The sequence below is a fragment of the Streptomyces sp. HSS9-12 genome (assembly GCF_054963655.1).
The window spans coordinates 1-108,054 of sequence record NZ_JBUEGC010000021.1 but is presented as its reverse complement, the minus strand read 5'-3'; the positions used below and the strand labels follow the sequence as shown (position 1 = coordinate 108,054).

Here is a 108,054-nt window from a genome sequence, read left to right as displayed (position 1 = left end):
CCAGGGCCCTCAGGGCGTGGCGGAGGCCACTCGCTCTGCCCGTCGCCACATGATCTACCCGTAGGTAGCATCGTGTTCATGGCAGACACCAAGCAGGCCGAGGACACGGCACTGGACGCCCGCGCCGAGCGCCGGGTGAACCGGCTGGCGAAGCAGATCAAGAGCTTCGCCAAGAGCCACGGCGGCAGCGCCGAGGGCCAGCTCGCCTACATCGGCCAGATGGGCACCCGCATCGTGCTCGTCGGTGAGGACGGCGGCTGGGGCGACCTGGTGGCGCCGACCCACGAGATCGCGCAGCTCGCTGCCGAGCGCGCCGGGATCACCCTCCATGAGTCCTTCGACGGCGAGATGGCGGCCAAGGTCCGCACCGGCCGTTACGAGTGGGAGCGCATGGCCGGCCTCCAGCTCGGCGGTCCCAGCAACACCTGAGGGGCGTCCGCGCCGTTAGACCCGTAGACCGGAAGACCGGTACCTACGGGGAGGCGCGGGCGCTGTGATCGAACTGCCGCCACTGGTGGACCAGCACTGCAACGGTGTGCTCCGCACGGAGCTGGGCCTGGGCACCTTCGAGGCATGCCTCACCCAGTCCAGCGCGCCCGCCGCCGCCGGCACGACCTTCTTCGACACCCAGACCGGGTTCGCCGTACGCCGGTGGTGCCCGCCGCTGCTCGGCCTGGAGCCGCACTGCCCGCCCGCCCGCTATCTCGCGCGCCGTCGCGAACTGGGCGTCCTGGAGGCGGGACGGCGGCTGCTGCGGGCGGCCGGCATCGGCACCTATCTCGTCGACACCGGGCTGCGTGGAGACCTCACCGACCCTGCTGAACTGGCCGCCACGGCGGACGCCACCGCACATGAGATCGTCCGCCTGGAGCTCCTCGCCGAGCATGTCGCCGACACCTCCGGGACCGTCGACGGCTTCATCGCCAACCTCGCGGAGGCCGTGCACACCGCCTCCCGGTCGGCCGTCGGCTTCACCTCGGTCGCGGGCAGCGACCACGGCCTCGCCCTCGCGCCCGAGCCGCCCGACCCGGGCGAGGTGCGCCGCTCAGCCGGGCGCTGGCTCTCCGGCCGCGACGTCGGCGGCAGTCTCACCGACCCCGTCCTCCTGCGGCACCTGCTGTGGACGGCGGTCGCGACCGGGTTGCCGCTTCAGCTGCACGCGGGCGTGGGCGACCCCGCGCTGCGCATCGACCGTGCGGATCCGCTGCTGCTGACCGACTTCGTACGGGCCACCGCCGGGCTCGGCACCGACCTGGTCCTGCTCCACGGCTATCCGTATCACCGGCAGGCCGCCTACCTCGCGCATGCGTTCCCGCATGTCTACGTGGGCCTCGGACCCGCGCTCGCCCGCACTGGGCCGCGGGCGCGTACGGTCCTCGCGGAAGCGCTGGAGCTGGCGCCGTTCGGGAAGCTGCTGTTCTCCACCGGCGGGCACGGACTTCCGGAGCTGCATGTGGTCGGGGCGCGAGTGTTCCAGGAGGCGCTGGGCCGGCTGCTCAGCGACTGGGTGGCCGAGGACGTGTGGTCGCCCGCGGACGCCGAGCGGGTCGCCGGGCTGATCGCGGCCGGCAACGCGCGCCGGGTGTACGGGCTGGCGGAGCTGGCCGACCGCTCAGACGGCGGCGGACACGGATGAACCGGCCTCCTGGACCGGGCCCCGCACGGCAGCCGGCCCCTCGACCGGGCGCTCGCGCAGCGACAGCAGCACGCGGAGCACCGCGATCCACACCAGGGCCGAGCCGAGCATGTGCAGACCGACCAGGATCTCGGGCAGCTCGGTGAAGTACTGGACGTAACCGATCACGCCCTGTGCGAGCAGGACGAGCAGCAGATCGCGGGAGCGGGCCCGCGGCCCCTCGGGGGCGTCAACGGCGCGCAGCACGAACCACACGGCGATGCAGAGGCCCACCACGACCCAGGCGAGATCCGCGTGCAGTTGGGCGATCGACGCCCAGTCGACGGGGACACGGGGCACCTTGCTGGAGTCGCCCGCGTGCGGGCCGGCGCCGGTGACCAGCGTGCCGACGGCGACGAGCGCACCGGAGGCGACGAGGAGGACCCACGCCAGCTGCCTGACCGCCCGGCCGACGCGCGGGCGCGGCTCGCCGTCACCCTCACCGGCGCGCTCCCAGGTCACCAGGGCCACGGTGAGCAGGGCGATGGAGAGCAGGAAGTGGCCGGCGACGGTATAGGGGTTCAGACCGGTGAGGACGGTGATGCCGCCGATCACGGCGTTGCCCATGACCACCCAGAACTGCGCCCAGCCGAGCCGGGTCAGGCCGCGCCGTACGGGCTTCGCGGAGCGGGCCGCGACGATCGCCCAGCCGACGGCCGCGCACAGCACGTACGTCAGCATGCGGTTGCCGAACTCGATCGCGCCGTGCACGCCCATCTCGCGGGTGGCGGTGAGGCTCTCCTCGGTGCAGGACGGCCAGGTGGGGCAGCCGAGACCGGAACTGGTCAGCCGTACGGCGCCGCCGGTGACGATGATGACCACGCTCATCGCGAGCGCGGCGAGGGCCGCGCGCCGGACGGTCCGGGGGGACGGGGTCCAGCGCTCGGCGATGAAGGCGAGGGGGTTTCGCGCGGCTTGCAGCAACTTGGGCACCCGCTCATGTTAGGCGGCTCCTTGTGCACGCTTTCACGAGCCCCCCGCACAGACGCCTCCAGGCTCCGCGCCGGGAGGGGCGTTACCCGGGGCGTCACTCGGGGCGTTACTCCCAGCGGAAGAAGCGGGCCGCTGCGCCGAGGCCCATGACCGCCCAGGCGGCCAGAATGCCGAGATCCGCCCACGGCACCCCCGCACCGTGCGCGAGCATCTCCCGCAACCCATCCGACAGCGCCGAGATCGGCAGCAGTTGCAGCACGGCCTGCGCGGCGCCGGGGAACTTCTCCAGCGGCACGATCACGCCGCCACCGACGAGCAGCAACAGGAAGACCAGGTTGGCCGCGGCGAGGGTCGCCTCGGCCTTGAGTGTCCCGGCCATCAGCAGGCCCAGCCCCGAGAACGCGGCCGTACCCACGATCAGCAGCAGGACCACTGACAGCGGGTCGCCGTGCGGGGACCAGCCGAGCGCGAAGGCGACCACGGTCAGCAGCACGACCTGCAGTACCTCGGTGACCAGCACGGATACCGTCTTGGCGGTCATCAGCCCCCAGCGCGGCAGCGGCGAGGCACCCAGCCGCTTCAGTACGCCGTACCGCCGCTCGAATCCCGTCGCGATGGCCTGGCCGGTGAAGGCGGTGGACATCACGGCCAGCGCCAGGATCCCGGGCGTCAGGAAGTCCACGGCCCTGCCGCTCCCGGTGTCGACCACATCGACCGTGCTGAACAGCACCAGCAGCAGCGTCGGGATGACGACGGTCAGCAGCAGCTGCTCGCCGTGCCGCAGGAGCATCCGCGTCTCCAGCGCGGCCTGCGCCAGGATCATCCGGTGCAGCGGCGCCGCTCCCGGCTCGGGCGAGAACGTGCCGCGGGCGGTGGCGGTGGCGGTCATGCGCGCAGCTCCTTGCCGGTCAGCTCGAGGAACACGTCCTCCAGGGTGTGCCGTTCGACCGAGATCCGGTCCGGCATGACGCCGTTCTGCGCGCACCATGCGGTCACGGTGGCCAGCAGTTGCGGGTCGACCGTGCCGGTGACGCGGTACGCGCCCGGGGTCAGCTCGGCGGCCGCGGAGTCGGACGGCAGCGCCTTGAGCAGCCCGGCGAGGTCGAGCCCCGGCCGCCCGGTGAAGCGCAGGGTGTTCTCGGCGCTGCCGCGGCACAGCTCCTCCGGGCTGCCCTGGGCGATGACCTTGCCGCCGTCGATGATCGCGACGTCGTCGGCGAGCTGCTCGGCCTCATCCATGTAGTGCGTGGTGACGACCACGCTCACGCCGTCCGCGCGCAGGTCCCGTACCAGCTCCCAGGTGGCGCGGCGGGCCTGCGGGTCGAGCCCGGCGGTCGGCTCGTCGAGGAAGACCAGTTCGGGCCGTCCGACGACGGCCATGGCGAGAGCGAGCCGCTGCTGCTGGCCGCCGGAGAGCCGCCGGTAGGACGTACGCCCGCAGCTGCCCAGCCCGAGGCGGTCGATGAGCAGGTCCACGTCGACGGGGTGGGCGTGCAGCTTCGCCGTGTGCCGCAGCATCTCCTCCGCCCGGGCGCCGGGGTAGACCCCGCCGGACTGGAGCATCACCCCGATCCGGGGGCGCAGGGCCCCCGCGTCGGCTATCGGGTCGAGGCCGAGGACGCGGACCGTGCCGCTGTCCGGGCGCCGGTAGCCCTCGCAGGTTTCGACGGTCGTGGTCTTTCCGGCGCCGTTGGGGCCGAGAATCGCGGTGATCGTGCCGGCCCGGACCGAGAGGTCGAGGCCGTCGACCGCGGTCTTCGGGCCGTACCGCTTGACCAGGCCCTGGATCTGTACGACGGGCTCTCGGCCGGGGGTCCGAGGGGCGCCCCCCGGGAAGGCACTGCGCATGCCCCGAAGTGTACGAACAGCCCAGGTGGCTCCGGCTTCCAGGGGCCCGCGGTCCGACGTCCGACGGTCCCAATCCGGCCACGCGGCCGAGCCCTCGCGGGCGGCGGTCCCGATCCGGCCGAACGCCCGGGCCGCGGGTGCGTCCGAGACCCCCGCTGCCCGCGGGCTGGAAGCGGCGCAGCGCCGCCGGCCTCGGGGCGAGGCCGCGCGCGGCGGGCGTCTCCGCGGCCTCCCGGGGCTCCGCGCCGGGAATTTTCCGCCCGCCCTATGGAAGGGGGCGGCGGGCGGGAAACCACGGCGCCGAAGGCGTCGGCACGGCCGCGGCGGCGGCCAGAGCCGTCCCCGCCGGCCCAAGGCGATTAGGTAACCCTTAGTGACCGAGCCCACGTGATCTGGCTCGCAGCCCGGGTTGTACGCCCCGCCTGATTTACGCAACAATGGCGTTGTGAAATACGTGAGCGAGACTCGGGCAGCAGCGGCGGTCGGCACGACCGCCCAGTCGTCCGTGCCCGCACACACCACGTCCTTCGGGGACGACGGCCAGCGCAGCACCCGTAACCGCGTGGCCCGCTCGATCCTCGACCACGGTCCGTCCACGGCTGCCGAGCTCGCCATGCGGCTGGAGCTCACCCAGGCCGCCGTCCGCCGCCACCTCGACGCGCTTGTCACCGAGGGTGTCGTGGAAGCCCGCGAGCAGCGGGTGTACGGCTCGCGCGGGCGTGGCCGCCCAGCCAAGGTGTTCGCCCTTACCGACTACGGGCGCGACGCCTTCGACCAGGCTTACGACCAGCTGGCCGTCGATGCTCTGCGCTGGATCGCGCAGGCCGCGGGTGGAGGTGAAAAGGGCGACGCCGCGGTCGCGGCCTTCGCCCGCGCCCGCCTGGCTGCGCAGGGCGTCAGCTACCGCGAGGCCGTCGAGAGCGCCGCCCCCGAGGAGCGCACCGAAGCGCTCGCCAAGGCGTTGTCGAAGGACGGGTACGCTGCTACGGCGCGCAGCGCACCGGTCGGCGAACAGCTCTGTCAGCACCACTGCCCGGTCGCCCACGCCGCCGAGCAGTTCCCGCAGCTGTGCGAAGCGGAGACCGAGGTCTTCGCCCAGCTGCTCGGGACGCATGTGCAACGACTGGCCACCATCGCCCATGGCGACGGGGTGTGCACCACGTTCATCCCGAAGAACCAGTTGAAGACCAAGACCACCACAGCATCTGCAAGCACGGCCGGGAGGAACCCCGCATGACTCTCCCCACGGAGACTGCTCACCCCGAGCTCGAGGGCCTGGGCAACTACGAATACGGCTGGGCCGACTCCGATGTCGCCGGTGCCGCCGCCAAGCGCGGCCTGTCCGAGGCTGTCGTCCGCGACATCTCGGCCAAGAAGGGCGAGCCGGAGTGGATGCTGAAGCTGCGTCTCAAGGGCCTGCGTCTGTTCGACAAGAAGCCCATGCCGACCTGGGGCTCGGACCTGTCGGGAATCGACTTCGACAACATCAAGTACTTCGTCCGCTCCACCGAGAAGCAGGCCGCTTCCTGGGAGGAGCTGCCGGAGGACATCAAGAACACGTACGACAAGCTGGGCATCCCCGAGGCCGAGAAGCAGCGCCTCGTCGCCGGTGTCGCGGCGCAGTACGAGTCCGAGGTCGTCTACCACAAGATCCGTGAGGACCTCGAGGAGCAGGGTGTCATCTTCCTGGACACCGACACCGGCCTGCGGGAGCACCCGGAGCTCTTCAAGGAGTACTTCGGCACCGTCATCCCCGCCGGTGACAACAAGTTCGCCTCTCTGAACACCGCTGTGTGGTCCGGCGGATCGTTCATCTACGTGCCGAAGGGCGTGCACGTGGAGATTCCGCTCCAGGCCTACTTCCGGATCAACACCGAGAACATGGGCCAGTTCGAGCGGACGCTGATCGTCGTCGACGAGGACGCCTACGTCCACTACGTCGAGGGCTGCACCGCGCCGATCTACAAGTCGGACTCGCTGCACTCCGCGGTCGTCGAGATCATCGTGAAGAAGGGCGCCCGCTGCCGTTACACGACCATCCAGAACTGGTCGAACAACGTCTACAACCTGGTCACCAAGCGCGCCGTGGCATACGAGGGCGCGACCATGGAGTGGGTCGACGGCAACATCGGCTCCAAGGTCACGATGAAGTACCCGGCCGTCTACCTGATGGGCGAGCACGCCAAGGGCGAGACCTTGTCCATCGCCTTCGCGGGCGAGGGGCAGCACCAGGACGCCGGCGCCAAGATGGTCCACATGGCCCCGAACACCTCCTCCAACATCGTCTCCAAGTCGGTGGCGCGAGGCGGCGGCCGGACCTCCTACCGCGGTCTGATCGAGATCGGCGAGGGTGCCGAGGGCGCCAAGTCCAACGTGCTGTGTGACGCCCTGCTGGTCGACACCATCTCCCGCTCGGACACCTACCCGTACGTGGACGTCCGCGAGGACGACGTGTCCATGGGCCACGAGGCGACCGTGTCCAAGGTCAGCGAGGACCAGCTCTTCTACCTGATGAGCCGCGGCCTCAGCGAGCAGGAGGCGATGGCGATGATCGTGCGCGGCTTCGTCGAGCCGATCGCTCGCGAGCTGCCGATGGAGTACGCGCTGGAGCTCAACCGGCTGATCGAGCTGCAGATGGAGGGCGCGGTCGGCTGAGGCCGGACCACCCCCCACCAGGCCCCGTGAGCGAGCCGAAGGGCGCACCTCCGTCGAGGAACGTCGGCAGGGGGGGCACTCCCCCAGGGCAGGGCCCGAGCGCCCGGAGGCGAGCGAACTCAATGATGGAGAAAGCGAGCAGTACGACAGCCATGGCTGAGACGATTCCGGCCGGAAGCACCACGGACGGTGCCATCCAGGTGGGCCAGCCCACCGATGCGCGCGTCAGCGCGCCCGCCTCGTACAACGTGGCGGACTTCCCCGTGCCGCACGGCCGCGAGGAGGATTGGCGGTTCACCCCGCTGGAGCGCCTCCGTGGGCTCCACGACGGCACCGCCGAGGCCACCGGCGGCCTGCGGGTCGAGGTGACCGCGCCCGAGGGCGTCACCGTCGAGACCGTCGACCGCGGCGACCCCCGCCTCGGCAAGGCCGGCAAGCCGGCGGACCGTGTCGCGGCCCAGGCGTACAGCTCCTTCGAGAAGGCGTCGGTCGTCTCCATCGCCAAGGACACGGTGCTCAGCGAGCCGGTGCGGGTCGCCGTTCACGGCGAGGGCGGGGTGGCCTACGGCCATCTGCTGGTCGAGGTCGGTGCCTTCGCCGAGGCCGTCGTGGTCGTCGACCACACCGGTGACGCGACGCTCGCCGCTAACGTCGAGTACGTCATCGGCGACGGCGCCAAGCTGACCGTCGTCTCGGTCCAGGACTGGGACGACACCGCCGTCCACGTGGCGCAGCACACCGCGCTCGTCGGCCGGGACGCCACCTTCAAGTCCGTGGTCGTTACCTTCGGCGGCGACCTGGTGCGCCTGCACCCGCGCGTCATCTACGGCGGCCCGGGCGGTGAGGCCGAGCTGTACGGCCTGTACTTCACCGACAACGGGCAGCACCAGGAGCACCGGCTGTTCATCGACCACGACACGCCGCACTGCCGCAGCAACGTCGCCTACAAGGGCGCGCTGCAGGGCCAGGACGCGCACGCGGTCTGGATCGGTGACGTGCTGATCCGCGCCGTGGCCACCGGCACCGACACCTACGAGCTGAACCGCAACCTGGTGCTCACCGACGGCGCCCGCGTCGACTCGGTCCCCAACCTGGAGATCGAGACCGGTGAGATCGTCGGCGCCGGTCACGCGTCGGCCACCGGCCGCTTCGAGGACGAGCAGCTGTTCTACCTGATGGCCCGCGGCATCCCGGAGCACGAGGCCCGCCGGCTGGTCGTGCGCGGCTTCTTCGCCGAGCTGATCCAGCAGATCGGCCTGCCGGATGTCGAGGAGCGCCTGATCGCCAAGATCGAGGCCGAGCTGGAGGCGTCCGTCGCATGACCGCCGACGCCACCTTCGTACGCGCCTGCGCACTGAGCGAGCTGGAGGAGGACACCCCCAAGCGGGTGGAGCTCGACGGCACGCCGATCTCCATTGTCCGCACCGAGGGCGAGGTGTTCGCGATTTACGACATCTGTTCGCACGCGAATGTCTCGCTGTCCGAGGGCGAGGTCGAGGACTGCCAGATCGAGTGCTGGCTGCACGGCTCCAGCTTTGAACTGCGCACCGGCAAGCCGTCCGGCCTGCCCGCGACGCGGCCTGTCCCCGTATACCCCGTAAAGATCGAAGGGGACGACGTGCTCGTCTCCGTCACCCAGGAGTCCTGAGGCACACATGGCAACGCTTGAGATCCACGACCTGCACGTCTCCGTCGAGGCCGAGTCCGGCCCCCGCGAGATCCTGCGCGGTGTCGACCTGACCGTGAAGCAGGGCGAGACGCACGCGATCATGGGCCCCAACGGCTCCGGCAAGTCGACCCTGGCGTACTCGCTCGCCGGCCACCCGAAGTACACGGTCACCAAGGGCACCGTCACCCTCGACGGCGAGGACGTCCTGGCGATGTCCGTCGATGAGCGCGCGCGGGCCGGCGTCTTCCTCGCCATGCAGTACCCGGTCGAGGTCCCCGGTGTCTCCGTGTCCAACTTCCTGCGCACCTCCGCCACCGCCATCCGCGGCGAGGCTCCCAAGCTGCGCACATGGGTGAAGGAGGTCAAGGAGACCATGGAGCGCCTCAACATCGACCCCTCCTTCGCCGAGCGCAACGTCAACGAGGGCTTCTCCGGCGGTGAGAAGAAGCGCCACGAGATCCTGCAGCTCGAACTGCTCAAGCCGAGTATCGCGATCCTCGACGAGACCGACTCCGGCCTGGACGTCGACGCGCTGCGCATCGTCTCCGAGGGCGTGAACCGGGTCCGCGAGACCGGGGAGGTCGGCACCTTGCTGATCACCCACTACACGCGCATTCTGCGCTACATCAAGCCCGACCACGTCCACGTCTTCGCCGACGGCCGGATCGCCGAGTCCGGCGGCCCGGAGCTGGCGGACAAGCTGGAGGAAGAGGGCTACGCCGCGTACCTGAAGGGTGGCGCATCCGAGTGACACAGCTGCCGGGCCTCCTCGACACAGAGGCGATCCGCAAGGACTTTCCCGTCCTGGACCGGCTGGTCCACGACGGAAAGAAGATCGTGTACCTGGACAACGCGGCGACCTCTCAGAAGCCGCGCCAGGTGCTCGACGCGCTGAGCACGTACTACGAGCAGCACAACGCCAATGTGCACCGGGGCGTGCATGTCCTCGCCGAGGAGGCCACGGCGCTGTACGAGGGTGCGCGCGACAAGGTCGCGGCCTTCATCAACGCCCCGAGCCGCGACGAGGTGATCTTCACCAAGAACGCCTCCGAGTCGCTCAACCTGGTCGCCAACATGCTCGGCTGGGCCGACGAGCCCTACCGCGTGGACAGCGACACCGAGATCGTCATCACGGAGATGGAGCACCACTCCAACATCGTCCCGTGGCAGCTGCTCGCGCAGCGCACGGGCGCGAAGCTGAAGTGGTTCGGCCTCACCGACGACGGCCGGCTCGATCTGTCCAACATCGAGCAGATCATCACTGAGAAGACGAAGATCGTCTCGTTTGTGCTGGTCTCCAACATCCTGGGCACGATCAACCCGGTCGAGGCGATCGTGCGGCGGGCGCAGGAGGTCGGCGCGCTGGTGCTGATCGACGCCTCGCAGGCCGCTCCGCACATGGTGGTGGACGTCCAGGCGCTGCAGGCCGACTTCGTGGCCTTCACCGGCCACAAGATGTGCGGCCCGACCGGCATCGGCGTGCTGTGGGGACGGCAGGAACTCCTGGAGGACCTGCCTCCGTTCCTGGGCGGTGGCGAGATGATCGAGACCGTCACGATGCACGCGTCGACCTACGCGCCCGCGCCGCACAAGTTCGAGGCGGGCACGCCCCCGATCGCGCAGGCCGTGGGTCTCGGCGCGGCCGTGGACTACCTGACCTCGATCGGCATGGAGAACATCCAGGCCCATGAGCATGCGATCACCGAGTACGCGGTGCGCAGGCTCCAGGAGGTGCCCGACCTGCGGATCATCGGCCCGACGACGGCCGAGGACCGCGGCGCGGCGATCTCCTTCGTGCTCGGTGACATCCACCCGCACGACGTGGGTCAGGTGCTCGACGAGCACGGCATCGCGGTCCGGGTCGGCCACCACTGCGCCCGGCCGGTCTGCCTGCGGTACGGAATTCCCGCGACCACGCGAGCGTCGTTCTATCTGTACACCACCCCGGCCGAGGTCGACGCCCTGATCGAAGGCCTGGAGCACGTCCGGAACTTTTTCGGGTAACCGGACGCGGTGGTTAGGACCTGAGGCGGACTCTTGAGGCGGACTCACTCGTGAAGCTGGATTCGATGTACCAGGACGTGATCCTGGACCACTACAAGCACCCGCATGGCCGGGGGCTGCGCGACGGCGACGCTGAAGTGCACCACGTCAACCCCACCTGCGGAGACGAGATCACGCTCCGGGTACGGATGGCCGGCTCGACGATCGAGGACGTGTCGTACGAGAGCCAGGGCTGTTCCATCAGCCAGGCCAGCGCTTCCGTGCTCAACGAGCTGCTGGTCGGCAAGGACCTGGCCGAGGCGCGGAAGATCCAGGAGATGTTCCTGGATCTGATGCAGTCCAAGGGCCAGATCGAGCCGGACGACGCGATGGAGGAGGTGCTGGAGGACGCGGTGGCGTTCGCCGGTGTCTCCAAGTACCCGGCGCGCGTCAAGTGTGCTCTGCTGAGCTGGATGGCCTGGAAGGACGCGACGGCCCAGGCACTGGGCGACACGAGGAAGACGGCATGACTGAGAACGCACAGTCCACGACGGCCACCGTCGAGGAGGTCAGGGAAGCCCTGATGGACGTTGTCGACCCTGAGCTCGGGATCGACGTCGTGAATCTGGGCCTGGTCTACGGTCTGCACATCGACGACTCGAATGTGGCCACCGTTGACATGACGCTGACGTCGGCGGCCTGTCCGCTGACTGACGTCATCGAGGACCAGGCGAGGTCCGCGACCGAGGGCCTGGTCAGCGAGCTGCGGATCAACTGGGTCTGGATGCCGCCGTGGGGCCCGGACAAGATCACCGACGACGGCCGCGAGCAGCTGCGCGCGCTGGGCTTCAACGTCTGACCGACCTCGCGCCGGCTGTTTATTACGAACCGGCACGGCCTTTCCGGCACCGTCGCCCGCCACCGCCCTTCATGGGCGCACCGGTGGGCGACGGTGTCGTATTCCGGGCAGACTGACGGGTATGGCTGTTTCGCTGTACCAGATCGCCGTCGATGCCCACGATGTACGGGCTCTCGCCCGTTTCTGGTGCGAGGTGCTGGACTGGAACGTGCTCTTCGACGACCCCGAGGAAGTCGTCATCGGTGCGGGGGAGGACGTCTGGCCCGGCATCGTCTTCCTGCCCGTACCGGAGCGTAAGACGGTCAAGAACCGGCTGCATCTGGACCTCAGCCCGGACGACCAGGAGGCCGAGGTCGAACGGCTGCTGGCACTCGGCGCGCGCCGGGCCGATGTCGGGCAGCGGGACGATGCGACCTGGGTGGTCCTCGCCGATCCCGAGGGCAACGAGTTCTGCGTACTGAGGCCGAAGACCTCGCTCACCACCTGAGCGAGGTTTTTTGTGTACGGGCGTACGCATCGCTGTGTACGCTTGTACGCATGGTGTGGATGACGCTGGCCTGCGCGATCGTGGCCGAGGTGCTGGGCACGACAGCGATGAAGTACAGCGACGGTTTCAGCAAGCTCTGGCCGTCCGTCGGCACGGTGGCCGGTTATGTGGTCGCCTTCGTGGCCCTCGCGCAGACGCTGAAGTCCATGTCGGTCGGCACGGCGTACGCCATCTGGGCGGGGGCCGGCACCGCCGCGATCGCCGCCATCGGCATGGTCTTCCTGGGCGAGGCGGCCACGGCGGCCAAGCTGATCGGCATCGCGCTGGTGATCGCCGGGGTCACCGTGCTGAACCTCAGCGGTGCCCACTGATGGGCCGCCGCTACGACCCCGAACGACGTCAGCGGATCATCGACGCCGCCATCGGCGTGGTCGAAGAACGCGGCCTCAGCGGCCTCAGCCACCGCTCCGTCGCCGCCGAGGCGCACGTCCCGCTCGGCTCCACCACCTACCACTTCGCGACCCTCGACGACCTGCTGATCGCGGCCCTGCGCCAGGTCTGCGCCGAACCGCGGACCACCGACATCTGGAGACGCCACCTCGAACGCGACGCACCGCTGCCGGACCGGCTCGTCGGCCTGCTCGAAGAGATGATGACGGGCGACCGCAGCCGCATCCGGCTGGAGTACGAGCTGTACCTCGCGGCGCTGCGCCGGGAGGCGCTGCAGCCGGTGGCCGCGGAGTGGCTGGACACGATGGTCGAGCTGCTGAGCCGCTACACGCGCGACGTCTCCACCGCACGGGCGCTGATCGCCATCATCGACGGACTGCTGCTGCAACTGCTGCTCACCGGCCGCCCCTTCGACCGCGCCGCGGTCCGCGCGGCGCTCGCCCGCGTCATCGGCTGAGCACCCCACCGTCACCACGCACCGTATGCATGTGTGATCGTCGAGCGTCTGACCCCTGAGACCGGTTCGCCACCGCGGCCCGCCGCCGGTTAGCGTTCGAACATGACCGACACGACTGCTACTCGCACCACCGGCGCCGTCGCCGCCGGCCTCGCCACCCTCGCCGCCGACGGCACCGTCCTCGACACCTGGTTCCCCGCCCCCGAGCTCGTCGCCGAGCCGGGCCCCGCCGGGACCGAGCGGCTTTCCGCCGAGCGCGCCGCCGAGCTGCTCGGCGAGAGTGCTCCGAAGGCCCTTGGCCCGGACCCGCGCCGCGGCGTCGAGGTCGTGGCCGTCCGTACGGTCATCGCCTCGCTCGAGGACAAGCCGCTCGACGCGCACGACGCCTACCTTCGGCTGCACCTGCTCAGCCACCGCCTGGTCAAGCCGCACGGCCAGAACCTCGACGGGCTTTTCGGGCTGCTCGCCAACGTCGCCTGGACCAACCTCGGACCGGTTCCGGTCGACCAGGTCGAGAAGGTCCGCCTCGCGGCCCGTGCCGAGGGCCTGAACCTCAATGTGACCAGCATCGACAAGTTCCCGCGGATGACGGACTACGTCGTGCCGTCCGGCGTCCGCATCGGTGACGCCGACCGGGTCCGCCTCGGTGCGCACCTCGCCTCCGGCACCACGGTCATGCACGAGGGCTTCGTCAACTTCAACGCCGGCACGCTCGGCTCCTCCATGGTCGAGGGCCGGATCAGCGCCGGCGTCGTCGTCGGTGACGGCTCCGACATCGGCGGTGGCGCCTCCACCATGGGCACCCTCTCCGGCGGCGGCAAGCAGATCATCTCCATCGGCGAGCGCTGCCTGCTCGGCGCCGAGTCCGGTATCGGCATCGCGCTCGGCGACGAGTGCGTGGTCGAGGCAGGCCTGTACGTGACCGCGGGCACCCGCGTCACCCTGCCGGACGGCGAGGTCGTCAAGGCGCTCGAGCTCTCCGGCGCCAGCAACATCCTCTTCCGCCGCAACTCGACGACCGGTGCGGTCGAGGCCCGCCCGTACAAGCAGGCCTGGGGCGGCCTCAACGAGATCCTGCACAGCAACGACTGAGGTCGCGCACAGCGAACGGCCCGCGCGGCCCGGGGAGTTCTCCCGGGCCGCGCGGGCCGTTCGCATGTTCTCCGCCACCCGGTCGGCGGGCCGCCGGGGAGGCCGAGGGCGTCGCGGCGTTGGGCCGTTCCGGTGATGCCGATGGCCTCGAAAGCGTGGAAACTGCAAAGGCCGCCCGGCCGCCCGGCCGCGCGTGCGACCGGGCGGGCGGAACGAACGTCACGGGCGGATGCGCAGCACCTGCGGGTCGTGGTCGCTCGCCTGGTCCGCGAACTCCGCGTTGAGGTGGACGATGTCGTAGTCCGCGTGGCGGACGGCACGACTGGTGAGGATGTGGTCGAGAACCTGGGAGTTGCCGTTGTACACGTAGCCATACTGCTGGGCCCGCGGCAGGCGGCCCACCAGGTCGGTCAGGACGCCGTCGGCGGTGAGGGCGTCGAGCGCGGGGGAGAAGCCGAAGTCGTTGAGGTCGCCCGCGACGACCACCCTGGCGCGCGGATCGAGCTTCAGCAGGGACTTCACCCAGCTGTTCACCGCGGTGGCCTGGGCCACGCGCTGGGTCTCGGAGGGGCGCGCCGGGGGCTGGAAGCGGCTGTCGAGGCCCTGGTCACCGCCCTTGCTGTTGAAGTGATTGGCGACGACGAAGACCGGCTTCCCGGCGAAGGAGAACTCGGCGGCGAGCGGCTTGCGGCTGTTGTTCCACGCCGTGTTGGCCGGGTCGATACGGCCCGGGTTCGCGGACAGCGTGACATGGCCGTCGACCCGCACCGGGCGTACCGGGGTCGTGGCGTCCCCGCCCGCGACATCGGTGAATGAGACCCGCCCCGGGTTGTAGAGGAAGGCGACCCGGATGTTGCCGCCGGGCTGGCCGCCGTCCTGGTCGTCGACCGGGTCGATCTGCCGCCAGGCGTACGAGGGGCCGCCGGCGGCCGTGATCGCGTCCGTGAGCTTCTTCAGCGTGGCGCCGGCCGAGACGACGGTGTCGTTGGTGGGGCCGTTGTCGTCCTGGACCTCCTCCAGGGCGATGATGTCGGGCGAGGCGAGATTCGTGATCACCGCCTGGGAGAGGCGGGCGAACTTCGACGCCGGGTCCTTCGGGGAGAGGTTCTCCACGTTGTAGGTCGCGATGGCGAGCTCGTCCTTGCCCTGCGTGCGCGTCGTTTCACGCTCCAGCTGGTTGTCGCGGAGCGCGCCCAGCGTGGTGGCCTGGAGCTCGTAACCGCCGAACTGGTCGTAGTCCAGGGGGCCTTCGGTGGTGCCGGTGAGGCTGTCGCCGACGTTCGCCCGGGGGAAGGGCCGCTCGGCGAACGGGATCAGGGAGGAGACCTTCACCCGGCCGCCGTTCTGGTCGCGGTAGGAGCCGTAGAGGGTCCCGCCGCGCGCGGTGCGGTGCTCGCGCGGATCGGCGGTCACCCACAGCTCGTTGTGCGGGCTGGTCGGCCCGACCACGCGGGCGTCGGTGACCTGGACGCGCATGCCCTCCAGGGACTCGTACCGGTCGAGGGCGTAACTGCGCGGGCGCAGCGGCAGCTGCTCGATGCTGCCGCCGTCTGCGTCTGCGTCTGCGTCTGCGTCTGCGTCCGCGTCCGGGGCGTAGCGGTCCGGCACGGTCGACGGGTTGAGCCGGAAGGCGTCGGGCAGCGGGTTGTCCGGGGACACCACCTTCCAGGCGGGCTGGGTGAGTTCGGTGACCGACTGCAGACCCGCCTGGGTGCCGCCGGGGTAGTACTCGGCGACCGTGCCGGAGACCAGGACGGCGTCGCCGGCCTTCACGGCCGGGGTCGTGGAGCCGGTGAAGACGAAGATGCCCTCGCTCGTAGCCCTGTCGTCGTCGGGCTGGGGATCCTGCACCCAGAAGCCGCGGGCCGAACCGAAAGCGCGGATCGCGGTGACGACTCCGGGAATCTCGCTCACCCTCTCGCCCGCCAGCGGGGATATTCGGGTGCTGCCCTGGATGTCGTGGATACGGACCTCGGCCGCGGTCGCCGACTGCGGCGCGGCGATCAGCCCGGCCGCGAGGGCGGCGGCGACCAGCGCGCCCACGGTGGATGGTCGCGGGAGCGGAGAATTAGGCATGAAAAGCCTCCGGACAGAGTGAGGGGTTGAAGTAGAAACGACCGTCTACGCGCGTCAATGTCCAGTGCTGACAAGGGAGTTGTCAAGGGACGGCAGGCGTACGGCACCCGGCGACTCCATGAACCGGGCGGCATCGTGCGGAATCCGTCTAGGCTTGGCAGCGCCCAGACCAGCAGCCTGGAGGAGTACCCCCAGATGTCCGGAGACCGCCCGACCATGCCGCCGGTGCGGCTGCCCTCCAAGGCCGAGCTGGCCCGCGACGCCCTGTCCGCGCCACTGTTCGCGCGGGCCGTACGGCTCGCGCGATGGGCCGTTCCGGGCCTCCGCGTCGGAGCCGACGGCGAACTCCCGGACGATGCACTGCGGGAAGCGGCCGCGCAGCTCGGACTCGAGGACGCGGAGGATGGGGCGGAGCAGGTTGCTGCCGCCTGGCGGCTCGCCGTCGACACCGGGCTCGTGGAGATCGAGGAGACGGGGGCGGACGGCGGAGGTGGGGCTTCCGGGGGCGCGGCTTCCGGCGCTGAGACCTCGCGGGATGCGAGGTCGGGCGTCGCGGCGCCCGGCGAGGAGTCGGCGCTCGTCACCTCCGGCAGCCCGCACGAGGTCCTCGACATCTGGCTGGGCGGGCTGGAAGCGCTGCTGTCCGAGGCCACCGTCCGTGACCCCTCGGATCGTGTGGCCGAGACCGGCGAGGACGTCGCCGGCGACCTGGACTGGAACGCGTCCGCGGAGGCCGACTTCCTCGACCGCGTACTGGAGAACCTCTACCTGCTGACCGTCCTGGACAACGGCCCGAACCAGCGGGCCGTACCGCTGCCGGCCCTCGCCGCCTCCGTGATCGTGCCCGACGACATGGACGAGCCGACCGACGACGTCCTCGAAGAGGTCTCCGAGGCGATGATGCGCCTCGACGCCCAGTTCCGGCTGCTCGCCCCGCTCGGCCTGGCCGACTACCAGCCGGTGGACGAGAAGCTGATCGAGGACCTGGATGAGCAGGGCGACCGGCCGGGCGGAGCACCCACGGCCGATGATGACGTCTCCCGCTACGGCATGGTCCGGCTCACCCCACTGGGCGTATACGGGGTCCGCGCCCGGATGCTGGAGGCCGGCACCGACGCCCCGGCCGTCGGTGAGCTGGCCGACAAGGGGGCCGACGTCCTGCTGGACCGGCTGCCCGGCTACCCGGAAACCGCCGCGCAGGCCGAGGTCGAGCAGTGGCTGCACCGGCGTCGGCCCGAGGACGCTGCCCGCGAGCTGCTCGCCGTCGGCCGCGGCGACGACGAAGGCGCCCCGCTGCGGCGGCTCAGCTGCCAGCAGGCCCTGTCCCTGATCGGCCCCGAGGCCGAAGCCGCGGTCCGTGAGGTGCTCGACGACCGGCACCTGGGCGGGCTGGCCCGGGTCTGGCTGGCGGAGCGCGGCGCGGACGGGGTGCCCGAGCCGCCGGAGGAGATGGTGTTCTGGCTGACCGTGGACACCATCGCGGCGCAGCTGGCCGCCGAGGGGGACACCGGGGAGCTGGAAGGCCTCGTTCAGGGGCTGGTGGGTGGCCACAGTGGCTTCTTCGACGCGGTCTGGCGGGTGGACCACCCCGCGACGGCGGACGTCCTGGAGGCGATGGGCCGGCTGCACCCGGACCGTAAGATCGCCAAGGATGCACGCAAGGCCGCTTTCAAGGCCCGCTCATGGGTGCGGGAGTAGTGCGCGGTCGCGCCGAGACTCTTGTTGGCCACGCGGGGGGCGGGCTCGCTCAATCGGTTCCTCGATGTCGTTTCGCGTTCAGTCACCGTTCGGCGGGCCCCGGCAGCGTAGGTGCCGCACAGTAGAGGACAGGTTTCGGCTTCAGGAGATGACGATGCCGCTCACCCGCAGAGATTTCGCGAGGCGCTCCGCTTACACCGGCGCGGGCGTCGCGCTCGTCGGCAGTGTCGGTGTGCTGGCCACCGCGCCCGGGGCCATCGGGGCCGAGGCCAAGGCCGCTGGCAGCGAGGCCGCCGAGGGCGGGGCCCAGCTCGGGTACGGGCCGCTGGTCCCGGACCCCGACGGCATCCTCGCGCTGCCCGCGGGCTTCTCGTACCGGATCATCACTCGCACCGGCGTGACCACGCTTCAGTCCGGCGAGTCGACCCCCTCCAACCACGACGGCACGGCCACCTTCCCGGGCCCGCGCGGCGTGACCCTGCTGGTCAACAACCACGAGCTCAAGGGCCCGCGCTCCAAGTGGCCGCACCCGGTCCCGCTCACCGACGGCCTGGTGTACGACCCGGCGGCCTCGGGCGGCTGCACCGTCGTCGAGGTTCACCCGCATGGCGGCCCCGTCGCCGAGTGGGTCGGCATCGCCGGCACCTCCACCAACTGCGCGGGCGGACGCACCCCCTGGGGCACCTGGCTGACCTGCGAGGAGACCGAGGACAAGGCCGGCGTCAACGGCATGACCATGGACCACGGCTACGTCTTCGAGGTCGACCCGTACGACCGGCGGGCCAACCGTGACCCGAAGCCGATCAAGGCGCTCGGCCGGTACGCGCACGAGGCCGTCGTCGTCGATCCCAAGCGCGGCCACCTCTACCTCACCGAGGACGCCGCCACCCCCAACGGCCTGTTCTACCGCTGGACTCCGCCGGCCCGCTTCACCCACGGCCGCGGCCGGCTGGCGACGCTCGCCGACGACGCGGGCGTGCTCCAGGCCCCGAAGTGCTTTGACTCCGGCGGCAACTTCGTCGACGACCTCTCCCGTGCCACCAAGGTCGGCACGGTCTACGGCGTGGACTGGGTGGACGTGCCCGACCGGGACGCCAAGACCGTGCCGGTGCGCAAGCAGTTCACCGACGGCCAGGTCACCCGCGCCCGCAAGCTCGAGGGCATGTGGTGGGGTGACGGCGGCGCGTACATCGTCTCCTCCTTCGCCCGCGCGGAGAGCCCGGTTCAGCACGACGGTCAGGTGTGGTTCTACAACCCGGGCCGCCGGACGCTGACCCTGAAGGTGCTGCTGGGCGTCAACCCGAACCCGAGCCAGGACGGCGCGTTCGACGGCCCGGACAACATCACCGTGTCCCCGTACGGCGGGCTGCTCATCGCCGAGGACGGCGAGGGCATCCAGCACCTCTTCGGCGCCACGGAGGACGGGCGTACGTACCCGATAGCCCGCAACGAGCTGAACATCGGCACGGCGGACGCGCCGGAGTACAGCGAGTTCACCGGCGTCGTGTTCTCGCCGGACGGGAAGACGCTGTTCGCCAACATCCAGGAGCCGGGCATCATGCTCGCGATCACCGGCCCCTGGGAGCGTCGGACCGGCTGAGCCGAAACCTTTCGAGCGTCGGCTCAACACGTACGGAACGGGCCCCGGCTGCCTCTGTCGCCTCAAGCGACTTGGCGGGCCGGGGCCTGTCGCGCCGTGCAGCTCAAGGGCTGCACCTGTCCGCGACAACACCGGCGGGGTGGCCGCTTCCGTCCGCTCGGGGCGCGGTCGGGTGCGGTCAGTCGGCGGGCTTCTCCCAGACTGAGACGTGCCGGCGGCTCTCGCTGGTGAACGGCGCCCGTGACCACCCTTCCCACCGGTCGCGCAGCCGCAGCCCGGCGAGCCGCGCCATCAGATCCAGCTCTGCCGGCCACACGTACCGGAACGGGATGGACCGGTGCTTGGCATGCCCGTCGACGATCGTGACGTAGTTCGAACTCCTCGCCTGAGTGGCGGCATCGTAGATGTCGAACGCCCACCGCGTCGGGCTGAGGTCGAGCATCCCGGGACCGTACCGCTCGCGGCCTCGCCGACGCGCGCGATTTTCCACCGCTGCCCCGTAGGCTGCCCGCATGATCGAGGCAGTCGCATTCGACGTCGGCGAGACTCTCACCTGCGATGACCGCTACTGGGCGTCCTGGGCCGACTGGCTCGACATCCCCCGGCATACGCTTTCCGCGCTCGTCGGCGCGGTGGTAGCCCAGGGACGCGACAACGCCGACGCCCTGCGCCTCGCCCGCCCCGGGGTGGACGTCGCGGCCGAGCACCACGCGCGCGAAGCCGCCGGCCGTGGCGAACGGATCGAGGAGAGCGACCTGTATCCCGACGTGCGGCCCGCGCTTACTGCGCTGCAGGAAGCGGGCGTACGTGTCGTGGTTGCCGGGAACCAGACCGCGCGGGTGGCCGAACTGCTGCGCAGCCTCAACCTCCCAGCCGACGTGATCGCGACGTCAGGAGAGTGGGGCGTGGCGAAACCGAGCCCGGAGTTCTTCGCACGCGTCGTCGAACTCGCCGGCACCGAGCCCAACAACGTCGTGTACGTCGGTGACCACCCCGCCAACGACATCGCCCCCGCCAAGGCGGCAGGCCTCCGCGCTGCCCACATCCGCCGCGGACCGTGGGGCAGCCTCTGGGCCGGCACCTGCGAAGCAGAAGCTGCGGACTGGCACATCGACTCGCTCACCGAACTGCCCGTGCTTCTCGCACAGTAGCCGGGGGCTGACCGGTGTCGAGTGGCCTCGTACGGGCCGGAGAGCGCACGGCACAAGGCCATGCGGACAAGGTGCAGTTGATCCAGGCTGTTGAGGTCTGAAGTGGCCCGGGCGGGATGTTCTACGCCTGCGAAGGCTCTTTCGCGAAGCATGGCCGCACACCGCTGCGACCAGCCCGCGGGCGGCGACCGCTCGCGGGCCTGAGATCGGGCCCGCCAGCGGCAGCACGCCACGCCCCCGCCGTCGGCCCTCACCAGCGGCCCCTCCGGGGCCGCTGTGCTCAGAGGGCTTGGGCAGCGGGTTTCACCATTCCGCGGACCGTGCGGGAGTCCACGTATTCGCCCAGAGCCGTCATCTCCCACTCGCCGGAGTACTGGCGGATGAGCTTCGCCATCAGCACGCCGGTGCGGGGCTCGGAGCTGGTGAGGTCGAAGCGGACAAGTTCCTGGCCGGCGCCGTCGAGGAGCCGGCAGTACGCCTTGGCGACCTCGGTGAACTTCTGTCCCGAGAAGGAGTTCACCGTGAAGACCAGCCCGGTGACCTGCGGGGGCAGGTCGCCCAGGTGCACGGTGATGACCTCGTCGTCGCCGCCGCCCTCGCCGGTGAGGTTGTCGCCGGAGTGCTGGATGACGCCCCCGAGGATCGCGAGTTTGCCGAAGTAGCAGGCGTCGATCTTTTTGCGGTCCGGGCCGTAAGCGATGACGGACGCGTCGAGGTCGATCGACTTGTTGCGGTAGGCGGGCTCCCAACCGAGGCCCATCCGCACGGAGGTGAGCAGCGGGCGGCCGCCCTTGACCAGGGAGACGGTCTGGTTCTTCTGCAGGCTGACCCGGCCCTTGTCGAGGTTGACCTTCCCGGTCCCGCCCATGGACCCAGCCCCGGGCGCGGCGTGCGCGACCGATGCGGCAGACGGCGCCGCGGGCTGCGGGGGAGCGGCCGGACGGGGCGGCTGAGCCGGAGCCGACGGAGCGGGAGCCGGCGGAGCTGCGGGCGCCGTGGTCGTGGTCGTGGCCGTGGCGGGCTCCTCCACCGTTACGCCGAAGTCGGTGGCGATCCCGGCCAGCCCATTCGCGTACCCCTGCCCCACCGCACGGACCTTCCACGCCCCGCCCCTGCGGTACACCTCCATCACCACCAGCGCCGTCTCGGTGCTGAGCCGCGGCGGCGTGAAGGTGGCGAGCACGCCGCCGCCGTCGGCGTCGCGCAGCGTCGCGGTCGGCTCGGTGCCGGCGAAGGTCGCGCCCGGGGCGTCCAGGCTCGCGGTCACGACGACCTTGTCGATGTCCGCGGGCACTGCGCCGGTGTCCACGGTGATCGAGTCGGGGCCCGAGCCGTCGCCGGAGCGGTGCGTCACGCCCGGTCCCGTCGGCTGGTTGTAGAACACGAAGTCGTCGTCGGAGCGCACCTTGCCGCCCTCGGCGAGCAGCAGGCCCGACACGTCGAGCCGCACCGGGGCGGTGACATCCACCACCACCCGCGGGACGGTGAGCGGGATGTTCGAGCCAGGGGTCATAGCTGTCATGACCGAGGTAACGAACGAACCCCGCTTTACGGTTCCATTACCCGCGCCCGCTGTCGCCCGACCGGGCCAGCGAGGCCAGATGCACATCCACCGGCTGGACGCGTCCCGGCAGCGCCTCGGTGCGGTCCCACCAGCGAATGCCGTCGATCTCGTCGCTCGGGGCGAACGGGCGCGGGGAGAAGACCTCGCCGGTGTAGAGGGCGCCGCAGACCGCGCGGCGCTCCGGGCCGATGGCGACCGTCGCGTACCCCACGAACCGCAGGTCCTCGACGATCTGGCCCGTCTCCTCGCGCAGCTCGCGGACCGCGGCCTCCCGCGCGCTCTCCCCGGCCTCGATCCCCCCGCCGGGCAGCTCCCAGCACCGTCGCGACCGCTCGTGCACCATGAGCAGCCGATCCCCGTGCCACAGCGCCACCAGGGAGAAGCGCGGCCCCGTACGGTCCGGCGGCTCTCCCTCCGGCACCGGGTGGAAGGCGAGCAGGTCGATCCCGGGCGGGCCGGGGACCAGTGGCTCGGCCGAGGACTCCGTCATGCCCGGACTCTACGGGCAGCAGGCTCGGGGCTGCCATACCGGCGGGTAGGTGCGGAGGGTCCCGCACCCGGATGGCGGTGACCGAGGCCGGCGCAGGCCGTCCGCCCTGGCGAGTGAGCGCGACGCCGTACCAGGGCAGCTTCCCGTAGTGGGGTGACGGCAACTGCGTAGCCCACCAGGGGCTTGCTGACCAGACGAGGGGGATGTGCATGAGCCTCGACGCACCAGGCATCACCGGCACCACCGCCACTACAGCGCAGGCGGCTCCCGGCCCGGACGCCATCCACGGCACCGTCGCGGAGGGCTTCGACCACGTACGTGAGGTCTTCGCGGCAGTACTCGCCGAGGAGCCCGGCCACGCCGCTCAGGTCGCGGCCTACGTCGACGGCCGGCCGGTCGTGGACCTGTGGGGCGGGCCCGGCATGGCCGAGGACTCCCTCATCGGCGTGTTCTCGTCCACCAAGGGCGCCGCCCACCTGGTCGTCGCCCTCCTCGTCCAGGACGGCACGCTCTCCCTGGACAAGGAAGTACGCCACTACTGGCCGGAGTTCGCCGCCGAAGGCAAGGACGGCATCACCCTGCGCGAGCTGCTGAGCCACCAGGCCGGCGTCGTCAACACCGTCGCCGGGTTCTCCCCGGCGGAGCTCGCCGACGACCGGCTGGTCGCCGAGCGGCTGGCCGGACAGCGGCCCTACTGGCGGCCGGGCACCCACTTCGGCTACCACGCGCTGGTCATCGGTGCCCTCACCGGCGAACTGGTCAGACGCACCACCGGGATGACGATGCAACAGTTCTACGGCCAGCAGATCCGGGATGCCCGCGGCGTCGACCTGTTCATGGGGCTGCCGGAGGAGTACGAGCCCCGGGTGCTCGATGTCCTGCCGATGGAGCCGACGCCCGAGCAGGAGCGGGAGCCGGCCGAGACCTGGCACGCGCCCGACAGCCTCAGGGGCATCGCGTTCAACGAGCAGCACCCCGAGGCGCCCCTGTTGCAGGGACTCCCCAACCTTCGTGTCGTACGGGCGGGCGGCCCCGCGTCGGTCGGCGGCGTGGCCACCGCCCGTGGTCTGGCCCGGATGTACGCCGCGGCCATCAGCACACTCGACGGCAAGCCGCCGCTGCTGACGCCCCGGACAGCGGCCGAGTTCGCCCAGCCCCACTCCACCGGCTACGACATCGTGCTGCGCAAGCACAAGAGCTTCGCGCTGGGCTTCACGGTGACCGGCGACGACCTGCCGTTCCTGGGGGCGGGGACCTTCGGCCACGACGGCGCGGGCGGTTCCATGGGCTTCGCCGACCTGCGGGCCGGACTGACCTTCGGCTATGTACGGCGCCGCTTCCCGTGCCCCGAAGGCGTCGGACCGGACGGGCACCGGCTCGCCGAGGCCGTCCGCCGTTGCGCGACCGGCCGGGGCGGCCCGACGCCGGTCGTGTGACGGAGCCGGCACTCGTACCGCTGCCGCAGCGCGGCCTTCCATCGCCGTCGATTGGGGCGGCCGGGCCGCGAGATGGACGGCGTCTGGCCCGTAGCGGGGGCCGAGGTGAACGGTTGACCCCTTATGTGGCCGCCCATAGAGTCCCGGAAGAGTTCACCATCGGGGACAGCGTTCTGCCTGTCGAACGGCGCCCCGACTGCGGCACGCAGGAGGAACCCGCGGTGGCAGCACCAGTCTGGAGCGTGGACCCCCGAACGGGGAGGCAACGGGAGCAGGTTGCGGTCGAGGCCACGGCCGAGGAAGTCGACCGGGTGGTGCACGCCGCGCACGCCGCGCGCGGGCCGCTGGCCGACCGTGCCGTACGGGCCGCGTTCCTGCGCACCGCCGCCGATCTGCTGGACGGAGCGGGCGAGCACGTCGTCGAGGCCGCCGACGCCGAGACCGCGCTGGGGCCCGGCCGGCTCACCGGCGAACTGACCCGCACCAGCTACCAACTGCGGGCGTTCGCCGACATCGTCGACGAGGGCGACTTCCTCGACATCCGCATCGACGAACCCGACGCCACCCTCTCCCCGCCCCGCCCCGACCTGCGCCGCTACAAGGTGCCGCTCGGTGTCGTCGCCGTCTACGCGGCCAGCAACTTCCCGCTCGCCTTCTCCGTTCCCGGCGGCGACACCGCCAGCGCGCTCGCCGCGGGCTGCCCCGTCGTGGTCAAGGCGCACCCGGACCATCCCGCCACCTCAGAACTGTGCGCGGCCCTGCTGCGCCGGGCCGCTACGCTCCACGGCCTTCCTGCGGAACTCGTCGGCCTGGTGCACGGCTTTGACGCGGGCATCGAGCTGGTCAGGCACCCGCTGGTCGCGGCGGCCGGATTCACCGGTTCCGTACGAGGCGGCCGCGCGCTCTTCGACGCGGCCGCCGCCCGGCCCGTACCCATCCCCTTCCATGGCGAGCTGGGCAGCCTCAACCCGGTTGTGATCACCGAGGCCGCGGCGAGCGAGCGCGCCGAACAGATCGGGAATGGCCTCGCCGGTTCGATGACGCTCGGCGTCGGCCAGTTCTGCGTCAAGCCCGGACTGGTGCTGGCGCCGGTGGGCGCGGCGGGCGATCGCGTGGTGAAGACCCTCACCGACGCTGTCAGCGACACCCCCGAAGGCGTCCTGCTGGACTCCCGGATGCGCGAGGCGTTCGTCGAGGGCATACGGGCCAGGACCGCGCTGCCCGAGGTGGAGAGCCCGGTGACGCCCGGGGAGAGCGGCGAGAACGCGGTCAGCGCCGGCTTCCTCACCGTCCCGGCGGCGCGGCTCGCCGCCGACGAGGAGTACGAGCCGCTGCTGGAGGAGTGCTTCGGGCCCGTCACGGTCGTGGCGCGGTACCAGGACGAGGCCGAGGTCTCCGCCGTGCTCGGACGGCTGCCCGGCAGCCTCTCCGCCACTGTCCACATCGGCGAGGAGGAGGCCGAGAGCGACGGCCGCGCCGCGAAGCTGCTGGCGGAACTCGTTCCGCTCGCGGGCCGGGTGGTGGTCAACGGCTGGCCGACCGGGGTCGCGGTCGCCTCCGCCCAGCACCACGGAGGCCCGTATCCGGCCACGACGTCCACCTCCACCTCGGTCGGCGGCACCGCGATCGAGCGCTGGCTGCGGCCGGTGGCCTTCCAGAACACCCCGGCCGCGCTGCTGCCGCCGGAACTGCGCGACGGCAACCCGCTCGGCCTGCCGCGCCGCGTCAACGGCCGCCGCGAGGGCTGAGAGAACCCAGCGGCACGCTCGCCCCGGGCCGGGGGAATGGCCGGCGCGGGCAGGGCTGGTGTGTCCGCCCGGGGCGGCGACGCAGCCGTCTGCTCCGACGATGCGTGCGAGGTTCCGTAGCCCGGCGGCCGGAACCCGCACGTCAGCGGGCATGTATAAGTGTTCCTTTTGATTCGCATTCAGTGATATGCGATGGACGGGGAGACCGGCTCGGCCCATAGTGAGGGGAGCGTGACTCCTCCCTCCGGAGTTCCGGGGGCTTCGGGGGGCTCCGGGGGGCTCCGGGGGCTTCGGGGGCGGGGGCGTCATGCCCTGACCGGTGCCAGGCGGCGCGGGATCAGACTGCAGCACAGCGGTAGCCATCACCGGCACAAGCCGGTGGTCTGCGATGGAGGTCTGATGGAGACGAGCCCAGGAGGCGCCGAGTTCGCGCCGCAGACGACGTACCTGAACACCTCGTCCAGCGGGCTGATGCCCGCCCGCGCGGTTGCCGCCCTGCGGGCCGCGCTGGACGAGGTGGACGCCGGCCGGCCGGTCGAGGACTTCCAGGCCGTGGAGGCTTCGCGTGCCGCGTTCGCCCGCCTCGCGGGGGTGCCGGTGGAGCGCGTGGCGGTCGGCGGGTCCGTCGCGGTGTACGCCGGACTGATCGCGTCCGCGCTGCCCTCCGGCGCGGAAGTCCTCGTTGCCGACGGTGACTTCAGCTCCCTGGTCAACCCCTTCGTGGTCCGCGGTGACCTCAAGGTGCGCAGCGTCCCGCTCGACGGCCTCGCCGACGCCGTACGTCCCGGCACGGCGCTGGTGGCGGTCAGTGCCGCGCAGTCCGTGAACGGCCGGATCGCCGACCTGGAGGCGATCCGCTCCGCCGCCCGTACCCATGGCGCCCGTACGCTCGTCGATGCCTCCCAGGCGGCCGGCTGGCTGCCGCTGACCGCGGACCGCGACGACTTCACCGTGGCCGTCGGTTTCAAATGGCTGATGTGTCCGCGCGGTGTCGCCTTCTTGGTCGCACCCGAGGACCTCGACGCGCTGACCCCCGTCTTCGCCGGCTGGGTCGCAGGCGAGGAGCCGGCGGACAGCTGCTACGGCCCGGTCGAGCAACTCGCCCGCTCCGCCCGTCGCTTCGACGCGAGCCCCAGCCTCATGTCGTACGTCGCGGCTCAGCACTCCCTCGCGCTGGTCGAAGAGCTGGGCCCGGAGACGATCCGTGCCCACGACACGGCGCTCGCCGAGCGCTTCCGCGCCGGTCTGGCGGAATTGGCCGGTCCGGCGCAGGAGATGGCGTACGAGCCGGTGCCCGCGCCGGGCTCCCCGATCGTCTCGGTGCCAGGACTCGGCCATGCCGCCGGCCGCCTCGCCGAGGCCGGCGTCCATGTCTCCGCCCGGGCCGGCAACCTTCGCGCTTCCTTTCACCTCTACAACACGGCCGCCGACGTGGACCGGCTGCTTGAGGTGCTGTCCGCGTTTCCCGCGCGCGCCTGAACGGCAAGCGCCCCTGCGACTCGTCTGAGCCGCAGGGGCGCTCGTACCCCAGGACTACGACCTCACCGTACGGGGGTGAAGTCGCGCGCCCCGATGAACTCCGGTCGCCGGACCGGGGCCGCGAACGGCTCCACCGCGGCGTTCTCCACGCTGTTGAAGACGATGAAGACGTTGCTGCGCGGGTAGGGCGTGATGTTGTCGCCCGAGCCGTGCATGGCGTTGCAGTCGAACCAGGTCGCCGAACCCGCCGGGCCGGTGAACAGCCGGATGCCGTGGCGGCTCGCCAGGTCGGTCAGGGCCTCGTTCGACGGCGTGCCCGCGTCCTGCATCTGCAGCGACTTCTTGTAGTTGTCCTTCGGGGTGGCCCCCGCGCACCCGAGGAACGTCCGGTGCGAGCCCGGCATGATCATCAAGCCGCCGTTGGTGTCGTAGTTCTCGGTCAGCGCGATCGAGACGGACACCGTCCGCATGTTCGGCAGACCGTCCTCGGCGTGCCAGGTCTCGAAGTCGGAGTGCCAGTAGAACCCCGAGGCACCGAAGCCCGGCTTGACGTTGATCCGGCTCTGGTGCACATACACGTCACCGCCGAGGATCTGCCGGGCGCGGCCCACCACCCGCGGGTCTCGGACCAGGTTCGCGAACACCTCGCTGATCTTGTGCACCTCGAAGACCGACCGCACGTCGTTCGACTTCGGCTCCACGATCGAGCGCTCGTCGGCCCGGATCTTCGGGTCGGTGATCAGCCGGTTGAGTTCGGCGCGGTAGGTCACCACCTCCTCGGGAGTGATCAGCTGGTCGACCGTCAGGAAGCCGTCGCGGTCGTAGTCGTGCAGCTCGGACGGCTGGATGGGGCCCGGCGTCCCCGGCTCCGACCACACGACCGGGTCCCGCCGCGGAGTGATCACCTCGGTGGCGCCGCGCGTCGGATACAGGTCGGTCGTTCGCTCGGGTGCGGTGGTCATGGTGGTGCTCCTTCTCCTCTCGTACGGCCCTGATGCGGGTTCCCCGAAGGGAAGATCAGCTCTCCGCGGGCTCCGTGAGCAGCGGATAGACGCCGTTCTCGTCGTGGTCCTCACGGCCGGTGACCGGCGGGTTGAAGACGCACAGGCAGCGGAAGTCCTGCTTGATCCGCATCGTGTGCCTCTCGTGCCCGTCCAGGAGGTACATCACACCCGGCGTGATGATGTGTTTCTCGCCGGTCTCGTCGTTGGTGAGCTCCGCCTCGCCCTCGATGCAGACGACGGCCTCGATGTGGTTGGCATACCACATCGACGTCTCGGTGCCCGCGTACAGGATGGTCTCGTGGAGCGAGAAGCCCACGCGCTCCTTGGCGAGGACGATGCGCTTGCTCTCCCAGGTACCGGACTTGGACTTCACATGCCGGTCGGTGCCCTCGATGTCCTTGAAGGATCGGACGATCACGGTGATTGGTTGCCTTTCTTCTCTACGGTCGGCGGTGCTGCCTGGCGGTGGGCCCGCTCAGGCTGTCTCGCGCACCGCCCGGGCGAGGATACGCAGACCCTCGTCCAGCTCCTCCGGGCTGATGGTCAGCGCGGGCAGCAGCTTGACCACCTCGCCCTCCGGCCCCGAGGTCTCGATCAGCAGCCCCAGCTCGAAGGCGCGGCGTGCCACCTGAGAGGCGCGGGACTTGTCGGCGAGCTCCATGCCCCAGACCAGGCCGCGGCCACGGATGTCGGCGCCGAGCCGCGGGTGCTCGTCCTTGATCGCGCGCAGCGCCTGCTCGACCTGCTCACCGCGGGCGATGGTCTGCTTCTCCATCTGGCCGTCGGCCCAGTAGGTGTTCAGCGCCGCGGCTGCGGTGACGAAGGCCGGGTTGTTGCCGCGGAAGGTGCCATTGTGCTCGCCCGGCTCCCAGACGTCGAGCTCGGGCTTGAAGAGCGTGAGCGACATGGGCAGGCCGTAGCCGCTGATGGACTTCGACACCGTGACGATGTCCGGGACGATGCCGGCCTCCTCGAAGGAGAAGAATGCGCCGGTGCGGCCGCAGCCCATCTGGATGTCGTCGACGATCAGCAGCATGTCGCGGCGCTTGCACAGGTCCGCCAGGCCGCGCAGCCACTCCGGGCGGGCCACGTTGATGCCGCCCTCGCCCTGCACCGTCTCAACGATGACGGCGGCGGGCTGGTTGAGGCCGGAACCCTGGTCCTCCAGCAGCCGCTCGAACCACAGGAAGTCGGGAACCCGGCCGTCGAGGTAGTTGTCGAACGGCATCGGGGTGCCGTGCACCAGCGGGATGCCCGCGCCGGCCCGCTTGAAGGCGTTGCCGGTGACGGCGAGCGAGCCCAGCGACATGCCGTGGAAGGCGTTGGTGAAGGAGACGATCGACTCGCGGCCCTTGACCTTACGGGCCAGTTTGAGGGCGGCCTCGACGGCGTTGGTGCCGGTCGGGCCCGGGAACATCACCTTGTACGGCAGGTCGCGCGGCCGCAGCACGATGTTCTGGAAGCTCTCCAGGAAGGCGCGCTTGGCGGTGGTGCTCATGTCCAGGCCGTGGGTGACGCCGTCGCGCTCGAGGTAGTCGATCAGGGCGCGTTTGAGCACCGGGTTGTTGTGGCCGTAGTTCAGGGACCCGGCGCCGGCGAAGAAGTCGAGGTAGGTGTGGCCGTCCTCGTCGTACATGTAGCTACCCTGCGCACAGTCGAAGACGGCGGGCCAGCCGCGGCAGTAGCTGCGCACCTCCGACTCCAGGGTCTCGAAGACGCTCAGGTCGGGCGGGGTGATGGTCACAGCATGCTCCTGGGAGATGAGTGGCGGGGGAGAGGAAGTCAGGGGGTTGCTGGGGGTCGGCGAGCGGGTGCGTCAGGGCGCGGCGGCCGCGGCGGATGCGGCCTGCGCGGAGTCCGCGGCCGCCAGCGGGCCTATGCGGTACAGCACCTCGGGCTCGTGCCCTCCGTCGGGGAACAGCCCGCCGTCGAAGAGGACTTCGCGGTCCACGTGCGCACCGTGCCGCTCGGCGAACGAGGTGAAGAGGCGGTTCGACGCGGTGTTGTCGGGGGTGATCGTGGTCTCGACCCGGCGTACGCCCAGCTCGTCGACGACCCGGGCGGTCAGCCCGTCGAGCAGCGCACCGGCCAGGCCCCGGCCGCGGTGCGCGTGGTCGACGGCGACCTGCCAGACGACGAGGGTCTGCGGGCGCTCGGGGCGGATGTAGCCAGTGATGAAGCCGACCGGCTCGCCGTCCCCGTCGCGCGCCACCACGGAGGTGGCCGCGAAGTCGCGGCACCACAGCAGGTAGCTGTACGAGGAGTTGAGGTCGAGCACCCGGGAGTCACGGGCGATGCGCCAGATCGCGGCTCCGTCCTCGACACGGGGTGCGTCGAGCTTCAGCCCCTCCGGCATTTCGAGAAATTCGCTGTGGGCACGTGCAAGGTCTGCTTGTGCGGCGGTCATGCGAATTTAATTTACCTAGCAGAAATTGAAATTGCATCGGCGGATGGGGTTACGCGAGGAGGGGGTCATGTGTTATCGCGCGGGGGTGCGCGCGTGCGCGGACGCTCCAAGGTTGCAGATGATTTATCCGGAAAATTCCGGGTGAAACGGACGTGGTGTGGAGTCCATCACAAATGCGTAACGGCTCTGAGATGCGTCCGAATTACGGCGCTTGTGCTTCGTAAAACTTCTGCGTTTGGGGCTCGGAAAACGGGGCAGAAGAATACGGGAAGCTGCGCGTCCGAGGAATTGGGAATTCGCCTGCAGAAGATATCGCGAAATGCTGGAGGTGTCGTTCGCGTGACTGGGGGCATGCCGCCGCGGTGCGCGGGCTCGTACAGTGCCTGCCATGACTGAGAGCGCGGCGGTGCTGCACATCAAGGGGCGGGTGCTGGTCGGACCGGAGGAGATCCGGGACGAGCTGTGGGTGATGGACGGCCGGATCACCTATGAGCGGCCGGCGGGCGCCCGCGATATGGCGACCCTGACCGGCTGGGTGCTGCCGGGCCTGGTCGACGCGCACTGCCACGTGGGGCTCGGCACCGAGGGCCCTGTCGACGAGTCGACCACCGAGAAGCAGGCGGTGACCGACCGGGACGCGGGCGCCCTGCTGCTCCGCGACGCCGGCTCGCCCTCGGACACCCACTGGATCGACGACCGCGAGGATCTGCCGCGCATCATCCGCGCCGGCCGCCACATCGCCCGTACCCGCCGCTACATCCGCAACTTCGCGCACGAGATCGAGCCGGAGGACCTCGTCGCGTACGTCGCTCGGGAGGCGCGGCGCGGGGACGGCTGGGTCAAGCTGGTGGGGGACTGGATCGACCGCGAATCCGGTGACCTGGCGGCCTGCTGGCCGCGCGGCGCGCTCGAGGCGGCGATCGCCGAGGCGCACCGGCTGGGTGCGCGGGTCACGGCGCACTGCTTCGCGGAGGAGTCGCTGATCGACCTGGTGGAGGCCGGGATCGACTGCATCGAGCACGCCACCGGGCTCACCGAGGAGACCATTCCGCTGTTCGCGGAGCGGGGCGTGGCCATCGTCCCCACGCTGGTGAACATCGCGACGTTCCCCAAGCTCGCGGCGGGCGGCGAGGAGAAGTTCCCGCGCTGGGCCGACCATATGCGGCGGCTGCACGAACGCCGCTACGACACGGTGCGCGCCGCGTACGAGGCCGGCATCCCGGTGTACGTGGGCACGGACGCCGGGGGCTCGCTCGCGCACGGTCTGGTGGGGGCGGAGGTCGCGGAACTGGTCAAGGCCGGGTTCCCGGCGGTGGCAGCGCTTTCGGCCACGGCCTGGGGCGCCCGGCGGTGGCTCGGGCGCCCGGGCCTGGAGGAGGGGGCGCCGGCCGACCTGGTGGTCTACGAGACCGATCCGCGGGCGGATGTGCGCGTGCTGACCGCGCCGCGGCAGGTGGTGCTGCGCGGCCAGGTCATCGGCTGAGCCTGCCGATTTCCTCGGCTGGGCTGCGTTTTATTCGCCCGGTTGACGCAGCGTTACCACGAGGCCGCGGGCGTCGTTGACATTGCCCGCGGCCTGGCTCATGGGGCGTTGCGGGGGTGACGAGGGGGAGCGGAGACAACCCCGAAATCGAATACCGACGCGGAAACCACCCTTTGGAGTGAAGTCCCGTCAGCTTGCCGCCCATTCACTCTCAGTACGTAAAGATGTCGGGCGTCGAGGTCGTCGGCGCTCTTGATGTCCCCCATTGGCCGCGTCGACGACTCCAAGTCTCTTGTGGGGGTTTCTCACTGTGAACAACTCTGCCTTCAGCATGCCCGCACGCCGCGCCGCCGCCGTACTGACCGCCGTCGCCCTGACGGCCGGTCCCGCGGTGCTCCTTGGCGCTGCGCCCGCGCACGCCACCGGAGGCGAAGGGAAGGCTGCCGCCGCCGTGCTCCGCGCCGGCCTGGATGTCTCCCTGCTCAACAAGGCCCATGTCCCGCTGGCCGCCTCCCTCAACGAGGTGCACGCGCCGCAGAGCGCGAACAAGACGGCGCTGACAGTGAAGGTGGACGGCGCCGAAAACGGCAAGCCGGTCAACCTGCTGCGCGCTGAGGTAGCGACCGCCCGCGCCACCGTGGACCACAGCACGTCGGAGGGGTACTCCAACCTCGTCCGCGCCAAGGTCCGGGTGCCCGGTCTGCCGCTGCTGTCGCTGATCGAGGTCGAGCAGGTGACGTCGAAGGCGGTGTGCAAGGCGGGCGCGCGGCCGACTGCCAAGTCCAACGTGCTGGGCACCGTGCGCGTTCTCGGCAAGAAGGTCACCCTCAGCGCGGCCGGTACGACCACGGTGCAGGTGCCGGGCGTCGGTGAGGTCCAGCTGGAGCTGTCGAAGACCTCGACCACCTCGCGTACGGCCGCTGCCACCGCGCTCGACCTGAAGGTCTCCGTCAAGCCGCAGAAGCTCGGCGTCGGCGCGGTCAACGGCCAGGTCACGCTGGTTGAGGCGAGCTGCGAGACGCCGGAGGGCTCGGGGCCGTCCCAGGAGCCGTCGGAGGTGCCCTCGGACTCGCCGGAGCCGGGCGGCAGCGGTGGCTCGGACACGGGGTCGGGCTCGGGTTCGGGTTCGGACGTCAAGCCCCAGACCGGATCGGGCAAGGACTCGGACAACCTCGCCGAGACCGGTGGCAGCTCCATGACGCCCTACCTCGCAGGCGGCGCAGCCGTGCTGGTTGCCGCGGGCGCCGGGACGCTGGTGCTCGCACGCCGCCGCCGCACCGCCACGGGTGGCGACAGCGGCTGAGCCGGAGCAGGCCGAAGGCCCGGCCCCGCGGGGCCGGGCCTTCGCTGGGACCGGCTGTTCATATGCGGCACCGGTGAGACAGCCGGGGTGCCTGCGTCCCCGCTCACGTAGCCACGTGGGCGGGGACGCGCGTTGCAGGCCCGTACAGCCGTGTACGGCCGCCTGTCAGCGGTCGGCGAGGGCCTTCCCGAGCGCGTCGGCGAAGCGGTCCGTCGTCGCCCGGTCCCGTACGGCCAGCCGCAGCCAGTCCGGGCCGAGGCCGGGAAAGGTGTCGCCGCGGCGGACGGCGAACCCCAGGTCACGCAGCCGCTCCCGGACGCCATCGGCGCCCGCCAGGCGTATGAGCACAAACGGGCCCGCTGCCGGGCCGCAGACGTGCAGGCCGGTGAACTCCGCCAGGCGGTCCAGCAGATGAGCGCGGTCGGCGGCGATGCGATGGGCGGCGTGCGCGGCCTCCGCGAGCGCTGGGGGCGCACAGCACGCCTCAGCCGCGGCCAGCGCCGGGCTCGACACCGGCCACAGCGGCTGCGCCCGCTCCAGGGCCGCGATGGCGTCGGGCGCGGCAAGCACATAGCCGATCCGCAGCCCCGCCAGACCCCAGGTCTTGGTGAGGCTGCGCAGGACGACCAGGCCCGGCACATCGGTACGCCCGGCAAGGGACTCGCGCTCGCCCGGCACCGCGTCCATGAACGCCTCGTCCACCACCAGCACGCGGCCGGGCCGGGCGAGCCGCGCGATGGCCCCTGCCGGGTGCAGCACCGACGTGGGGTTGGTCGGGTTGCCGACCACCACCAGGTCCGCATCCTCGGGGACCGCGTCCGGGCCGAGCCGGAAGCCCTCCCGTACGTCCAGCACGACCTGCTCCACCCGGTGGCCGGCGTCCCGCAGGGCCGCCTCCGGCTCGGTGAACTGCGGGTGCACGACCACCGGCCGACGGGTGGGGAAGGCACGCGCGATCAGGACGAATGCCTCCGCCGCACCGGCCGTCAGCAGCACCCGCTCCACGGGCAGCCCGTGCCGTACGGCCACCGCCTCGCGAGCCGCCCGCCCGTCCGGGTAGGTGGCGAGCCCGTCCAGCGACGCGGCTATCCGAGCCTTGAGCCATTCCGGAGGCGTACCGCCCCGGACGTTGACCGCGAGGTCGGTCAGGCCCGCTCCGCCGTCCCGGACTTCCGCGTCGCCGTGGTGGCGCAGGTCGTGCGCCGGGGCCGTCTGCTCAGTGGGCATGAGTGTGGTCGGCGTGGTGATGGTGCCCGTGCCCGTGACCGTCGCCCGAGGGGTCGTTGGGGTGGTGGTGCGGCTGCTGCGGCAGGCCGACCTTGTGCTCGAAGCCCGGAAGCGCGACGCGGTAGACGCAGGAGTCGCAGTTCATCCGCAGGTCGCCCTCGACGGCCTCCCGATAGCGCTCCATCACCAGCTCCACCAACTCCTCGGTGGGGCCGATGACATCCGCGGACAGCACCTCGGCCTCCGGGTGCGCCGCCGCCCACCCCTCGGTCTGCAGCCGCACCCGGTCCGGCAGGATGCCGGTGAACAGGAAGTACGGCAGCACGATGATGCGGCGTGCACCGAGCTTCAGGCAGCGGTCCAGGCCGGACGGCACATCGGGCGCCGCGAGCGACACGAAGGCCGTCTCCACGCCCGCGTAGCCCCGGCCCTCCCACAGCAGCCGCGCGGCCTTGTACACCTCGGCGTTGGCGTCCGGGTCGGTCGAGCCGCGGCCCACGAGCAGCACGGTCGTGGCGGCCCGGTCCGACGGCGTACGGGCCCCCGCGCCCAGCGCCTCGTCGAGCCGGCGCTCCAGCACCTTCAGCAGCTTCGGGTGCGGGCCGAGGGGCCGGCCGTACCGGTAGGAGATGCCGGGGTGGCGCTCCTTCTCCCGGGCGAGCGCCGCGGGAATGTCGCCCTTGGCGTGCCCGGCGGAGACCAGCATCAGCGGCACGGTGGCGAACGACCGCACGCCCTGCTCGACGAGTTCGGAGACCGCGTCGGCGAGCGGCGGCGGGGACAGCTCGATGAACCCACCCGCCACCGGGAGGTCCGGATTGCGTTTGCCCAGCTCCCGTACGAATGCGCGGAAGGCCTCGGCTCCCGCTTCGTCACGGGTGCCATGGCCGGCGATGAGCAGCGCGGGCGGGATCACGGAATCTCCTTGAGGGGTGGTGTGCTGACTGCTGCCCAGCCGGCTGTGGCGGAGCCGGCTGCTTCGGGGGAGTCGGTAGTGGGGGCGTACTCGGTGGGCTGGCTGTACTCGGTGTAGAGAAGGGCGTTCAGGGCAGCCGCGGCAACCGCCGAGCCACCCTTCTCCGAGATGTTGCTGACGGCCGGCAGACCGCTCTCGCGCAGTGCGGCCTTGCTCTCGGCCGCACCGACGAAGCCGACGGGCAAGCCGATGACCAGCGCCGGCTCGGCATCGAGCACGAGCAGTTCCTCCAGCGCCGTGGGGGCACAGCCGATCACCCAGACCGCTCCCGGACCGACCTGCTCGTAGGCGAGCCGCACGGCGTGGGCGGAACGGGTCAGTCCGGGGCCCGACTTGGCCTCCGGCAGCCGGCAGACCGCCTTGCGGGCGGTGATCCCCGCGGCGACCATCTCGACGTCGGCGACGATCGGCGCCCCGGCGCGCAGCGCCGCGTACGCGGCGACGAGCGACGGCTCGTCACACACCAGGTCCGTCGCGTACTCCAGGTCGGCGCTGGAGTGGATGACCCGCTCGACAACAGCCCGCGTGAGCGGCGGGAAGTGGCTGGTGTCGAGCCGCGACCGCAGGATGCGGAAGGACTTGTCTTCGATGGGGTGGACCGTGCGGGTCACGGGGCTCCTCCGGAGGGGCGGACGGTGGCGGTGCCCCCTGGGGGAGGCACAGAGGGCACGCCGAGAGCAGTCTCCTCGATGGCGTCCACGGGGCATATCTCGATGCACTCGAGGCAGCCGGTGCACAGCTCGGCTCGCACCAGGAGGGAGCCGCCCCGCGGGCGTATCGCATGCGTCGGACACGTCAGCAGACAGGCACCGCAGCCCGCGCAGCGCGAACTCACCTGCACGGCCGCCGCATCGGGCCCAGCGCCGTGACCGGTGTGACGCGGCGTCATGACTGCCACCGGTAGCCGCGGGGCGTCACCATGCGGCCCGCGATCGCGCGGGTTGCGGTGTTGCCGACGACCACGACGGTCATCATGTCGACCGTCGCCGGGTCGAGTTCGGCCAGTGTCGTCAGCCGGCTGCTCTCGTCCGGGCGCGAGGCGTTGCGCACCACGCCGACCGGTGTCGTCCCCGCGCGGTGCTCGGCGAGGATGCCGAGCGCCTTCGGCAGCTGCCAGTCACGGCCCCGGCTGCGCGGGTTGTAAAAGGTCACCACGATGTCGGCCTCGGCCGCGGCCCGCACCCGGCGCTCGATGATCTCCCAGGGTGTGTGCAGGTCGGACAGGCTGATGGCGACATGGTCGTGGCCGAGCGGCGCGCCGAGGATCGCCGCGGCGGCGAGCGCGGCCGTGACCCCCGGCACGCCCACCACATCGATGTCCTCACTCGCCTCGGCGAGCGCGGGCGACGCCATCGCGTACACCCCCGCGTCACCGCTGCCGATCAGTGCGACGGCGTGCCCCGCGCGGGCCTCCGCCACCGCCGTACGGGCCCGCTCCTCCTCGGCTCCGAGGCCGGATTCGAGGATGCGGGTGCCGGGGCGCAGCAGGTCGCGGATCTGGTACACGTACTGGTCCAGCCCGACGACCGTCGATGCGCGGCGCAGCTCCTCCCGGGCGCGTGGCGTGAGCAGATCGCGTGCCCCGGGGCCGAGTCCGACGACCGCGAGTCGGCCCCGCGGGCGGCGGCGGGCGATCGCGCAGGTGGCCATCGCCGCACGGCCTTCCGGCGCGGACTTGCGCTTGGCGACGGCGAGTTCGGCACCCGGCCCGGCGGCGAGCAGCGCGGAAGCCTCGGCGACGCTGGGCGTGCCGACGGCGGACAGGGGAGCGTCGGAGGGATTGGGCACCTCTACGGGGGAGAGCGCGTCCGCCGCGTACGTGGTGAGCGGCAGGCCGAGCGCCTTGGCCGCCTCGATCAGCCCGGGCTCGTCGGCCTTGGCGTCGACGGTCGCCAACTCGGTGACCGACCGCTGGGAAAGGCCCGCCGCGGACAGCGTTTCCCGTACCAGCCCGAGCACCTCCTCGACGGTCACCCCGCGGCTGGCTCCGACCCCGACGACGAGTGACGGCGGGCGCAGCACGGCCGTGCGCTCGTCGAGCGGGACGACCCGGTCGGTGATGTGCAGCGTGGCGTGGGGCTCGGCGGCCCCCGCTGGCCCGTTGTCGACTGCGGCCTCCGTGGGCGTGCGGCGCGGGGCGGAGCCTGCGGGTGCGGGTGCGGGTGCGACGTTTGGTGGAAAGGCCGGCAACGGCCATATCGCGTCGGCGTGGAGGGCGACCGGCTCTCCGTCGAGGATCGCGCGCGTCACCGCCGCGACCGCACCCTCGACAGGCCGCCCCAGCGTGTCCAGGCCGGGGATCCCGGCCGCGTCGGTCGCAGTCGTCACCACCGGGCCGCACCCAGGCAGAAGGTCGGATACGGCCACCGCGAGCGCATTCGCTCCGCCGCCGTGGCCGCCCAGCAGGGCCACGGCATGGTGCTGTGCCTCGTCGACGCAGACCACCCCCGGGTCGCTGTCCTTGCCCGCGAGCAGCGGGGCGAGGAGCCGCACCGCCGCACCCGTGGCGAGGAAGCACACCAGCTGCTCGCACTCGGCGAAGGCACGCTCGACCGCCTCGCGCACCGGGCCGTCGTACACCCGGGTACGGTCCGGCCAGGCCGCGGCCAGCCGGTCGCGGGCGGCGGCGCCGGCCGCGGTGGCGGAAATGAGGCCGATCACGAGAGTGCTCCTTCGGTTCCAGGGAAGGCTGTTGGGGATTGGGCTTGGGTGCGGCCGGGCTTCTGCCCAGCGCGGTCGTCGCGTACACCCCACAGCACGAACACGGGGTTGGTCGAGGCAAGCCGGGTCACCTCACCCGGCAGCGGGGCGAGCCGCGCCGACTGCAGCAGCACCCCGTCCGGTACGAGCCCGGCCGCGGCCAGCGCGGACCGTACGGCCGGCACCCGGTCCAGCGCGGCGAGGGTGACCACGACGCTGCGCCGCGCCCGCTGGGCGCAGGCCGCCACGATCGCCGGCAGTTCCTGCCCGCCGCCGCCGATGAACACCGCATCGGGGTCGGGCAGCTGAGGCAGCACGGCGGGCGCGGTGCCGGGCACGGCCTGGACGTCCACGCCGTGCGCGGCGGCGTTCGCCCGGATCCGCTCCACACCGTCCGTGCTCTTCTCCACGGCGACGGCCGCGGCGCCGAGCCTGGCGCACTCCACGGCGACCGAGCCCGACCCGGCGCCGATATCCCACACCAGGTCGCCGAGACGCGGCCCGAGGCGGGCCAGGGCCAGTGCCCGTATCTCGTACTTGGTGATCAGCGAATCGCGGTGCTCGAACTCGCTCTCCGGCAGCGCCCACTGAGCGGGAGCGGAGCGCGGCCCGGCCACAGTTCGCACGTGCGGGGACAGTGCGCGGCCCTCGTCCAGACAGAGGACGACGCTGACCGCATCGGGCCAGTCGCGGGCGGCGGCTTCCGCGGGGGAGAGCCGCTCGACGCGTTCGGCGCCGGGGGTACCGAGCGCGGACGCGACCACGAGCGTGCGCGCCGCGCCGGACCGCGCGAGCGCGGCGCCGAGCTCGGCGGGGCCTGCTCCCGGGCCGGTCAGCACGGCGGTCTTGGGGTGGGCACGGCAGACGTTGACCGCCGTGCGAACGTCCCGGCCGTGTGCGCTGATGACGACGGCGTCGTCCCACGGCAGGCCGATCCGGGCGAACGCGACCGCGACGGAGGGCGAGGTCGGGTGCACCTCGAGTGCCTGCGCGCCGAACCGTCCGGCCAGTGCCCGCACAATCCCGAAGAACCCGGGGTCGCCGGAGGCCAGCACCACAACGCTCGCCGCCACGGCCGCTTCGCGAGTCCGGCCGGGTTCCATGGGAACTGCGCGGTCCACGCCGGCCCCGGACGCAGCCGGCGCCAATGGCGCGACCCTCATCGGGGCTTCTTCGTGAGGGAGCGCAGGATGAGAGGCGAGGTGGTCGGCGATACGGTCCAGGGCCGGGGCCAGCGGGCCCAGGACAACACGGCCGGTATGAGGCGGTAGTTCGGCCGCTTCCAGGTGACGGCGGGCGCCCACGACCAGACCGGCAGTGGCGAGGGCCTCGCGGGCCTGGGGAGGAAGGCCGGCGCCCGTGCCGGTGCCAATGACGGTGATCATGGAATCAGCCCTCCCCCGCACCGGGCGACGACCGCCCGTCCGGTGAAGTCGACCATCGCCGCGTCGGCCACGATCCGCCGGTCCACGAAGCGTTCCATCACATCCACCACCCGACGGCACAGCTCCAGCCCCGCCGGTTCCAGCAGCCCTGCCGACTCCCACAGTTCGTAGGCGTGCCGCGCCGTGTTGGCCACCGCCACCTCGGACGCGACCGATTCCGGGCCGCCGACGGCACGGGTGATGTCCGCGAGAACGCCCGTGTCCACCTTGGACCGGGTGTAGTGGGTCATCAGCACGCCGGAGGCGAGCTTGGTGAGCTTGCCGATCATGCCTACGAACGTGACCCGGCCCACGCCCTGCTCGACCGCGCGGCGCAACGCCGCCCCGGTGAAGTCGCCCACCTCGATGAAGCACACCTCGGGCAGCCGCGGCAGCAGCTCCATCGCACCGCGCTCCGTGCGCCCGCCCGTGCACAGCACCACCGCCGGGGCGCCCTGCGCCGCCGCGACCGACACGGCCTGTTCGACGCTCGCCCGCCAGGATGCGGTCGAGAACGGCCGGACGATCCCGGTCGTGCCGAGGATCGAAATCCCGCCCAGTATGCCCAACTTGGCGTTGGTGGTCTTACGGGCCCGCTGCTCGCCGTCCGGCACGCTGATGGTGACATCGACACCGCGCTCGGCGAGGTCGATGACCTCGCCCACCGCCTGGTTGATCATGGCCCGGGGGGTGGGGTTGATGGCCGGCCCGCCGACCTCCAGGCCGAGCCCCGGCTTGGTCACCACACCGACGCCGACCCCGCCGTGCAGAGCCAGACCGGGCCGGTCGCGCCAATGCACCGTGGCCGTCAGGTGCGAACCGTGGGTCACATCCGGGTCGTCACCCGCGTCCTTGACCACGACGGCCTCCGTACGCCCGGGCCGCAGCTCGGCCGAGCGCTCCACGGCGAAGGTCACTCGACGGCCCGACGGCAGCGCGACCTCCACCCATGCTTGTGGCTCGCCCGTCACCAGGTGCAGCGCAGCGGCGCGCGCCGCCGCGGAGGCGCAGGTACCCGTGGTCCAGCCGGTGCGCAGCGCCTTGGGGCGCTGCTTGGCCGTACGCGGCAGATCCGGCTCGCGCAGCTCCGGACCCTCGGCAGACAAGCCGGTCATGGCTGGGACCTCTGTGCGCGCAATGCCCGCCGGGAGGCGGGGTCAGCACGGCGGAAGCCGTGGAAGTGACCGGGGTGGTAGAGGTGTGAGCGGGTGCCGGAGGCGGACAGTGCGGAGCCGACCAGGAAGAGGGTGTGCTTCCAGAGCTTGTGTTCCTTGACCGTCTCCTCCAGCGTGCCGATCGTGCAGTGGAGCACCAACTCCTCGGGCCAGGTGACCTGGTAGGCGATGATCACGGGCGTGTCCGTCGGATAGCCACCCTCCACCAGCTCCGCCGCGAGCTGCCCCGACCGGGCCGCCGAGAGGAAGACCGCCATGGTGGTGCCGTGCCGGGCGAACTCCCGGACCTCCTCGCCCTGCGGCATCGGCGTCTTGCCGCCCCCCAGCCGGGTCAGGATCACCGACTGCGCGACCTCCGGAATCGTCAGCTCTCGCTGGGCTATCGCAGCGACCGCCGAGAACGATGACACGCCCGGCACGACCTCCACCTCCAGCCCCAGCTCCACGCAACGGTCGAGCTGCTCCTGCGTGCCGCCCCACAGGGCCGGGTCGCCGGAGTGGATACGGGCCACCCGCAGCCCGTCGCGAACCGCCCGCTCGTAGACGACGAGCACGTCCTCCAGGGACATCGTCGCGGAGTCCAGGATCTCCGCCCCCTCGCGGGCGTGCTCCAGCACATCCGCCTGCACCAGGCTGGCCGCCCAGATCACGACGTCCGCCTCCGCGATGGCACGGGCTGCCCGGAAGGTCAGCAGGTCGGCGGCGCCCGGACCGGCGCCGACAAAGGTCACCTTGCCGGTGGTCTCAGCGGCCATGGGAGTTCCTCTCAAGTACAGGGGTGGGGCTTGGACAGCGGGGGTGCGCCCGGGCGGAGTGGCCGGGGCGGTGAGAGCCGGTCAGCGGGGGAGTGTCACAGCTTGCCTCCGCGGCCGCTGTCCCGCCGTGCGGGGGCGATCAGCGTGGAGAGATATGGGAGCGGGCCCGCCTGAAGCTCCTCGGCCGGCCGGATCGACTCCTCCGGCAGGCCGAGCGCCGAGCCCCACACGGCGCCCCTGGTACGGCCTGTGGCACGCAGCGCGGACGCCACCTCGGCCGCCAGCCGCCCGAACTTGTACGCCACGACCGTCCCCGGGCCCTCCAGGGCCTCTTTCAGCACGCCGGATCCGGCGGTCACCGGCACAAGCGTCAGCGGCTCCGTACCCTCGGTGAGCACTGCCCCGCTGCGCGCCGCAAGGTCCTGCATCGCCGTGATGCCCGGCACCGTCTCGACGACCACACCCGGGACCAGCTCGGCGACGGTCTGCGCGAGATAGGTGAAGGTCGAGTACACATTGGGGTCGCCGATGGTCGCGAAGGCCACCGTGCCGTGGCTGCGCAGCAGTTCGGCGACCCGGTCGCCGGCCGCGTCCCACGCGGCCTCGCGGCGGGCCCGATCGCTGCGCTCGTTCAGCGCGAACACCACCCGGACGACCTTCGCGGCATCCACGTAGTGCAGCACGGTCGCCTCGGCGCGGCCCGTACCCCCGTCCTCCATGACGGGGACGACGACGGCGTCGGCGTCCCGCAGGGCGTTCACGCCCTTCACGGTCACCAACTCCGGGTCACCGGGGCCGACCCCGATCCCGATCAGTCGACTGCTCATGATGCTCCACACCTTTCGACGAGCCGGCGAGCCGTGCCCGGCGCGGCCGCCCAGTGCACGTGAACATACGAGGCGTGCACGCCCCCGTGTACGAAACCTTCGACGCGCGGCTCCGGCTGCCGTAGCCCCCAGGCGGGCGTGGGGCCCGCCCCCGGCTCCAGCGCCGTGCGGTGAAACTCGTGCCCCCGCAGGCGGGTCCCGGCCGCGGCCAGCACGCTGTCCGAGACCGCGACCGCCTCGCGATAGCCGAGCGTGAGCCGTTCGGACATCCGCGCCCGGGCGTCCAGCACACCGCACATCGGCCTGTCGTCCAGCGACCGCGCCAGATACAACAGCCCGGCACACTCCGCGGCCACGGGCGCCCCCGATGCGGCCAGCTCCGCGACTGCCTTGCGCAGCGGCTCGTTCTCCGACAGCTCCGGGGCGTACACCTCGGGGAAGCCGCCACCTATCACCAGCCCGGCGGTGCGGGGTGGCAGCTGCTCGTCGCGGAGGGGGTCGAAGGTGACCACCTCGGCTCCGGCTGCGGTCAGCAGTTCCGCGTGCTCCGCGTAGGAGAACGTGAACGCGGCTCCGCCGGCGACGGCTATGACGGGGCGCCTGCGGCGGGCTTCTGCACGGTTCGCTTCCTCTGGCGATGCTGCCGTACGTGGTCGCTCTCGGTTGGCCGGGTGCGGCCCGGTGGCCGGGTCGTGCCCACCCTCCCCCGGACTCCGTCCGGGGGGACCCCCTTCGCTGGGGGCACCCTGGGAGTCCCCCCAGCGGTAGCTGGGGGAGGTGGCACCCCTGGGCCTGGCGGCCCGGGTGGTGCCCCCAGGGGGAGGAACGACGGCCCACAACCCTTGGCGTTCTTCGCCCTGCGGAGCGACTGGCCACAACCCCGCTTCGGCCGCCGGGTCCCAGGGGGACTCCTTCAGCGGCGGGGCGCTGCGGGCCAGGGTGAGCAGTGCGTCCAGATCGCAGCCCGCCCGTACCCGCTCCGCGAGCGCGGACACCGCCTCCACCGCCTCCGCATGCCGCTCGGCGACGGGCACCAGGCCCAGATGGCGGGAGGGCGTACGGACTTGGCGGTCGCGGCGCAGCGCGCCCAGCACCGGAACCCCGGACGAGTCCAACGCTTCCCGCAGCAGCTCCTCGTGCCGGTCCGAACCGACCTTGTTGAGGATCACGCCGCCGATCCGCACTCCCGGATCCCACGAGGCGAATCCATGCACCAGCGCGACCACCGAGCGCGACTGCGACGAGGCGTCCACCACCAGCACCACCGGCGCGCACAGCAACTTCGCCACATGCGCCGTCGAAGCCAGCTCCCCCTGACCTGCCGCACCGTCGTACAGGCCCATCACGCCCTCGACCACGGCGAGGTCCGCACCCGCCGCGCCGTGCAGGAACAGCGGCGCGATCAGCTCCGGCCCACACATATACGCGTCCAGATTGCGCCCCGGCCGCCCCGTCGCCAGCGCGTGATACCCCGGATCGATGTAGTCCGGTCCGACCTTGTGCGGGGACACGGCGAGGCCACGCTGCGCGAAGGCGGCCATCAGACCCGTGGCCACCGTCGTCTTGCCGCTGCCGGACGCCGGCGCGGCAACCACGAAACGGGGCACGGAGCCGACAGGGGACATCACCACTCGATGCCCTTCTGGCCCTTCTGGCCCACGTCCATCGGGTGCTTGACCTTCGACATGTCCGTGACCAGGTCGGCGAAATCGACCAGCTTCTCCGGGGCGTTACGGCCGGTGATGACGACGTGCTGCGTGCCCGGGCGGTCCCGCAGCACCGACACCACCTCGTCGGTGTCCACCCAGCCCCAGTGCATCGGGTACGCGAACTCGTCCAGCACGTACAGCCGGTATGTCTCCGCGGCCAGGTCGCGCTTGACCTGCTCCCAGCCCTCCCGCGCGGCCTCCTCGCTGGACTCGATGTCCCGCTGGACCCACGACCAGCCCTCGCCCATCTTGTGCCATGCGACGGTCCCCCCTTCGCCCGAGCCGCCGAGGACACGCAGCGCCCGCTCCTCGCCGACCCGCCACTTCGCGGACTTGACAAACTGAAATACACCGATCGGCCAGCCCTGGTTCCATCCCCGCAGCGCCAGTCCGAAAGCCGCCGTCGACTTTCCCTTCCCGACGCCCGTGTGCACCACGACCAGCGGCCGGTTCCGGCGCTGGCGCGTCGTCAGCCCGTCATCCGGCACGACACTCGGCTTCCCCTGCGGCATTACGCGGCCCTCCGTGTCCTCGGTGTGTTCGTGGTTCCCTGCACGTCACGTACCAGGGCCGCGACGCTGTCGGCGCGCAGCTCGTCCAAGGTCACCGCCGTGCCGCCCAGATCGCGGGCCAGCGAGCCGGCCAGCCCCAGCCGCACCGGCCCGGACTCGCAGTCCACGACGACCGAGGCCGTGCCCTCGGCGGCCAGCAGGCGCGCCGCGCGCGAGGCCAGCGCGAAGGGATCGCCCGGCTGCCTTTCGCCGCCGGGCGCGCAGGAGGCCGTCGCCCGGCCGTCGGTGACCACGACCAGCAGCGGGCGGCGGGACGGGTCGCGCAGCCGCTCGATCCGCAGCACCTCACGGGACTTCAGCAGCCCGGCGGCCAGCGGTGTACGGCCACCCGTCGGCAGCTTCTCCAGCCGCGCCGCGCCGGCCTCGACCGACGAGGTGGGTGGCAGGGCGAGCTCCGCGTCCGCGCCCCGGAAGGCGATCAGCCCGACCTTGTCGCGGCGCTGGTACGCGTCCAGCAGCAGCGACAGCACCGCGCCCTTCACGGCACTCATCCGCTGACGCGCCGCCATCGAACCGGAGGCGTCCACGACGAAGAGCACGAGATTCGCTTCCCGTCCCTCCATGACGGCCTGCCTGAGGTCGTCCCTCCGGATCTCCAGGCCGGGTCCACTGCGCCCGCGCGCGTGCTGGTGCGGGGCGGCCGCCCGCATGGTGGCCGCCAAGTGCAGCTTGCTCAGGGTCCCCTGCGGGCGGCGGGCGCCGGTGGTGCGGCCGTGAGCGGTACGCGCGCGTGAGCGCCGTCCCGCCGCCCCCTCGCCCAGTCCGGGCACGCTGAGCAGCCGCGTCCTGAAAGTCGCGGCCGCCCCGACCGCCTGCTGCTCGCCACCGGAACCGGCTGTGGAGTCACCGTCGTCGGCGCCGGACGAGCCACCACGCGCGCGCGGCGGCCGGCTCTCAGCGTCCTGATCCGCGCCAGTGTCCGTGCGCTGCTCCGGCACAGACGCCTCGGTCGTCCGAGTCTCACTGCCAGACGGCGGCGCCCCGTCCGAGCCGTCCTGCGGCGGCTGCCCACCGCGACCCCCGCCCGGCCCCTCCGGGTCCGGATCGTCATTTCCGCCGCCGAACTCCTGTAGTGTCTCGTCGAGTTTGTCCTCGTCCAGCCCCGGCGCGTCGAAGGGATTGCGCCGCCGCCGGTGCGGCAGCGCCAGCAAAGCGGCCTGTCGCACGTCCTCCGCCAGCACCTGGGTGCGCCCGGCCCACGCGGCCAGCGCGGTCGCCGTCCGGGCGGTGACGATGTCCGCGCGCATGCCGTCGACCTCGAACGCGGCGCACACCGCCGCAATCTGCCGCAGCGCCCCGTCCTCGAGCCGCACCGACGGCAGCAGCGCCCGTGCCGCCGCGATCCGCTCGCGCAGCGCCTGCTCCTCGCCGGCCCAGCGGGCGGCGAAGCCGGCCGGGTCCTCGTCGTACGCGAGCCGCCGCCGTACAACCTCCACGCGCTGCTCCGGCTCGCGCGAGGCCGCGACCTCCACCGTCAGCCCGAACCGGTCCAGCAGCTGCGGCCGCAGCTCGCCCTCTTCCGGGTTCATCGTGCCGACCAGCAGGAAACGGGAGCTGTGGCGGATGGACACACCCTCGCGCTCGACGTACGAGGCGCCCATGGCGGCCGCGTCCAGGAGCACGTCGATCAAGTGGTCATGCAGCAGGTTGACTTCGTCGACGTACAGGATTCCGCGGTTGGCCGCGGCGAGCAGGCCCGGCTCAAAGGCCTTGACCCCTTCGGACAGGGCGCGCTCGATGTCGAGCGCGCCCACAAGCCGGTCCTCTGATGCGCCAACCGGCAGTTCGACCAGGGAAGTCGGACGCGTGGTGCCCGTACCCGGCTCATGCGGGCCGTCCGGACACGCGGGGTCCGGAGATCCGGGGTCGCAGGCGAACCTGCAGCCCGGTACCAGCGCGATATCGGGAAGCACGGCCGTCAGAGCGCGTACCATCGTGGACTTCGCAGTGCCCTTCTCGCCCCGTACGAGAACCCCGCCCACCTGCGGAGACACCGCGTTCAGAAGGAGCGCCAGCCGCAGGTCGTCCATGCCGACGACCGCGGAGAAGGGGTAGTTCGGAACGGCGGTCATGCGTCACCCTCCAGGTCGCCCTCGAGCTGCAGATAGGTCGCGCGGAGCTGTTCCAGAGTCTGCGGGTCCGGCTCCGCCCACAGACCCCGCTCCGCCGCCTCCAGCAGCCGCTCGGTGATGCCACGCAGCGCCCAGGGATTGGACTGCTCCATGAACTGCCGGTTCTCCTGGTCGAATACGTATTCCGCCGACAACTTCTCGTACATCCAGTCGTCGACGACGCCCGCCGTCGCGTCGTAGCCGAAGAGGTAGTCGACGGTCGCCGCCATCTCGAAGGCGCCCTTGTAGCCATGCCGCCGCATCGCCGCCATCCAGCGCGGGTTGACCACCCGGGCGCGGAAGACCCGGTGCGTCTCCTCGCTCAAGGTCCTCGTCTTGACCTGGTCGGGGGTGGCGCTGTCGCCCACGTACGCCTCCGGGCTCGCGCCCGTCAGATGGCGCACCATCGCCACCATCCCGCCGTGGTACTGGAAGTAGTCGTCCGCGTCCACGAGATCGTGCTCGCGCGTGTCGACGTTCTTCGCCGCCACCTGGATGCGCCGGAACGCCGTCTCCATGTCGCCGCGCGCCGCCTTGCCGTCCAGCCCGCGCCCGTACGCATAGCCGCCCCACACCGCGTACACCTCGGCGAGGTCACTGTCCGACCTCCAGTTCCGCGCGTCGATCAGTGGCAGCAGACCCGCCCCGTAAGCGCCCGGCTTGGAGCCGAAGATGCGGGCCGTGGCGCGGCGGCGGTCGCCGTGCTCGGCGGTGTCCTCATCGGCGTGCGCCCGTACGTAGTTGGACTCCGCGGGCTCCTCCAGGTCGGCCACTGCCCGTACCGCGTCGTCGATCAGGCCGACGACATGCGGGAAGGCGTCCCGGAAGAACCCGGAGATGCGGACGGTGACGTCGACGCGCGGCCGGCCCAGCTCCGCCAGCGGTACGATCTCGAAGCCGGTCACCCGCCGCGAGGCGTCATCCCACACCGGACGGCAGCCCAGCAGCGCCAGGATCTCGGCGATGTCGTCGCCCTGGGTGCGCATCGCGGAGGTGCCCCACACCGTCAGACCCACCGACTTCGGGTAGCCGCCGGTGTCGGCCACATAGCGGGCGATCAGCGAATCCGCGAGCGACTGGCCGACCTCCCACGACAGGCGCGACGGGATCGCCTTGGGGTCGACCGAGTAGAAGTTGCGACCGGTCGGCAGGACGTTGACCAGGCCGCGGGTCGGCGAACCGGACGGCCCGGCGGGGACGTAGCCGCCGTTCAGCGCGTGCAGCACATGGCCGATCTCATCGGTGGTACGGGCCAGTCGCGGCACGACCTCGCGGCAGGCGAACTCAAGCACCGCCACCGCATCCGGCAGGTCGTGTCCCAGCGCCCCGGACACCAGACCCGGCGCGGCGGCCGCGTCCCAGCCGCGCGCCTCCATGCCCTCGGCGAGCCGCCGGCACAGCTGCTCCAGCAGATCGATGACATCGGCCGCCGTACGCGAGGGCCCGTCGACCAGCGTCGTAAGCTCCACGGGCACCTTGAGGACCGCGCCGGGCTCGGCCAGCAGCTCCTTCTCGACCAGCCCGAAGTGCTGGGCGATCGAGGCCCGCAGACCCGGCAGGGCCTCGGCCTTGCCGCCCCACACCTGCGAGGACCGCAGCACGGCCAGCACCAGGTTGACGCGGGCTTCGTCGACCGGGCCGCCGCCCAGGATGTGCAGGCCGTCGCGGATCTGTACATCCTTGATCTCGCACAGATAGCCGTCGATGTGCATGACGAACTCGTCGAAGTCGTCGTCGTCCGGCTGCTCGTCGACATGCAGATCGTGGTGCAGCTCCGCGGCCTTCACCAGCGTCCAGATCTGCGCCCGTACGGCCGGAGCCTTCGCCGGGTCGAGATCGCTGACGAGTGCGTACTCGTCCAGCAGCTGCTCCAGCTTGGCCAGGTCGCCGTAGGTGTCGGCGCGCGCCATCGGCGGTACCAGGTGGTCGACGACGGTGGCGTGCCCGCGGCGCTTGGCCTGGGTGCCTTCACCGGGGTCGTTGACGATGAACGGGTAGATCAGCGGCAGAGGGCCCAGCACGGCGTCCGGGCCGCAGGACGCCGACAGGCCCAGCCCCTTGCCCGGCAGCCACTCCAGGGTGCCGTGCTTGCCCATGTGGACGATGGCGTCGGCCTGGTAGGTGTTCTCCAGCCAGCGGTAGGCCGCCATGTAGTGGTGCGAGGGCGGCATGTCCGGGTCGTGATAGATCGCGATCGGGTTCTCACCGAAGCCGCGCGGCGGCTGGATCATCACCACGACATTGCCGAACTGCAGCGACGCCAGCACGATCTCGGCTTCGTCCCCGTCGCGGACGTCCACGTACAGATTGCCCGGCGGCTCGCCCCAGTGCTCGAGCATCCCGTCCCGCAGCTCCGGGTCGAGCCGGGCGAACCATTGCCGGTAGTCCTTGAGGGGCACGCGCGCGGGGGCGGCGGCCAGTTGCTCCTCGGTCAGCCACTCCACGTCGTGGCCGCCCGCCTCGATGAGTCGATGAATCAACTCATCGCCATGGTCCGGGTAGCCGTCGACGGTATATCCGGCGTCGCGCAGCGCGTCGAGCACCCGTACCGCCGACGCTGGGGTGTCCAGGCCCACCGCGTTGCCCACGCGCGAGTGCTTCGTCGGGTACGCGGTGAAGATGACGGCGACCTTCTTGTGGGCGTTCGGCTTGTGCTTCAACCGCGCGTGCCGCACCGCGATCCCGGCCACGCGCGCCGCCCGCTCGGGGTCGGCGATGTACACCGGCACATCGTCCTCGCCCGGCTCCTTGAAGGAGAACGGCACGGTGATCAGCCGGCCGTCGAACTCCGGGATCGCGACCTGCATCGCCGCGTCCATCGGGGACAGCGCCGCGTCCGACTCCTCCCACGCCGCGCGCGAGGACGTCAGGCACAGGCCCTGGAGCACGGGCACGTCCAGCTCCGCGAGAGCGCCCACGTCCCAGGCCTCGTCGTCGCCTCCCGCCGAGGCGTCGCTCGCCCGCGTGCCGCCCGCCGCGAGCACGGTCGCGATGAGCGCGTCCGTCCGCCCCAGCAGCTCGTACAGCCCCGGTTCCGCGCCGCGCAGCGAGCCGCAGTACACCGGCAGCGCATTGGCGCCCCGGGCTTCGATCGCATCGCACAGTACGTCCACGAACGCGGTGTTTCCGGACAGCTGGTGCGCCCGGTAGAACAGCACGCCCACCGTGGGGCGCGCGGGATCGTAACTGCGCTCCCCGTGCACCCCGTACATCGGCATCTCTCGCGGCGGCTCGAAGCCCTCACCGCTCATCAGGACGGTGTCGGAGAGGAAGCGCGCCAGTTCGCCGAGGTTGCCCGGCCCGCCCTCGACCAGGTAGCGCAGCGCCTCCGCCACGACACCGGCCGGGACCGACGACTCGGCCATCAGCTCCGCGTCCGGCACGGCCTCGCCGCCCAGCAGCACCGTCGGAATGCCGGACGCCCGCAGCACCGCGAGCCCGTCCTCCCAGGCCCGCTTGCCGCCCAGCAGCCGGACGACGGCGACGGCCGCGCCGTCCAGCAGGACCGGCAGCTCGGTCTCGACATCGACTCGCGCCGGGTTGCCGATCCGGTACGGCGCGCCGGAAGCGCGGGCCGCCAACAGGTCGGTGTCGGCGGTGGAAAGCAACAGCACAGTGCTCACGGTGCCCCCTTCGTGCGTACGTTCCGTACGTCGTTGTTCACGGCGCCCCCGGCGGGACGAACGGCAGCCCGGATGGGACCCCCGTCTCGATCAGCCGCAGCAGCGCATCCGTATCCGCGTGCTCTTCGATCAAGTCGCCGAGCAGATCGAGCTGCTCCTCGCGCAGCGTGCCGAACGACGTGTCGGGCGCAGGTACGAAGCGGCGCCCGGACGCAGCGGCGACCTCCAGCAGAAACCGCCGCCGGAACCCATCGCTCTCCAGCGAGCCGTGCCAGTGGGTGCCCCACACCGACCCCACCCGGCAGCCGTCCAGGAACGCCTCGTCCCCGCCCGTGACCTCGGCCACGCCGTGGTGGATCTCGTAGCCCTCGACGCGCTCACCGAGGGCCTGCCCCACCGGCCGGGTCAGGGTCTTCTCGGCCGCGAACCGCACCCGCACGGGCAGCAGCCCGAGCCCCTCGACCGTCCCCGCGCGCGACTCGACCTCGTCCTCGATGCGCTCGCCGAGCATCTGGAAGCCGCCGCAGATGCCCAGCACCGGCCGGCCCTCCGCAGCCCGCCGGACGACCGCGTCCGCGATCCCCCGCTCGCGCAGCCACCACAGCGCCCGTACGGTGCCGCGCGTGCCCGGCAGCACCACGAGGTCCGCGTCGGCGAGCTCCTCCGGCCGGTCCACGAACCGCACCACCACGCCGGGTTCGGCGGCAAGGGCGTCCACATCCGTGAAGTTCGACATCAGCGGTACGGCGGCGACCGCCACCCGCAGGACGTCCTCGCCGTGCGGCGGAGCGACCACCGGCTCCCTTACCGCGCCGCGCAGCGAGACGCTCCCCCAGCTACCGCTGGGAGGTACCCCCATGCCGTCCTCCTCGTCGATGCCCAGGCCGTGCCGGAAGGGGAGCACGCCGTACGTCGGCCGCCCGGTCAGGGTGTGCAGCATGTCCAGACCGGGCTCCAGCAGCGATACGTCCCCGCGGAACTTGTTGACCAGATAGCCGGCCACCAGCTGCTGGTCCTCCCGGCTCAGCAGCGCGGTCGTGCCGAAGAAGGAGGCGAAGACGCCGCCCCGGTCGATGTCGCCGACCACCACCACCGGCAGCCGGGCCGCCCGGGCCAGTCCCATGTTGACGATGTCCGTACGCCGCAGATTGATCTCGGCCGGACTTCCGGCCCCCTCGCAGATCACCGCGTCATACGTGCCCCGAAGCTCCTCCAGGCACTCCAGCACGGTGCCCAGCAGCTGCTCCTGACGCCCCGAGTGGTAGCCGCGGGCGCTCAGCTCGCCGACCGGCTTGCCCAGCAGCACCACCTGGCTGCTGCGGTCGCTGCCGGGCTTGAGCAGCACCGGGTTCATCAGCGCACTCGGCTCCACGCGCGCCGCCTGCGCCTGCATCGCCTGCGCCCGTCCGATCTCGGCGCCCTCGCGCGTCACGAACGAATTGAGCGACATGTTCTGCGCCTTGAACGGCGCGACGGAAACACCCTTGCGGGTGAGCCATCGGCAGATGCCCGCCGTGACGACGCTCTTCCCCGCGTCCGACGTGGTCCCCGCGACCAGCAACCCGCCGCTCATGCGCCCCCCTTGCTCCGAGTCCTCAGCAACCGCCCGGCGACGCACGCCGCCAGCGCCAGTACGGCCACCCGCCGTGACAGTCGTACGGCGCGCTCGATGTCCCGTACCTGCACCGGCCGGTTCTCCGCGCCCAGCACGGGCCGGTGCTCGATCCGGCCGCCGTACGACAGCCTGCCGCCCAGCCGGACGCCCAGAGCACCCGCGAACGCGGCCTCGACCGGCCCGGCGTTGGGACTCGGATGCTTGCGCGCATCGCGGCGCAGCACCCGCCACGCACCCCGCGGATCCGGCCCCGCCAGCACCGCCAGGGCGGCGGTCAGCCGCGAGCTGGGGAAGCCGGCCACGTCGTCCAGCCGCGCCGAGGCCCAGCCGAAGCGGCGGTGGCGCGGCGACTTGTGACCGACCATCGCGTCCAGGGTGTTGACCGCGCGGAAGCCGACCAACCCCGGTACGCCCGCGACGGCTCCCCACACCAGCGCGCCCACCACCGCGTCCGAGGTGTTCTCCGCCACCGACTCCACCACCGCGCGCGCGATCTGCTGCTCGTCCAGCGCCTTCGGGTCCCGGCCGCACAGATGCGGCAGCCGCTCGCGCGCCGCCTCGATGTCACCGGCGGCCAGGGCCGCGCCGATGGCCCGCGCTTCGCGGCACAGCGAGGTGCCGCCCAGTACGGCCCAGGTGGTGGCGGCGGTCAACGACACGGCGGCAGCGGGGGTGTGGCGTACGGCGCGCGACATCCCGGCCGCGGCGGTCACCGCACCGCCGGCGCACAGCGTCGCGTACAGGGCGCCGTAGCCGCGGTGGTCGCGCCACAACCGGCGCTCGACGGCGGATGCGGCGCGTCCGAAGGCGGCCACCGGGTGCCCGCGACGGGGGTCGCCCGCGACAAGGTCGCACACGAAGCCGAGAGCCGCAGCGCATACAAAGACGGCGTCTTCGGGCATTCCCGTATCGCCCGACTGATCGGCAGCCATCGGTCAGTTCGCCGTTGTTCCTGACAGGAATGGCTGGTGTGGCGCAGAGGCGCAGCGGGCTCTTCGACGGCAGCCGGGCATGGCGATATGTCCTCACTCAGGGTCCGCGCCCTGGCTCGACGTGACCGGCGGTGAGAGTCTCCTGGCTCCCGGATCGGCGCTTCCCCCGGCCTTCCAACCCGCCTCCGCGGGCCGTGACTTGTGGGATGGGGGAGCGCTCCCCGGTGACAGTGGCGGGACCGCGCCGGATTCGCACCGGCTTCCTCTCCTGCCGCCGTTGGGCTCCGGCAGTCCACCACGCCCCGCGAACGCCCGTCAACTTGCTCTTGACCTGGGAAGGCAGAGTGTGCTGAGCCCCACATGCGACGGGCGGGAAGCGCTTGGCAGCGCTTCCCGCCCGGTGGCGGCAGGTGTGTGTCGCGGGGGTCGTGCGGGGGTGCCGCCGGCCTTAGGCGACGATCAGATAGATGCCGTACGCAACGGCCGCCGTGCACAGCGCGTAACAGGCGTACGCAGCGGCGCGCGCCAGTGCGGTGGGCGCCACGGCTGCCGCCGTGCCGTCCGGCTGAGCCTCCTGCCTGGGGGAGGTGCCGGCGATACCGAGGGTGAACAGGCCCACGATCCCGACCGTCACCACGAGGCTGACGCCGAAGACCTGGCCGAGAGCAGCCCAGTCGATGTTCATGGAAAAGCTGTCCTTCGGGTCGGGCGGGTCAGACCGCGGCCTTCTCGGTGGCGGATTCCGGGGTGGTGCCCTTGTCGGCGCCGGTGCTCGCGTCGGTGGCGGCCGCGTCCTCGTCCGCCGACTCGCGTGCGACGCCGGCGGGCGGCGGAGCGACGGTCTTCATGGCCGCGGTCAGGACGCCCTCGGGCTCGACGTCGTTGACGTTGGTGTGGTCCACCGGCTTGCGCCGGGAGGCCACCCAGATCGCAGCGCTGGCAGCGAGCGCCAGTACGGCGACGGCGGCGACGCCCCAGTTGCCCTGCTCGGCGAGCAGGGCCGCGGCGGCGCCGATCAGCCCCGCGGCCGGCAGGGTCAGACCCCAGGCGACGACCATCCGGGTCGCGGTCGACCAGCGCACGACGGCACCCTTGCGCCCCAGGCCCGCGCCCATCACGGCGCCGGAACAGACCTGCGTGGTGGACAGCGCGAAGCCCAGGTGGGAGGAGGCCAGGATGGTGACCGCGGCGCCGGTCTGGGCGGCGAAGCCCTGCGGCGGCTGGATGTCGGTCAGGCCCTTGCCCATGGTGCGGATGATCCGCCAGCCGCCCAGGTACGTACCGAGCGCGATGGCGACACCGGCCGAGACGATGACCCACATCGGCGGGTCGGCGTTCGGGGCCAGCGCGCCGCCGGTGATCAGCGCCAGCGTCATGACGCCCATGGTCTTCTGCGCGTCGTTGGTGCCGTGGGCGAGGGAGACCAGCGCGCCCGAGGCGATCTGCCCCGCGCGGTAGCCCTTGGCGGAGGCAGCCGCGTCGGCGTTACGGGCGGTGCGGTAGGTGAGCCGGGTCGCCAGCATCGTGGCCAGACCCGCGACGATCGGCGCGGCGACGGCCGGGATCAGGACCTTCATGACGACCTCGTCGCCATGGACGGCACCGAGGCCGGCGGAGGCGACGGTGGCGCCGATCAGGCCGCCGAACAGGGCGTGCGAGGAGCTGGAGGGCAGACCGGCGAGCCAGGTCAGCAGGTTCCAGACGATCGCACCGACCAGGCCCGCGAAGATCACTTCGGGCTGGATCCCGGATTCATCGACGATGCCCTTGGAGATGGTGGCGGCGACCTCGACTGAGAGGAACGCGCCGACGAGGTTGAGGACCGCCGACATCGCCACCGCCGTCTTGGGCCTGAGAGCCCCGGTGGAGATGGTCGTGGCCATGGCGTTGGCAGTGTCGTGGAAGCCGTTCGTGAAGTCGAACACCAAGGCCGTGATGATCACGATCCCGATGAGAAGCGTGATGTGTTCCATTCCACCCAGGCAATCAGTTTCGGTGTCAGTAGCACGGCGACCGTACGGACATTGGGTGAACGGAAGATGAACGGAAGCGGGGTGATCCCGCCCGGGCGCCTGGGCGGGGGTGCATGCGCCCCTGCCCTCCCCCCTGAGCCAGTTGCGTTGGGCGGCCCAACGGCCGGTCGAACAGGCCCTGGAACGACCGGCCGACCCCCCGCCGCCCGCTTGACCTCATTGCGGATATGTGTGATACAGGTCACTTTCCATGCGTTTTCCGTGTGTTGCTCAAGTCGTGGTCCTTCTTTGGGCCGTACGGGTTGCGCTCCGGGTCCTCGGGAGGCCGGCCGACCCCTGCTCGCGGACAGAACGGCACCGCCGAGATCCGGCGTGGTGACGGCGAGGGCCGCCGACCCGCGAGGGGCGGCGCCCCGCCGCATGCCAGGATCGGCGCGGAGGTGAGGGGCATGCCGGAGCGGGATCCCCTGAAGGAAGCGTGGGCCGACCTGGTGGCCATGGCGCGCCGCACAACCGCCGACGGCCTTGTCGTCGGCACCTCGGGCAATGTGTCGGTGCGCGTCGGCGACACCGTGCTCGTTACGCCCAGCGGCGTCCCGTACGGCCGGCTCGCCCCGCACGACGCGGTCGGCGTCGACCTCTACGGGCGACAGGTCCTCGGCGAGCTGAAGCCCACCAGCGAGCTGCCGATGCACCTGGCGATCTACCGCGGCACCGACGCGGCGGCCGTCGTGCACACCCACGCCGTCCACGCCACCGCCGTCTCGACCCTCGTCGACGAGCTTCCGCTCATCCACTACATGGCAGCCGCGCTCGGCGGTCCGGTCCGCGTCGCCCCCTATGCGCTGTACGGCAGCGAAGAGTTGGCCGAGAACATGCTGCACGCACTGCGCGGCGGCCGCACCGGCTGCCTGCTGCGCAACCACGGAACCGTCACCTACGGCGCTGACCTCGACCAGGCGTACGACCGCACCGCCCAGCTGGAGTGGATGTGCCAGGTCTGGCTCACCGCCCGCTCCGTCCCCGGACACAGCCCGAGCCTGCTGTCCCGCGCGGAACTCCGGGAGGTGCAGGACAAGCTCCGCGGCTACGGCCAGCAGCCCTGAGCGCAGCGCCAGGGCGGGGGCGCAAACTCCGTCACTCTGCCGCTTTCGCCCACTGGCCCCCCACCTCGCGCGCGCCGCACACTGATACGGATGCGCCTGCGTACTGCGGCGGCCGTGGCCGCCACCACTAGCGTGCTCGGTGCCGGCGTGGCCGCTGTGGCGGCCGGGCGGTACGCCAGCGGGGCTGCGCTCAAACCTTCGCGCATCAAGCCGCTCCCCGGCGACCCTCCGCTGACCGTCCACGCCGTGGGCGCCGGGCGGATCACCCTCACCCGCAGCCTGGCTTCGCTGCGGCCCGGCACCTACGGGCTGACCGGCGGCGGCAGCCACGCGGTCGTCGGCCCGGTGCTGGACGAGGTGCCGCATGCGCCCGACTCGGTCGTACGCCGTCTGGAACGGGTCACGCGGGGCTCGCTCCACACAGGAGCGCAGATGCGCTTCACCCCGCAGGTGCATGGAGGGAACCCGCGCGATGCGCTCGGGCTCGACCACGCCGATGTCGAGGTGCCCGGTGAACTCGGCGCGCTCCCCGCGTGGTTTGTGCCCGGTGCCCGTGACACCTGGTTGATCACCGTGCACGGCCTGGGGACCAGCCGCGAACACCCCATGGTCGTCATGCCCTTCCTGCACCAGCTCCGGTTCCCGGTGCTGGACCTGGCCTACCGCGGCGACCCCGGCGCGCCCCGCCCGCCCGACGGCATCATTCACCTCGGCGACCGCGAGTGGCACGACCTGGACGCGGCCATCCGCTACGCCGTGCGGTACGGCGCGGAGCGCGTCGTGCTCTACGGATGGTCCATCGGCGCCACGATGGCGCTGTACGCCGCGGCCAACTCCGCGCTGCGGCAGCGGATCTGCGGTCTGGTGCTGGACTCGCCGGTACTCGACTGGCAGGCGACCGTACGGTCGCTGGCCGCCGCCGACGGCGCGCCCGCCGCGCTCCTGCCGCTGGCCGTACGGGCCGCCCAGGGGCGGACCGGCCTGGAGCCCGGCCGGCTCGCGGACGTCGCGGACCCGGACCGGCTGGCCGCGCCGACCCTCATCCTGCACGGGCCGGACGACGGGGTGGCGCCCTGGCAGCCCTCCCGCACCCTGGCCGACCGGCGGCCCGACCTGGTCACCCTGCAGACGGTCCCGCAGGCCCCGCACGCCGCCATGTGGAACGCCGACCCCGGTTCCTACGAGGAGGCGCTGCGGCGCTTTCTGACCCCGCTGATGTAGCCGGCGGCCGGGCTTGGTGCGCTACGCCGGAAATCCGGGACCGCAGGCGCGCGTCGACCGGTCACATGTCGTATGGGTTCTCGCTGCCGCCGGCGCACGCCGCGCCGGCTCGGCCGCGCCGTGGTGCGGTACGGAATCCGCTTGAGCGGATTCCGATTGGGCTTTCGGGCCGCCAGCCGCAAGACTGCTCCCGTGACGTCCCGTACTCCGCGCGACTCCCGGCTCCGCCTTGTCCCCCGACGACCGGTCGCCGCCGCCCGCCGGGCCGTGACGAACCGTCGCACCCGACCGGCCCCGCGCCCGCCCGCGGGCATCCCCGGCCCCGCGGAACTTGCCCGGCAGGCGAGGACCTTGCTCGCCGACGCCGTGCGGATCGCCCGCTGGGCCGGCGCCGACAGCAGCCAAGGAGCCCGGCTGGGACCCGCCGGACAAACCGGAGCACTCTCGGATGAAGCAGCCGAGGGCGCCGCGGCGGCCCTTGGCCTGACTCCCCGCCACGTACGGGCCCACTGGGACCGCGCGCGCCTCGCCGGGCTCATCGAACTGCACGGCGACATCGCCCGTCCCGGCTGGCGGCTCCAGGCCTGGGAGCGGGACGACAGCGCGGCCCTGCGCGGCTGGGTCGCGCTGTTCGACGCATGGTCGCTCGCCCACCCCGCGCCTGAGGACTTCGCGCCCACCCCCGTCGCCGAGGTCGTCGAGGCCGTCCCCCAGCTGCTGCCCCTGCTCCAGCTGTCAGCCGGCCCCGTCCTCGTACCCGCTCTGCTGGACCTCCTCGAACAGCGCGTCGCCGAACTGCGCACCGAACGCTGTGAGGTGCCCTACGGCGAGGGCGAGGCACCGGCCCCCGAAGGGCCCCCGCCGGCCGCCCTGCTGGACTGGGCCCTGGGCGCCCTCGCCTCCATCGGGGCACTGACCCTCGGCGAGGGGCAGGCCACGCTCACTCCGCTCGGCAGCTGGGCAGTGTGGGTGAAGCTGGAGCAGATCTGCGTCGCCGCCCAGAGCCCCGCCGGGAACATCGAGCAGTCCGCCCCGGACATGCTGCACGGCTGCGCGGGCCTCACCCCCGGCCCCGCGCGCGCCGAATACCGTGCCTGGCTCGCGGCCCGCCCCGTCCGCAGCGCCGTCACCGAGCTGCTGGCCGCCGCCCGTGGCGACGACGCGCTGCTGCGCGGCCTCGCCTTCGAGGCCCTGCGCGTGGTCGGGGCGCCCGCCGAGCCCGCCGTACGAGCCGTGGTGGACGAGCCGTGTCTGCGGCCCTATGCCCTGCTGTGGCTCGCGGAGCAGGACGGCGGCGACCCCGAGGACACCCTGGGGGTGCTCACCCGCGAGGAGGCCACCTGGCTGTGGGTGGACACCGCGGCGGCCGTGGCCGACCACGGCGAGGTGCAGCTGCTGGCGCGCCATCTCGACTCGGCCGTCCAGGGCACCATCCCCGAACTCCTCAAGGAGGTGCGCGCCGTCGGCCACCCCCGTACCGTCCAGGTCCTGGTCGCCCTGGCGGCCGCCCACCCCGATCCGGCGCTCGCCAAGGCGCTGCGCCGGGCGGCGTTCCAGGTGCACACCGGAGGAGCGTGAAGGCGTAGGGCCGTCAGGTACGAAGACCAGGGTTCAAGGGCCTTCGGGATCAGGCATTCGACCCGGTCTGAGTGCCGGGCGTGTACGTGCCGAAGCTCCACACATTGCCCTCGGCGTCCCGCGCGATGTAGTCGCGCGAGCCGTAGGCCTGATCCGTCGGCGGCATGAGGATCTCGACGCCGTGCTCCACGGCCCGCTTGTGGTGCCCGTCCACGTCCTCGACGACCACGTAGAGGCCGAAGGGGCCGGCGTGCCGCATGGCGTTGGCGAAGACGCCGGGCCGGTTCTTGGAGCCCAGCATCACAATGCCGTTGCCGTACGCGAGCTCGGCGTGAGCCACCTGATCGTCCTCGCCCTCGTACACCGCGATCTCCCGGAACCCGAAGGCTTCGGTGAGCTGTTTGATGGCGGCTTTGGCGTCCGCGTAGAGCAGCGTCGGGTAGATGCTCGGCCGCCCCGTCTCGGTACCTGTCATGACGATCACTCCTCTTGGCTTCGCCTCTCCCGAGTATCGGGGAAACGCAGCCGTTATTCCTTTCTGGGCGGGTCCATGGACAGAGGCTGCCGAAGCACGGTTACGCTCTGCGACTGTCCGCGCCGCTGCGGCGCACTCGGCACCTGCATGACATTGGGGGCTCGGGCTGCCATGCCGACCAGCGAACAGCGTGAGAGCGGTGGACGAGCCGGGCGCCGTGCCGTGCGTACGGTGCTCTCCGCCGCCACCGCCCTGCTCGCGCTGCAGCTGGCCACCGCCGCCCACCATGCCCGCCCCGACCCCTACGGCGACCGCCTTACCGTCCACACCCCCGCGCGCACCACGGCCCTCCCGGCCACCCCGCGGCCCCGTCTGCGCCTGACCGCACGCACCGTCGAGGCATACGACCGGGGGAGTGGCGCCCGTGTCTGGACATACGCCAGACAGGGCCGCCGGCCGCTGACCGCGGTGCCCGCACTCGGCCACTTCATCGCCCTCTGGGACGACGGCATGATCACCGGCATCGGGCGCAACGGCCGTACGGTGCGCTGGCACCGCGCGGTCGCCGACGCCGCCGCCTGGCTCGCGCGTCCGGCCGCGCGCCACGGCGCGGGCATGCTGCGACCGCTCGACCCCCGCACCCGCATGCTCGCCGTGGTGACGCCCCAGCGCATCGCCGCGTACCGCAGCGCGGACGGCGATCTGCGCTGGGTGCTGCCCGCCTGGCCGGGCTGCGCGTTCGTACCGGGGCGGGCCGTGCGGCGCGGTGCCGTGCTGCTCGTCGCCCAGCCCTGCTCCAGCGGGCCGCGCAGCGACGGTGCCGACGGCTCCGGCGGCACCGATCCGCGGCTCGGCCTCAAGGACGGCTCCGACCCGGCCTGGACCGCCGAACTGATCGCCGTGGACAGCCTCGGCCGGATCACTCCGCGCCGCACCCCGCTGGACAACGAGGTCCGCCGCCACCGCCCCCAGTGATCCCTGCATCACACCTGTCCCCGAGCGACCGCAGGAGACTTGCCTGTCACCGTTAGACTGGCCCGCATGGCGATTTTCATCGGGCACCCCTAAGCGGCGTCGTACGACCTCGCCCGCCCATACGACGTCCGCAACGCCCTGGAGCTTCCCCCGTGATCACCGCCACCGGCATCGAGCTGCGCGCCGGCGCCCGCGTTCTCATCGAGTCCGCCTCTTTCCGTATCGCCAAGGGCGACCGCATCGGCCTCGTCGGCCGCAACGGCGCCGGCAAGACCACCCTCACCAAGTGCCTCGCGGGCGAGGGCATCCCCGCCGCCGGCACCATCACCCGCTCCGGTGAGGTCGGCTATCTCCCGCAGGACCCGCGCACCGGCGACCTCGACATCCTCGCGCGCGACCGCATCCTCTCCGCCCGTGGCCTCGATGTCGTCCTGCGCAGGATGCGCGAGAACGAGGACCGGATGGCCAACGGCAAGGGCGCCACCCGCGAGCGCGCGATGAAGAAGTACGAGCGCCTGGAGACCGAGTTCCTCACCAAGGGCGGGTACGCCGCCGAAGCCGAGGCCGCGACCATCGCCGCCAGCCTCAACCTGCCCGACCGGGTCCTCGGCCAGCCGCTGCACACCCTCTCCGGCGGCCAGCGGCGCCGCGTCGAGCTCGCCCGCATCCTGTTCTCGGACGCCGACACCCTGCTGCTCGACGAGCCGACGAACCACCTCGACGCCGACTCGGTCCTCTGGCTGCGCGACTTCCTCAAGACCTACCGCGGCGGCTTCGTGGTGATCTCCCACGACATCAACCTTGTCGAGACCGTCGTCAACAAGGTCTTCTACCTCGACGCCAACCGCTCGGCCATCGACATCTACAACATGGGCTGGAAGCAGTACCTGACCCAGCGCGAGGCCGACGAGAAGCGCCGCAAGCGCGAGCGCGCCAACGCCGAGAAGAAGGCCGCGGCCCTCAACGCCCAGGCCGACAAGATGCGGGCCAAGGCGACGAAGACCGTCGCCGCCCAGAACATGGCCCGCCGCGCCGAGAAGCTCCTCGCCGGCCTGGAGGAGGTGCGGCAGTCCGACAAGGTCGCCAAGCTGCGCTTCCCCGCCCCCGCCCCCTGCGGCAAGACCCCGCTCACCGCCGAGGGCCTGTCGAAGTCCTACGGCTCCCTCGAGATCTTCACCGACGTCGACCTGGCCATCGACAAGGGCTCGCGAGTGGTCATCCTCGGGCTCAACGGCGCCGGCAAGACGACCCTGCTACGGCTGCTCGCCGGGGTGGAGCAGCCGGACACCGGCACGGTCACCCCCGGGCACGGTCTCAAGCTGGGCTACTACGCACAGGAGCACGAGACCCTGGACCCGGACCGCACGGTCCTGGAGAACATGCGGTCGGCCGCGCCGGACATGGACCTGGTCGAGATCCGCAAGATCCTCGGGTCCTTCCTCTTCTCCGGCGACGACGTCGACAAGCCGGCCGGCGTGCTGTCCGGTGGCGAGAAGACCCGGCTGGCCCTGGCCACGCTGGTGGTCTCGTCCGCCAATGTGCTGCTGCTCGACGAGCCGACCAACAACCTCGACCCGGCCAGCCGCGAGGAGATCCTCGGCGCGCTGCGCACCTTCACCGGTGCGGTCGTGTTGGTCACCCACGACGAGGGCGCCGTCGACGCGCTCCAGCCCGAGCGCATCATCCTGCTGCCCGACGGCGTCGAGGACCTGTGGGGCGAGGACTACGCGGACCTGGTCGCTCTGGCTTGATCCATCTGACTGGATCGTTCGGCCTATGCGTGATCCATCATCTGAGCGAGGTCGGGTCGTACTCCGGCGTGCCCCCTCGGCGGTCGCCGGAATCCCGCCCTCCAGGGGCCGCCGCCCGGGCCCGAGGCTTCGACACCGCGCTGACCTGGTACTTCGCGACCGACTGCGCACAGTGACGTCGTCAGCACCTCACGGAAGTGATCATTCCGGATCGTCCACCCTGTATCGGGCGCGGAAAGGTTGTCGTACGGACCTTGCCGAATGGGTGGCCAGGAAGCCCCCGAGGGGTGATCATGAGAGTCCAGAGCGCACTTCCCATGAGGAGGCACGGGTGGCCGAGACTCTGAAGAAGGGCAGCCGGGTGACCGGCTCCGCGCGCGAAAAGCTCGCGGCTGACCTGAAGAAGAAGTACGACTCCGGTGCGAGCATCAGGGCACTGGCCGAAGAGACCGGTCGCTCCTACGGGTTCGTTCACCGGATGCTCAGCGAGTCCGGGGTGGCCCTCCGTGGTCGCGGTGGAGCCACTCGAGGTAAGAAGGCCGCTTCGTCCTGACGAGGCACCCCCGGCAGGAGTGGGCAGTGCCACCCGGTCGATCGCGCGATCGCCCGGGTGGTTACTGTGCAGTACTGCAGTCTTCCGTGGACGCCCCGCCCCCTGTCGCGGGCGGGGCTGATCCCCAGGGGGCTGCTTGACTGCGGCCGATCCGGAGGCACCCCATGACCCTGCTGGACAAGGACGGCGTACGGCTCACCGTCGACGAAGCGGCATCCGTCGCCACGGTGACGCTGGACAACCCCGCCAAACGCAACGCTCAATCGCCCGCTCTGTGGCGCGCGTTGACCGAGGCGGGCCGACTGCTGCCCGGAAGCGTCCGGGTGGTCGTGCTGCGCGGGGAAGGCAAGTCCTTCTCGGCCGGGCTCGACCGGCAGGCGTTCACCCCTGAGGGATTCGACGGCGAACCGTCGTTCATCGACCTGGCGCGCGGGTCCGATGCGGACCTCGACGCGACCATCTCCGAGTACCAGGAAGCCTTCACCTGGTGGCGGCGGAACGACATCGTCAGCATCGCCGCCGTACAGGGGCATGCGATCGGCGCCGGCTTCCAGCTCGCGCTCGCCTGCGATCTGCGCGTGTGCGCCCACGATGTGCAGTTCGCCATGCGTGAGAGCAGCCTGGGGCTCGTCCCGGACCTCACCGGCACGCACCCGCTCGTCGGTCTCGTCGGCTACGCCCGGGCGCTGGAGATCTGTGTCACCGGGCGGTACGTCCACGCCGCTGAGGCCGAGCGCACGGGCCTTGCGAACCTCGTCGTGCCCGCCGCGGAACTCGACAGCGCCGTGCAGGACTTGACCGCGGCGCTGCTGGCCGCCCCGCGCGACGCCGTCATTGAGACCAAGGCGCTGCTGCGCGGAGCCGCGGACCGAACGTACGAGGAGCAGCGCGTGGCCGAGCGGGCCGCTCAGGCTCGTCGGCTTCGGGACCTGGCCGGCATCGCCGACTAGCCCCCAATGCCAGTGACCTAACGACCGCCGAAGGGCCTGCCCGACGACGTTTCCGCACGTCAGAGCCCCAAAGAGCGCGTTAAGTCACTGGCACTGCGACGAGCTCCGTTCTTCGCGGGTCACCCGACCGTGAAGATCAAGTGGTCGTAGCTGATCACTCGCCGATCGGGACCGTAGCGGCGATAGCGGTCCCGGTCCGGCTCGGTCGGGATCGGACGCCGAGAGGCCGCTGCGGCGAACCTTTTCGGTGACCTGCGAAGTACGGGACCAGCGCGCCGGGGCAGCTGCCATGCCCTATTGGCGTTCCTCGGGTGCGCGGTCGGCCGCCGGGTCGATGGCTGTCAGCAAAACGGCGACCGTCACCGGGCCGGGAGGTTCCCCGGCCCGGGCCCGGGCGGCCACCGTCGCCCGGACCGCGCGGGCCACGTCCAGCGCGCGGTGGTCGGCCGCGACGGCCACCTGGACCAGGACGTGCCGGCGCTCGTGGTCGATGCGGATGCCGCGGGTGAAGGCCCCGAGCGCGGGGGCGAGCCGGGTCACGCCCGGCACCGCCGCCACCGCCTCCGCCAGGTCCGCCGGTTCGGCGTCGCCGACCGGCTCGGGGCCCACCGGTCGCTCCTCCGCGCTGCCCGCACTCTCCTCCGCCTCCGGTTCCTCCATCAGTTCCGTGACATGGAGGTCGACCGCAGCGATGTCCATCCCGAGGCGGTGCTCGGCCGCCGCGAGCAGCACCGAGCGCAGCCGCTCCGTCGTCTCGGGCAGCGGAAGCCGCGCCGAGGCCGCCAACTCCGCCTCCACACGCAGCGGGCCGGGCGGCAGCGCACTCGGCGGAACCGGTACCGCGGCCTGCTCCGCCGACGCCGGATCAGCCAGACCGATCCGCAGCCGGCCCAGCCGGACTCCCGGAACCACGGCGGCCTCCCGCTTCAGCACCTCGCGCGCGGCGCGCTCCGCGATCCAGGCGCCGTCGGCCGGGCCACCCAGCGGAAGCAGCCGCCCCAGCCCGAGCTGCTGACGTACGGTCTGGGCCCATTCCTGTGCCGGCACCGGCGCTCACCTCTTCCCGTCGCGCTCGGTTCAGCCTGTCGCACGCGTGCGCCGCACCCTCGAAGCAGCACCGGGCAATCACCCTTAGTGTGAGCAACAGAGCGGAAAGCCGCTTCCCTCCTGAGAAGGGACACCTGGTGATGTCCGAAGCCGCACAGCGGAGCCGGCCCGAGACCCCCACGACGGAGTCCGCGGGTGGCCCTGTCCAGAAGACCCTCGGAGGACGGCGCGGCGGAGGAGATCCCGCCACCCGTGGCCGTACCAGCATCGCCGACGGCGTGGTGGAGAAGATCGCCGGACTGGCAGCCCGGGATGTGGTGGGCGTCCATGCGATGGGCAGCGGTCTCTCCCGCACCTTCGGGGCCGTACGGGAGCGGGTGCCCGGCGCCGTCAGATCCGTCACCCGCGGGGTGAAGGCCGAGGTCGGCGAGGTGCAGACCGCGCTCGACCTGGAAATCGTCGTCGACTACGGCGTCTCCATCGCCGATGTGGCAGGCGCCGTACGGGAGAACGTGATCTCCGCCGTCGAGCGGATGACCGGTCTTGAGGTCGTCGAGGTCAATATCGCGGTGAGCGATGTCAAACTGCCGGAGGAGCAAGAGGAAGAAGAGGAGCCGCGGATCCACTAGCGAGCATGAGGACGAGGGGAGCGCAGGATGAACATGGCCCTGGTCGGCCTGATTGCCGGAATGGCGCTGGGCTTCGCCGGATACTTCGGCGGCTTCGGAGCCTTCCTGCTGGTGGCGGCGCTGGGCGCCGTCGGGTTCGTGGTCGGCCGCTTCCTGGAAGGCGATTGGGAACCCGGGGACTTCTTCCGGCCCCGCGAGCGCGACGAACGGCGGCGGTGAGCGGTGGCGCCGGGGGAGGCAGCGGCGGCGCTGGTGCCCGCCCGTGAGCGGGGGGCCACCCATATCGCCGACCGGGTCATCGCGAAGATCGCCGCGCAGGCGGCCCGCGAGGTGCTACGCGAGGCGCCCGAGGCGCCCCTGGTGCCTGTCGAGCGGACGATGCCGCATGCGACGGCGTCGGTGGCCCGTGCCCGCGCGCAGGGCGGCGGCGCACCCCAGCTCGAGGCCCGGGTGCGGATCTCCGTGGAGCTGGGTTACCCCTCCGACATTGGTGCGCGCTGCGGCGCCGTACGTCGTGAAGTCACCCAACGCGTCCGCAGTTTGGCGGGCATGGAGGTGCCCGAGGTCTCGGTGTTCGTCGATCGGCTGCATTCGGCGCAGACGCGGCATGCGGACCGGGAGCGGGTCAGATGAGCGACACCGAGCCGAACGCGGATGCCACCCGGCGGCTGCCGACCGTCGAGCGCGAGGTCGACCAGGGCACTGGCGGCCCCGGGGACCTGAAGCAGTCCGCGTCCGCCTCGGCGTACGACCACGGGGGCGGCGGCGGACGAGCCCGGCGGCACTGGTCGACCCGGCGTGTTCCGGCGGCGATCGTCGCCGCTCTCTCGGCCGCCGGTGTGGGGCTGCTGCTGTACGACGTGGCGGCCGTACGGGCCGGACGGTCCGCGATGGCCTGGCGCCGCCGGCTCGCCGACGAGTTGGCGGAACGCCCTCTGGACGACAGCTGGATGCTCGCCGGAGCCGTGATCGCGATCGTGGTGGGGCTGTGGCTGCTGGTGCTCGCCCTCACGCCGGGGCGGCGCGGGCTCCTGCCGATGCGCGCGCCCGCGGGCCCGGGCGGAGCCGACGTACGGGCCTGGCTCGACCGGACCGCCGCCTCGCTGGTTCTGCGCGACCGGGCGATGGAGGTGTCCGGGGTGCAGTCGGTGAAGGTCGCCGTCGGCCGGCACCGGGTCAGGGCCTCGGCGCAGGCCCACTTCCGGGATCTCGACGAGGTCCGCGGCGAGGTGGACGCGGCGCTGGTCGCGGGCCTGCGGGAGCTGGGGCTGGCCCGGCCGCCCGTCCTGTCCGTGCATGTGCGCCGACCGGCGAAGAGGTGAGGTGACACATGCTCAGGACCGTCAACCGGGTGCTGCTGGGGCTGGCTGGGCTAGTGCTGCTCGCGCTCGGCGGAGGGGTGCTGCTCGGGGGGCTGGACCTGCAGCGGCGCTGGGGCTTCACGATGCCGAGCTGGTGGTTCCTCACCGGGCCGCACGATGTGGTGCTGGGTGACGAGGGGCGTACCCGGTTCCGGGACGAGGCCTGGTGGTGGCCGACCGTCTTCGCCGTCCTGGGCGTGTTGCTGCTCCTTCTGCTGTGGTGGCTGCTGGCCCAGTTCCGGCGCAGCCGCCTCGGCGAAGTCCTCGTCGGCAACGGCGACGGCGCGGGGGCGCGGGTGCGGGGCCGGGCGCTGGAGGGCGTGCTGGCGGCGGAGGCGGAGTCGCTGGACGGGGTGTCGGGGGCGCATGTCCTGCTGCGGGGGCGGGGTACGGCCCCGGCCGCCCGGGCCGCCCTGCAACTGGAGCCGCGGGCGGAGCCGGCGGATGCGCTGGAGCGGCTGAGCCGGGAGGCGCTGGCCCACGCCCGCGACTCGGCGGGGCTGGACCGCCTCCCGGCAGAGGTCCGCCTGAGGGCCGTACGGCACCGGCCGCGGCGTGTGATGTAGGCCCCCGGGCGCGGACACGGGCTGGCCGGCGGACTGACTCATGACCGCCGGAGGCGGTCAGAAGCCGTGGCGGAAGCCGCCGTCCACCGGGAGCATGACGCCGGTGACGTACGACGCGGCCGGCGAGAGGAGGAACGCGGCCACCCTGCCGAACTCCTTCGGCGTCCCGTAGCGGCGGAGCGGAATCGCCGCCGAGCTCCGCGCACGCGCCGCCTCCGCGTCGCCCGAGAGCGCGTCGAGCTCCCGCACCCGGTCCGTGTCGATCTTGCCGGGCAGCAGGCCGACGACCCGGATCCCGCGCGGTCCGAGCTCCACGGACAGGGACTTGGCGAAGCCCGCGAGGCCCGGCCGCAGGCCGTTGGAGATCGTCAGCCCGGGGATGGGCTCGTGGACCGAGCCGGACAGGACGAAGCCGATCACGCCGCCATCGGACAGCTCCGCGGCCGCGGTCCGCGCGAGCCGCACCGCGCCGAGGAAGACCGACTCGAAGGCCGCCCGCCACTGCTCGTCCGTGTTGTCCGTGGCCAGGCCCGGCGGCGGCCCGCCCACGCTGATGAGGATGCCGTCGAAACGCCCGAATTGCGCCCGGGCCGTGGCGATCAGCCGCTCGGCGGTCGCCAGGTCGGAGTTGTCGGCGGCGACGCCCACCGCGCTCGGCCCGAGATCGGCGGCCGCGGCAGCGACACTCTTCTCGTCGCGGCTGCTCACCACCACCCTGGCGCCGTCGGCGACCAGTTCGCGCGCCGTCGCCAGCCCGAGGCCGCGGCTGCCGCCGGTGACCACGTACACGCGGTCCTTGAGTTCGAGATCCATGCCCTCATGCTCTCGTATCGGTCCCGAAGAGCGAGAGGGCGGTATGGACCAGGCCCACATGGCTGAATGCCTGCGGGAAGTTCCCCAACTGGCGCTGCGCGTCCGGGTCCCACTCCTCGGAGAGCAGACCGACGTCGTTGCGCAGGGACAGCAGCCGTTCGAAAAGCTCGTGGGCATCCTTGTCGCGGCCGGTGGCGTGCAGGGCGTCCGCGAGCCAGAAGGAGCAGGCGATGAACGCCCCTTCGGCGCCCGGCAGGCCGTCCACCTGGCTGTCGTCCTGGGAGTAGCGGCGTACCAGGCCGCCGTGATCCAGCCCGCGGCGGACGGCGTCCACGGTGCCGACGACGCGCGGGTCTGTGGGCGGGAGGAAGCCGACCTGGGGGATGAGGAGGGTGGCCGCGTCCAGCTCGGCGGACCCGTAGAACTGGGTGAAGGTGTTGCGGTCCGGGTCGTAGCCCTTGCTGCACACTTCCGCGTGGACCTCATCCCGCATCGCTCGCCAGCGGTCGATGTCCCTCGCCAGCTCCGGATGCTTCTCCATCGTGCGGACGGCGCGATCGGCCGCTACCCACGCCATGACCTTGGAATGGACGAAGTGCCGGCGCGGCCCGCGCACCTCCCACAGTCCTTCGTCCGGCCGATGCCAGTTGCCCTCCAGGAACTCGAGCAGCGCCTGCTGGAGGTTCCAGGCGTCCTCCTCCGCGGGCATACCGCGTTCCCGCGCCAGGTAGAAGGTGTCCAGGACCTCTCCGTACACATCGAGCTGCAGCTGCTCGACCGCCGCGTTGCCGACCCGGACCGGGACCGACCCCTCATAGCCCCGCAGCCACGGCACCTCGTACTCCGTCAGCCGTCGCTCGCCCGCGATCCCGTACATGATCTGCAGATCGGCGGGGTCGCCGGCGACGGCCCGCAGCAGCCAGTCCCGCCAGGCGGTGGCCTCTTCGAGATAGCCACTGGCGAGCAGCACGTTCAGGGTGAGTGTCGAATCCCGTAGCCAGGAGAAGCGGTAGTCCCAGTTGCGGACGCCGCCGATCACCTCGGGGAGCGAGGTGGTGGCAGCCGCCACGATCCCGCCGCTGGGGCTGTAGGTGAGGGCCTTGAGGGTGATGAGCGAGCGCAGGACGGCATCGCGATGCGGGCCGGTGTAGCGGCAGCCGTCCGCCCACGCCTGCCAGTCGTGGACGCAGCTGTCCAGGGATTCGTACGGATCGATGCGGCGCGGCCGCTTCTCGTGCGAGGGGTGCCAGGTGAGGACGATGGCGATGCGTTCCCCCTCGGTGACGGTGAAGTCGGCACGGGTGGAGGGGGCCTGGCCGTACATGGTGATCCGGGGCTCGCTGCGCAGCCAGACCGAGTCCGGGCCCGCGATCGCGATCCGGTGTCCGTCGGCGCGCCGCACCCAGGGCACGATATGGCCGTAGTCGAAGCGCAGCCGGACGTCGCTGCTCATGACGACCCGGCCGGAGATGCACTCGACGATCCGGACGACGTCGGGCGCGCGGTCGCGGTGGGGCATGAAGTCGGTGACCTTGACGGTACCGGAGTCGGTCTCCCACACCGTGTCCAGGACCAGGGTGCCATCGCGGTACGAGCGGTGGGTACAGTCCCCCAGAGCTTCGCCTGGGAGGTGCCCCCAGGCGGAGGCCGGGGCCAGGCGCCAGTGGCCGTTCTCCTCGTCGCCCAGCAGTGCGGCGAAACAGGCTCCTGAGTCGAAGCGGGGCAGGCACAGCCAGTCGATGGAGCCGTCCTTGCCGACGAGGGCGGCCGTTTGCAGATCGCCGATAAGCGCGTAGTCCTCGATGCGTCCTGGCACGGTGCCGCCTTTCAAGGGTTCCGTGATTCCCCTGCCCGCAGCGGGCCCGGAGCATTCCAGGAGCGCGACCTTGCTCGGGCTCCTTGGGGGCTCCCGTTCCTGCGCCGGTGCAGGTCACCACGGGTGCCAGGCGGCCGGGGGCACGGTCCGCACGGGAGGGGCGCAGTCAGCCGAGCGCGCCGCTTCAGGCTCAGCGGCCGGCTCAAAGCACGCAGCTGTACCTATGCCCCATCCGTCTTTCGGCGCATGGGTCCGGATCACCGTGGAGCCGTCACCAAATCGCCGATCCCGCAACCCGTCATGAGCCGCCAACCACGGAGCACGTTCAGCCTCGACCTGCTTGACCTGCACGAACCGGGGCTCCTCCGGCGATTGACCCGGCCACGTCCCGTGGTCAGGCGGCGACCGGGACCTCTGTGTGCTCCTCGGCGCCGGCCCGCCGGTCCTTCAGTTCGCGGCGGACCAGTACCACCCAGCCGACCGGCACCCCCGCGGCGAACAGCCACCACTGGAAGGCGTACGCCATGTGCGGGCCGATGCTGCTGTGGTCCGGGGCCGGGACGAGCTCGGGCCGGCCGGAGGGCGCCTTCGGGGAGGTCCCGGTGAGCTCGATATAGCCGCCGAGAACCGGCTGGGGCAGCCGCTTCGCCTGCTGCTTGCTGTTGATCAGCATGACCTGGCGGTCCGGAAGGCCCTGCCTGTCCTTGATGCCACTCTCGGCGGTCGTCTCGTCGGGCATCAGCCGGCCGGTGACGGTGACCTCGCCCGCGGGCGCGGCCGGGACCTTCGGGAAGCGGGTGAGGTCGTCGCCGGGGGGGATCCAGCCGCGGTTGACCAGGACGGCCCGCCCGTCCTTCATGATCAGCGGGGTGAGGACGTAGTACCCGATGGTCTGCTCGTCGGCGGCCGTCCGCTGGCGGACCACAACCTCGTGCCGGGTGTCGTACGCGCCCACGGCCGTCACCGGATGCCATCGGTCCGAGCCGGGGACGACGTGGCCGGGGGAGGTGAGCTTCTCCACCGGGACCGGGTGCGCGGCGAGAGCGTCCGCGATCTGCTTGTTCTGGGCCACGCGGTGCTCATGGCGGTGCAGCTGCCAGAAGCCCAGCTTGATCATCACGGGGATGAGCACGAGAGCCACGAGGGTGAGAATCACCCACTGCCGGGACAACAGGAAGCGGTACACCCCACGACCGTACAACTCGGTCGTGGGGTGCTGGTCGGGTGGGCCCCGGCAGCCGGGTCCGGGTCGGCCGGAGCCCGGGACGGCCGGGGTGATGTGTCATGTACGTGTCCTCAGAATGTACGTGTCCTCAGACGTGGTCGACGATGCCTTCCTTCCCTTCGGCGCGGGCGCAGTGGGCGCCGCAGAAGAACTGCCCGTTCGCCTGCACGCCCTGCCCGATGATCTGCACCCGGCAGTGCTCGCAGATCGGCGCCATCCGGTGGATGGCGCAGGCGAAGCAGTCGAAGACGTGCACCTGGCCCTGCGCGTGCACCTCAAAGGCCATTCCGTAGTCGTTTCCGCAAACCTCGCATGTAGCCATGGGCCACAGGGTGCGACCGTGAGGGGGCGGACGGGGAGCGCAGGCGGGCGCGTCGCGCCGCGTTCACTCGGATGACGGCGTCGCCGGGGCGACATCCTGGAGCAGTTGCATGAACGCCGCCTCGTCGACGACCGGCGTGCCAAAGGACCGCGCCTTGGCCGCCTTGGAGGTGCCCGAGTCCGGGTCGTTGGTGACGAGCAGGCTGGTGAGCCGCGACACACTGGTGGCGATGTGCAGGCCCGCCTCGAAGGCGCGGTCCTCCAGCAGCTCGCGGTCGACGGAGGTGTCCCCGGAGAAGGCCACCCGCATGCCCTGCACCAAGGGCTTGCCCGGCTCGTACCGGCCCGGGTTCGGGTACGGGCAGGCCGGGCGCTTGCGGCTGGGGCGCCAGCTGCCGGCGCCGTACCGGGCACCGGAGCCTGAGCCGTACGACCGCTGGTAGCCGATCGGGCCGGGAGTGTCCGACCACTCGGTGAGCGGCTGGCAGGCGAGCAGCGGCAGCCGTACGCCGGCGGCGGCCGCGCGGTGCAGGCTCGGCCGGAAGGCCTCGGCGAGCACGCGGGCGTCGTCCAGGGCGTGGTGGGCGCGCTGCTGCACGATGCCGTAGTGCGCGGCGAGCGACTCCAGTTTGTGGTTGGGCAGCGGCAGTCCGAGCTCCTTGGAGAGGGTGATGGTGCACAGGCGCTGGCGTACGGGCGCGGTGCGCTTGGCCCGCGCGTACTCGCGGGCGAGCATCGACCAGTCGAACACCGCGTTGTGCGCGACCAGGACCCGGCCGTCAAGTCGGGAGGACAACTCCTCCGCAATGTCCGGAAACAGTGGTGCGTCAGCCAGCATCTCGCTGGTGAGTCCGTGGATCCAGACCGGTCCGGGATCCCGCTGCGGGTTGACCGGGGTGTACCAGTGGTCCTCCACCTCGCCCCGCGCGTCGAGCCGGTAGACGGCCGCCGACACTATCCGGTCGTCACGCGCCAGGCCCGTGGTCTCGACGTCAACGACGGCGTACCCCTGCGGGTACGCCGTCGGCCACGGGGACACCGGTGGTGCGGACTGCTGCGCGGTGGACGGTGCGGCTGCCGAGCGGTCTTCGAGCATGGTCCATGAGAATACGGGCCGCTGCTGACAGCGAACGTCCGCCCCGGTGCTGCCGAACCGTTCACTCAGGCGGCGGCCTGGCTCCGGCACGCGACTCGTCCGCCGACCTGCCCGGCATGACGGCTCGTCAGTTTCCAGCTGTCCACGATACGGAGGGCGCTGCTCCGCAGACCTTCGCGTACTCGAGGCAACGAGAGACCATACTTGTCGGTAACAACCCCTAGCCGCACCCCTACCAGCGCCCTTATGGTGCGGGCATGCCGCACCTGCCCGATGTCGTGCTGTGGTCGATACCCGCCTTCGTCCTGCTCACCGTCCTGGAGATCGTGAGCTACCGGCTCCACCCCGACGAGGACGCCGCGGGGTACGAGGCCAAGGACGCCGCGACCAGTATCAGTATGGGACTCGGCAGCCTCGTCTTCGACGCGCTGTGGAAGATCCCGATCGTCGCCATCTATGCCGCGATCTACGAACTCACGCCGCTGCGCGTGCCGGTGCTGTGGTGGACGCTGCCGCTGATGCTGCTCGCCCAGGACTTCTTCTACTACTGGTCGCACCGCGGCCACCATGTGATCCGCATCCTGTGGGCCTGTCATGTGGTGCACCACTCCAGCCGGAAGTTCAACCTCAGCACCGCGCTGCGCCAGCCGTGGACGACGTGGACGGTCTGGCCGTTCTATGTACCGCTGATCGCCTGCGGTGTGCACCCGGCGGCGCTCGCCTTCTGCTCCTCGGCCAACCTCGTCTACCAGTTCTGGATCCACACCGAGCGGATAGACAAGCTGCCCCGGCCCATCGAGTACGTCTTCAACACGCCCTCCCACCACCGGGTTCACCACGCGTCCCAAGGCAGCTACCTCGACCGCAACTTCGGCGGCATCCTCATCATCTGGGACCGGCTCTTCGGCTCCTTCACACCGGAGACCGAGCGGCCCGAGTACGGGCTCACCAAGAACATCTCCACCTACAACCCGCTGCGCGTGGCCACGCACGAGTACGTCGCGATCGCCCGCGACTTCGCGGCCGCCCGCAGCTGGCGAGAGCGCGTCGGGCGCGTGGTACGGGGCCCGGGCTGGCAGCCGGAGGCGTCCGCGCCGGCGGCCGAGCCGCAGCGTTCGGCCGTGTCGTGACCTCGTGAAGTCGTGACCTCGTGAAGTCGTGACCTCGTGAAGTCGTGACCTCATGAAGTCGTGACCTCATGAAGTCGTGACCTCGTGAAACGGGCGGTACCCCGGGATCCCGGAGTACCGCCCGTTTGTGATGCCGGGAACTACTTCGTGACCGCGTCCAGCGCGTCCGTGATGCCCGCGCCGTAGAAGCCGTTGTAGCCGGTGCCGCCCTCACACACCGCGTCGGCCTTGCCGTCGCCGTTGATGTCGTACGGCTCGGGGCAGTCGGCGTCGTCCGCTCCCGCCGCCAGCAGGGCCTTGACGGCCGTGGGGGAGGCGGAGGGATGGGTGCTCTTGATGAGCGCCGCGACGCCGGCCACGTGCGGGGAGGCCATCGACGTACCGGCCATGTACCCGTATCCGCCACCGGGAATCGGGCCGAGGATCAGACCGCTGACGGCCGGGGGCGGCGGGGCCTGGTAGCGGGTGCTGTCCCCGCCCGGCGCGGCGATGTCGATGACCCCGAGGCCGTAGTTGGAGAACGAGGACTTCAGGCCCTTCGCCCCGGTCGCGGAGACCGTGACGACACCCGGCAGCTGGGTCGGGATGTCCAGGCACTCGCTCGGGTCGATGGTGCGCTCACCCGGCGTGGTGTCGTTGGGGCTGGAGTCGTCGGTGATCGAGTCAGCGGCGAGGTCGAAGTTGGAGTTGCCCGCGGCGGCCACGTTCACCGCGCCCTTGCGCTCGGCGTAGCGCGTGGCCCGGCCGAGGGCCTCGACAAGCGCCTTCTGGTCCGGGTCGTCTGTGCAGTTGAACATCCACGGGTCGACGTAATAGCTGTTGTTGGTCACGTAGATGCCGTGCTCGGCGGCCCAGACGAAGCCGCAGACGACCGCCTCGGTGTAGAAGAAGCCGTCCGGGGTCGAGACCTTGATGCCGGAGACCTTGACGCCCGGGGCGACACCGGTGACGCCGATGCCGTTCTTGGCGGCGGCGATCTCGCCCGCGACGTGCGTGCCGTGCGGGCTCTCCTGCGCGCCCGGACGCCAGGCGCCGTCCGCGGTGTTCGGCTTTCCGGTGACGCAGTTGACCGACGCCTGGCGGTCGAAGTTGGGCGCGATGTCGGGGTGGGTGTCATCCACGCCGGTGTCGATGACGCCGACCGTGACGTTTCTGCTGCCCAGCGACTTCTCGTGCGCCTTGTCCGCCTTGATGGCGGGCAGGTCCCACTGCAGCGGCTGCAGCGGGTCCTCGTCGGCGGCGGCCTGCCGCGCGGCGGCCTCGGCCTGCGCGGAGCTCAGCAGCTTGGGGGTGCCGAGATCGGTCGTGGACTGGGCGGGCAGCGCCGCGGTACGGGTGGCGCCCGCCGAGGAGACGCCGCGCACCCCGCGGATCTGCTTGGCGAAGTCGGGGTTCGCCGAGTGGACGACGATGACGCCGATCCGGTCGTACGACAGGACGACCGTACCGCCGGCCCGGGCGATCGCCTTCTTCACATACGCGGAAGTCGAAGCGCCCGGACGGACGTTGACGACGTAGCTCAGCGACTGGCCGTCGGCCGCCGTCTGCGCCGACGCCGTCGTGCCGGTGGTGTCGAGGGGAGCGGCGCTGGCCGCGGCCGGGACGCAGGCGAGCGCCGTGGCCAGGGCCGTGCCGACGGATATCGCCACGGCGCGGCGGCGCGGGCGTCTGGAGGAGCGTGTCGTCATGGATTCTCCACTTCGGTCAGGAGACGGGTGGAAGGAGCTGATGCGCACATCACTGCTCGACCGCGTCCAGGGCGTCGACGATGCCGTAGCCGTAGAAGCTGTTGATGTTCTGGGTGCCGGTGCAGGTGGCGTTGACCGTGCCGTCGCCGTCGGGGTCGTACGGCTGGGTCGGACAACCCGGGTTGTCCGCCTGCGCCTTGAGCAGCCACTGGATCTCCTGCGGGCCGGCGTCCGGGTGCGAGCTCTTCAGGAGCGCGGCGACGCCGGCGACATGCGGGCCGGCCATCGATGTGCCCTGGAGGAAGGCGTAGTCGCCGCCCGGCATCGTGGACAGGATCCGGCCGTCCTTGGCGGGCAGTTCGGGCACCTGGTACTTGTCACCGCCGGGGGCCGCCACGTCGATCTGTCCCAGGCCGTAGTTGGAGTAGTACGACTTGAGGGTCTTGGGACCGGTCGCGGAGACCGTGACGAAGCCCGGCAGCTGCGCCGGGATGTCGAAGCACTCGCGCGGGTTGACGGTCCGCTCGACCGGGGTGGAGTCGTCCGGGCTGGTCTTGTCGACGAATGTGTCGGATGCCAGGTCGGCGTTGGAGTTGCCGGCGGAGGCGACGTTGACCACGCCCTTGCGCTGCGCGTACTGCGCCGCCCGGTCGACAGCGTCGAGGATGGCCTTCTGGTCCGGGTCGTCCTTGCAGTTGAACAGCCACGGGTCGACGTAATAGCTGTTGTTGGTGACCTCGACACCGTGGTCCGCGGCGAAGACGAAGGCGCAGACGACCGACTCGGCGAAGAACAGGCTCGTCTCCGGCTCGCTGACCTTGATGGCGGCGACCTTCACGCCCGGGGCGACCCCGGCGACGCCGGTGTTGTTGCGCGCGGCCGCGATGGTGCCGGCGACGTGCGTGCCGTGGTAGTCCTCGGCCGGGTTGTACGGGCGCCAGGCGCCCTTGGTGGTGTCCGGCACCCCGCCGACGCAGTTGGCCGACTGCCTGGCGGAGAAGTTGGGCGCCAGGTCCGGGTGGGTGTCGTCGATACCGGTGTCGATGACCGCGACCGTGACATCCCGGCTGCCCGGGTCGATCCGCGCCGCCTGGTCGGCCTTGATGGCCGGGATGTCCCACTGCAGGGACTCCAGCGGCTCCTTGCCCGAGGTCTTGGCGGCCTTGAGGGCGGCGGCGGACTTCGGCTCCGCCGCCTTCTCCGGCTTGCCGACATCGGTGGTCGAGACGGCCTTGAGCGGGGCGGTGCGGGTGGCGCCGGCCGACTGTACGCCCTGGACCGAGCGGATGGTCGGTCCGAAGTCGGGGTTCGCCGAGTGCACGACGATCACGCCGATCTTGTCGTGGGCGGTGACCACGGCGCCGCCGGCCTGGGCGATCGCCCTCTTCACCCTGCTGAGCGTGCCGGCGTCGGTGGCGGTGTTCACCACGTACGACAGCACGGGGCCGTCCTGGGTTGCGGACGCCGCCGTGGGCGTGCTCTGCGCGGCTGCCGGTGCCGCCGAGGCGATGACACCGGGCAGGAGTCCGAGAGACGCGGTGAGCGCGAGGCCGACCGGCATTGCGAGCACTCGTCCGCGTCTGGGTCGGAGATGAACCATGGGTTCTCCACATCATCCGTGGGACCGTCCGATGCGCGGGTCGCGCGTGGACGGGTACATGACGACGGAAGCTAGCGCCGAACTGTTGATCTGATCAATGGATTCCGACGAAAAGCCCGGATTCCCCACGGAGTTGGTCCGGATGGCCGAAGCCGTCAGGTCCGTACGAGTGAATCAGTGGCAGGACTCAGCGCCCTGACGAGTCGACGCGCAGGGCCTTCATGCTCAGCGGCGGCAGCGGCACGCGGGGCCCGTACCACCGCCGGGGATCGGTCGAACCGGCCCGTCGGACGGTCTGAGCGACCGTCACCGCCGCGGGCAGCCTGACCATGCCATACGGACGCCGGGCAGGCCCGGGCGGCGGCTGGAGGCTCGACGGGTCGTTCACATCGAGGTCAACGACCGTGGAGGCGGCCGGTGTCGGCTCATTCAGCCGATCCTGCGGAATTCAACCACTGCCTCTGTCGCAACCGTTGCGCACACCCCTACCATGCCGAATCCGGACCGGCGTGATCCGGCTCACGTAACGCTTCGCCCGCGCAGCCGCATCCGACAGGAGACCTCCGTGTACACCGAATCACCGCCGCCCGAAGAGGCGACCGGCACCACCCAGCCCTACCGCGAGGTGCAGGAGAGCGCTGAATTCGCCGAACTCCGCCGTGCCTACCGCTCCTTCGCTTTCCCCCTGACGGTCGCCTTCATCGTCTGGTACCTGCTGTACGTCCTGCTGTCCAACTACGCGGGCGGCTTCATGGGGACCAAGGTGCTCGGCAACATCAACATCGCCTTCGTCTTCGGCATCGCACAGTTCGTGACCACTTTCCTCATCGCGTGGTGGTACTCGCGCCACGCCGAGGCCAAGCTCGACCCGCGGGCCGAGGCGATCAAGTCCCGCCTGGAGGGCGACGCATAAATGAGCGACACGATCCAGCTCGCCGCCCAGGGCGCCGGCGAGCACCGAGCCCTGATCACCACCCTCTTCGCGGTCTTCGTCGCCGCGACCCTCGCCATCACCGTATGGGCGGGCCGCCAGACCAAGGGCGCCGAGGACTTCTATGCCGGCGGCCGGCAGTTCTCCGGCTTCCAGAACGGCCTGGCCATCTCCGGCGACTACATGTCGGCCGCGTCCTTCCTCGGCATCGCCGGAGCGATCGCCCTGTTCGGGTACGACGGCTTCCTGTACTCCATCGGCTTCCTCGTTGCCTGGCTGGTGGCGCTGCTGCTGGTCGCCGAACCGCTACGCAACTCCGGCCGGTTCACCATGGGCGACGTGCTCGCGTACCGGATGCGACAGCGCCCGGTCCGCACCGCCGCCGGTACCTCGACCATCGTGGTGTCGATCTTCTATCTGCTGGCGCAGATGGCGGGCGCCGGGGCGCTGGTGTCGCTGCTGCTCGGCATCACCAGCGAGGCCGGGAAGATCCTCATCGTCATCCTCGTCGGCATCGTGATGATCCTGTACGTGTCCATCGGCGGCATGAAGGGCACCACCTGGGTGCAGATGGTCAAGGCCGTCCTGCTCATCGCGGGCACGCTGCTGATCACCTTCCTGGTGATGCTCAAGTTCGACTTCAACATCTCCACGCTGCTCGGTGCGGCCGCCGAGAACAGCGGCAAGGGCTCCGCCTTCCTGGAGCCGGGACTGAAGTACGGGGTCTCCGACCTCTCCCGGCTCGACTTCATCTCCCTCGGGCTGGCCCTCGTCCTCGGCACCGCGGGACTGCCCCACATCCTGATCCGCTTCTACACGGTGCCCACCGCCAAGGCCGCCCGTAACTCGGTGAACTGGGCGATCGGCATCATCGGCGGCTTCTATCTGATGACGATCGCGCTGGGCTTCGGCGCCGCCGCCCTGATCAAGCCGGAGGCGATCGTGGCCTCCAACAAGGCGGGCAACACCGCGGCCCCGCTGCTGGCCCAGGAACTCGGCGGCGGTGCGGACTCGGCGGGCGGTGCGATCCTGCTCGCCGTGATCTCGGCGGTCGCGTTCGCCACGATCCTCGCGGTCGTGGCGGGCCTGACGCTGGCCTCCTCGTCCTCCTTCGCACACGACCTGTATGTGAATGTCGTCCGCAAGGGCCAGGCCACCGAGAAGGAGGAAGTCGCCGCGGCGCGGTGGGCCACCGTCGGGATCGGCACCGTCGCCATCGTGCTCGGGGTCTTCGCGCGCGGACTCAACGTCGCGGGCCTGGTCGCGCTGGCCTTCGCGGTCGCGGCCTCGGCGAACCTTCCGACCATCCTCTACAGCCTGTTCTGGAAGCGCTTCACCACCCAGGGCGCGCTGTGGTCCATCTACGGAGGCCTGGCCTCCTCCGTCCTGCTGGTGCTCTTCTCGCCGGTCGTCTCCGGCAAGGAGACCTCGATGTTCCCCGGCCTGGACTTCCACTGGTTCCCGCTGGAGAACCCGGGCCTGATCTCCATCCCGCTGGGCTTCCTGCTCGGCTGGCTGGGCTCGGTGGTCTCCAAGGAGCAGCCGGACGCGGAGAAGTACGCAGAGCTGGAGGTGCGCTCCCTCACCGGAAGCGGCGCCCACTGAGGGGGCGACCGACCCTCTCCCGCCGGGCGCACCTTCCTTCTCCGCCCATCCGTCCTGTGAGGACGGATGGGCGGGGACATTCCGGCATCAAGCGCTGGGCGTAGCAGTACCGATCACGCATCGCAGCTGAGCTGCTACTTCAACGAACTGTTTACGATGGGACGCATCGCGTACGCTGCGAGACAATGGGTTTCTGGCCGGGGCACCGGCCAGACGAGTCCGTGGGAGGGGCCGCAGCCATGCTCATCGACACGTACGGTCGCGTCGCCACCGACCTGAGGGTTTCCCTCACGGACCGCTGCAACCTGCGCTGTACGTACTGCATGCCGGAAGAGGGCCTGCAGTGGTTGGCCAAACCCCAACTCCTCACCGATGACGAGATCGTCCGGCTGATCCGTATCGCCGTCACCAGCCTTGGCATCACCGAGATCCGCTTCACCGGCGGCGAGCCGCTGCTCCGCCCCGGCCTCGCCGGCATTGTCGAGCGGTGCGCCGCCCTCGAGCCGCGCCCCAAGATGTCACTGACCACGAACGGCATCGGCCTGCAGCGCACCGCCAATGCCCTGAAGGACGCGGGACTGGACCGCGTCAACGTCTCCCTCGACACCCTGCGCCCGGAGGTCTTCGAGGCCCTCACCCGCCGCAAGCGGCACCACGACGTGCTGGCCGGCTTGGCGGCGGCGCGCACCGCCGGCCTCAACCCGGTCAAGGTCAACGCCGTGCTGATGCCGGGGCTCAACGACGACGAGGCGCCCGACCTGCTGGCCTGGGCCATCGAGAACGACTACGAGCTGCGCTTCATCGAGCAGATGCCACTTGACGCCCAGCACGGCTGGAAGCGCGACGGCATGATCACCGCCGGGGACATCCTGGCGAGCCTGCGCACCCGGTTCGAGCTCACTCCCGAGGACCAGGAGGAGCGCGGCTCCGCCCCGGCCGAGCGCTGGCTCGTCGACGGCGGCCCGGCGCGGGTCGGCGTCATAGCCTCCGTCACCCGGCCCTTCTGCCGGGCCTGCGACCGCACCCGGCTCACCGCCGACGGCCAGGTGCGCACCTGTCTGTTCGCGCGGGAGGAGACGGATCTGCGCGAGAGCCTGCGCTCCGGCGCCCCCGACGAGGACATCGCGAGGCTGTGGAAGCGGGCGATGTGGGGGAAGAAGGCCGGGTCCGGTCTCGACGACCCGTCCTTCCTGCAGCCCGACCGCCCGATGTCAGCGATCGGCGGCTGACGCCTCCCAGTCCTCCAGCCTCACCACGTCCTTCAGAAAGCCGCGGACACCGAGGAACTTCGACAGGTGCTCGCGGTGCTCCTCGCACGCGAGCCAGGTCTTGCGGCGCTCGGGCGTATGGATCTTCGGGTTGTTCCAGGCCAGCACCCATACGGCGGCGGCACGGCAGCCCTTGGCCGAGCAGATCGGCGTTTTGTCGTTCACGGTCACCAAGTCTGCATTCCCTTGGCCGAGCGACCGGCCGAACCCCCCCAGACACCGCGCCGAACTGCCCGCGGACATGGCGACGCCGGGCAGCCACGGGGGGAGCCGCCCGGCGTCGGTCCGTCGCTCCGACGGGGGATGCGGAGCGCCTACGCAGTATGTCACGGGGGACCCGGCCCAGTGCACCGGAACCACATGATTGATCTGAGCTCTTCTTGAGCTTGGGAGCCCCCGTTTACGCGGACGCGGCCTCAGCTCTGCCCGCGCGACTGCTCCTCCGGCTGTGCAGCAGGTGCTTCCGGAACCCGTTCCGAATCGGCCTGTGCAGGCCCGCCCGGGAGCATGGGCCGGCCCGGTGCCTGGATGAAGGTGGAGGGAAGCGACGGAGCGTTCTCGCGGCCCGCGTTGGCGATCACCACGGCGATGTACGGCAGGATGAAGCCCAGTACCAGGGCAACCATCGCCACATGGCGTTCAACATTCCACAGCACCACGGCCAGCAGGAAGCACAGCGTCCGTACGGTCATCGAGATCACGTAACGCCGCTGCCGGCCGCGCACGTCATCAGCGAGCCCGGCACGCGCCCCTGTGATCCGGAAGACCTGGGGGCTGTGCTGCTTCCGCATCACGTTCCATCACCTGCCATCTGAGCCGGGCCTCCCGGTCCCGGACACCCTCAACGGTACGCCGCGGCCCCGCCGTGCTCGAGACAGGGGCGGGCTGCGCCGGACCGCCCCCACACCGCCAAATCGAGTAGACAGGCATCCTGCGTGCATCGTAGGGAACCCGACTGACGACAGCGGTGCGACCCGTGCCGTACGAGGAGGCAGCTATGGGCTGGTTGTGGGCCATCATCGTGGGACTCGTACTGGGTCTGATCGCCAAGGCGATCCTGCCCGGCAAGCAGAACATCCCCCTCTGGCTGACGTGCGTCTTCGGCATCCTGGGCAGCATTCTGGGCAATGCCGTCGCCGGCTGGCTCGGGATCGCGGCGACCCCCGGCATCGACTGGGGCCGCCATCTGCTGCAACTGGCCGGAGCCGTCCTGATCGTCGCGCTGGGCACGCCCCTGTGGGGGGCCATCCGCGGCGGCGGCAGGCGCGCCGCCTGACGGACCGACCTTGGACCGGCACACGACGGCGGCCGGGCACGTCAGCGCCCAGCCGCCGTAGCGTTGGGTGTTCTACAGCCCCTCGATGTGGGCGATCTTGCGGCCCGCCTTGAGGTAGACGCCACCGGGGTTCGCGACCAGACCCGCGGCCTCGAGCTTCTGCGTCACGACCTCGCGCAGCGGGCTGATGGCCGCGGGCTCGTCCAGGACGACCGTCTGCTGGCCGTTCTCGGTCTCCACGACCAGCCGAAGACCGTTCTGCTTGGCGATCCGGCGGGCAGCCGAGGCGCTCGGAGTGAACTCCAGCACCTTGGTGAGCACCGCCGCCACGCTCTCCGCGCCATGCTCGGCCGCATCGACCGTCGGCAGCGACTCGACCTCGGCGAAGGTCTTCTTCGAGAACTGCGCCACGAACCCCGCGCGGGCCGCCATCGCGGTCTCCACGTCGTACAGCGCCGCCACGACCTCGCCCGCCAGCACCTTCTTCAGGTCCATCGGGTGCAGCGACTTGTTCTCCAGCCGCCGGGTCACCGTGTCGATCTCGTCGTCGGTCCACTCCGTCCAGGCCCGCAGGTACGGGGTCATCAGCCGGTCCGGAATCGACATGATCTTGCCGAACACATCGTCCGCGGAGGCGGACAGTGCGATGTAGTTGCCCTTGGACTTGCTCATCTTGGCGCCGGTGCCGTCCGTGCCCTCGATCAGCGGCATGGTGACGACCAGCTGCGGCGTCTGGCCCTTGAGCTCCATCAGCTTCCGGCCCAGCTGCAGATTGAGCAGCTGGTCCGCGCCGCCCAGCTCGACGTCGCACTCCAGCGCCACCGAATCCAGGCCCTGCGCGACCGGGTAGAGCAGCTCCGACATCGTGAGGCCGGAGCCGGCCGACAGCCGGTCGCGGAAGTCCTCGCGCTGCAGCAGCTGCGCGACCGGCACCTGGGAGAGCAGGCCCAGCAGCTCAGGGAAGGTGTACGGGGCCAGCCACTCGCTGTTCTGCCGGAAGCTGACCTTCTCGAAGTCGAAGAACGGCCGGACCTGGTCCCGGTAGCCCGCCAGGTTCCGGGCGATGTCCTCGTCGGTCAGCGGCGGGCGCTCGGCCGTACGGCCCGTCGGGTCGCCGATCTTGGCCGTGAAGTCCCCGATGATCAGGGTCACGTCGTGGCCCATCCGCTGGAAGCGATTGAGGACGACCATCGGCACCACATGCCCGAGGTGCACATCCGCAGCCGTCGGGTCGATGCCCAGCTTGATGTGCAGGCCCTTGCCCTCCGACCGGCGTGCCTCGATCCGCTCGGCGAGCCGGTCCGGGCCCGGCAGGAGCTCCACGCTCCGGGCGGCGATCAGCTCCGCCTGGTCCTTCGCGGACAGATCCGACAGGTCGAGAAAGCGCCTCGCCTTCGTCTCCGTGAGCAGCTGCTCCACGGCCTTGTCGGAAGAGAGGTCCTGCACCAGCAGCTCACTGGTGCGAGCGACGGAGTCGCCGAGGCGTGTCACTGACGTTGTCCTTCTCAATTCGGTACGGAAGCCCCACGGCGGGGCCCGGAAGGTACGGGACCCCGGGAGACCGCGGTATGTCGTTCCTGAGGATCGCGGGTGGACAGGGGCGATTCTATTTCGTCACACGCCCGGGCTGACCGAGCTCATGTTGAAGTCCGGGATCCGCAGGGCGGGCATGGCCGCGCGGGTGAACCAGTCGCTCCACTCACGTGGCAGCGTCGGCACCGTACGGCCCGCCTCGGTGACCCGGGAGAGCAGGTCCACCGGGGACTCGTTGAAGCGGAAGTTGTTGACCTCGCCGACGACCTCGCCGTTCTCCACCAGATAGACGCCGTCCCGGGTCAGGCCGGTGAGCAGCAGCGTCGCCGGGTCGACCTCGCGGATGTACCACAGACAGGTCAGCAGCAGCCCTCGCTCGGTGTCCGCGACCATCTCCTGAAGCGCACGGCCGTCGCCACCGTCGAGAATCAGGTTGTCGATGGCGGGGGCGACCGGCATTCCGGTGAGCTGGGCGGTGTGCCGCGAGGCGACCAGGCGCGTCAGCTCGCCGTCCCGAAGCCACTCGGTGGGGGAGAGCGGCAGACCGTTGTCGAAGACCGACGTCTCGTCGCCCGACGCGTGAGCGAGGACGAACGGCGCCGCCTCCAGACCGGGCTCGCCGGGGTCGCTGCGCAGCGTCAGCGGCAGGTCGGAGATCTTCTCCCCGAGGCGCGTGGCACCGCCCGGCTTGCTGAAGACCGTTCGGCCCTCGACAGCGTCCCGGGCCGAGGACGACCACATCTGGTACACCAGCAGGTCCGCCACGGCAGTGGGCGGCAGCAGGGTCTCATAGCGCCCCGCGGGCAGGTCGATGCGGCGCTGCGCCCAGGTCAGCCGCCCCGCCAGCTCCTCGTCCATCGCCGCCACGTCGACGTCCCGGAAGTCACGGGTGGCCCTGCCCGCCCATGCCGAGCGCGAACGGTCCGGGGACTTGGCGTTGAGCTCGAGCGTGCCCGTGGGCTGGTCGTGGCGCAGCCGCAGTCCCGTGGAGGTGCCCAGGTAGCTGGAGACCAGCTGGTGATTGGCGAACCCGTACAGCTCGCGGCCGCCCGCGCGGGCCCGCGCGAACGACTCCCCGAGCGCGGGGGCGAAGGCCGCGAACACCTCCGAGGAGGTCTCGGCAGGAGCCTCGGTGAAGTCCGGGGAGGCCGGGACACCCTCGACGAGCGGCTGCGCGTCCTCGGCGGGGCCCGCTTCTCGCGCGGCGGCCTCGGCGGCCCGCACCAGCGGCTCCAGCTCGTCGGCGGTGACGGCGGACCGCGATACGACACCGGCCGCGGTGCCCTGGGCGCCGTTCACGGTGGCGATGACGGTGAGGGTGCGGCCGCGGGTGACACCGTTGGTCGTCAGCGCGTTGCCCGCCCAGCGGAGGTTGGCGCTGGACTCCTCGTCCGCGATCACCACGCAGCCGTCGGCACGGGACAGCTCGAGGGCGCGCTCGACCACCTCATGCGGCTTGGTCGTACTGGTCATCCCTGCTCCTTGTTCGCTTCTCCGCCCGCGCGGCGCAGAGGCGGGGGAATGGTTGCCCGGTGCGGCCCGGCGGCCGCGCGCGCGTCGCTCATGGACGGCCTGCCTCCTGCGTGGTGTTCAGAATGGTGACGCCGCGGAACAGCGCCGACGGGCAGCCGTGGGAAACGGCCGCGACCTGGCCCGGCTGCGCCTTGCCGCAGTTGAAGGCCCCGCCCAGGACGTAGGTCTGCGGACCGCCCACCGCCGCCATCGAGCCCCAGAAGTCGGTCGTGGTCGCCTGGTACGCGACATCGCGCAGCTGCCCGGCCAGCCGGCCGTTCTCGATCCTGAAGAAGCGCTGTCCGGTGAACTGGAAGTTGTAGCGCTGCATGTCGATGGACCACGAGCGGTCGCCGACCACGTAGATGCCGCGCTCGACCCCCGAGATCAGCTCCTGCGTCGAAGGCCCGCGGGGCGCCGGCTGCAGCGAGACGTTCGCCATGCGCTGCACCGGCACATGGGAGGGCGAGTCGGCGTAGGCGCAGCCGTTGGACCGCTCGAAGCCGCACAGCTTCGCGATCCGCCGGTCGAGCTGGTAGCCGGCGAGGATGCCGTCCTTGACCAGGTCCCAGGACTGGGCGGCCACGCCCTCGTCGTCGTACCCGACCGTGGCCAGCCCGTGCTCGGCCGTCCGGTCCCCGGTCACATTCATGATCTCGGAGCCGTACCGGAGCTTGCCCAGCTGGTCAGGAGTGGCGAAGGAGGTGCCCGCGTACGCCGCCTCGTAGCCCAGCGCCCGGTCCAGTTCGGTGGCGTGGCCGATCGACTCGTGGATGGTCAGCCACAGGTTCGACGGGTCGATGACCAGGTCGTACGCCCCCGGCTCCACGCTCGGCGCGCGCATCTTCTCCGCGAGCAGCTCCGGGATCTGCGCCAGCTCCGCATCCCAGTCCCAGCCGGTGCCGGTCAGATACTCCCAGCCGCGGCCGACGGGCGGGGCCAGCGTGCGCATCTGGTCGAACTCGCCGCTGTCCGGATCCACCGCGATCGCCGTGAGCTGCGGGTGCAGCCGTACGCGCTGCTGGGTGGTGGTGGTGCCCGCCGTGTCCGAGTAGAACTTGTTCTCCTGGACGGTCAGCAGCGACGCGTCCACATGGGCGACCGCGTCCGCCGCCAGCAGCCGGTGACTCCACTCCGCCAGCAGTCCGCTCTTGTCGGCGTCCGGCACGTCGAACGGATTGATGTCGTACGCGGATACCCAGGTGCGGTCGGGGTGCACCGGCTCGTCCGCCAGCTCCACCCTCTCGTCCGACCCCGCCGCGGCGATCACCTGCGCCGACAGCTTCGCCATCGCCACCGCCTGGCTCGCCGCCCGCGCCGCCCCGTCCATCGTCAGGTCCACACCGGAGGCGAAGCCCCAGGCGCCGTCATGCACCACGCGCACCGCGAGCCCCAGGTCGGTGGTGTCGGACGAGCCCGCGGTCTTGCCGTCGCGCAGCCGCCAGGCAGCGCTTCTCACCCGTTCGAGGCGGAAGTCCGCATGCGTGGCGCCCAGCGCGCGGGCGCGTGCGAGCGCCGCGTCCGCGAGCGCGCCGAGCGGCAGCGCCGAGAAGGACTCGTCGATGGAATGGGGCACGGCATCCTCCCGAAGTCGTCACCCGATCATGTCGCGTCGCCGGGGTGACTGCCCAGTGGTTTCTGTAGGGACCCGACAGCGAGCGCCGGGTGCCCCTGTGGGACGTCGATTCTCCGTAACGTGGCCCAGACCGATAGTTTTCGTGGTACCTGACTACTACCGAAAGGGTGATCCGTTGAGCCGCTCGGTTCTCGTCACCGGAGGAAACCGGGGCATCGGCCTCGCCATCGCCCGCGCCTTCGCCGACGCCGGCGACAAGGTCGCCATAACGTACCGGTCCGGAGAGCCGCCTGCGGGCTTCCTGGCCGTACGGTGCGACATCACCGATGCCGAGCAGGTCGAGCAGGCGTACAAGGAGATCGAGGAGAAGCACGGCCCGGTCGAGGTGCTGGTGGCCAACGCCGGCGTCACCCGCGACCAGCTGCTGATGCGCATGTCCGAGGAGGACTTCACGACCGTCCTCGAGACCAACCTCACCGGTACGTTCCGTGTGGTGAAGCGGGCCAACCGCGGCATGCTGCGCGCCAAGAAGGGCCGTGTCGTCCTGATCTCCTCCGTCGTGGGCCTGCTCGGGTCCGCGGGCCAGGCGAACTACGCCGCGTCGAAGGCCGGCCTGATCGGCTTCGCCCGTTCGCTCGCCCGTGAGCTGGGTTCCCGCAACATCACCTTCAACGTCGTCGCCCCCGGCTTCGTCGACACCGACATGACCAAGGCGCTCAACGACGAGCAGCGGCAGAACATCCTCGAGCAGGTGCCGCTCGGCCGGTACGCGCAGCCCGAGGAGATCGCCGCCACGGTGCGCTTCCTCGCGTCGGACGACGCCTCGTACATCACTGGAGCCGTCATTCCGGTTGACGGCGGATTGGGCATGGGTCACTGATCACATGAGTGGAATCCTCGCAGGCAAGCGCATCCTGGTCACGGGCGTCATCACCGACGGCTCGATCGCCTTTCACGCGGCCAAGGTCGCCCAGAACGAGGGCGCCGAGGTCATCCTCACCGGCTTCGGCCGCCTCTCCCTCGTCGAGCGGATCGCCAAGCGGCTGCCCAAGCCCGCACCGGTCATCGAGCTGGACGTGACCAACCAGGAGCACCTGGACGGGCTGGCCGGCAAGGTGCGTGAGCATCTGGGCGAGGGCGTCGACCTGGACGGCGTCGTGCACTCCATCGCCTTCGGCCCGCAGGGCGCCTTCGACTTCCTGAACGCCACGTGGGAGGACGTCTCCACGGCGGTGCACGTCTCGGCGTACTCCTTGAAGTCGCTCACCATGGCCTGCCTGCCGCTGATGGAGCGGCGCGGCGGCTCGGTCGTCGGCCTGACCTTCGACGCGCAGATCGCCTGGCCGAAGTACGACTGGATGGGCGTGGCCAAGGCGGCACTGGAGTCGACCTCCCGCTACATCGCCCGCGACCTGGGCCAGAAGAACATCCGCTGCAACCTGATCTCGGCCGGCCCGATCAAGTCGATGGCCGCCAAGTCCATCCCGGGCTTTGAGGAGCTCGCGGACGTGTGGAACCACCGCGCCCCGATCGGCTGGGACCTCGCCGACCCGGAGCCGGCCGGCCGCGGTGTGGTCGCCCTGCTGTCGGACTTCTTCCCGAAGACAACGGGCGAGATCCTCCACGTCGACGGCGGCGTGCACATGATGGGTGCCTGACCGGACCCCAGCGCTGCCCCAGCGAAACGCCCTGGCCGCCACCAGGGCGTTTTCGCTGTTCGTTCGCTGGTACTCCGGGTCGCGGGGCCGGCTCCGGTCGCCCATTCGGCCCAGCAGTTGGGGCGGCCTCCCTGCTGAGGCGCGCACGCTGGAAGCAGCAACCCCTTGAGGTGCAGCAGCGGCTCCCCGGGCCGCCGTTCAGCCGAGGAGGTCCAGCGATGCGTATGCCCCGTGGTCTGTCCGCGGCCCTGCTGGTGGTCGCCGCGGGGCTGCCGACCATCGCCATCGCACTGGCCGTCCCGGTCCCCACGGCACCGGCTCGCGACGACGGGGAACGCTCGTACCAGGCCCGGCGCCCGGGGGAGCGGCCAAGGGCGGCCGAGTGCCGGACGGCTGTCGACGGCTCCCGCGCCACCGCCGTGTGCCACAACCCGAACCCTGACACCGACCGGGTCCAGCTGCACATCGACTGCGACCGCTGGTGGGATCTGGACGTGGATGCCGGGACCGTCGATGTCGGGCCCGGAGAGACCGTCGAACTGGCGGACCGGTGCTGGGCGGACATACGTCAGGTCTGGGTGAGCCACCGCACCTGACGCCGCTGTCTCAGGCCTCCTGCCGCCCGCTGCCCGGCGGTTCGGCGTCGGGCAGGCAGTCGAGCGCATGCGCGGCGGCCTCGGCGCCCGCCGTCTCCGCGTCCCCGGCCCGGATCGCCTCGATCAGCCGGCTGTGGTCCATGTGCTCCTCGGGGCGCAGCTCCTGACCGACATCGCGGCGGAGGAACGCGCGCAGCACGTCGCTGAGGTCCGAGTACAGGGCGGTGAGCACCTCGTTGTGCGAGGCCGCCACCACCGCCAGGTGCAGCGTGGCATCGGCCTCCACGAACGCCTCCGCGTCCCGCGACTCCCAGGCGTCCTCGCGGCGCCGCAACAGCGCCTCCAACTGCTTGATGTCCCGCTCGGTACGGCGCTGCGCGGCGAGCCGGGCGGCCGAGGACTCCAGGGCGCTGCGCAGCTCGGCGACGTGCAGCGGGTCGGCGTCCGCGAACCGCCGGTGCATCACCCCGGCCAGCTCGCTGGTCGCCACCACATACGTGCCCGAGCCCTGCCGGATGTCCAGCAGGCCGTTGTGGGCGAGGGCGCGCACGGCCTCGCGCACGGTGTTGCGGGCGACCCCCAGTTGCTCGACGAGCTCGGGCTCGGTCGGGATCCGGGAGCCCACCGGCCACTCGCCGGAGGTGATCTGGTTCCGGAGCTCGGCGATCACCTGGTCGGCGAGCGCGGAGCGGCGGGGCGAGCTGAGCGGCATGGTTCTCCTCGGCGGCGGACAACGCGGATAACGAGGCCGGAATCGATTGGACAGCCAATCATCCTATGATTCTATGATGGCTGGCATGGCCGACGACGACATACACACCCTCGACACCAGTGTCCCGCCCGCTGCCCCCGCCGGTCCGGCCCCGACCACCGCGGCCGCGCGACCGGTGCCCGGCCGGCTCTCCCGGCTCGTCGTTGTCGGCCTCGTCCTGGCCGCGCTGAACCTGCGCCCTGCCGTCACCAGCCTCGGCGCCCTCCTCGAAGAGGTGCGCGGTGGCCTCGGCATGAGCGCCGCCGCCGCCGGCCTGCTCACCTCCGTACCCGCGCTGTGCTTCGCCGTCTTCGGGTTCACCGCGCCGCGGCTCGCCCGCCGCTGGGGCGCGACCGCCGTCGTGTGCGGCGGAATGCTGGCCATCGCGATGGGCCTCGCCGTACGCCCCTTCACCGGCGGCACCGTCGGCTTCCTTGCCGCCACGGCCCTGGCACTGGCCGGTATCGCGGTCAGCAATGTCCTGATGCCCGTGATCATCAAGGGCTGGTTCCCGGCCCGGGTCGGCTCGATGACCGGTCTCTACTCCATGGCGCTGGCGCTCGGCACCTCGGCCGCCGCGGCCGTCACCGTGCCGCTGACCCGGGCGCTGGGCGGCAGTTGGCACGCCGGCCTGGCCATGTGGGCACTCCTCGCCGCCGTCGCCGTCCTGCCCTGGCTGCCGCTGCTGCGCGAACGCCGTGGGACTGCGACGTCCGGCCCGGCGCCCGCGGCGCAGCGGGAAGGCCCGGCCGTCCGGGTGACGCGCAGCCCCACCGCCTGGGCGCTCGGCTGCTTCTTCGGCCTCCAGGCCACCGCCGCGTACGTCACCATGGGCTGGCTGCCGCAGATCTTCCGCGACGCCGGTGTCCCGGCCGGGACCGCGGGGGTTCTGCTCGCCGTCACCATGGCGATGGGGGTGCCGATCTCCTTTGTGCTGCCGCGGGCCGCCGCCCGGATGACGAATCAGGGCCCGCTGGCCGTGCTCCTCGGCGTCTGCGGCCTCTCCGGCTATGCGGGTCTGTACTTCGCGCCGGCGGCCGGAGCCTGGGGCTGGGCGCTGCTCCTCGGGGTCGCCAACTGCACGTTCCCGCTCGTCCTGACCATGATCGGCATGCGGGCGCGGACCGGGGCCGGTGTGGCGGGGCTGTCCGCGTTCGTGCAGAGCGTCGGCTACCTCATCTCGATCCCCGGCCCGCTGCTGATCGGTGTGCTGTACCAGCACGGCGGTGCGTGGGGCCTGCCGCTCGCTCTGATGAGCGCGTTGATGGTGCTGCAGATCGTCCTGGGCATGCTCGCCGGGCGGGACCGGGTCATCGAGGACGAGGCCCGCGGGGTCTGAGCCGCCCCGCGGCGGGGCGGCCGTAGGCCGGATGGGACACTGGGCGGTATGCCAGTGCTCGACCCGCGTCCCCAGAACGGCCAGAAGAAGCTCCTCTTCATTCTCGGCGCGATGCTCGCGATCACGGTGGTCATCGCTGTCATCGCCACCATCGCCGCCCCCAGCTGACGACCGGAGGCCTTCGGGCTCGTCCCCTAGGGGCCCAGGGTCAGGGGTACATGGGTGGATCACCGGATAGGCCGGACATCCCCCGCTCCGTAGGTTCGGAGCACACCGCGACAACGCGGTGGGGCGCGGCCGTGGCAGGCGGCCGCGTCATCCGGCCCACTCGACCACGGAGGCGGTCGCCATGTCGGCCCCTACCCACCACACCCCCGCCCGTCCCACGGCCTCGCTCAGGGTGCAGACGCGGCTCCCGTGGTGGGCCGTCGCCCTGCCCGCCTGCGCCTTCGCGGGGCTGCTGACGCTGATCGTCAGCCCCGCCGACGCGCACGCCGCGGCGGGCCCGGGTACTGCCGTCACCCAGCTTCTGGAGCTGGTCCGCGACGTCTTGCTCCGTATCGCTCTGTGAGCCGCCCCGAGCGCCCGGCGCGTGGACCTGCGGTCACCCGTGCCGGGGCCAGCCTCCCAACACCCAGCGCCGTATAGCACGTTTCATGCGAAGCTGGGACCCATGAGCGTCGCTGCATCTTCCCCGGAACCCGACCCGAACGCCCCGGAAACCCGCAGGATCGTCCTTCTCCGCCACGCCAAGGCCGACTGGCCCGACGTGGCGGATCACGACCGGCCGCTCGCGGAGCGAGGCCGCAAGGACGCGCCGGTCGCCGGGCGCTGGCTGGCGGGTGCCGGCATCACGCCCGCCCTGACCCTCTGCTCGACCGCGACCCGCACCCGTGAGACCTGGAAGCTCTTCGTCCACGAGCTGCCGCAGCGGCCGAAGACCGTATACGAAGAGCGGCTGTACGAAGCCACGCTCGGCGACCTCCTGGCGCTGCTCAACGAGCAGCCCGACGACGTACGGGACCTGCTGCTCGTCGGGCACAACCCTGGGATCCACGCCCTGGCCGACGCCCTCGCGGGCAAGGCGGAGGGGGACACCCTTGCCCGGATGAACCGGAGCGGCTTCCCGACGGCGGCCATCGCCGTGGTCGGGTTCAACGGCTCCTGGAAGACCGTGGAGCACGGGGTGGGCACGCTGCTCCAGTACTGGGCGCCGCACGAGTAGGCACACCGCTCCCGCCAACGGCCCCGGCGCGTACACGCGCCGGGGCCGTTGCCGGTCAGTCGGTGTGAGCTTCGTCGGCCTCGACCTCTTCGCGGGTGATGCCCAGCAGATAGAGCACTGTGTCGAGGAAGGGCACGTTCACCGCCGCATGGGCCGCCTCGCGTACCACCGGCTTGGCGTTGAAGGCGACGCCCAGGCCCGCCGCATTGAGCATGTCCAGGTCGTTCGCACCATCGCCGATCGCGACCGTCTGGGCCAACGGAACGCCGGCCTCCGCCGCAAAGCGGCGCAGCAGCCGCGCCTTCCCGGCCCGGTCCACGACCTCCCCGATCACCCGGCCGGTCAGCTTGCCGTCCGCCACCTCGAGAGTGTTGGCCGAGGCGAAGTCCAGGCCCAGCCGGTCCTTGAGATCGTCGGTCACCTGCGTGAAGCCGCCGGAGACCACGCCGACCTGGTAGCCGAGCCGCTTGAGCGTGCGGATCAGCGTGCGGGCACCGGGGGTCAGCCGGACCTCCGCGCGCACCTTGTCCACCACGGAGGCGTCCAGGCCCGCCAGCAGCGCCACGCGCGCGTGCAGCGACTCCTCGAAGTCCAGCTCGCCGCGCATCGCCGCCGCTGTCACCTCGGCGACCTTGTCCTCGCAGCCCGCGTGGGCGGCGAAGAGCTCGATCACCTCGTCCTGGATGAGGGTGGAGTCGACATCCATCACGACCAGTCGCTGGGCGCGGCGCTGCAGCCCCGACGAGACCACCGCGACATCGACGCCGCGCGCTGCGGCCTCGGTGGCGAGCGCGGTGCGCAGGGGCTCGGTTTCGGCGCCGGAGACCTCGAATTCCACGGCGGTCACCGGATACTTCGCAAGCCGGAAGATACGGTCGATGTTGCCGCCGGTGCCGGTGATACGGGCCGCTATGGCGGCTGTCGACTCGGCGGTCAGCGGGTGGCCGAGCACGGTCACATGGGAGCGGCCCATGCCACGGGGGCGGTTGTCGCCCTTGCCCGAGATGATCTCTGCCTGCAGCTTCAGCGACTCGGCCCAGCTGTGCACCGTGGCGCGGAGGTCGCCTTCAGCGACAACATTGCTGCTCGGAGCAGTCACCAGGGCGCACAGCACGATCCGGCCCCGGGTGACGACCTGCTCGATGTCGATGACGTCGACCGAGTAGGCGGCGAGGGTGTCGAAGAGCCCGGCCGTGATACCGGGGCGGTCCTTGCCGAAGATCTTGACGAGGAGGGTAGGCGTGTCGTCCCCGGGGACGGCGGCGGCAGGCGAGGTCTGTGCGCTCATGGTTCCTCCACCGTATCCGGCGTCCGGCGGGGGTGGCGCGCCCGTCTTGTAGAACGGACGCTCGAGGCGCGATACCAGCCACGTCACATAGTCCACACAGGTCACAGGCCGCGGTTCCGTGCGCAAGCGCGCGGACAGCCCCCGGGGGCGCTGCGGCGCCTTCGGCGCGGTGTGATTCCCGCCCGCCCACCCCTTGCAAGCGGTGCGGGCAGATCACCTACTTGGCCGAGCCCCGGGGTGGGGGTGGGCGGCTCGGCTCGAAACCGGCGGGCTCGAGGGTACGGCCGGTCGGCATCGCGCAGCAGTCTGGGACCAGGCAACGGTGATCTGCGCAGGGCCTCGCCGATATGAGCCGGCGTGGCGGCACGGCGGGCAACTCCCAAGAAAAAACGCCCTCATTGCGGCGTTGAGCCGAACCGTCGCCCGCACATGCCCAAGGCCCGAGTTCCGGTCCCCGGACCGGGCCTGAAATAGTTCCTCACGATGTTCGCCATCCCTAGACTCCCCGTGCAGGGGGGTCACTCGGGGGACAAGTAATGGGGCATGGAGTGCCGGAACTCGTACTGGAATTGAACGGACAGACCTGGACTCTCGATCCATCCAGGTCCTACCGCCTCGGACGCGATCCGCAGGGCGACATGGTGATCGACGACGCCAGGGTCTCCTGGCGGCACGCCACTCTCCGCTGGAGTGGCAGCAGTTGGCTCCTTGAGGATGTCGGAAGCACCAACGGCACCTACGTACAAGGGCAGCGGATCCAGCAGATCGAGATCGGCCCCGGCTCAGCGGTGCATCTCGGCAATGCCACCGATGGCCCGCGGCTGAATCTGTCCGGTGCCGGAACCGCCGATCACGCGGGCGTCGGCGCCCACAGCGCGCAGAACAGCGTGCAACACCCGCAAGCCCCGCACCAGGCCCCGTACCAGGCCCCGCCCCAGGCCCCGCACCCGACGCCCCAGGCCCCGTACCCGACGCCCCAGCACGCCGGCCGGCAGCAGGCGCAGGCGCCACACCCCCAGGCGCCACACCCCCAAGTACCACCGCAGCAGGGCCACCCCGGGCATCAGCAGCCCCCGGCCGGCGGCTCCACCGGCACCCCACCGGTCCACGGCGACCGCAGCCCGACGACCTTCCACCAGATAGCCGTCGGCCGCGTCATGCGCATCGGCCGTGCGCTCGACAACGAACTCGTCGTCTCCGACCTGCAGGTCTCACGTCACCACGCCGAGTTCCACGCCACCCCCGACGGCCGTTTCGAGATCGTCGACCTCGGCAGCCACAACGGCACGTACGTCAACGGCCAGCCGCTCCCCAAGTCCGGTCGCGCGGCCATCGGCCCGCACGACATCGTCGGCGTCGGCCACTCCACCTTCCGCCTCGTCGGCGACCGGCTCGAGGAGTTCGTCGACACCGGTGATGTGTCGTTCTCCGCGCGCCACCTCACGGTCACCGTCGACGGCGGCAAGCAGATCCTCAAGGACGTCTCCTTCGGCGTACCGGAGAAGTCCCTGATCGCGGTCATCGGCCCGTCCGGCTCCGGCAAGTCCACGCTGCTGAAGGCCCTCACCGGCTATCGCCCGGCCGACCAGGGCGAGGTCCTCTACGACAACCGGAACCTGTACAAGCAGTTCGCCGAGCTGCGTCAGCGCATCGGTCTGGTCCCGCAGGACGACATCCTGCACAAGGAGCTGACCGTCCGCACCGCCCTGAGGTACGCCGCCCGGCTCCGCTTCCCGGGCGACACCGCCGAGGCCGAGCGCGAGGCCCGGATCGACGAGGTGCTGCGCGAGCTGAAGCTCGACATCCACAAGGAGAAGAAGGTCACCTCCCTCTCCGGCGGCCAGCGCAAGCGGGTCTCCGTCGCGCTGGAGCTGCTGACCAAGCCGTCGCTGCTCTTCCTGGACGAGCCGACCTCCGGACTCGACCCGGGCATGGACCGGGACGTCATGCAGCTGCTGCGCAAGCTCGCGGACGATGGCCGTACGGTCCTGGTGGTCACCCACTCCGTCGCCGAGCTGGCGCTGTGCGACAAGCTGCTGGTGATGGCGCCCGGCGGCGCGGTGGCGTACTTCGGCCCGCCGGACGAGGCGTTGAACTTCTTCGGGTACGAGACCTGGGCCGATGTCTTCTCGGCATTCGAGAACTACCGCGACTACGACTGGGCGGGCCGCTGGCGCGGCTCGCAGCACTACCAGAGGTACGCCGCGGACTTCGACGCCGCGGCCCCGCAGCAGCACGCGTGGGCCCAGCCGCAGATGACGCGGCCGCCCAAGGTGCAGAGCTGGGGTTCGCAGCTGTGGACCCTGGTGCGCCGCTATCTGTCGGTGATCGCGTCGGACAAGGGCTTCATCGGGCTGATGGTGCTGCTGCCGGCGATCCTCGGCGGCGTGAGCGTCGTCATTCCGGCGAAGCACGGCCTCGCGGCACCGACACCCCCCGACCGCTTCAACAGCGGCGCGGGCATGATCATGATGATCCTCGTGGTCGGCATGTGCTTCTCGGGTGCCGCCAACTCGGTCCGTGAGCTGATCAAGGAACGGGTGATCTACGAGCGGGAACGCGCCACCGGCCTCTCCCGCTCGGCGTATCTGATGTCCAAGGTGATCGTGCTCGGCATGATCACCGCCCTGCAGGGCGTCATCATCTGCGCGATCGGCTTCTCGGCGCGCGAGCTGCCCGCGGACGGCCTGGTCACCAGCAACCCGGCCATGGAGCTGTGCCTGGCGGTCATCGCGATCGGCTTCACCTCGATGATGTTCGGCCTGGTCATCTCCTCGCTGGTGAAGACCGCCGAGAAGACCATGCCGCTGCTGGTGATGTTCGCGATCGTCCAGCTCGTCTTCACCGGAGTGCTGTTCCAGATCTTCGGCAAGCCCGGACTGGAGCAGTTCGCCTGGCTGATGCCCTCCCGCTGGGCCGTGGGTGCGGCGGGCGCGACGCTGGACCTGTCGCACCTGATGCCGCCGTGGGACCCGCAGAACCCCTTCGACTTCGACCCGCTGTGGGACCACACCGCGGGCCAGTGGACCGGCAACATGCTGGCGCTGATCGCCATTGGCGTCGCCTGCGGCTTCGTGGTGGCACGCCTGCTGCGCCGTCATGAGCCGGAAGTCATGCGCAAATAGCGGCCCGCACAATGCAAAAGGGCGGCGGACCCTTTCCGGGGTGCCGCCGCCCTTTCCGCGATTGCGGATCAGTACGGGCCGTTCACGTTGTCGATCGAACCGTAGCGGTGCCATGCGTAGTTGCAGGCGGCGGTGATGTTGGCGACCGGGTCGTACTGGTCCCAGGAAGTGCCCGGAACGTGGTACGCGTCGAAGGTCGGCTTGATCACCTGGAGCAGGCCCTTGGACGGAACGCCATTCTTGGCGTTGATGTCGTACAGGTTGATGGCCCGCGGGTTACCGCTCGACTCCCGCATGATGTTGCGGTGAATCCCGTTGTAGGTACCGGGAATCCCGTGCTTCTTCATGATGTCGAGAGACTCGCGGATCCAGCCGTCCAGGTTGTTCGCGTAGGCCTTGGGGGCGGCAGCGGCCTTTGCCTTGGCGGCGGCAGCGGCCTTCGCCTTGGCAGCCTCCGCAGCCTTCTTCTTGGCAGCCTCCGCGGCCTTCTTCTTGGCGGCTTCCTCGGCCTGCTTCTTCAGCTTGGCGGCGTAGTCGGCCTTTGCCTTCGCCATTGCGGCGGCAGCGGCCTTCTTCTTGGCCTCCTCCGCCTTCTTCTTCTCCTCTTTGGCCTTCTTCTTGGCCGCAGCGTCGGCCGCCGGGTCTGCGGCGGCCGGCTGGGCGACGGTGTTGGCGTGCACGGTGACTCCGGACTGCGAAGCCGGCTTGGCGGCCGGCGCCTGGGCCTGCGCACCGCTCTGGGCCTCAGCCGACTGCGGCACAACACCGAAGGCCAGGGCTGCGGCGCCCGTGGCGGCGATACCCGCAACGGAAAGCTTGTGGGTCTTGGACAGGCGGGTATAGCCGGAAAGCTTGGGGACGCGCATTGGGGGGTAGACCTCTTCCAGTAGCAGCTGGTACCGCGGGAGGCCGGGTCGGTGACGGTGGCGCAAGGGCCCCTTGAGCGGCAGGGGCGCGCTCAACCGTTCCGGCGAAAAGCACCGCGTTCCGGAGTGCGGTGCCGTGCGGCGGGAGTAATTCTTAGCTGCTGGAAAAACCTGTTGCAAAGGTGTGACGTACTACCCCGCGTAGTGGAAAAGGGAAACCGACGGGGTGATCGGAATGGCTCCCCTTCCCGCTCACACGCCCTTTCGCGATGCCACTAGGAAACGTCGTAAGTGATCTGCGTCACATGCTGTGGTTCACATTCACGGGGAGTGCGAATTCACAGGCCGCATGCATTGCGGCACATTCTGCTACGGATCATCGCGGCAGAATCAAATGCACATCCCCGAATTCGTGCCACAGATAGCGATGCGCCAGTGCCGCGCCGTAACTGCGGCTGAGCAGCTCCCGGCCGCAACGGCTTCGAGCATCAGCAGATGTGACGCCGCCGGCTCATGCAGCCCGGTCAGCAGGCCGTCCACCGCGCGCACACCACGGGACGGGGTCACCACCAGATCCGTCCATCCGGACGCGGCGCGCACCACCCCATCCGGGCCCGCCGCCGTCTCAAGAGCCCGCACGGCCGTCGTTCCGACCGCCACGATCCTTCCCCCGCCTGCCCGCGCCGCGTTCACCAGCCATGCCGTGGCCTCCGGTACGGCGAACCACTCCGGGTAGGGCGGCTCATGCACCTCCGCCGACGCCACGCCCGCGCGCCCCGCCTCGGACGCGGGTCGCGACGGGGCACGGCCCTTCGGCCTAGGGCCGCGGACGGAAGCGGCTGCCGTCATCGGTCCGATACGGGCCGCTCACCCCGCCGGTACCGTGAGGCCATGACCATGGGCCAGGTACCCGAGTCGGGTCTCGCCGCGGTGAGCGCCGCTCTGCTCGCCATGAGCAGGCACCTCGAAGTGCGCGACGTACTCCAGACGATCGTCGCCTCCGCCCGAGAGCTGCTGGACGCCGAGTACGCCGCCCTCGGCGTGCCCGACGACCACGGGGGCTTCGCCCAGTTCGTGGTGGACGGGGTCACCGACGAGCAGTGGCAGGCCATCGGCCCGCTGCCCCGCCAGCACGGCATCCTCGCCGCGATGCTCCAGGAAGCCACCCCGCAGCGCCTCGGCGACGTCCGCAAGGACCCGCGCTTCGAGGGCTGGCCCAGCGCGCACCCCGAGCTGTGCGACTTCCTCGGTCTGCCGATCGCAGACGGCGATGAGGTCCTCGGTGCGCTTTTCCTCGCCAACAAGAAGCGACCCAGTGACGGGCGCGGCGCCGCGGGCTCGCCCCCGTCGCGCTCAGCGGAGCCCGACACACACGGCTGCGGCTTCACCGAGCAGGACGAGGCCCTGCTCGGCATCCTCGCCCAGCACGCGGCCATCGCCCTCACCAACGCCCGCCTCTACGAGCGCAGCCGCGAGCTGACCATCGCCGGGGAGCGCGCCCGGCTCGCTCACGAGCTCCACGACGCCGTCTCCCAGAAGCTCTTCTCGCTGCGCCTGACCGCACAGGCCGCGGCCGCCCTCGTCGACCGCGACCCGGCCCGCGCCAAGGGAGAGCTGCAGCAGGTCGCGGACCTCGCCGCCGAGGCGGCCGACGAACTGCGCGCCGCGGTGGTGGAGCTGCGCCCCGCCGCGCTGGACGAGGACGGCCTGGTCGCCACCCTCCGCACCCAGATACAGGTGCTCGACCGTGCCCACTCGGCGCGAGTCACCTTCGCCGCGCAGAGCGTACGAGCCCTGCCCGCGGCCCAGGAGGAGGCCCTGCTGAGAGTGGCCCAGGAGGCGCTGCACAACGCGCTGCGGCACTCCGCCGCGGCACAGGTCGACGTCACGCTCGCCCGGCGCGGCCAGGGTGCGGTGCTGCGCGTGGCCGACGACGGCCAGGGCTTCGACCCGGCCGCCGTCCGCCGGGCCGGCCGCCATCTGGGGCTGGTGTCGATGCGCGACCGGGCGAGCGGGGTCGGCGGCACGCTGACGGTGGAGTCGGAGCCCGGCAAGGGCACCGTGATCGAGATGGAGGTTCTCGGTGGCTGAGCCGAACCGCACGGGCCACGGCCGTGCCATCAGAGTGCTGCTGGTCGACGACCATCAGGTGGTCCGCCGTGGCCTGCGGACGTTCCTTGAAGTGCAGGACGACATCGAGGTGGTGGGCGAGGCCTCGGACGGCGCGGAGGGTGTCGCGCGCGCCGAGGAGCTGCGCCCCGACGTGGTCCTCATGGACGTGAAGATGCCCGGCACCGACGGCATCGAGGCGCTGCAGAAGCTGCGCGGGCTCGACAACCCCGCCAAGGTGCTGATAGTGACCAGTTTCACCGAGCAGCGCACCGTCGTCCCGGCCCTGCGGGCGGGGGCCGCCGGCTACGTCTACAAGGACATCGACCCCGACGCCCTGGCCGGAGCCATCCGCTCGGTCCATGCCGGGCATGTGCTGCTGCAGCCGGAGGTCGCCGGTGCGCTGCTCGCCCAGGAGGACACCAGCGGCATGCAGGGCCGGGGCAACGCGCTCACGGAGCGGGAGCGCGAGGTGCTCGCCTTGATCGCGGGCGGCCGGTCCAACCGCGAGATCGCCCGGGCGCTCGTGCTCTCCGAGAAGACCGTGAAGACCCATGTCTCGAACATCCTGATGAAGCTCGACCTGGCCGACCGCACTCAGGCGGCGCTGTGGGCCGTACGCCACGGCGTCACCGGCTGATTGCCGGCGGCTAATCCGGAGTATCCGCTTCCAAGCTGAGATTCATACCGTCGGGTGTATGTCGCTCGAACGGCGCATCCTGACCGGCGGTCGCCCGTTCTCCATGGCGTGCCGCGGCAGTTGGCCGCGGCAACAGCTAGGAGGAAGAAGTGAAGAACCTGAAGAAGGCCGCTGCCATCACCGTGATCGCCGGGGGCATCGTGGCTGCCGGGGCCGGCGTGGCCTCGGCCAGCGGTGCGGGTGCCGCCGGTGCGGCCCTGCACTCGCCGGGCGTCATCTCGGGGAACGTCATTCAGGTGCCGGTCCACGTGCCCGTCAACGCCTGCGGCAACACCGTGAACGTCATCGGTGCGCTGAACCCGACCTTCGGCAACTACTGCGTCAACCGCTGATCGTCGAATCGTCCACATCGCGCAGCCGCGGCTGAACCGCGGCGACCGGCCCCTCAGGACTGCCCTGAGGGGCCGGTCCTGTGCCCGGAAGAACCCACTGGAGGCTCAGCGCCGCTCCCGCTCCTCCACAAACGCGTTGTACGCCGCCACCTGAGCCCGCCGCGCGGTCCGCTCCACCGGCCGCAGCACCTCCGCGCGCGCGGCGATCTGCGAGGCGCTCACCGCCGCACCGTGCTCCCGCCCGTCCCGCCCCGTCCCGCCCGGCCCGTACGCGATCGACACCAGCGCACCGACCCGCTGCGCCAGCTCCAACACGCGCAGCGCGCGCGGTGGATAACCCGGCGCCAGCACCTCCCGACCGCGCTCGGTACGCGCCCGGTACGCCTCCAGCGCCGCCTGTGCCACCGGCCCCGACCCGGCCACATCAAGCCCCGAGAGCACCTCGGTCGCCTCGCGGAGCGCCTCCGCCAGCTCCCGCTCCGCCTCGCCGAGCGACGGCACGTCCGCCGGCGGCGCATCCCGTACGGCCAGGCAGTTCCACACCACTTCCACGTGGACATCGCCCTCCGGCCCGGCCTCGTACACCTCCGGCACCAGGCCCAGCGACGGCCCGCCCACCCCGATCACCGCCTCCTCGGCCGCCAGCGCCCGCGCGTTGAACGCCGGCGGCCCGCTCAGCCCCAGCGGATGCCCCGGCACGGGCAGCGCCACGCGCAGGCCGGTCACCCCCAGCCCACGCAGCCGCCCGAGCGCCAGCGACAGGCCGACCGGGGCGTCCTCGCCCGGCAGCCCTTCCACCCGGTGCACCGCGTCCTCGCCGATCACGCGATGCACCGCTTCATCAGGCGAGACAAATCCGGCAATAAGTGCGTTACCCCAGGCAGTCAGCCGTCCTGAGCGAGGTTCCATGAGCATGGGACCAGCCTAGGGACTGGACCCGCGCACCGGTGGCGTAGGTTTTCCCTGGGGGCAGCGCCTACAGGCGCATGCGAGGACCTGATGACTGCATGGGAGACAACGCGCTCATGAGCGATGTACTGGAGCTGGTGGACGTATCCGTGGTCCGCGAGGGCCGGGCTCTGGTGGACCAGGTCTCCTGGTCGGTCGCCGAAGGGGAGCGCTGGGTGATCCTCGGTCCCAACGGCGCCGGCAAGACCACCCTCCTCAACGTCGCCTCCAGCTATCTCTTCCCCACCGCCGGTACGGCCCAGATCCTGGGGGAGAAGCTCGGCAGCGTCGACGTCTTCGAACTGCGCCCGCGCATCGGCATGGCGAGCATCGCCATGGCGGACAAGCTGCCGCGCAAGCAGACCGTGCTGGAGACGGTGCTCACCGCCGCGTACGGCATGACTGCCCACTGGCACGAGAACTACGAGGCGGTCGACGAGGAGCGCGCCCGCGGCTTCCTCGACCGCCTGGGCATGAACGACCTCCTGGACCGGAAGTTCGGCACCCTCTCCGAGGGCGAGCGCAAGCGCACCCTGATCGCCCGCGCGATGATGACCGACCCGGAGCTGCTGCTGCTCGACGAGCCGGCGGCGGGCCTCGACCTCGGTGGCCGTGAGGACCTCGTACGCCGCCTGGGCCGGCTCGCCCGCGATCCGTACGCGCCCTCCATGATCATGGTCACCCATCATGTCGAAGAGATCGCCCCGGGCTTCACTCATGTCCTGATGATCCGTCAGGGCAAGGTCGTCGCCGCCGGGCCCCTCGAGCTCGAGCTGACCTCGCGCAACCTCTCCCGCTGCTTCGGCCTGCCCCTCATCGTCGAGCGCAACGGCGACCGTTGGACCGCCCAAGGCCTTCCGCTCTCCCGGCAGTCCGGCTGATCCGTCCACTGTCCGCGACAAGGCCATCACACCTACGATGAGCGGGTGGATCCATGGGTGTGGTGGCTGATCGCCGCCGTAGGGCTGGGTATTCCTCTTGTTGTGACCGCGATGCCCGAATTCGGGATGTTCGCGGTTGGAGCCATTGCCGCAGCGGTCACCGCCGCGGTCGGCGGCGGGACGGTGGCACAGTTCCTCGTATTCGCCGTCGTCTCGGTCGCGTTGATCGCCGTCGTCCGCCCCATCGCGGCCCGGCACCGCAGACAGCGGCCGCAGTTGGCGTCCGGAGTCGACGCGCTGCGCGGGAAGCAGGCAGTCGTCCTCGAACGCGTCGACAGCCAGGGCGGCCGCATCAAACTCGCGGGTGAGGTCTGGTCCGCCCGCGCACTCGACGCCGAGCAGGTGTACGAAGCCGGGCAGCAGGTCGACGTCGTCGAGATCGACGGCGCTACGGCCGTCGTGATGTGAGCCAAACCCCCTTCACGCGCGGGCGCACTCTGAGAGACTTGATCAACAAGCATCAACCGAAGGAGTGGCAGAGCATCCATGGAACCGATCATCATCGTCCTGATCATCCTGGTGGTGCTCGTCTTCATCGCACTCATGAAGACGGTGCAGGTCATCCCGCAGGCCAGCGCCGCCATCGTCGAGCGCTTCGGCCGTTACACCCGCACGCTCAACGCCGGCCTCAACATCGTCGTCCCGTTCATCGACACGATCCGCAACCGCATCGACCTGCGTGAGCAGGTCGTGCCGTTCCCGCCGCAGCCGGTCATCACCCAGGACAACCTGGTCGTCAACATCGACACCGTCATCTACTACCAGGTGACCGACGCGCGGGCCGCGACGTACGAAGTCGCCAGCTACATCCAGGCGATTGAGCAGCTGACCGTCACCACCCTGCGGAACATCATCGGTGGCATGGACCTGGAGCGCACCCTGACCTCCCGTGAGGAGATCAACGCGGCACTGCGCGGCGTCCTCGACGAGGCCACCGGCAAGTGGGGCATCCGCGTCAACCGCGTCGAGCTCAAGGCGATCGAGCCGCCGACCTCCATCCAGGACTCGATGGAGAAGCAGATGCGCGCCGACCGTGACAAGCGCGCCGCCATCCTCCAGGCCGAAGGTGTCCGGCAGTCCGAGATCCTCCGCGCCGAGGGTGAGAAGCAGTCCGCGATCCTCCGGGCCGAAGGTGAGGCCAAGGCCGCGGCCCTGCGCGCCGAGGGTGAGGCGCAGGCGATCCGTACGGTCTTCGAGTCCATCCACGCCGGAGACCCGGACCAGAAGCTCCTCTCGTACCAGTACCTCCAGATGCTCCCGAAGATCGCCGAGGGCGACGCCAACAAGCTCTGGATCGTGCCCAGCGAGATCGGCGACGCCCTCAAGGGACTCGGCGGAGCGCTCGGCAACTTCGGCCCGATGGGCGGCAACGGCGGCACCGGCAGCTCCGCCAAGGTCGCCGCACCGCGCCGTGAGCAGCCCCCGATTGACTGAGCGATCCACGCCTCCGGCATGATCGGTGCAGCACGCACCGATCATGCCGGACGGGGAGAACGTTGAGCATCTGGGAGGCAGTCGCCGTCTTCGCGGCGGGCATGGGTGCCGGGGCGATCAACACAATCGTCGGCTCGGGCACCCTCATCACCTTCCCGGTGCTGCTCGCCGTCGGCCTGCCGCCGGTCACCGCAAACGTCTCCAACACCCTGGGACTCGTGCCCGGCTCGGTCAGCGGTGCCATCGGCTACCGCCGCGAACTGGCCGGCCAGCGGTGGCGCGTCATCCGGCTCGGCGGCGCCGCCCTCGTCGGTGGACTCGCCGGTGCCGTACTGCTGATCGCCCTGCCGTCAAAGGCCTTCGACACGATCGTGCCGGCCCTGATCGCCATGGCCCTGGTGCTGGTCATACTCCAGCCGCGCCTGGCACGGGCGATCCAGCGCCGCCGCGAGCGCAACGGCACCGACGCCCACCCGGACGGCGGTGCCACGCTCCTCGTCGGCCTGCTGCTCGCCAGTGCGTACGGCGGCTACTTCGGCGCCGCCCAAGGCGTGATGTACCTCTCCCTGATGGGCCTGCTGCTCCACGAGGACCTGCAGCGGATCAACGCCGTCAAGAATGTGCTCGCCGTGATCGTCAACGGCGTCGCCGCGCTGTTCTTCCTCTTCGTGGCGGACTTCCACTGGCCGGCCGTCCTGCTCATCGCGGCCGGCTCCGCCCTCGGCGGCCAGATCGGAGCCAAGGTCGGACGGCGGCTCCCGGCCGCCGCCCTGCGCGGGGTCATCGTCGCCGTCGGCGTCGTCGCGATCGTCCAGCTGCTGCTCCGCTGAACAGCAGCCGGACGGTTGAACAGCGGCCGGACGACCCCCTCTTACGCCTCCTCGGCCCCCGCTACGCGGGCAGCGACAGCCAGTCCGGGAGGCTCTCCCGGTCCGCCACCCCGAGGGCGAGCAGCAGCGCATCCGCCGGGGTCGGCTCGAACGGCTTGCTGAGCAGCCGCATCCCCGCCTGCTCCGGCGTACGGTCCGCTTTGCGGTGGTTGTCCGCCGCGCAGGCCGCGACCGTGTTCAGCCAGGTGTCGCCGCCCCCGTGTGAGCGTGGCACCAGGTGGTCGACCGTCGTCGCCCGCCGCCCGCAGTACACGCAGCGGTGCCGGTCCCGTACCAGCACACCCCGCCGCGACCAGGGCGCCCGTTGTCGGAAGGGCACCCGTACGTACCGGCAGAGTCTGATCACCTGCGGCACCGGTACGTCCACGGCTGCCGCCCGGACGCGCAGCCCGGGGTGGGCCTGCTCGACAACGGCCTTCTCCTGCAGAACCAGCACCACAGCACGGCGCAGCGTCACCGTCGACAGCGGCTCGAAGCTCGCATTGAGCACCAGCGTCTCGCGCATCCCGGCCCACCTCCCAGGTCCCCCGCCCCCGCGGCGGGCTGGGATCAACTTTGGCCATGCGATCCGGTGCGGACAACGCAATTTCCCGTGTACAGCGGCGGTCGGGACGGTGAAAAACCGTCTGCCCCGACCTCCGGTGGTGGGGGCACCTCCCAGCGGTAGCTGGGGGAGGTCGGGGCAGACGGTCGGGTGCCGATCTCTGCTGACGGTTCAGTCAGCCCTCAGGGGTGGCCGCGTACTCGCCGATCAGGTGCGCGCGGGCCAGCGTGTGGAACCGCAGATTGAAGCCCACCACGGCCGGCGAGGCATCCGCGTCCGGCCCCAGCTTCTCCGTGTCCACGGCGTACACGGTGAAGACGTACCGGTGCGCGGGGTCGCCGGGCGGCGGCGCGGCCCCGCCGAAGTCCCGCGTCCCGTAGTCGTTCCGTACGTGCACAGCGCCCTCGGGAAGCCCCTCGAACTTGCCGCTGCCCGCGCCGGCCGGCAGCTCGGTCACCGACGCCGGAATGTCGAAGAGCACCCAGTGCCAGAAGCCGCTGCCGGTCGGGGCGTCCGGGTCGAAGCACGTCACCGCGAAGCTCTTGGTCTCCGGCGGAAAGCCCTCCCACCGCAGATGCGGTGAGGTGTTGCCGGCCGCGTACACCTGAGCATCACCCAGCACTGCCCCAGGCGCCACGTCATCGCTCACCACGGTGAACGAGGGCACGGGAGGCAGGTAGTCGTGGGGGAGCGGTGGCCTCTTGGGCTCGGTCACGTCGAAACCTCCTGATCGGGCGGATTCACTGCCGACCCGAGCCTAGAACCTGCGGGCCTAGAACCAGTTGCGACGCCCGCCGACCTCGGCCAGCCACTGGTTGAGGTAGGCAGCCCAGTCGGTGTTCTGGAACGACGACAGACCGACGGTGAACGCCCGGTAGGAGTCGCTGCCCTCGGTGAACAGGCCCGGCTTCTTGTCCATCTCCAGGATGACGTCCATCTCGCGGTCGTCCGCGACGAAGCTGAGCTCGACCTGGTTCAGCCCGCGGTACTGCGGCGGGGCCAGGAACTCGATCTCCTGGTAGAAGGGCAGCCGCTGGCGCGTACCACGGATGTGCCCGCGCTCCAGGTCCGCGTTCTTGAAGCGGAAGCCCAGGGAACCGAAGGCGTCGAGGATGGCCTGCTGCGCCGGCAGCGGGTGCACATTCACCGGGTCGAGGTCGGTGGAGTCCACGGCCCGCGCGATCGCCAGCTCCGTTGTCACACCGATGTGCATCCCGGTCAGGTGCTGCCCCAGCACCATGGTCACCGGCGTCTCCCAGGGGATCTCCAGGCCGAACGGCACCGCGTGCACGGCACCGGGCTGCACCTCGAAAGCGCCCCCGAGCTGCTGCCGCGTGAACTCGATGTCCTGCTTGTACTCCTGGTCGCCGCTCTCCACCTCGACGCGCGCCTGGAGGCCCACGGACAGGCCCTCGATCTGCTGGGGGACGGATCCGCCCTGGATCCGCACCTCGCCCTGGACGACACCGCCCGGCAGCACGTTCGACTCGGTGAGCACCGTCTCGACGGACGCCCCACCCGCACCCAGACTCGCCAGCAGCTTCTTGAAGCCCATGTCCATCCTCCCCAGCCCAGACAGCGTTTCGCGGCCTGTGTCTGCCCTGATTCCTACCTACATACGCGGAACGGCGCCGGACGGTTCCCGACCGGCGCGCCGGTGAGCGGAATCCCCCAAAGGCCGCACTCGGCCCCTGCCCATACCCGTTGCACTACCCTCGGACCGATGCCGCACCCAGACCGTACGCCGCTGCCGCGCGACTTCTTTCACCGGCCTGTCCTTGAGGTCGCACCGGACCTCCTTGGACGCACGCTCGTCCGTACGACCCCGGACGGTCCGATCGAACTGCGGCTGACGGAGGTCGAGGCGTACGACGGGCCGACGGACCCCGGCTCCCACGCCTACCGCGGGCGCACCGAGCGCAACGCCTCGATGTTCGGGCCGCCCGGCCACGCGTACGTCTACTTCATCTACGGCATGTGGTTCAGCGTGAACCTGGTCTGCGGTCCGGTGGGCAGCGCGAGCGCTGTACTGCTCCGGGCCGGCGAGATCACCAGGGGCAGCGATCTGGCGTACAAGCGCCGCCCGACCGCGCGGAAGGACCATGAGCTCGCCAAAGGGCCGGCCCGCCTGGCGACTGCCCTTGACCTGGACCGATCGCTTGACGGGACCGATCTGTGCGCAGATCCGGACGGGCCGCTCGCCATCCTGGGCGGTCTGCCGGTGGAGCGGGGGCGGATCCGTAACGGACCGCGGACGGGGATAAGCGGAGACGGTGCGGTGCACCCCTGGCGCTTCTGGATCGACGGCGACCCGACGGTGAGCCCGTACCGCGCTCACACGCCTCGCCGCCGTCGCCAGAGCAGAACTTGACTCTGGGTGGGCGACCGCCTAACGTAGCCCGAGCCGCTGAAACAGGGCAGTGCTGTGGGCACCTCAGCAGAAGCTGATCAACCCACCACCACCCGGAAGTGGCGCAATCACCACTACAAGGAACTCCCCATCGGGGAATTTTGGAATGCCCGGAATTCCTTCCGATCGC

Annotated in this window: 103 protein-coding genes, 2 pseudogenes and 1 riboswitch; of the genes and pseudogenes, 55 read left to right on the top strand and 50 right to left on the bottom strand. The window is 71.1% G+C overall.

Going from position 1 to position 108,054, the window contains the following annotated elements; translation table 11 throughout:
- The first annotated feature begins 78 nt into the window (after window positions 1–78).
- Both ACY34J_RS14010 and ACY34J_RS14005 read left to right on the top strand, forming a co-directional pair.
- A complete protein-coding gene (locus tag ACY34J_RS14010) occupies window positions 79–429 on the top strand; it encodes a hypothetical protein (RefSeq protein ID WP_462726777.1) in 351 nt (116 codons plus the stop codon).
- A gap of 64 nt (window positions 430–493) precedes the next feature.
- The gene (locus ACY34J_RS14005; protein WP_462726776.1) at window positions 494–1,636 is read left to right on the top strand and encodes an amidohydrolase family protein; all 1,143 of its coding nucleotides are present in this window, start codon (window positions 494–496) and stop codon (window positions 1,634–1,636) included.
- Here the strand turns inward: ACY34J_RS14005 and ACY34J_RS14000 are convergent.
- The 3 genes from ACY34J_RS14000 to ACY34J_RS13990 form a co-directional block, all read right to left on the bottom strand.
- Window positions 1,613–2,608, bottom strand: coding sequence for a COX15/CtaA family protein (locus ACY34J_RS14000; protein ID WP_462726775.1), 996 nt, complete (start codon window positions 2,606–2,608; stop codon window positions 1,613–1,615). The two genes, ACY34J_RS14005 and ACY34J_RS14000, sit on opposite strands and share 24 nt — an antisense overlap.
- Window positions 2,609–2,714: 106 nt before the next feature.
- Entirely contained in the window at window positions 2,715–3,497 is a 783-nt protein-coding gene (locus ACY34J_RS13995) for an ABC transporter permease (protein ID WP_462726774.1), read from the bottom strand.
- Complete coding sequence (locus ACY34J_RS13990; protein ID WP_462726773.1) at window positions 3,494–4,456, bottom strand: ABC transporter ATP-binding protein; 963 nt, start codon at window positions 4,454–4,456, stop codon at window positions 3,494–3,496. The genes ACY34J_RS13995 and ACY34J_RS13990 overlap by 4 nt, the downstream gene beginning before the upstream one ends.
- A gap of 505 nt (window positions 4,457–4,961) precedes the next feature.
- Here ACY34J_RS13990 and ACY34J_RS13985 point away from each other — a divergent pair.
- The 12 genes from ACY34J_RS13985 (at window position 4,962) to dapD (ending at window position 14,108) form a co-directional block, all read left to right on the top strand.
- Window positions 4,962–5,693, top strand: a complete 732-nt coding sequence (locus ACY34J_RS13985; RefSeq protein ID WP_462726780.1) for a helix-turn-helix transcriptional regulator — start codon at window positions 4,962–4,964, stop codon at window positions 5,691–5,693.
- On the top strand, window positions 5,690–7,111 hold the full coding sequence (sufB, locus tag ACY34J_RS13980; protein ID WP_462726772.1) for a Fe-S cluster assembly protein SufB: 1,422 nt from the start codon (window positions 5,690–5,692) through the stop codon (window positions 7,109–7,111). The genes ACY34J_RS13985 and sufB overlap by 4 nt, the downstream gene beginning before the upstream one ends.
- Before the next feature lie 152 nt (window positions 7,112–7,263).
- On the top strand, window positions 7,264–8,433 hold the full coding sequence (sufD, locus tag ACY34J_RS13975) for a Fe-S cluster assembly protein SufD (RefSeq protein WP_462726771.1): 1,170 nt from the start codon (window positions 7,264–7,266) through the stop codon (window positions 8,431–8,433).
- Complete coding sequence (locus ACY34J_RS13970) at window positions 8,430–8,759, top strand: non-heme iron oxygenase ferredoxin subunit (protein ID WP_462726770.1); 330 nt, start codon at window positions 8,430–8,432, stop codon at window positions 8,757–8,759. The genes sufD and ACY34J_RS13970 overlap by 4 nt, the downstream gene beginning before the upstream one ends.
- A 7-nt stretch (window positions 8,760–8,766) precedes the next feature.
- Window positions 8,767–9,531 (top strand): Fe-S cluster assembly ATPase SufC, encoded by a 765-nt coding sequence (gene sufC / locus ACY34J_RS13965; protein WP_462726769.1) that lies wholly within the window; start codon window positions 8,767–8,769, stop codon window positions 9,529–9,531.
- On the top strand, window positions 9,528–10,784 hold the full coding sequence (locus ACY34J_RS13960; RefSeq protein WP_462726768.1) for a cysteine desulfurase: 1,257 nt from the start codon (window positions 9,528–9,530) through the stop codon (window positions 10,782–10,784). The genes sufC and ACY34J_RS13960 overlap by 4 nt, the downstream gene beginning before the upstream one ends.
- A gap of 50 nt (window positions 10,785–10,834) precedes the next feature.
- Window positions 10,835–11,293 carry a Fe-S cluster assembly sulfur transfer protein SufU gene (gene sufU / locus ACY34J_RS13955; RefSeq protein ID WP_462726767.1) on the top strand — a complete coding sequence of 153 codons (459 nt, stop codon included), beginning with the start codon at window positions 10,835–10,837 and terminating at the stop codon, window positions 11,291–11,293.
- Entirely contained in the window at window positions 11,290–11,622 is a 333-nt protein-coding gene (locus tag ACY34J_RS13950; protein WP_462726766.1) for a metal-sulfur cluster assembly factor, read from the top strand. Before sufU ends, ACY34J_RS13950 begins: the two co-directional genes overlap by 4 nt.
- A gap of 121 nt (window positions 11,623–11,743) precedes the next feature.
- Window positions 11,744–12,109 (top strand): VOC family protein, encoded by a 366-nt coding sequence (locus ACY34J_RS13945; protein WP_462726765.1) that lies wholly within the window; start codon window positions 11,744–11,746, stop codon window positions 12,107–12,109.
- Between the two features lie 50 nt (window positions 12,110–12,159).
- Window positions 12,160–12,480: a DMT family transporter gene (locus ACY34J_RS13940; protein ID WP_462726764.1), complete on the top strand. Its 321-nt coding sequence runs from the start codon at window positions 12,160–12,162 to the stop codon at window positions 12,478–12,480.
- Window positions 12,480–13,016 carry a TetR/AcrR family transcriptional regulator gene (locus ACY34J_RS13935; protein ID WP_462726763.1) on the top strand — a complete coding sequence of 179 codons (537 nt, stop codon included), beginning with the start codon at window positions 12,480–12,482 and terminating at the stop codon, window positions 13,014–13,016. Before ACY34J_RS13940 ends, ACY34J_RS13935 begins: the two co-directional genes overlap by 1 nt.
- Before the next feature lie 102 nt (window positions 13,017–13,118).
- On the top strand, window positions 13,119–14,108 hold the full coding sequence (gene dapD / locus ACY34J_RS13930) for a 2,3,4,5-tetrahydropyridine-2,6-dicarboxylate N-succinyltransferase (protein WP_462726762.1): 990 nt from the start codon (window positions 13,119–13,121) through the stop codon (window positions 14,106–14,108).
- Window positions 14,109–14,327: 219 nt separating this feature from the next.
- Here dapD and ACY34J_RS13925 read toward each other — a convergent pair whose 3' ends face one another.
- A complete protein-coding gene (locus ACY34J_RS13925) occupies window positions 14,328–16,184 on the bottom strand; it encodes an endonuclease/exonuclease/phosphatase family protein (protein ID WP_462726761.1) in 1,857 nt (618 codons plus the stop codon).
- A gap of 195 nt (window positions 16,185–16,379) precedes the next feature.
- Between ACY34J_RS13925 and ACY34J_RS13920 the strand changes: the two genes are divergently transcribed.
- Both ACY34J_RS13920 and ACY34J_RS13915 read left to right on the top strand, forming a co-directional pair.
- Window positions 16,380–17,882 carry a hypothetical protein gene (locus ACY34J_RS13920; RefSeq protein ID WP_462726760.1) on the top strand — a complete coding sequence of 501 codons (1,503 nt, stop codon included), beginning with the start codon at window positions 16,380–16,382 and terminating at the stop codon, window positions 17,880–17,882.
- A gap of 154 nt (window positions 17,883–18,036) precedes the next feature.
- Window positions 18,037–19,482, top strand: a complete 1,446-nt coding sequence (locus ACY34J_RS13915; RefSeq protein ID WP_462726759.1) for an alkaline phosphatase PhoX — start codon at window positions 18,037–18,039, stop codon at window positions 19,480–19,482.
- Window positions 19,483–19,660: 178 nt separating this feature from the next.
- On the opposite strand, the pseudogene ACY34J_RS13910 reads toward ACY34J_RS13915, so the two are convergent.
- Window positions 19,661–19,909 (bottom strand): annotated as a pseudogene (locus ACY34J_RS13910) (SAM-dependent methyltransferase); the annotation flags it as partial.
- A gap of 85 nt (window positions 19,910–19,994) precedes the next feature.
- Between ACY34J_RS13910 and ACY34J_RS13905 the strand changes: the two are divergent.
- Window positions 19,995–20,633 carry an HAD family hydrolase gene (locus ACY34J_RS13905; protein WP_462726758.1) on the top strand — a complete coding sequence of 213 codons (639 nt, stop codon included), beginning with the start codon at window positions 19,995–19,997 and terminating at the stop codon, window positions 20,631–20,633.
- A 280-nt stretch (window positions 20,634–20,913) separates the two neighbouring features.
- Here the strand turns inward: ACY34J_RS13905 and ACY34J_RS13900 are convergent, their stop codons facing one another.
- Window positions 20,914–22,146, bottom strand: a complete 1,233-nt coding sequence (locus tag ACY34J_RS13900) for a TerD family protein (RefSeq protein WP_462726757.1) — start codon at window positions 22,144–22,146, stop codon at window positions 20,914–20,916.
- A 46-nt stretch (window positions 22,147–22,192) separates the two neighbouring features.
- Entirely contained in the window at window positions 22,193–22,687 is a 495-nt protein-coding gene (locus tag ACY34J_RS13895) for an NUDIX domain-containing protein (protein WP_462726756.1), read from the bottom strand.
- 209 nt (window positions 22,688–22,896) lie between these two features.
- On the opposite strand from ACY34J_RS13895, the gene ACY34J_RS13890 reads away from it, so the two are divergent.
- The 3 genes from ACY34J_RS13890 (at window position 22,897) to ACY34J_RS13880 (ending at window position 27,350) form a co-directional block, all read left to right on the top strand.
- Window positions 22,897–24,123 (top strand): serine hydrolase domain-containing protein, encoded by a 1,227-nt coding sequence (locus ACY34J_RS13890; RefSeq protein ID WP_462726755.1) that lies wholly within the window; start codon window positions 22,897–22,899, stop codon window positions 24,121–24,123.
- Window positions 24,124–24,344: 221 nt separating this feature from the next.
- A complete protein-coding gene (locus ACY34J_RS13885) occupies window positions 24,345–25,871 on the top strand; it encodes an aldehyde dehydrogenase (NADP(+)) (protein ID WP_462726754.1) in 1,527 nt (508 codons plus the stop codon).
- Between the two features lie 399 nt (window positions 25,872–26,270).
- A complete protein-coding gene (locus tag ACY34J_RS13880) occupies window positions 26,271–27,350 on the top strand; it encodes an aminotransferase class V-fold PLP-dependent enzyme (RefSeq protein ID WP_462726753.1) in 1,080 nt (359 codons plus the stop codon).
- A 62-nt stretch (window positions 27,351–27,412) separates the two neighbouring features.
- Here ACY34J_RS13880 and thpD read toward each other — a convergent pair whose 3' ends face one another.
- The 4 genes from thpD to ectA form a co-directional block, all read right to left on the bottom strand.
- Complete coding sequence (gene thpD, locus ACY34J_RS13875; RefSeq protein ID WP_462726752.1) at window positions 27,413–28,312, bottom strand: ectoine hydroxylase; 900 nt, start codon at window positions 28,310–28,312, stop codon at window positions 27,413–27,415.
- 55 nt (window positions 28,313–28,367) lie between these two features.
- Window positions 28,368–28,772 (bottom strand): ectoine synthase, encoded by a 405-nt coding sequence (locus tag ACY34J_RS13870; RefSeq protein ID WP_462726751.1) that lies wholly within the window; start codon window positions 28,770–28,772, stop codon window positions 28,368–28,370.
- A 57-nt stretch (window positions 28,773–28,829) separates the two neighbouring features.
- Window positions 28,830–30,098: a diaminobutyrate--2-oxoglutarate transaminase gene (ectB, locus tag ACY34J_RS13865; RefSeq protein ID WP_462726750.1), complete on the bottom strand. Its 1,269-nt coding sequence runs from the start codon at window positions 30,096–30,098 to the stop codon at window positions 28,830–28,832.
- Window positions 30,099–30,170: 72 nt separating this feature from the next.
- Window positions 30,171–30,761 carry a diaminobutyrate acetyltransferase gene (gene ectA / locus ACY34J_RS13860; protein WP_462726749.1) on the bottom strand — a complete coding sequence of 197 codons (591 nt, stop codon included), beginning with the start codon at window positions 30,759–30,761 and terminating at the stop codon, window positions 30,171–30,173.
- Between the two features lie 388 nt (window positions 30,762–31,149).
- On the opposite strand from ectA, the gene ACY34J_RS13855 reads away from it, so the two are divergent.
- Window positions 31,150–32,244, top strand: coding sequence for an amidohydrolase family protein (locus tag ACY34J_RS13855; RefSeq protein ID WP_462726748.1), 1,095 nt, complete (start codon window positions 31,150–31,152; stop codon window positions 32,242–32,244).
- Window positions 32,245–32,575: 331 nt separating this feature from the next.
- Window positions 32,576–33,547, top strand: coding sequence for an SCO1860 family LAETG-anchored protein (locus ACY34J_RS13850; RefSeq protein WP_462726747.1), 972 nt, complete (start codon window positions 32,576–32,578; stop codon window positions 33,545–33,547).
- A 165-nt stretch (window positions 33,548–33,712) separates the two neighbouring features.
- On the opposite strand, the gene cobC is transcribed toward ACY34J_RS13850, so the two are convergent.
- The 17 genes from cobC to ACY34J_RS13765 all read right to left on the bottom strand — a co-directional run bounded on the left by cobC (window position 33,713) and on the right by ACY34J_RS13765 (window position 55,166).
- Window positions 33,713–34,774, bottom strand: a complete 1,062-nt coding sequence (gene cobC, locus ACY34J_RS13845; RefSeq protein WP_462726746.1) for an Rv2231c family pyridoxal phosphate-dependent protein CobC — start codon at window positions 34,772–34,774, stop codon at window positions 33,713–33,715.
- Entirely contained in the window at window positions 34,764–35,690 is a 927-nt protein-coding gene (locus ACY34J_RS13840; RefSeq protein ID WP_462726745.1) for a sirohydrochlorin chelatase, read from the bottom strand. Before ACY34J_RS13840 ends, cobC begins: the two co-directional genes overlap by 11 nt.
- Window positions 35,687–36,361: a precorrin-8X methylmutase gene (locus ACY34J_RS13835; RefSeq protein ID WP_462726744.1), complete on the bottom strand. Its 675-nt coding sequence runs from the start codon at window positions 36,359–36,361 to the stop codon at window positions 35,687–35,689. Before ACY34J_RS13835 ends, ACY34J_RS13840 begins: the two co-directional genes overlap by 4 nt.
- Window positions 36,358–36,639 carry a DUF362 domain-containing protein gene (locus ACY34J_RS13830; protein ID WP_462726743.1) on the bottom strand — a complete coding sequence of 94 codons (282 nt, stop codon included), beginning with the start codon at window positions 36,637–36,639 and terminating at the stop codon, window positions 36,358–36,360. Before ACY34J_RS13830 ends, ACY34J_RS13835 begins: the two co-directional genes overlap by 4 nt.
- Window positions 36,636–38,411 (bottom strand): precorrin-3B C(17)-methyltransferase, encoded by a 1,776-nt coding sequence (gene cobJ / locus ACY34J_RS13825; RefSeq protein ID WP_462726742.1) that lies wholly within the window; start codon window positions 38,409–38,411, stop codon window positions 36,636–36,638. The genes ACY34J_RS13830 and cobJ overlap by 4 nt, the downstream gene beginning before the upstream one ends.
- Entirely contained in the window at window positions 38,408–39,835 is a 1,428-nt protein-coding gene (gene cbiE / locus ACY34J_RS13820) for a precorrin-6y C5,15-methyltransferase (decarboxylating) subunit CbiE (RefSeq protein WP_462726741.1), read from the bottom strand. The genes cobJ and cbiE overlap by 4 nt, the downstream gene beginning before the upstream one ends.
- Window positions 39,832–40,989, bottom strand: coding sequence for a cobalt-precorrin-5B (C(1))-methyltransferase (locus ACY34J_RS13815; RefSeq protein WP_462726740.1), 1,158 nt, complete (start codon window positions 40,987–40,989; stop codon window positions 39,832–39,834). The genes cbiE and ACY34J_RS13815 overlap by 4 nt, the downstream gene beginning before the upstream one ends.
- The gene (gene cobM, locus ACY34J_RS13810; protein ID WP_462726739.1) at window positions 40,986–41,804 is read right to left on the bottom strand and encodes a precorrin-4 C(11)-methyltransferase; all 819 of its coding nucleotides are present in this window, start codon (window positions 41,802–41,804) and stop codon (window positions 40,986–40,988) included. Before cobM ends, ACY34J_RS13815 begins: the two co-directional genes overlap by 4 nt.
- A gap of 95 nt (window positions 41,805–41,899) precedes the next feature.
- Complete coding sequence (gene cobI, locus ACY34J_RS13805; RefSeq protein WP_462726738.1) at window positions 41,900–42,631, bottom strand: precorrin-2 C(20)-methyltransferase; 732 nt, start codon at window positions 42,629–42,631, stop codon at window positions 41,900–41,902.
- Entirely contained in the window at window positions 42,628–44,256 is a 1,629-nt protein-coding gene (locus ACY34J_RS13800) for a cobyrinate a,c-diamide synthase (protein WP_462726737.1), read from the bottom strand. Before ACY34J_RS13800 ends, cobI begins: the two co-directional genes overlap by 4 nt.
- Complete coding sequence (cobO, locus tag ACY34J_RS13795; RefSeq protein ID WP_462726736.1) at window positions 44,256–44,852, bottom strand: cob(I)yrinic acid a,c-diamide adenosyltransferase; 597 nt, start codon at window positions 44,850–44,852, stop codon at window positions 44,256–44,258. Before cobO ends, ACY34J_RS13800 begins: the two co-directional genes overlap by 1 nt.
- Entirely contained in the window at window positions 44,852–46,984 is a 2,133-nt protein-coding gene (locus ACY34J_RS13790) for a putative cobaltochelatase (RefSeq protein ID WP_462726735.1), read from the bottom strand. Before ACY34J_RS13790 ends, cobO begins: the two co-directional genes overlap by 1 nt.
- Complete coding sequence (gene cobN / locus ACY34J_RS13785; protein ID WP_462726734.1) at window positions 46,981–50,646, bottom strand: cobaltochelatase subunit CobN; 3,666 nt, start codon at window positions 50,644–50,646, stop codon at window positions 46,981–46,983. The genes ACY34J_RS13790 and cobN overlap by 4 nt, the downstream gene beginning before the upstream one ends.
- Window positions 50,647–50,683: 37 nt before the next feature.
- Window positions 50,684–52,219 (bottom strand): cobyric acid synthase, encoded by a 1,536-nt coding sequence (locus ACY34J_RS13780; RefSeq protein ID WP_462726733.1) that lies wholly within the window; start codon window positions 52,217–52,219, stop codon window positions 50,684–50,686.
- Window positions 52,216–53,163 (bottom strand): cobalamin biosynthesis protein, encoded by a 948-nt coding sequence (locus ACY34J_RS13775; protein WP_462726732.1) that lies wholly within the window; start codon window positions 53,161–53,163, stop codon window positions 52,216–52,218. The genes ACY34J_RS13780 and ACY34J_RS13775 overlap by 4 nt, the downstream gene beginning before the upstream one ends.
- A 166-nt stretch (window positions 53,164–53,329) precedes the next feature.
- Window positions 53,330–53,458: riboswitch (cobalamin riboswitch) on the bottom strand.
- Window positions 53,459–53,641: 183 nt separating this feature from the next.
- Window positions 53,642–53,878, bottom strand: a complete 237-nt coding sequence (locus ACY34J_RS13770; RefSeq protein WP_462726731.1) for a hypothetical protein — start codon at window positions 53,876–53,878, stop codon at window positions 53,642–53,644.
- Between the two features lie 28 nt (window positions 53,879–53,906).
- The gene (locus tag ACY34J_RS13765) at window positions 53,907–55,166 is read right to left on the bottom strand and encodes an anion permease (protein ID WP_462726730.1); all 1,260 of its coding nucleotides are present in this window, start codon (window positions 55,164–55,166) and stop codon (window positions 53,907–53,909) included.
- A gap of 449 nt (window positions 55,167–55,615) precedes the next feature.
- Between ACY34J_RS13765 and ACY34J_RS13760 the strand changes: the two genes are divergently transcribed.
- From ACY34J_RS13760 to ACY34J_RS13750, 3 genes are all read left to right on the top strand, one after another.
- The gene (locus ACY34J_RS13760; protein ID WP_462726729.1) at window positions 55,616–56,272 is read left to right on the top strand and encodes a class II aldolase/adducin family protein; all 657 of its coding nucleotides are present in this window, start codon (window positions 55,616–55,618) and stop codon (window positions 56,270–56,272) included.
- Between the two features lie 90 nt (window positions 56,273–56,362).
- Window positions 56,363–57,493, top strand: a complete 1,131-nt coding sequence (locus tag ACY34J_RS13755; protein ID WP_462726728.1) for an alpha/beta hydrolase — start codon at window positions 56,363–56,365, stop codon at window positions 57,491–57,493.
- 267 nt (window positions 57,494–57,760) lie between these two features.
- The gene (locus ACY34J_RS13750) at window positions 57,761–59,071 is read left to right on the top strand and encodes a hypothetical protein (protein WP_462726779.1); all 1,311 of its coding nucleotides are present in this window, start codon (window positions 57,761–57,763) and stop codon (window positions 59,069–59,071) included.
- Window positions 59,072–59,120: 49 nt separating this feature from the next.
- Here the strand turns inward: ACY34J_RS13750 and ACY34J_RS13745 are convergent, their stop codons facing one another.
- Window positions 59,121–59,546, bottom strand: coding sequence for a VOC family protein (locus ACY34J_RS13745; protein ID WP_462726727.1), 426 nt, complete (start codon window positions 59,544–59,546; stop codon window positions 59,121–59,123).
- 171 nt (window positions 59,547–59,717) lie between these two features.
- On the opposite strand from ACY34J_RS13745, the gene ACY34J_RS13740 reads away from it, so the two are divergent.
- From ACY34J_RS13740 to ACY34J_RS13725, 4 genes are all read left to right on the top strand, one after another.
- Window positions 59,718–60,521: a hypothetical protein gene (locus ACY34J_RS13740; protein ID WP_462726726.1), complete on the top strand. Its 804-nt coding sequence runs from the start codon at window positions 59,718–59,720 to the stop codon at window positions 60,519–60,521.
- A 152-nt stretch (window positions 60,522–60,673) separates the two neighbouring features.
- Complete coding sequence (locus ACY34J_RS13735; RefSeq protein WP_462726725.1) at window positions 60,674–62,272, top strand: ABC-F family ATP-binding cassette domain-containing protein; 1,599 nt, start codon at window positions 60,674–60,676, stop codon at window positions 62,270–62,272.
- 331 nt (window positions 62,273–62,603) lie between these two features.
- Window positions 62,604–62,825: a helix-turn-helix domain-containing protein gene (locus ACY34J_RS13730; protein ID WP_462726724.1), complete on the top strand. Its 222-nt coding sequence runs from the start codon at window positions 62,604–62,606 to the stop codon at window positions 62,823–62,825.
- A gap of 164 nt (window positions 62,826–62,989) precedes the next feature.
- Window positions 62,990–63,775, top strand: a complete 786-nt coding sequence (locus ACY34J_RS13725) for an enoyl-CoA hydratase/isomerase family protein (protein ID WP_462726723.1) — start codon at window positions 62,990–62,992, stop codon at window positions 63,773–63,775.
- 294 nt (window positions 63,776–64,069) lie between these two features.
- Here ACY34J_RS13725 and ACY34J_RS13720 read toward each other — a convergent pair whose 3' ends face one another.
- Window positions 64,070–64,822: a hypothetical protein gene (locus tag ACY34J_RS13720; RefSeq protein WP_462726722.1), complete on the bottom strand. Its 753-nt coding sequence runs from the start codon at window positions 64,820–64,822 to the stop codon at window positions 64,070–64,072.
- A 140-nt stretch (window positions 64,823–64,962) separates the two neighbouring features.
- Here ACY34J_RS13720 and ACY34J_RS13715 point away from each other — a divergent pair, with 140 nt between their 5' ends.
- From ACY34J_RS13715 to amaP, 5 genes are read left to right on the top strand one after another with little or no spacing between them, the layout of a single operon-like run.
- Window positions 64,963–65,451, top strand: a complete 489-nt coding sequence (locus ACY34J_RS13715; RefSeq protein ID WP_462726721.1) for an Asp23/Gls24 family envelope stress response protein — start codon at window positions 64,963–64,965, stop codon at window positions 65,449–65,451.
- A 27-nt stretch (window positions 65,452–65,478) separates the two neighbouring features.
- Window positions 65,479–65,670 (top strand): hypothetical protein, encoded by a 192-nt coding sequence (locus ACY34J_RS13710; protein ID WP_462726720.1) that lies wholly within the window; start codon window positions 65,479–65,481, stop codon window positions 65,668–65,670.
- Between the two features lie 3 nt (window positions 65,671–65,673).
- Window positions 65,674–66,084 carry an Asp23/Gls24 family envelope stress response protein gene (locus ACY34J_RS13705; protein ID WP_462726719.1) on the top strand — a complete coding sequence of 137 codons (411 nt, stop codon included), beginning with the start codon at window positions 65,674–65,676 and terminating at the stop codon, window positions 66,082–66,084.
- Window positions 66,081–66,773 carry a DUF6286 domain-containing protein gene (locus ACY34J_RS13700; RefSeq protein ID WP_462726718.1) on the top strand — a complete coding sequence of 231 codons (693 nt, stop codon included), beginning with the start codon at window positions 66,081–66,083 and terminating at the stop codon, window positions 66,771–66,773. Before ACY34J_RS13705 ends, ACY34J_RS13700 begins: the two co-directional genes overlap by 4 nt.
- Before the next feature lie 8 nt (window positions 66,774–66,781).
- Window positions 66,782–67,378 carry an alkaline shock response membrane anchor protein AmaP gene (amaP, locus tag ACY34J_RS13695; RefSeq protein ID WP_462726717.1) on the top strand — a complete coding sequence of 199 codons (597 nt, stop codon included), beginning with the start codon at window positions 66,782–66,784 and terminating at the stop codon, window positions 67,376–67,378.
- Between the two features lie 57 nt (window positions 67,379–67,435).
- Here amaP and ACY34J_RS13690 read toward each other — a convergent pair whose 3' ends face one another.
- From ACY34J_RS13690 to ACY34J_RS13670, 5 genes are all read right to left on the bottom strand, one after another.
- Window positions 67,436–68,191, bottom strand: a complete 756-nt coding sequence (locus ACY34J_RS13690) for an SDR family oxidoreductase (RefSeq protein ID WP_462726716.1) — start codon at window positions 68,189–68,191, stop codon at window positions 67,436–67,438.
- Window positions 68,192–68,195: 4 nt separating this feature from the next.
- The gene (locus ACY34J_RS13685; RefSeq protein WP_462726715.1) at window positions 68,196–70,007 is read right to left on the bottom strand and encodes a glycoside hydrolase family 15 protein; all 1,812 of its coding nucleotides are present in this window, start codon (window positions 70,005–70,007) and stop codon (window positions 68,196–68,198) included.
- Between the two features lie 394 nt (window positions 70,008–70,401).
- Window positions 70,402–71,193 (bottom strand): SURF1 family cytochrome oxidase biogenesis protein, encoded by a 792-nt coding sequence (locus ACY34J_RS13680; RefSeq protein WP_462726714.1) that lies wholly within the window; start codon window positions 71,191–71,193, stop codon window positions 70,402–70,404.
- A 127-nt stretch (window positions 71,194–71,320) separates the two neighbouring features.
- On the bottom strand, window positions 71,321–71,554 hold the full coding sequence (locus ACY34J_RS13675) for a hypothetical protein (protein WP_462726713.1): 234 nt from the start codon (window positions 71,552–71,554) through the stop codon (window positions 71,321–71,323).
- 63 nt (window positions 71,555–71,617) lie between these two features.
- Window positions 71,618–72,649 carry a DEDDh family exonuclease gene (locus ACY34J_RS13670; protein WP_462726712.1) on the bottom strand — a complete coding sequence of 344 codons (1,032 nt, stop codon included), beginning with the start codon at window positions 72,647–72,649 and terminating at the stop codon, window positions 71,618–71,620.
- Between the two features lie 257 nt (window positions 72,650–72,906).
- On the opposite strand from ACY34J_RS13670, the gene ACY34J_RS13665 reads away from it, so the two are divergent.
- The gene (locus ACY34J_RS13665) at window positions 72,907–73,779 is read left to right on the top strand and encodes a sterol desaturase family protein (protein ID WP_462726711.1); all 873 of its coding nucleotides are present in this window, start codon (window positions 72,907–72,909) and stop codon (window positions 73,777–73,779) included.
- A 140-nt stretch (window positions 73,780–73,919) separates the two neighbouring features.
- Here ACY34J_RS13665 and ACY34J_RS13660 read toward each other — a convergent pair whose 3' ends face one another.
- Together ACY34J_RS13660 and ACY34J_RS13655 are read right to left on the bottom strand one after the other, a co-directional pair.
- On the bottom strand, window positions 73,920–75,467 hold the full coding sequence (locus ACY34J_RS13660; protein ID WP_462726710.1) for a S8 family peptidase: 1,548 nt from the start codon (window positions 75,465–75,467) through the stop codon (window positions 73,920–73,922).
- 49 nt (window positions 75,468–75,516) lie between these two features.
- Window positions 75,517–77,067 (bottom strand): S8 family peptidase, encoded by a 1,551-nt coding sequence (locus tag ACY34J_RS13655; RefSeq protein ID WP_462726709.1) that lies wholly within the window; start codon window positions 77,065–77,067, stop codon window positions 75,517–75,519.
- 565 nt (window positions 77,068–77,632) lie between these two features.
- Between ACY34J_RS13655 and ACY34J_RS13650 the strand changes: the two genes are divergently transcribed.
- The 3 genes from ACY34J_RS13650 to moaA all read left to right on the top strand — a co-directional run bounded on the left by ACY34J_RS13650 (window position 77,633) and on the right by moaA (window position 80,832).
- Window positions 77,633–77,980 carry a DUF485 domain-containing protein gene (locus tag ACY34J_RS13650; protein WP_462726708.1) on the top strand — a complete coding sequence of 116 codons (348 nt, stop codon included), beginning with the start codon at window positions 77,633–77,635 and terminating at the stop codon, window positions 77,978–77,980.
- Window positions 77,981–79,603, top strand: a complete 1,623-nt coding sequence (locus ACY34J_RS13645) for a solute symporter family protein (RefSeq protein ID WP_462726707.1) — start codon at window positions 77,981–77,983, stop codon at window positions 79,601–79,603.
- Between the two features lie 239 nt (window positions 79,604–79,842).
- Window positions 79,843–80,832: a GTP 3',8-cyclase MoaA gene (gene moaA / locus ACY34J_RS13640; protein WP_462726706.1), complete on the top strand. Its 990-nt coding sequence runs from the start codon at window positions 79,843–79,845 to the stop codon at window positions 80,830–80,832.
- Here moaA and ACY34J_RS13635 read toward each other — a convergent pair.
- Together ACY34J_RS13635 and ACY34J_RS13630 are read right to left on the bottom strand one after the other, a co-directional pair.
- Window positions 80,815–81,036, bottom strand: coding sequence for a hypothetical protein (locus tag ACY34J_RS13635; protein WP_462726705.1), 222 nt, complete (start codon window positions 81,034–81,036; stop codon window positions 80,815–80,817). The genes moaA and ACY34J_RS13635 overlap by 18 nt on opposite strands.
- A 251-nt stretch (window positions 81,037–81,287) precedes the next feature.
- Window positions 81,288–81,662, bottom strand: a complete 375-nt coding sequence (locus tag ACY34J_RS13630; RefSeq protein WP_462726704.1) for a DUF3099 domain-containing protein — start codon at window positions 81,660–81,662, stop codon at window positions 81,288–81,290.
- A 206-nt stretch (window positions 81,663–81,868) separates the two neighbouring features.
- Here ACY34J_RS13630 and ACY34J_RS13625 point away from each other — a divergent pair, with 206 nt between their 5' ends.
- Window positions 81,869–82,147 carry a GlsB/YeaQ/YmgE family stress response membrane protein gene (locus ACY34J_RS13625; protein ID WP_462726703.1) on the top strand — a complete coding sequence of 93 codons (279 nt, stop codon included), beginning with the start codon at window positions 81,869–81,871 and terminating at the stop codon, window positions 82,145–82,147.
- Between the two features lie 72 nt (window positions 82,148–82,219).
- Here the strand turns inward: ACY34J_RS13625 and tyrS are convergent, their stop codons facing one another.
- From tyrS to ACY34J_RS13610, 3 genes are all read right to left on the bottom strand, one after another.
- Complete coding sequence (gene tyrS / locus ACY34J_RS13620; RefSeq protein ID WP_462726702.1) at window positions 82,220–83,638, bottom strand: tyrosine--tRNA ligase; 1,419 nt, start codon at window positions 83,636–83,638, stop codon at window positions 82,220–82,222.
- A gap of 123 nt (window positions 83,639–83,761) precedes the next feature.
- Window positions 83,762–85,153, bottom strand: coding sequence for a metallopeptidase TldD-related protein (locus ACY34J_RS13615; protein WP_462726701.1), 1,392 nt, complete (start codon window positions 85,151–85,153; stop codon window positions 83,762–83,764).
- Window positions 85,154–85,241: 88 nt separating this feature from the next.
- A complete protein-coding gene (locus tag ACY34J_RS13610) occupies window positions 85,242–86,768 on the bottom strand; it encodes a TldD/PmbA family protein (RefSeq protein ID WP_462726700.1) in 1,527 nt (508 codons plus the stop codon).
- 175 nt (window positions 86,769–86,943) lie between these two features.
- Between ACY34J_RS13610 and fabG the strand changes: the two genes are divergently transcribed.
- The 3 genes from fabG to ACY34J_RS13595 all read left to right on the top strand — a co-directional run bounded on the left by fabG (window position 86,944) and on the right by ACY34J_RS13595 (window position 89,022).
- A complete protein-coding gene (gene fabG, locus ACY34J_RS13605; RefSeq protein WP_462726699.1) occupies window positions 86,944–87,648 on the top strand; it encodes a 3-oxoacyl-[acyl-carrier-protein] reductase in 705 nt (234 codons plus the stop codon).
- Between the two features lie 4 nt (window positions 87,649–87,652).
- Window positions 87,653–88,426, top strand: a complete 774-nt coding sequence (gene fabI, locus ACY34J_RS13600) for an enoyl-ACP reductase FabI (RefSeq protein ID WP_462726698.1) — start codon at window positions 87,653–87,655, stop codon at window positions 88,424–88,426.
- A gap of 218 nt (window positions 88,427–88,644) precedes the next feature.
- A complete protein-coding gene (locus tag ACY34J_RS13595; protein ID WP_462726697.1) occupies window positions 88,645–89,022 on the top strand; it encodes a hypothetical protein in 378 nt (125 codons plus the stop codon).
- A gap of 10 nt (window positions 89,023–89,032) precedes the next feature.
- Here ACY34J_RS13595 and ACY34J_RS13590 read toward each other — a convergent pair whose 3' ends face one another.
- Complete coding sequence (locus tag ACY34J_RS13590) at window positions 89,033–89,734, bottom strand: FadR/GntR family transcriptional regulator (protein ID WP_462726696.1); 702 nt, start codon at window positions 89,732–89,734, stop codon at window positions 89,033–89,035.
- Window positions 89,735–89,819: 85 nt separating this feature from the next.
- On the opposite strand from ACY34J_RS13590, the gene ACY34J_RS13585 reads away from it, so the two are divergent.
- The 4 genes from ACY34J_RS13585 to ACY34J_RS13570 all read left to right on the top strand — a co-directional run bounded on the left by ACY34J_RS13585 (window position 89,820) and on the right by ACY34J_RS13570 (window position 92,337).
- Entirely contained in the window at window positions 89,820–91,112 is a 1,293-nt protein-coding gene (locus tag ACY34J_RS13585) for a CynX/NimT family MFS transporter (RefSeq protein ID WP_462726695.1), read from the top strand.
- A gap of 48 nt (window positions 91,113–91,160) precedes the next feature.
- Entirely contained in the window at window positions 91,161–91,280 is a 120-nt protein-coding gene (locus ACY34J_RS13580) for an SGM_5486 family transporter-associated protein (protein ID WP_462726694.1), read from the top strand.
- Between the two features lie 181 nt (window positions 91,281–91,461).
- Window positions 91,462–91,683, top strand: a complete 222-nt coding sequence (locus ACY34J_RS13575; RefSeq protein WP_462726693.1) for a hypothetical protein — start codon at window positions 91,462–91,464, stop codon at window positions 91,681–91,683.
- A 102-nt stretch (window positions 91,684–91,785) separates the two neighbouring features.
- Window positions 91,786–92,337, top strand: a complete 552-nt coding sequence (locus tag ACY34J_RS13570; protein ID WP_462726692.1) for a SixA phosphatase family protein — start codon at window positions 91,786–91,788, stop codon at window positions 92,335–92,337.
- A gap of 55 nt (window positions 92,338–92,392) precedes the next feature.
- Here the strand turns inward: ACY34J_RS13570 and serB are convergent, their stop codons facing one another.
- Window positions 92,393–93,625, bottom strand: coding sequence for a phosphoserine phosphatase SerB (gene serB / locus ACY34J_RS13565; protein ID WP_462726691.1), 1,233 nt, complete (start codon window positions 93,623–93,625; stop codon window positions 92,393–92,395).
- Between the two features lie 536 nt (window positions 93,626–94,161).
- Here serB and ACY34J_RS13560 point away from each other — a divergent pair.
- Complete coding sequence (locus ACY34J_RS13560) at window positions 94,162–96,750, top strand: FHA domain-containing protein (protein WP_462726690.1); 2,589 nt, start codon at window positions 94,162–94,164, stop codon at window positions 96,748–96,750.
- Between the two features lie 68 nt (window positions 96,751–96,818).
- On the opposite strand, the gene ACY34J_RS13555 is transcribed toward ACY34J_RS13560, so the two are convergent.
- Entirely contained in the window at window positions 96,819–97,616 is a 798-nt protein-coding gene (locus ACY34J_RS13555) for a transglycosylase SLT domain-containing protein (protein WP_462726689.1), read from the bottom strand.
- A gap of 376 nt (window positions 97,617–97,992) precedes the next feature.
- Window positions 97,993–98,384 (bottom strand): annotated as a pseudogene (locus ACY34J_RS13550) (S-adenosylmethionine:tRNA ribosyltransferase-isomerase); the annotation flags it as partial.
- 129 nt (window positions 98,385–98,513) lie between these two features.
- Here ACY34J_RS13550 and ACY34J_RS13545 point away from each other — a divergent pair.
- The 3 genes from ACY34J_RS13545 (at window position 98,514) to ACY34J_RS13535 (ending at window position 100,757) form a co-directional block, all read left to right on the top strand.
- A complete protein-coding gene (locus tag ACY34J_RS13545; protein WP_462726778.1) occupies window positions 98,514–99,707 on the top strand; it encodes a GAF domain-containing sensor histidine kinase in 1,194 nt (397 codons plus the stop codon).
- Window positions 99,700–100,365: a response regulator gene (locus tag ACY34J_RS13540; protein ID WP_462726688.1), complete on the top strand. Its 666-nt coding sequence runs from the start codon at window positions 99,700–99,702 to the stop codon at window positions 100,363–100,365. Before ACY34J_RS13545 ends, ACY34J_RS13540 begins: the two co-directional genes overlap by 8 nt.
- A gap of 149 nt (window positions 100,366–100,514) precedes the next feature.
- Window positions 100,515–100,757, top strand: a complete 243-nt coding sequence (locus ACY34J_RS13535) for a chaplin (RefSeq protein ID WP_462726687.1) — start codon at window positions 100,515–100,517, stop codon at window positions 100,755–100,757.
- Window positions 100,758–100,862: 105 nt separating this feature from the next.
- Here ACY34J_RS13535 and ACY34J_RS13530 read toward each other — a convergent pair whose 3' ends face one another.
- Window positions 100,863–101,672: a hypothetical protein gene (locus ACY34J_RS13530; RefSeq protein WP_462726686.1), complete on the bottom strand. Its 810-nt coding sequence runs from the start codon at window positions 101,670–101,672 to the stop codon at window positions 100,863–100,865.
- Between the two features lie 92 nt (window positions 101,673–101,764).
- On the opposite strand from ACY34J_RS13530, the gene ACY34J_RS13525 reads away from it, so the two are divergent.
- From ACY34J_RS13525 to ACY34J_RS13510, 4 genes are all read left to right on the top strand, one after another.
- Complete coding sequence (locus ACY34J_RS13525) at window positions 101,765–102,586, top strand: ABC transporter ATP-binding protein (RefSeq protein WP_462726685.1); 822 nt, start codon at window positions 101,765–101,767, stop codon at window positions 102,584–102,586.
- 45 nt (window positions 102,587–102,631) lie between these two features.
- The gene (locus tag ACY34J_RS13520; protein ID WP_462726684.1) at window positions 102,632–103,054 is read left to right on the top strand and encodes an NfeD family protein; all 423 of its coding nucleotides are present in this window, start codon (window positions 102,632–102,634) and stop codon (window positions 103,052–103,054) included.
- Between the two features lie 78 nt (window positions 103,055–103,132).
- The gene (locus ACY34J_RS13515; RefSeq protein ID WP_462726683.1) at window positions 103,133–104,080 is read left to right on the top strand and encodes an SPFH domain-containing protein; all 948 of its coding nucleotides are present in this window, start codon (window positions 103,133–103,135) and stop codon (window positions 104,078–104,080) included.
- A gap of 62 nt (window positions 104,081–104,142) precedes the next feature.
- Complete coding sequence (locus ACY34J_RS13510; protein ID WP_462726682.1) at window positions 104,143–104,910, top strand: sulfite exporter TauE/SafE family protein; 768 nt, start codon at window positions 104,143–104,145, stop codon at window positions 104,908–104,910.
- 61 nt (window positions 104,911–104,971) lie between these two features.
- Here the strand turns inward: ACY34J_RS13510 and ACY34J_RS13505 are convergent, their stop codons facing one another.
- The 3 genes from ACY34J_RS13505 to ACY34J_RS13495 form a co-directional block, all read right to left on the bottom strand.
- Window positions 104,972–105,475 (bottom strand): HNH endonuclease, encoded by a 504-nt coding sequence (locus ACY34J_RS13505; protein ID WP_462726681.1) that lies wholly within the window; start codon window positions 105,473–105,475, stop codon window positions 104,972–104,974.
- A gap of 214 nt (window positions 105,476–105,689) precedes the next feature.
- Entirely contained in the window at window positions 105,690–106,229 is a 540-nt protein-coding gene (locus ACY34J_RS13500) for a YbhB/YbcL family Raf kinase inhibitor-like protein (RefSeq protein WP_462726680.1), read from the bottom strand.
- Between the two features lie 57 nt (window positions 106,230–106,286).
- Window positions 106,287–107,069 carry a sporulation protein gene (locus tag ACY34J_RS13495; protein ID WP_462726679.1) on the bottom strand — a complete coding sequence of 261 codons (783 nt, stop codon included), beginning with the start codon at window positions 107,067–107,069 and terminating at the stop codon, window positions 106,287–106,289.
- A 168-nt stretch (window positions 107,070–107,237) separates the two neighbouring features.
- Between ACY34J_RS13495 and ACY34J_RS13490 the strand changes: the two genes are divergently transcribed.
- Complete coding sequence (locus ACY34J_RS13490) at window positions 107,238–107,885, top strand: DNA-3-methyladenine glycosylase (RefSeq protein ID WP_462726678.1); 648 nt, start codon at window positions 107,238–107,240, stop codon at window positions 107,883–107,885.
- Window positions 107,886–108,054 lie beyond the last annotated feature (169 nt).

What these genes read in the sequence shown, in the direction of transcription:
- sufB (WP_462726772.1), top strand. Translation starts at nt 5,690, where the DNA reads ATGACTCTCCCCACGGAGACTGCTCACCCCGAGCTCGAGGGCCTGGGC.
- ACY34J_RS13710 (WP_462726720.1), top strand. Translation starts at nt 65,479, where the DNA reads ATGAACATGGCCCTGGTCGGCCTGATTGCCGGAATGGCGCTGGGCTTC.
- dapD (WP_462726762.1), top strand. Translation starts at nt 13,119, where the DNA reads ATGACCGACACGACTGCTACTCGCACCACCGGCGCCGTCGCCGCCGGC.
- cobM (WP_462726739.1), bottom strand. Translation starts at nt 41,804, where the DNA reads ATGGCCGCTGAGACCACCGGCAAGGTGACCTTTGTCGGCGCCGGTCCG.
- sufC (WP_462726769.1), top strand. Translation starts at nt 8,767, where the DNA reads ATGGCAACGCTTGAGATCCACGACCTGCACGTCTCCGTCGAGGCCGAG.
- ACY34J_RS13945 (WP_462726765.1), top strand. Translation starts at nt 11,744, where the DNA reads ATGGCTGTTTCGCTGTACCAGATCGCCGTCGATGCCCACGATGTACGG.
- ACY34J_RS13890 (WP_462726755.1), top strand. Translation starts at nt 22,897, where the DNA reads ATGAGCCTCGACGCACCAGGCATCACCGGCACCACCGCCACTACAGCG.
- ACY34J_RS13625 (WP_462726703.1), top strand. Translation starts at nt 81,869, where the DNA reads ATGGGCTGGTTGTGGGCCATCATCGTGGGACTCGTACTGGGTCTGATC.
- ACY34J_RS13630 (WP_462726704.1), bottom strand. Translation starts at nt 81,662, where the DNA reads ATGCGGAAGCAGCACAGCCCCCAGGTCTTCCGGATCACAGGGGCGCGT.
- ACY34J_RS13645 (WP_462726707.1), top strand. Translation starts at nt 77,981, where the DNA reads ATGAGCGACACGATCCAGCTCGCCGCCCAGGGCGCCGGCGAGCACCGA.
- ACY34J_RS13995 (WP_462726774.1), bottom strand. Translation starts at nt 3,497, where the DNA reads ATGACCGCCACCGCCACCGCCCGCGGCACGTTCTCGCCCGAGCCGGGA.
- cobC (WP_462726746.1), bottom strand. Translation starts at nt 34,774, where the DNA reads ATGCCCACTGAGCAGACGGCCCCGGCGCACGACCTGCGCCACCACGGC.
- ACY34J_RS13760 (WP_462726729.1), top strand. Translation starts at nt 55,616, where the DNA reads ATGCCGGAGCGGGATCCCCTGAAGGAAGCGTGGGCCGACCTGGTGGCC.
- ACY34J_RS13660 (WP_462726710.1), bottom strand. Translation starts at nt 75,467, where the DNA reads ATGACGACACGCTCCTCCAGACGCCCGCGCCGCCGCGCCGTGGCGATA.
- ACY34J_RS13775 (WP_462726732.1), bottom strand. Translation starts at nt 53,163, where the DNA reads ATGCCCGAAGACGCCGTCTTTGTATGCGCTGCGGCTCTCGGCTTCGTG.
- ACY34J_RS13970 (WP_462726770.1), top strand. Translation starts at nt 8,430, where the DNA reads ATGACCGCCGACGCCACCTTCGTACGCGCCTGCGCACTGAGCGAGCTG.
- ACY34J_RS13715 (WP_462726721.1), top strand. Translation starts at nt 64,963, where the DNA reads ATGTCCGAAGCCGCACAGCGGAGCCGGCCCGAGACCCCCACGACGGAG.
- ACY34J_RS13490 (WP_462726678.1), top strand. Translation starts at nt 107,238, where the DNA reads ATGCCGCACCCAGACCGTACGCCGCTGCCGCGCGACTTCTTTCACCGG.
- moaA (WP_462726706.1), top strand. Translation starts at nt 79,843, where the DNA reads ATGCTCATCGACACGTACGGTCGCGTCGCCACCGACCTGAGGGTTTCC.
- ACY34J_RS13900 (WP_462726757.1), bottom strand. Translation starts at nt 22,146, where the DNA reads ATGACCCCTGGCTCGAACATCCCGCTCACCGTCCCGCGGGTGGTGGTG.
- serB (WP_462726691.1), bottom strand. Translation starts at nt 93,625, where the DNA reads ATGAGCGCACAGACCTCGCCTGCCGCCGCCGTCCCCGGGGACGACACG.
- ACY34J_RS13765 (WP_462726730.1), bottom strand. Translation starts at nt 55,166, where the DNA reads ATGGAACACATCACGCTTCTCATCGGGATCGTGATCATCACGGCCTTG.
- ACY34J_RS13575 (WP_462726693.1), top strand. Translation starts at nt 91,462, where the DNA reads ATGTCGGCCCCTACCCACCACACCCCCGCCCGTCCCACGGCCTCGCTC.
- ACY34J_RS13935 (WP_462726763.1), top strand. Translation starts at nt 12,480, where the DNA reads ATGGGCCGCCGCTACGACCCCGAACGACGTCAGCGGATCATCGACGCC.
- ACY34J_RS13990 (WP_462726773.1), bottom strand. Translation starts at nt 4,456, where the DNA reads ATGCGCAGTGCCTTCCCGGGGGGCGCCCCTCGGACCCCCGGCCGAGAG.
- ACY34J_RS13755 (WP_462726728.1), top strand. Translation starts at nt 56,363, where the DNA reads ATGCGCCTGCGTACTGCGGCGGCCGTGGCCGCCACCACTAGCGTGCTC.
- ACY34J_RS13780 (WP_462726733.1), bottom strand. Translation starts at nt 52,219, where the DNA reads ATGAGCGGCGGGTTGCTGGTCGCGGGGACCACGTCGGACGCGGGGAAG.
- ACY34J_RS14010 (WP_462726777.1), top strand. Translation starts at nt 79, where the DNA reads ATGGCAGACACCAAGCAGGCCGAGGACACGGCACTGGACGCCCGCGCC.
- ACY34J_RS13670 (WP_462726712.1), bottom strand. Translation starts at nt 72,649, where the DNA reads ATGCTCGAAGACCGCTCGGCAGCCGCACCGTCCACCGCGCAGCAGTCC.
- ACY34J_RS13940 (WP_462726764.1), top strand. Translation starts at nt 12,160, where the DNA reads ATGGTGTGGATGACGCTGGCCTGCGCGATCGTGGCCGAGGTGCTGGGC.
- ACY34J_RS13655 (WP_462726709.1), bottom strand. Translation starts at nt 77,067, where the DNA reads ATGGTTCATCTCCGACCCAGACGCGGACGAGTGCTCGCAATGCCGGTC.
- ACY34J_RS13590 (WP_462726696.1), bottom strand. Translation starts at nt 89,734, where the DNA reads ATGCCGCTCAGCTCGCCCCGCCGCTCCGCGCTCGCCGACCAGGTGATC.
- ACY34J_RS13815 (WP_462726740.1), bottom strand. Translation starts at nt 40,989, where the DNA reads ATGACCGGCTTGTCTGCCGAGGGTCCGGAGCTGCGCGAGCCGGATCTG.
- ACY34J_RS13555 (WP_462726689.1), bottom strand. Translation starts at nt 97,616, where the DNA reads ATGCGCGTCCCCAAGCTTTCCGGCTATACCCGCCTGTCCAAGACCCAC.
- ACY34J_RS13560 (WP_462726690.1), top strand. Translation starts at nt 94,162, where the DNA reads ATGGGGCATGGAGTGCCGGAACTCGTACTGGAATTGAACGGACAGACC.
- ACY34J_RS13850 (WP_462726747.1), top strand. Translation starts at nt 32,576, where the DNA reads ATGCCCGCACGCCGCGCCGCCGCCGTACTGACCGCCGTCGCCCTGACG.
- ACY34J_RS13690 (WP_462726716.1), bottom strand. Translation starts at nt 68,191, where the DNA reads ATGGATCTCGAACTCAAGGACCGCGTGTACGTGGTCACCGGCGGCAGC.
- thpD (WP_462726752.1), bottom strand. Translation starts at nt 28,312, where the DNA reads ATGACCACCGCACCCGAGCGAACGACCGACCTGTATCCGACGCGCGGC.
- ACY34J_RS13595 (WP_462726697.1), top strand. Translation starts at nt 88,645, where the DNA reads ATGCGTATGCCCCGTGGTCTGTCCGCGGCCCTGCTGGTGGTCGCCGCG.
- ACY34J_RS13545 (WP_462726778.1), top strand. Translation starts at nt 98,514, where the DNA reads ATGGGCCAGGTACCCGAGTCGGGTCTCGCCGCGGTGAGCGCCGCTCTG.
- ACY34J_RS13880 (WP_462726753.1), top strand. Translation starts at nt 26,271, where the DNA reads ATGGAGACGAGCCCAGGAGGCGCCGAGTTCGCGCCGCAGACGACGTAC.
- ACY34J_RS13665 (WP_462726711.1), top strand. Translation starts at nt 72,907, where the DNA reads ATGCCGCACCTGCCCGATGTCGTGCTGTGGTCGATACCCGCCTTCGTC.
- ACY34J_RS13800 (WP_462726737.1), bottom strand. Translation starts at nt 44,256, where the DNA reads ATGTCCCCTGTCGGCTCCGTGCCCCGTTTCGTGGTTGCCGCGCCGGCG.
- ACY34J_RS13925 (WP_462726761.1), bottom strand. Translation starts at nt 16,184, where the DNA reads ATGCCTAATTCTCCGCTCCCGCGACCATCCACCGTGGGCGCGCTGGTC.
- ACY34J_RS13495 (WP_462726679.1), bottom strand. Translation starts at nt 107,069, where the DNA reads ATGGGCTTCAAGAAGCTGCTGGCGAGTCTGGGTGCGGGTGGGGCGTCC.
- ACY34J_RS13580 (WP_462726694.1), top strand. Translation starts at nt 91,161, where the DNA reads ATGCCAGTGCTCGACCCGCGTCCCCAGAACGGCCAGAAGAAGCTCCTC.
- ACY34J_RS13700 (WP_462726718.1), top strand. Translation starts at nt 66,081, where the DNA reads ATGAGCGACACCGAGCCGAACGCGGATGCCACCCGGCGGCTGCCGACC.
- ACY34J_RS13525 (WP_462726685.1), top strand. Translation starts at nt 101,765, where the DNA reads ATGGGAGACAACGCGCTCATGAGCGATGTACTGGAGCTGGTGGACGTA.
- ectA (WP_462726749.1), bottom strand. Translation starts at nt 30,761, where the DNA reads ATGACCGCCGCACAAGCAGACCTTGCACGTGCCCACAGCGAATTTCTC.
- ACY34J_RS13675 (WP_462726713.1), bottom strand. Translation starts at nt 71,554, where the DNA reads ATGGCTACATGCGAGGTTTGCGGAAACGACTACGGAATGGCCTTTGAG.
- sufD (WP_462726771.1), top strand. Translation starts at nt 7,264, where the DNA reads ATGGCTGAGACGATTCCGGCCGGAAGCACCACGGACGGTGCCATCCAG.
- ACY34J_RS13585 (WP_462726695.1), top strand. Translation starts at nt 89,820, where the DNA reads ATGGCCGACGACGACATACACACCCTCGACACCAGTGTCCCGCCCGCT.
- ACY34J_RS13905 (WP_462726758.1), top strand. Translation starts at nt 19,995, where the DNA reads ATGATCGAGGCAGTCGCATTCGACGTCGGCGAGACTCTCACCTGCGAT.
- ACY34J_RS13570 (WP_462726692.1), top strand. Translation starts at nt 91,786, where the DNA reads ATGAGCGTCGCTGCATCTTCCCCGGAACCCGACCCGAACGCCCCGGAA.
- ACY34J_RS13505 (WP_462726681.1), bottom strand. Translation starts at nt 105,475, where the DNA reads ATGCGCGAGACGCTGGTGCTCAATGCGAGCTTCGAGCCGCTGTCGACG.
- ACY34J_RS13615 (WP_462726701.1), bottom strand. Translation starts at nt 85,153, where the DNA reads ATGACCAGTACGACCAAGCCGCATGAGGTGGTCGAGCGCGCCCTCGAG.
- ACY34J_RS13770 (WP_462726731.1), bottom strand. Translation starts at nt 53,878, where the DNA reads ATGAACATCGACTGGGCTGCTCTCGGCCAGGTCTTCGGCGTCAGCCTC.
- ACY34J_RS13920 (WP_462726760.1), top strand. Translation starts at nt 16,380, where the DNA reads ATGTCCGGAGACCGCCCGACCATGCCGCCGGTGCGGCTGCCCTCCAAG.
- cobI (WP_462726738.1), bottom strand. Translation starts at nt 42,631, where the DNA reads ATGAGCAGTCGACTGATCGGGATCGGGGTCGGCCCCGGTGACCCGGAG.
- ACY34J_RS13725 (WP_462726723.1), top strand. Translation starts at nt 62,990, where the DNA reads ATGACCCTGCTGGACAAGGACGGCGTACGGCTCACCGTCGACGAAGCG.
- amaP (WP_462726717.1), top strand. Translation starts at nt 66,782, where the DNA reads ATGCTCAGGACCGTCAACCGGGTGCTGCTGGGGCTGGCTGGGCTAGTG.
- ACY34J_RS13515 (WP_462726683.1), top strand. Translation starts at nt 103,133, where the DNA reads ATGGAACCGATCATCATCGTCCTGATCATCCTGGTGGTGCTCGTCTTC.
- cbiE (WP_462726741.1), bottom strand. Translation starts at nt 39,835, where the DNA reads ATGATCACCGTCATTGGCACCGGCACGGGCGCCGGCCTTCCTCCCCAG.
- ACY34J_RS13830 (WP_462726743.1), bottom strand. Translation starts at nt 36,639, where the DNA reads ATGACGCCGCGTCACACCGGTCACGGCGCTGGGCCCGATGCGGCGGCC.
- ACY34J_RS13855 (WP_462726748.1), top strand. Translation starts at nt 31,150, where the DNA reads ATGACTGAGAGCGCGGCGGTGCTGCACATCAAGGGGCGGGTGCTGGTC.
- ACY34J_RS13740 (WP_462726726.1), top strand. Translation starts at nt 59,718, where the DNA reads ATGCCGACCAGCGAACAGCGTGAGAGCGGTGGACGAGCCGGGCGCCGT.
- ACY34J_RS13895 (WP_462726756.1), bottom strand. Translation starts at nt 22,687, where the DNA reads ATGACGGAGTCCTCGGCCGAGCCACTGGTCCCCGGCCCGCCCGGGATC.
- ACY34J_RS13790 (WP_462726735.1), bottom strand. Translation starts at nt 46,984, where the DNA reads ATGACCGCCGTTCCGAACTACCCCTTCTCCGCGGTCGTCGGCATGGAC.
- ACY34J_RS13745 (WP_462726727.1), bottom strand. Translation starts at nt 59,546, where the DNA reads ATGACAGGTACCGAGACGGGGCGGCCGAGCATCTACCCGACGCTGCTC.
- ACY34J_RS13950 (WP_462726766.1), top strand. Translation starts at nt 11,290, where the DNA reads ATGACTGAGAACGCACAGTCCACGACGGCCACCGTCGAGGAGGTCAGG.
- cobO (WP_462726736.1), bottom strand. Translation starts at nt 44,852, where the DNA reads ATGCCGCAGGGGAAGCCGAGTGTCGTGCCGGATGACGGGCTGACGACG.
- ACY34J_RS13915 (WP_462726759.1), top strand. Translation starts at nt 18,037, where the DNA reads ATGCCGCTCACCCGCAGAGATTTCGCGAGGCGCTCCGCTTACACCGGC.
- ACY34J_RS13530 (WP_462726686.1), bottom strand. Translation starts at nt 101,672, where the DNA reads ATGCTCATGGAACCTCGCTCAGGACGGCTGACTGCCTGGGGTAACGCA.
- fabI (WP_462726698.1), top strand. Translation starts at nt 87,653, where the DNA reads ATGAGTGGAATCCTCGCAGGCAAGCGCATCCTGGTCACGGGCGTCATC.